114 protein-coding genes and 2 pseudogenes (1 of these 116 running past the window's edge) are annotated in these 111032 nt (G+C 70.0%); 70 read left to right on the forward strand and 46 right to left on the reverse strand.

Annotated features, from left to right (window positions below):
* Positions 1 to 115 precede the first annotated feature (115 nt).
* From ABD932_RS22950 to ABD932_RS22985, 8 genes are all read left to right on the forward strand, one after another.
* Positions 116 to 760, forward strand: a complete 645-nt coding sequence (locus ABD932_RS22950; protein ID WP_345015416.1) for an HAD family hydrolase — start codon at positions 116 to 118, stop codon at positions 758 to 760.
* Positions 761 to 1225: 465 nt separating this feature from the next.
* Positions 1226 to 2464 (forward strand): MFS transporter, encoded by a 1239-nt coding sequence (locus tag ABD932_RS22955; protein WP_345015417.1) that lies wholly within the window; start codon positions 1226 to 1228, stop codon positions 2462 to 2464.
* Positions 2415 to 3587, forward strand: coding sequence for an acetoin utilization protein AcuC (locus ABD932_RS22960; RefSeq protein WP_345015418.1), 1173 nt, complete (start codon positions 2415 to 2417; stop codon positions 3585 to 3587). The genes ABD932_RS22955 and ABD932_RS22960 overlap by 50 nt, the downstream gene beginning before the upstream one ends.
* A gap of 697 nt (positions 3588 to 4284) precedes the next feature.
* On the forward strand, positions 4285 to 5100 hold the full coding sequence (locus ABD932_RS22965; protein ID WP_345015419.1) for a phosphatase: 816 nt from the start codon (positions 4285 to 4287) through the stop codon (positions 5098 to 5100).
* Between the two features lie 129 nt (positions 5101 to 5229).
* Positions 5230 to 5442: a helix-turn-helix domain-containing protein gene (locus ABD932_RS22970; protein WP_004984898.1), complete on the forward strand. Its 213-nt coding sequence runs from the start codon at positions 5230 to 5232 to the stop codon at positions 5440 to 5442.
* A 157-nt stretch (positions 5443 to 5599) separates the two neighbouring features.
* A complete protein-coding gene (locus tag ABD932_RS22975; protein WP_003948845.1) occupies positions 5600 to 5698 on the forward strand; it encodes a 30S ribosomal protein bS22 in 99 nt (32 codons plus the stop codon).
* 265 nt (positions 5699 to 5963) lie between these two features.
* On the forward strand, positions 5964 to 7025 hold the full coding sequence (locus ABD932_RS22980; protein ID WP_345015420.1) for an NAD-dependent epimerase/dehydratase family protein: 1062 nt from the start codon (positions 5964 to 5966) through the stop codon (positions 7023 to 7025).
* A 14-nt stretch (positions 7026 to 7039) separates the two neighbouring features.
* Positions 7040 to 8092 (forward strand): lysophospholipid acyltransferase family protein, encoded by a 1053-nt coding sequence (locus ABD932_RS22985; protein ID WP_126394067.1) that lies wholly within the window; start codon positions 7040 to 7042, stop codon positions 8090 to 8092.
* A gap of 84 nt (positions 8093 to 8176) precedes the next feature.
* Here the strand turns inward: ABD932_RS22985 and ABD932_RS22990 are convergent, their stop codons facing one another.
* The 3 genes from ABD932_RS22990 to ABD932_RS23000 form a co-directional block, all read right to left on the reverse strand.
* Positions 8177 to 9421: a DUF5667 domain-containing protein gene (locus ABD932_RS22990; protein ID WP_345015421.1), complete on the reverse strand. Its 1245-nt coding sequence runs from the start codon at positions 9419 to 9421 to the stop codon at positions 8177 to 8179.
* Positions 9422 to 9672: 251 nt separating this feature from the next.
* Complete coding sequence (locus ABD932_RS22995; RefSeq protein WP_126394069.1) at positions 9673 to 10446, reverse strand: ECF subfamily RNA polymerase sigma factor, BldN family; 774 nt, start codon at positions 10444 to 10446, stop codon at positions 9673 to 9675.
* Positions 10447 to 10886: 440 nt separating this feature from the next.
* On the reverse strand, positions 10887 to 11822 hold the full coding sequence (locus ABD932_RS23000; protein ID WP_126394070.1) for an HAD family hydrolase: 936 nt from the start codon (positions 11820 to 11822) through the stop codon (positions 10887 to 10889).
* Positions 11823 to 11952: 130 nt separating this feature from the next.
* Between ABD932_RS23000 and ABD932_RS23005 the strand changes: the two genes are divergently transcribed.
* The 5 genes from ABD932_RS23005 to ABD932_RS23025 all read left to right on the forward strand — a co-directional run bounded on the left by ABD932_RS23005 (position 11953) and on the right by ABD932_RS23025 (position 17717).
* Positions 11953 to 12240 (forward strand): glutaredoxin family protein, encoded by a 288-nt coding sequence (locus ABD932_RS23005; RefSeq protein WP_345015422.1) that lies wholly within the window; start codon positions 11953 to 11955, stop codon positions 12238 to 12240.
* Between the two features lie 302 nt (positions 12241 to 12542).
* Entirely contained in the window at positions 12543 to 13316 is a 774-nt protein-coding gene (locus tag ABD932_RS23010) for a redox-sensing transcriptional repressor Rex (RefSeq protein WP_345015423.1), read from the forward strand.
* The gene (locus ABD932_RS23015; RefSeq protein ID WP_345015424.1) at positions 13313 to 15058 is read left to right on the forward strand and encodes a glutamyl-tRNA reductase; all 1746 of its coding nucleotides are present in this window, start codon (positions 13313 to 13315) and stop codon (positions 15056 to 15058) included. The genes ABD932_RS23010 and ABD932_RS23015 overlap by 4 nt, the downstream gene beginning before the upstream one ends.
* Positions 15055 to 16014, forward strand: coding sequence for a hydroxymethylbilane synthase (hemC, locus tag ABD932_RS23020; RefSeq protein WP_345015425.1), 960 nt, complete (start codon positions 15055 to 15057; stop codon positions 16012 to 16014). Before ABD932_RS23015 ends, hemC begins: the two co-directional genes overlap by 4 nt.
* On the forward strand, positions 16011 to 17717 hold the full coding sequence (locus ABD932_RS23025) for a bifunctional uroporphyrinogen-III C-methyltransferase/uroporphyrinogen-III synthase (RefSeq protein ID WP_345015426.1): 1707 nt from the start codon (positions 16011 to 16013) through the stop codon (positions 17715 to 17717). The genes hemC and ABD932_RS23025 overlap by 4 nt, the downstream gene beginning before the upstream one ends.
* A gap of 317 nt (positions 17718 to 18034) precedes the next feature.
* On the opposite strand, the gene ABD932_RS23030 is transcribed toward ABD932_RS23025, so the two are convergent.
* Positions 18035 to 18388 (reverse strand): DUF4333 domain-containing protein, encoded by a 354-nt coding sequence (locus ABD932_RS23030; protein WP_345015427.1) that lies wholly within the window; start codon positions 18386 to 18388, stop codon positions 18035 to 18037.
* Between the two features lie 425 nt (positions 18389 to 18813).
* Here ABD932_RS23030 and ABD932_RS23035 point away from each other — a divergent pair, with 425 nt between their 5' ends.
* Genes ABD932_RS23035 through ABD932_RS23045 form a run of 3 tightly spaced genes read left to right on the forward strand, consistent with a single transcriptional unit; the run spans position 18814 to position 20911 of the window.
* Positions 18814 to 19119 (forward strand): hypothetical protein, encoded by a 306-nt coding sequence (locus tag ABD932_RS23035; RefSeq protein WP_345015428.1) that lies wholly within the window; start codon positions 18814 to 18816, stop codon positions 19117 to 19119.
* 15 nt (positions 19120 to 19134) lie between these two features.
* A complete protein-coding gene (locus ABD932_RS23040) occupies positions 19135 to 20373 on the forward strand; it encodes a putative T7SS-secreted protein (RefSeq protein WP_345015429.1) in 1239 nt (412 codons plus the stop codon).
* A gap of 40 nt (positions 20374 to 20413) precedes the next feature.
* Entirely contained in the window at positions 20414 to 20911 is a 498-nt protein-coding gene (locus ABD932_RS23045) for a hypothetical protein (RefSeq protein ID WP_345015430.1), read from the forward strand.
* A 78-nt stretch (positions 20912 to 20989) separates the two neighbouring features.
* Here ABD932_RS23045 and ABD932_RS23050 read toward each other — a convergent pair whose 3' ends face one another.
* Positions 20990 to 21715, reverse strand: coding sequence for a hypothetical protein (locus tag ABD932_RS23050; RefSeq protein WP_345015431.1), 726 nt, complete (start codon positions 21713 to 21715; stop codon positions 20990 to 20992).
* A 159-nt stretch (positions 21716 to 21874) separates the two neighbouring features.
* Positions 21875 to 23269, reverse strand: coding sequence for an FAD-binding oxidoreductase (locus ABD932_RS23055; protein WP_345015432.1), 1395 nt, complete (start codon positions 23267 to 23269; stop codon positions 21875 to 21877).
* A gap of 242 nt (positions 23270 to 23511) precedes the next feature.
* Between ABD932_RS23055 and hemB the strand changes: the two genes are divergently transcribed.
* On the forward strand, positions 23512 to 24510 hold the full coding sequence (hemB, locus tag ABD932_RS23060; protein ID WP_345015433.1) for a porphobilinogen synthase: 999 nt from the start codon (positions 23512 to 23514) through the stop codon (positions 24508 to 24510).
* A gap of 36 nt (positions 24511 to 24546) precedes the next feature.
* On the opposite strand, the gene ABD932_RS23065 is transcribed toward hemB, so the two are convergent.
* A complete protein-coding gene (locus ABD932_RS23065) occupies positions 24547 to 24726 on the reverse strand; it encodes a hypothetical protein (RefSeq protein WP_345015434.1) in 180 nt (59 codons plus the stop codon).
* A gap of 305 nt (positions 24727 to 25031) precedes the next feature.
* On the opposite strand from ABD932_RS23065, the gene ABD932_RS23070 reads away from it, so the two are divergent.
* Complete coding sequence (locus ABD932_RS23070) at positions 25032 to 26243, forward strand: aminotransferase-like domain-containing protein (protein ID WP_345015435.1); 1212 nt, start codon at positions 25032 to 25034, stop codon at positions 26241 to 26243.
* A 47-nt stretch (positions 26244 to 26290) separates the two neighbouring features.
* Here ABD932_RS23070 and ABD932_RS23075 read toward each other — a convergent pair whose 3' ends face one another.
* The 3 genes from ABD932_RS23075 to ABD932_RS23085 are packed head-to-tail and all read right to left on the reverse strand — an operon-like array spanning position 26291 to position 28869.
* Positions 26291 to 27097 carry a DUF4253 domain-containing protein gene (locus tag ABD932_RS23075; protein ID WP_345015436.1) on the reverse strand — a complete coding sequence of 269 codons (807 nt, stop codon included), beginning with the start codon at positions 27095 to 27097 and terminating at the stop codon, positions 26291 to 26293.
* Between the two features lie 42 nt (positions 27098 to 27139).
* Complete coding sequence (locus tag ABD932_RS23080; RefSeq protein ID WP_345015437.1) at positions 27140 to 28072, reverse strand: helix-turn-helix domain-containing protein; 933 nt, start codon at positions 28070 to 28072, stop codon at positions 27140 to 27142.
* The gene (locus ABD932_RS23085) at positions 28069 to 28869 is read right to left on the reverse strand and encodes a peptidoglycan-binding protein (RefSeq protein ID WP_345015438.1); all 801 of its coding nucleotides are present in this window, start codon (positions 28867 to 28869) and stop codon (positions 28069 to 28071) included. The genes ABD932_RS23080 and ABD932_RS23085 overlap by 4 nt, the downstream gene beginning before the upstream one ends.
* Positions 28870 to 29209: 340 nt before the next feature.
* On the opposite strand from ABD932_RS23085, the gene ABD932_RS23090 reads away from it, so the two are divergent.
* A complete protein-coding gene (locus tag ABD932_RS23090; protein ID WP_345015439.1) occupies positions 29210 to 29653 on the forward strand; it encodes a peptidoglycan-binding domain-containing protein in 444 nt (147 codons plus the stop codon).
* Between the two features lie 136 nt (positions 29654 to 29789).
* Here ABD932_RS23090 and argS read toward each other — a convergent pair whose 3' ends face one another.
* Positions 29790 to 31553 (reverse strand): arginine--tRNA ligase, encoded by a 1764-nt coding sequence (gene argS, locus ABD932_RS23095; RefSeq protein WP_345015440.1) that lies wholly within the window; start codon positions 31551 to 31553, stop codon positions 29790 to 29792.
* 275 nt (positions 31554 to 31828) lie between these two features.
* Between argS and lysS the strand changes: the two genes are divergently transcribed.
* On the forward strand, positions 31829 to 33562 hold the full coding sequence (lysS, locus tag ABD932_RS23100; protein ID WP_345015441.1) for a lysine--tRNA ligase: 1734 nt from the start codon (positions 31829 to 31831) through the stop codon (positions 33560 to 33562).
* Between the two features lie 57 nt (positions 33563 to 33619).
* Here the strand turns inward: lysS and ABD932_RS23105 are convergent, their stop codons facing one another.
* The 3 genes from ABD932_RS23105 to ABD932_RS23115 form a co-directional block, all read right to left on the reverse strand.
* The gene (locus ABD932_RS23105; RefSeq protein ID WP_345015442.1) at positions 33620 to 34900 is read right to left on the reverse strand and encodes a DUF2637 domain-containing protein; all 1281 of its coding nucleotides are present in this window, start codon (positions 34898 to 34900) and stop codon (positions 33620 to 33622) included.
* A 217-nt stretch (positions 34901 to 35117) separates the two neighbouring features.
* Positions 35118 to 36008, reverse strand: a complete 891-nt coding sequence (locus ABD932_RS23110; protein ID WP_345015443.1) for a DUF3558 family protein — start codon at positions 36006 to 36008, stop codon at positions 35118 to 35120.
* Between the two features lie 137 nt (positions 36009 to 36145).
* On the reverse strand, positions 36146 to 37015 hold the full coding sequence (locus ABD932_RS23115; RefSeq protein ID WP_345015445.1) for a DUF3558 domain-containing protein: 870 nt from the start codon (positions 37013 to 37015) through the stop codon (positions 36146 to 36148).
* A gap of 216 nt (positions 37016 to 37231) precedes the next feature.
* Here ABD932_RS23115 and ABD932_RS23120 point away from each other — a divergent pair, with 216 nt between their 5' ends.
* On the forward strand, positions 37232 to 38425 hold the full coding sequence (locus ABD932_RS23120; protein ID WP_345015446.1) for an RtcB family protein: 1194 nt from the start codon (positions 37232 to 37234) through the stop codon (positions 38423 to 38425).
* Positions 38426 to 38444: 19 nt separating this feature from the next.
* Here ABD932_RS23120 and ABD932_RS23125 read toward each other — a convergent pair whose 3' ends face one another.
* Complete coding sequence (locus ABD932_RS23125) at positions 38445 to 38591, reverse strand: hypothetical protein (RefSeq protein ID WP_345015447.1); 147 nt, start codon at positions 38589 to 38591, stop codon at positions 38445 to 38447.
* A complete protein-coding gene (locus ABD932_RS23130) occupies positions 38591 to 39367 on the reverse strand; it encodes an SDR family NAD(P)-dependent oxidoreductase (RefSeq protein WP_345015448.1) in 777 nt (258 codons plus the stop codon). The genes ABD932_RS23125 and ABD932_RS23130 overlap by 1 nt, the downstream gene beginning before the upstream one ends.
* 95 nt (positions 39368 to 39462) lie before the next feature.
* Here ABD932_RS23130 and ABD932_RS23135 point away from each other — a divergent pair, with 95 nt between their 5' ends.
* The gene (locus ABD932_RS23135) at positions 39463 to 39891 is read left to right on the forward strand and encodes an ester cyclase (protein WP_345015449.1); all 429 of its coding nucleotides are present in this window, start codon (positions 39463 to 39465) and stop codon (positions 39889 to 39891) included.
* Positions 39892 to 39914: 23 nt separating this feature from the next.
* Here the strand turns inward: ABD932_RS23135 and ABD932_RS23140 are convergent, their stop codons facing one another.
* Positions 39915 to 40250: a YnfA family protein gene (locus ABD932_RS23140; RefSeq protein ID WP_345015450.1), complete on the reverse strand. Its 336-nt coding sequence runs from the start codon at positions 40248 to 40250 to the stop codon at positions 39915 to 39917.
* Positions 40251 to 40367: 117 nt separating this feature from the next.
* On the opposite strand from ABD932_RS23140, the gene ABD932_RS23145 reads away from it, so the two are divergent.
* Complete coding sequence (locus ABD932_RS23145) at positions 40368 to 40853, forward strand: hypothetical protein (RefSeq protein WP_345015451.1); 486 nt, start codon at positions 40368 to 40370, stop codon at positions 40851 to 40853.
* Here ABD932_RS23145 and ABD932_RS23150 read toward each other — a convergent pair.
* Entirely contained in the window at positions 40844 to 41281 is a 438-nt protein-coding gene (locus ABD932_RS23150) for a winged helix-turn-helix transcriptional regulator (protein WP_345015452.1), read from the reverse strand. The two genes, ABD932_RS23145 and ABD932_RS23150, sit on opposite strands and share 10 nt — an antisense overlap.
* A 125-nt stretch (positions 41282 to 41406) precedes the next feature.
* Between ABD932_RS23150 and ABD932_RS23155 the strand changes: the two genes are divergently transcribed.
* Positions 41407 to 42297 (forward strand): NADP-dependent oxidoreductase, encoded by an 891-nt coding sequence (locus ABD932_RS23155; RefSeq protein WP_345015453.1) that lies wholly within the window; start codon positions 41407 to 41409, stop codon positions 42295 to 42297.
* Between the two features lie 276 nt (positions 42298 to 42573).
* On the opposite strand, the gene ABD932_RS23160 is transcribed toward ABD932_RS23155, so the two are convergent.
* On the reverse strand, positions 42574 to 43395 hold the full coding sequence (locus ABD932_RS23160) for a DUF6597 domain-containing transcriptional factor (protein WP_345015454.1): 822 nt from the start codon (positions 43393 to 43395) through the stop codon (positions 42574 to 42576).
* A 62-nt stretch (positions 43396 to 43457) separates the two neighbouring features.
* Between ABD932_RS23160 and ABD932_RS23165 the strand changes: the two genes are divergently transcribed.
* The 6 genes from ABD932_RS23165 to ABD932_RS23190 all read left to right on the forward strand — a co-directional run bounded on the left by ABD932_RS23165 (position 43458) and on the right by ABD932_RS23190 (position 49612).
* Positions 43458 to 44048 (forward strand): TIGR03086 family metal-binding protein, encoded by a 591-nt coding sequence (locus ABD932_RS23165; protein WP_345015455.1) that lies wholly within the window; start codon positions 43458 to 43460, stop codon positions 44046 to 44048.
* A gap of 141 nt (positions 44049 to 44189) precedes the next feature.
* Complete coding sequence (locus ABD932_RS23170) at positions 44190 to 45284, forward strand: LLM class flavin-dependent oxidoreductase (RefSeq protein WP_345015456.1); 1095 nt, start codon at positions 44190 to 44192, stop codon at positions 45282 to 45284.
* A complete protein-coding gene (locus tag ABD932_RS23175; protein WP_345015457.1) occupies positions 45281 to 45895 on the forward strand; it encodes an FMN reductase in 615 nt (204 codons plus the stop codon). The genes ABD932_RS23170 and ABD932_RS23175 overlap by 4 nt, the downstream gene beginning before the upstream one ends.
* 143 nt (positions 45896 to 46038) lie before the next feature.
* Complete coding sequence (locus tag ABD932_RS23180; protein ID WP_345015458.1) at positions 46039 to 46776, forward strand: response regulator transcription factor; 738 nt, start codon at positions 46039 to 46041, stop codon at positions 46774 to 46776.
* Positions 46777 to 48198, forward strand: coding sequence for a sensor histidine kinase (locus ABD932_RS23185; RefSeq protein WP_425587503.1), 1422 nt, complete (start codon positions 46777 to 46779; stop codon positions 48196 to 48198).
* Between the two features lie 148 nt (positions 48199 to 48346).
* Positions 48347 to 49612: an ArgE/DapE family deacylase gene (locus tag ABD932_RS23190; protein ID WP_345015460.1), complete on the forward strand. Its 1266-nt coding sequence runs from the start codon at positions 48347 to 48349 to the stop codon at positions 49610 to 49612.
* 174 nt (positions 49613 to 49786) lie between these two features.
* Here ABD932_RS23190 and ABD932_RS23195 read toward each other — a convergent pair whose 3' ends face one another.
* Positions 49787 to 50410 carry an ABATE domain-containing protein gene (locus tag ABD932_RS23195; protein ID WP_345015461.1) on the reverse strand — a complete coding sequence of 208 codons (624 nt, stop codon included), beginning with the start codon at positions 50408 to 50410 and terminating at the stop codon, positions 49787 to 49789.
* Between the two features lie 86 nt (positions 50411 to 50496).
* Positions 50497 to 50757 (reverse strand): annotated as a pseudogene (locus ABD932_RS23200) (MFS transporter); the annotation flags it as partial.
* A gap of 11 nt (positions 50758 to 50768) precedes the next feature.
* On the opposite strand from ABD932_RS23200, the gene ABD932_RS23205 reads away from it, so the two are divergent.
* Positions 50769 to 51305: an NAD(P)-dependent oxidoreductase gene (locus tag ABD932_RS23205; RefSeq protein WP_345015462.1), complete on the forward strand. Its 537-nt coding sequence runs from the start codon at positions 50769 to 50771 to the stop codon at positions 51303 to 51305.
* A 45-nt stretch (positions 51306 to 51350) separates the two neighbouring features.
* Here the strand turns inward: ABD932_RS23205 and ABD932_RS23210 are convergent, their stop codons facing one another.
* Positions 51351 to 51650, reverse strand: coding sequence for a hypothetical protein (locus tag ABD932_RS23210; protein WP_345015463.1), 300 nt, complete (start codon positions 51648 to 51650; stop codon positions 51351 to 51353).
* 360 nt (positions 51651 to 52010) lie between these two features.
* Complete coding sequence (locus ABD932_RS23215; RefSeq protein ID WP_345015464.1) at positions 52011 to 52619, reverse strand: TetR/AcrR family transcriptional regulator; 609 nt, start codon at positions 52617 to 52619, stop codon at positions 52011 to 52013.
* 145 nt (positions 52620 to 52764) lie between these two features.
* Between ABD932_RS23215 and ABD932_RS23220 the strand changes: the two genes are divergently transcribed.
* The 3 genes from ABD932_RS23220 to ABD932_RS23230 are packed head-to-tail and all read left to right on the forward strand — an operon-like array spanning position 52765 to position 54925.
* Positions 52765 to 53526, forward strand: coding sequence for an SDR family NAD(P)-dependent oxidoreductase (locus ABD932_RS23220; protein ID WP_345015465.1), 762 nt, complete (start codon positions 52765 to 52767; stop codon positions 53524 to 53526).
* A 15-nt stretch (positions 53527 to 53541) separates the two neighbouring features.
* The gene (locus ABD932_RS23225) at positions 53542 to 54240 is read left to right on the forward strand and encodes a type 1 glutamine amidotransferase domain-containing protein (RefSeq protein ID WP_345015466.1); all 699 of its coding nucleotides are present in this window, start codon (positions 53542 to 53544) and stop codon (positions 54238 to 54240) included.
* A gap of 25 nt (positions 54241 to 54265) precedes the next feature.
* Entirely contained in the window at positions 54266 to 54925 is a 660-nt protein-coding gene (locus tag ABD932_RS23230) for a class I SAM-dependent methyltransferase (protein ID WP_345015468.1), read from the forward strand.
* Positions 54926 to 55024: 99 nt separating this feature from the next.
* Here ABD932_RS23230 and ABD932_RS23235 read toward each other — a convergent pair whose 3' ends face one another.
* Entirely contained in the window at positions 55025 to 55462 is a 438-nt protein-coding gene (locus ABD932_RS23235; RefSeq protein WP_345015469.1) for a hypothetical protein, read from the reverse strand.
* Positions 55463 to 56079: 617 nt separating this feature from the next.
* On the opposite strand from ABD932_RS23235, the gene hemL reads away from it, so the two are divergent.
* From hemL to ABD932_RS23275, 8 genes are all read left to right on the forward strand, one after another.
* On the forward strand, positions 56080 to 57414 hold the full coding sequence (gene hemL / locus ABD932_RS23240) for a glutamate-1-semialdehyde 2,1-aminomutase (RefSeq protein ID WP_345015470.1): 1335 nt from the start codon (positions 56080 to 56082) through the stop codon (positions 57412 to 57414).
* Complete coding sequence (locus ABD932_RS23245; RefSeq protein ID WP_345015472.1) at positions 57411 to 58112, forward strand: histidine phosphatase family protein; 702 nt, start codon at positions 57411 to 57413, stop codon at positions 58110 to 58112. Before hemL ends, ABD932_RS23245 begins: the two co-directional genes overlap by 4 nt.
* A gap of 164 nt (positions 58113 to 58276) precedes the next feature.
* Positions 58277 to 59578 (forward strand): polysaccharide deacetylase family protein, encoded by a 1302-nt coding sequence (locus tag ABD932_RS23250; protein WP_345015474.1) that lies wholly within the window; start codon positions 58277 to 58279, stop codon positions 59576 to 59578.
* A 66-nt stretch (positions 59579 to 59644) separates the two neighbouring features.
* Positions 59645 to 60262 (forward strand): TlpA family protein disulfide reductase, encoded by a 618-nt coding sequence (locus ABD932_RS23255; protein WP_345015475.1) that lies wholly within the window; start codon positions 59645 to 59647, stop codon positions 60260 to 60262.
* A 1-nt stretch (position 60263) separates the two neighbouring features.
* A complete protein-coding gene (locus ABD932_RS23260; RefSeq protein ID WP_345015476.1) occupies positions 60264 to 61037 on the forward strand; it encodes a cytochrome c biogenesis CcdA family protein in 774 nt (257 codons plus the stop codon).
* A gap of 3 nt (positions 61038 to 61040) precedes the next feature.
* The gene (resB, locus tag ABD932_RS23265; RefSeq protein WP_345015477.1) at positions 61041 to 62765 is read left to right on the forward strand and encodes a cytochrome c biogenesis protein ResB; all 1725 of its coding nucleotides are present in this window, start codon (positions 61041 to 61043) and stop codon (positions 62763 to 62765) included.
* The gene (gene ccsB, locus ABD932_RS23270; RefSeq protein ID WP_345015478.1) at positions 62762 to 63862 is read left to right on the forward strand and encodes a c-type cytochrome biogenesis protein CcsB; all 1101 of its coding nucleotides are present in this window, start codon (positions 62762 to 62764) and stop codon (positions 63860 to 63862) included. The genes resB and ccsB overlap by 4 nt, the downstream gene beginning before the upstream one ends.
* A gap of 63 nt (positions 63863 to 63925) precedes the next feature.
* Complete coding sequence (locus ABD932_RS23275) at positions 63926 to 64330, forward strand: SRPBCC domain-containing protein (protein WP_345015479.1); 405 nt, start codon at positions 63926 to 63928, stop codon at positions 64328 to 64330.
* 74 nt (positions 64331 to 64404) lie between these two features.
* Here ABD932_RS23275 and ABD932_RS23280 read toward each other — a convergent pair whose 3' ends face one another.
* The 4 genes and pseudogenes from ABD932_RS23280 to ABD932_RS23295 all read right to left on the reverse strand — a co-directional run.
* Positions 64405 to 65808 carry a condensation domain-containing protein gene (locus ABD932_RS23280; RefSeq protein WP_345015480.1) on the reverse strand — a complete coding sequence of 468 codons (1404 nt, stop codon included), beginning with the start codon at positions 65806 to 65808 and terminating at the stop codon, positions 64405 to 64407.
* 102 nt (positions 65809 to 65910) lie between these two features.
* Entirely contained in the window at positions 65911 to 66897 is a 987-nt protein-coding gene (locus ABD932_RS23285; protein ID WP_345015481.1) for an isopenicillin N synthase family dioxygenase, read from the reverse strand.
* Positions 66881 to 67348, reverse strand: a complete 468-nt coding sequence (locus tag ABD932_RS23290) for a nucleoside deaminase (protein WP_345015482.1) — start codon at positions 67346 to 67348, stop codon at positions 66881 to 66883. Before ABD932_RS23290 ends, ABD932_RS23285 begins: the two co-directional genes overlap by 17 nt.
* A gap of 5 nt (positions 67349 to 67353) precedes the next feature.
* Positions 67354 to 67755, reverse strand: a pseudogene (locus tag ABD932_RS23295) (TioE family transcriptional regulator); the annotation flags it as partial.
* Here ABD932_RS23295 and ABD932_RS23300 point away from each other — a divergent pair.
* Positions 67722 to 68012, forward strand: coding sequence for a hypothetical protein (locus tag ABD932_RS23300; RefSeq protein ID WP_345015483.1), 291 nt, complete (start codon positions 67722 to 67724; stop codon positions 68010 to 68012). The pseudogene ABD932_RS23295 and the gene ABD932_RS23300 overlap by 34 nt on opposite strands.
* A gap of 47 nt (positions 68013 to 68059) precedes the next feature.
* On the opposite strand, the gene ABD932_RS23305 is transcribed toward ABD932_RS23300, so the two are convergent.
* A complete protein-coding gene (locus ABD932_RS23305; protein ID WP_345015484.1) occupies positions 68060 to 68389 on the reverse strand; it encodes a PLD nuclease N-terminal domain-containing protein in 330 nt (109 codons plus the stop codon).
* Between the two features lie 88 nt (positions 68390 to 68477).
* Between ABD932_RS23305 and ABD932_RS23310 the strand changes: the two genes are divergently transcribed.
* The 3 genes from ABD932_RS23310 to ABD932_RS23320 are packed head-to-tail and all read left to right on the forward strand — an operon-like array spanning position 68478 to position 71406.
* A complete protein-coding gene (locus ABD932_RS23310) occupies positions 68478 to 69935 on the forward strand; it encodes a menaquinone biosynthesis decarboxylase (protein ID WP_345015485.1) in 1458 nt (485 codons plus the stop codon).
* The gene (gene mqnP, locus ABD932_RS23315) at positions 69932 to 70834 is read left to right on the forward strand and encodes a menaquinone biosynthesis prenyltransferase MqnP (RefSeq protein WP_345015486.1); all 903 of its coding nucleotides are present in this window, start codon (positions 69932 to 69934) and stop codon (positions 70832 to 70834) included. Before ABD932_RS23310 ends, mqnP begins: the two co-directional genes overlap by 4 nt.
* A gap of 14 nt (positions 70835 to 70848) precedes the next feature.
* Positions 70849 to 71406, forward strand: coding sequence for a Uma2 family endonuclease (locus ABD932_RS23320; RefSeq protein WP_345015487.1), 558 nt, complete (start codon positions 70849 to 70851; stop codon positions 71404 to 71406).
* Here the strand turns inward: ABD932_RS23320 and ABD932_RS23325 are convergent.
* Positions 71384 to 71998, reverse strand: coding sequence for a rhomboid family intramembrane serine protease (locus tag ABD932_RS23325; protein WP_345015488.1), 615 nt, complete (start codon positions 71996 to 71998; stop codon positions 71384 to 71386). The genes ABD932_RS23320 and ABD932_RS23325 overlap by 23 nt on opposite strands.
* A 91-nt stretch (positions 71999 to 72089) precedes the next feature.
* On the opposite strand from ABD932_RS23325, the gene ABD932_RS23330 reads away from it, so the two are divergent.
* The 9 genes from ABD932_RS23330 to ABD932_RS23370 all read left to right on the forward strand — a co-directional run bounded on the left by ABD932_RS23330 (position 72090) and on the right by ABD932_RS23370 (position 80080).
* A complete protein-coding gene (locus tag ABD932_RS23330) occupies positions 72090 to 72776 on the forward strand; it encodes a UbiX family flavin prenyltransferase (RefSeq protein ID WP_345015489.1) in 687 nt (228 codons plus the stop codon).
* A gap of 76 nt (positions 72777 to 72852) precedes the next feature.
* Positions 72853 to 73308 (forward strand): Lrp/AsnC family transcriptional regulator, encoded by a 456-nt coding sequence (locus tag ABD932_RS23335; RefSeq protein ID WP_030944826.1) that lies wholly within the window; start codon positions 72853 to 72855, stop codon positions 73306 to 73308.
* Positions 73309 to 73393: 85 nt separating this feature from the next.
* The gene (gene mqnE / locus ABD932_RS23340; RefSeq protein ID WP_345015490.1) at positions 73394 to 74557 is read left to right on the forward strand and encodes an aminofutalosine synthase MqnE; all 1164 of its coding nucleotides are present in this window, start codon (positions 73394 to 73396) and stop codon (positions 74555 to 74557) included.
* A 122-nt stretch (positions 74558 to 74679) separates the two neighbouring features.
* Positions 74680 to 75339, forward strand: a complete 660-nt coding sequence (locus ABD932_RS23345) for a UdgX family uracil-DNA binding protein (protein ID WP_345015491.1) — start codon at positions 74680 to 74682, stop codon at positions 75337 to 75339.
* A 16-nt stretch (positions 75340 to 75355) separates the two neighbouring features.
* Complete coding sequence (locus ABD932_RS23350) at positions 75356 to 75880, forward strand: GNAT family N-acetyltransferase (protein ID WP_345015492.1); 525 nt, start codon at positions 75356 to 75358, stop codon at positions 75878 to 75880.
* Between the two features lie 87 nt (positions 75881 to 75967).
* Positions 75968 to 76270, forward strand: a complete 303-nt coding sequence (locus tag ABD932_RS23355) for a DUF4229 domain-containing protein (protein ID WP_126394142.1) — start codon at positions 75968 to 75970, stop codon at positions 76268 to 76270.
* 102 nt (positions 76271 to 76372) lie between these two features.
* Positions 76373 to 78028 (forward strand): SPFH domain-containing protein, encoded by a 1656-nt coding sequence (locus tag ABD932_RS23360; protein WP_345015493.1) that lies wholly within the window; start codon positions 76373 to 76375, stop codon positions 78026 to 78028.
* Positions 78025 to 79371, forward strand: a complete 1347-nt coding sequence (locus ABD932_RS23365) for an SPFH domain-containing protein (RefSeq protein WP_345015494.1) — start codon at positions 78025 to 78027, stop codon at positions 79369 to 79371. The genes ABD932_RS23360 and ABD932_RS23365 overlap by 4 nt, the downstream gene beginning before the upstream one ends.
* A gap of 58 nt (positions 79372 to 79429) precedes the next feature.
* The gene (locus tag ABD932_RS23370) at positions 79430 to 80080 is read left to right on the forward strand and encodes a TetR/AcrR family transcriptional regulator (RefSeq protein WP_345015495.1); all 651 of its coding nucleotides are present in this window, start codon (positions 79430 to 79432) and stop codon (positions 80078 to 80080) included.
* Here the strand turns inward: ABD932_RS23370 and ABD932_RS23375 are convergent.
* Both ABD932_RS23375 and ABD932_RS23380 read right to left on the reverse strand, forming a co-directional pair.
* The gene (locus ABD932_RS23375) at positions 80077 to 80925 is read right to left on the reverse strand and encodes a MaoC family dehydratase (RefSeq protein WP_345015496.1); all 849 of its coding nucleotides are present in this window, start codon (positions 80923 to 80925) and stop codon (positions 80077 to 80079) included. The genes ABD932_RS23370 and ABD932_RS23375 overlap by 4 nt on opposite strands.
* The gene (locus ABD932_RS23380; RefSeq protein ID WP_345015497.1) at positions 80925 to 82250 is read right to left on the reverse strand and encodes a 3-oxoacyl-ACP reductase; all 1326 of its coding nucleotides are present in this window, start codon (positions 82248 to 82250) and stop codon (positions 80925 to 80927) included. The genes ABD932_RS23375 and ABD932_RS23380 overlap by 1 nt, the downstream gene beginning before the upstream one ends.
* Positions 82251 to 82334: 84 nt before the next feature.
* On the opposite strand from ABD932_RS23380, the gene ABD932_RS23385 reads away from it, so the two are divergent.
* Positions 82335 to 83621, forward strand: a complete 1287-nt coding sequence (locus ABD932_RS23385; RefSeq protein ID WP_345015498.1) for an acetyl-CoA C-acetyltransferase — start codon at positions 82335 to 82337, stop codon at positions 83619 to 83621.
* A 234-nt stretch (positions 83622 to 83855) separates the two neighbouring features.
* A complete protein-coding gene (locus tag ABD932_RS23390) occupies positions 83856 to 85784 on the forward strand; it encodes an AMP-dependent synthetase/ligase (RefSeq protein ID WP_345015499.1) in 1929 nt (642 codons plus the stop codon).
* A gap of 25 nt (positions 85785 to 85809) precedes the next feature.
* Here ABD932_RS23390 and ABD932_RS23395 read toward each other — a convergent pair whose 3' ends face one another.
* The 4 genes from ABD932_RS23395 to ABD932_RS23410 all read right to left on the reverse strand — a co-directional run bounded on the left by ABD932_RS23395 (position 85810) and on the right by ABD932_RS23410 (position 88206).
* Positions 85810 to 86346 carry a hypothetical protein gene (locus ABD932_RS23395; protein ID WP_345015500.1) on the reverse strand — a complete coding sequence of 179 codons (537 nt, stop codon included), beginning with the start codon at positions 86344 to 86346 and terminating at the stop codon, positions 85810 to 85812.
* A 94-nt stretch (positions 86347 to 86440) separates the two neighbouring features.
* Positions 86441 to 86719 carry a hypothetical protein gene (locus ABD932_RS23400; RefSeq protein WP_345015501.1) on the reverse strand — a complete coding sequence of 93 codons (279 nt, stop codon included), beginning with the start codon at positions 86717 to 86719 and terminating at the stop codon, positions 86441 to 86443.
* 50 nt (positions 86720 to 86769) lie between these two features.
* Complete coding sequence (locus tag ABD932_RS23405) at positions 86770 to 87321, reverse strand: YrhB domain-containing protein (protein ID WP_345015502.1); 552 nt, start codon at positions 87319 to 87321, stop codon at positions 86770 to 86772.
* A gap of 279 nt (positions 87322 to 87600) precedes the next feature.
* Complete coding sequence (locus ABD932_RS23410) at positions 87601 to 88206, reverse strand: dihydrofolate reductase family protein (protein WP_345015503.1); 606 nt, start codon at positions 88204 to 88206, stop codon at positions 87601 to 87603.
* A 306-nt stretch (positions 88207 to 88512) separates the two neighbouring features.
* Between ABD932_RS23410 and ABD932_RS23415 the strand changes: the two genes are divergently transcribed.
* Complete coding sequence (locus tag ABD932_RS23415) at positions 88513 to 88848, forward strand: hypothetical protein (RefSeq protein ID WP_425587504.1); 336 nt, start codon at positions 88513 to 88515, stop codon at positions 88846 to 88848.
* Positions 88849 to 89046: 198 nt separating this feature from the next.
* Here ABD932_RS23415 and ABD932_RS23420 read toward each other — a convergent pair whose 3' ends face one another.
* The 3 genes from ABD932_RS23420 to ABD932_RS23430 all read right to left on the reverse strand — a co-directional run bounded on the left by ABD932_RS23420 (position 89047) and on the right by ABD932_RS23430 (position 92376).
* Positions 89047 to 91233 carry a permease gene (locus ABD932_RS23420; RefSeq protein WP_345015504.1) on the reverse strand — a complete coding sequence of 729 codons (2187 nt, stop codon included), beginning with the start codon at positions 91231 to 91233 and terminating at the stop codon, positions 89047 to 89049.
* Positions 91230 to 91889 carry an ABC transporter ATP-binding protein gene (locus ABD932_RS23425; protein WP_345015505.1) on the reverse strand — a complete coding sequence of 220 codons (660 nt, stop codon included), beginning with the start codon at positions 91887 to 91889 and terminating at the stop codon, positions 91230 to 91232. The genes ABD932_RS23420 and ABD932_RS23425 overlap by 4 nt, the downstream gene beginning before the upstream one ends.
* Before the next feature lie 142 nt (positions 91890 to 92031).
* Positions 92032 to 92376, reverse strand: coding sequence for a hypothetical protein (locus tag ABD932_RS23430; RefSeq protein ID WP_345015506.1), 345 nt, complete (start codon positions 92374 to 92376; stop codon positions 92032 to 92034).
* Between the two features lie 903 nt (positions 92377 to 93279).
* On the opposite strand from ABD932_RS23430, the gene ABD932_RS23435 reads away from it, so the two are divergent.
* Positions 93280 to 94416: a sugar ABC transporter substrate-binding protein gene (locus ABD932_RS23435; protein WP_345015507.1), complete on the forward strand. Its 1137-nt coding sequence runs from the start codon at positions 93280 to 93282 to the stop codon at positions 94414 to 94416.
* Positions 94417 to 94467: 51 nt separating this feature from the next.
* Here ABD932_RS23435 and ABD932_RS23440 read toward each other — a convergent pair whose 3' ends face one another.
* Positions 94468 to 95379, reverse strand: coding sequence for a LysR family transcriptional regulator (locus tag ABD932_RS23440; RefSeq protein WP_345015508.1), 912 nt, complete (start codon positions 95377 to 95379; stop codon positions 94468 to 94470).
* 189 nt (positions 95380 to 95568) lie between these two features.
* Here ABD932_RS23440 and ABD932_RS23445 point away from each other — a divergent pair, with 189 nt between their 5' ends.
* Positions 95569 to 96210, forward strand: coding sequence for a DUF6817 domain-containing protein (locus ABD932_RS23445; protein WP_345015509.1), 642 nt, complete (start codon positions 95569 to 95571; stop codon positions 96208 to 96210).
* Positions 96182 to 97969 (forward strand): 3-oxosteroid 1-dehydrogenase, encoded by a 1788-nt coding sequence (gene kstD / locus ABD932_RS23450; protein WP_345015510.1) that lies wholly within the window; start codon positions 96182 to 96184, stop codon positions 97967 to 97969. Before ABD932_RS23445 ends, kstD begins: the two co-directional genes overlap by 29 nt.
* A 7-nt stretch (positions 97970 to 97976) precedes the next feature.
* On the opposite strand, the gene ABD932_RS23455 is transcribed toward kstD, so the two are convergent.
* Genes ABD932_RS23455 through ABD932_RS23470 form a run of 4 tightly spaced genes read right to left on the reverse strand, consistent with a single transcriptional unit; the run spans position 97977 to position 99935 of the window.
* Positions 97977 to 98624: a class I SAM-dependent DNA methyltransferase gene (locus ABD932_RS23455; RefSeq protein ID WP_345015511.1), complete on the reverse strand. Its 648-nt coding sequence runs from the start codon at positions 98622 to 98624 to the stop codon at positions 97977 to 97979.
* A gap of 27 nt (positions 98625 to 98651) precedes the next feature.
* Entirely contained in the window at positions 98652 to 98906 is a 255-nt protein-coding gene (locus tag ABD932_RS23460; RefSeq protein ID WP_345015512.1) for a glycine zipper domain-containing protein, read from the reverse strand.
* 25 nt (positions 98907 to 98931) lie between these two features.
* Positions 98932 to 99246 carry an AzlD domain-containing protein gene (locus ABD932_RS23465; protein WP_345015513.1) on the reverse strand — a complete coding sequence of 105 codons (315 nt, stop codon included), beginning with the start codon at positions 99244 to 99246 and terminating at the stop codon, positions 98932 to 98934.
* On the reverse strand, positions 99243 to 99935 hold the full coding sequence (locus ABD932_RS23470; RefSeq protein ID WP_345015514.1) for an AzlC family ABC transporter permease: 693 nt from the start codon (positions 99933 to 99935) through the stop codon (positions 99243 to 99245). Before ABD932_RS23470 ends, ABD932_RS23465 begins: the two co-directional genes overlap by 4 nt.
* Before the next feature lie 105 nt (positions 99936 to 100040).
* Between ABD932_RS23470 and ABD932_RS23475 the strand changes: the two genes are divergently transcribed.
* On the forward strand, positions 100041 to 100589 hold the full coding sequence (locus ABD932_RS23475) for a helix-turn-helix domain-containing protein (RefSeq protein WP_345015515.1): 549 nt from the start codon (positions 100041 to 100043) through the stop codon (positions 100587 to 100589).
* Positions 100590 to 100711: 122 nt separating this feature from the next.
* Here ABD932_RS23475 and ABD932_RS23480 read toward each other — a convergent pair whose 3' ends face one another.
* A complete protein-coding gene (locus ABD932_RS23480) occupies positions 100712 to 100915 on the reverse strand; it encodes a cold-shock protein (RefSeq protein WP_003992177.1) in 204 nt (67 codons plus the stop codon).
* A gap of 321 nt (positions 100916 to 101236) precedes the next feature.
* On the opposite strand from ABD932_RS23480, the gene ABD932_RS23485 reads away from it, so the two are divergent.
* The 5 genes from ABD932_RS23485 (at position 101237) to ABD932_RS23505 (ending at position 106602) form a co-directional block, all read left to right on the forward strand.
* Complete coding sequence (locus ABD932_RS23485; RefSeq protein ID WP_345015516.1) at positions 101237 to 102085, forward strand: menaquinone biosynthetic enzyme MqnA/MqnD family protein; 849 nt, start codon at positions 101237 to 101239, stop codon at positions 102083 to 102085.
* Positions 102086 to 102181: 96 nt separating this feature from the next.
* Positions 102182 to 103906, forward strand: a complete 1725-nt coding sequence (locus ABD932_RS23490) for a protein kinase domain-containing protein (RefSeq protein ID WP_345015517.1) — start codon at positions 102182 to 102184, stop codon at positions 103904 to 103906.
* 45 nt (positions 103907 to 103951) lie between these two features.
* Positions 103952 to 104695: a prepilin peptidase gene (locus tag ABD932_RS23495; protein WP_345015518.1), complete on the forward strand. Its 744-nt coding sequence runs from the start codon at positions 103952 to 103954 to the stop codon at positions 104693 to 104695.
* A gap of 94 nt (positions 104696 to 104789) precedes the next feature.
* Positions 104790 to 105989 (forward strand): cyclic dehypoxanthinyl futalosine synthase, encoded by a 1200-nt coding sequence (gene mqnC / locus ABD932_RS23500; RefSeq protein WP_345015519.1) that lies wholly within the window; start codon positions 104790 to 104792, stop codon positions 105987 to 105989.
* A gap of 7 nt (positions 105990 to 105996) precedes the next feature.
* Entirely contained in the window at positions 105997 to 106602 is a 606-nt protein-coding gene (locus tag ABD932_RS23505; RefSeq protein ID WP_345015520.1) for a hypothetical protein, read from the forward strand.
* 86 nt (positions 106603 to 106688) lie between these two features.
* Here the strand turns inward: ABD932_RS23505 and ABD932_RS23510 are convergent, their stop codons facing one another.
* Positions 106689 to 107726, reverse strand: a complete 1038-nt coding sequence (locus tag ABD932_RS23510; RefSeq protein ID WP_345015521.1) for a chitinase — start codon at positions 107724 to 107726, stop codon at positions 106689 to 106691.
* A gap of 237 nt (positions 107727 to 107963) precedes the next feature.
* On the opposite strand from ABD932_RS23510, the gene ABD932_RS23515 reads away from it, so the two are divergent.
* The 3 genes in view from ABD932_RS23515 to ABD932_RS23525 are tightly spaced (at most 27 nt apart) and all read left to right on the forward strand, a layout consistent with a single transcriptional unit that may run on beyond the window.
* Positions 107964 to 108380 carry a hypothetical protein gene (locus tag ABD932_RS23515; RefSeq protein WP_345015522.1) on the forward strand — a complete coding sequence of 139 codons (417 nt, stop codon included), beginning with the start codon at positions 107964 to 107966 and terminating at the stop codon, positions 108378 to 108380.
* A 19-nt stretch (positions 108381 to 108399) separates the two neighbouring features.
* A complete protein-coding gene (locus tag ABD932_RS23520) occupies positions 108400 to 110745 on the forward strand; it encodes a bifunctional polysaccharide deacetylase/glycosyltransferase family 2 protein (protein ID WP_345015523.1) in 2346 nt (781 codons plus the stop codon).
* A gap of 27 nt (positions 110746 to 110772) precedes the next feature.
* Positions 110773 to 111032, forward strand: partial view of an acyltransferase family protein gene (locus ABD932_RS23525; protein ID WP_425587505.1) — the 5' end (the start) only. The gene runs 922 nt beyond the window's last position; the window shows 260 of its 1182 coding nt (coding positions 1-260); it begins with the start codon at positions 110773 to 110775; its stop codon lies off the right edge, out of view.

Genomic DNA, 111032 nt, shown 5'->3' on the forward strand with positions numbered 1-111032 from the left:
CAGCGCCGATGGTACTGCAGGGGGGACCCTGTGGGAGAGTAGGACGCCGCCGAACAAAATTTGAAGAAAACCCCGCACCTTTCGGTGCGGGGTTTTCTGCGTTTAGGCTCGCCGTATGCGCTATGACCTCGTCATTTTCGACAACGACGGTGTGCTCGTCGACAGCGAGCCCATCTCCAATCGGCTGCTGGCTGAGTATCTGACCGAGCTGGGGCATCCGACGTCGTACGAGGACTCCATTCGGGACTACATGGGGTCCGCGATGCACCGGATCCACGATCTGATCGAGGAGCGGACGGGGCAGCGGCTTCCGGCGGACTTTGATGACGTCTTTCATGTGCGGGTGTTCGCGGCGTTCGAGCGGGAGTTGAAGGCGGTGGACGGGGCCGCGGACGTGGTGGCGAGGCTGGCCGAGGGTGGGGTGCCGTACTGCGTGGCCTCCTCGGGTAGTCATGAGCGGATCCGGGTGGGGCATCGTACGACTGGGCTGGACCGGTGGTTCGACGACGGGCGGATCTTCAGCTCGCAGGATGTGGGGCGGGGGAAGCCGGCGCCCGATCTGTTTCTGTACGCGGCCGAGCGGATGGGGGTCGCGCCGGCGCGGTGTGTCGTCGTCGAGGACAGTCCGCTGGGGGTGCAAGCGGCCGTCGCGGCCGGGATGGACGTCCTTGGGTTCACTGCCATGACGCCAGTTGGGAGGCTGGAGGGTGCCACTCGACTCTTCTCGGATATGGGGGAGTTGGCCGACCTGCTGATTTGACATTTGTCATGCCGAGCTCCGGACGTTCGTTCCTACTGGGCAGGCTCCGCCGGGCGAGACGCTGAGTGCCTGACGACGAGCAAGTAGAACGTCTTCGGGCCGCTGATTGTGGATGTGGCAGTGCCTGTCGGGGCGTACTTTCATGGCGTTGGCCCTGAGCAGCGTGGTGCCTGCCGTGCGGACTGTGTGGGGCGGGTGGTTGGCGCGTACACGGTGCCTCTGGACACCATGGTGCGGCTCGGGTCCGTCATCCTGGTCGGTTCGGTGGCGTTGGCCTTCGTCGTCAGTCGTTTTGTAGCCGCCGAGTCCATGGCGGGCTGCTCATCGCCGAGGTGAAGGCGGCCGAGGGGGCCGTGCGGTCCGAGGTCGCCCGTTGCCGCCTGAGGGTGGATCCGGCAAAGCTGAGGGAAATTCATCTTTGGCTGGATCTACCCACGGGTAGTCCGGGGCCCTACGCTCGCCGCCATGACTGATGTGCTGCGGCGCGGTAGGGCCTCGTTGGCGTTCAGCTTCTTCGCTCAGGGTGTCGCCTTTGCCCTGCTCGTGACCCGGATTCCGGCCATCCAGGATCGGTACGGGGTCTCCGATGCGTTGCTGCCCGCGTTCCTCGCGGCCGTGCCGATCCTGGCCGGCGTCGGGAGTGTGGCGACCGAGCGGCTGGTGAGGCGAATACCGCCGAGTCGGCTGCTGCGGTGGTCCCAGCCCGTCGTGCTCCTGGCGCTGCTCGGGGTGGGGGCAGGGGAGCGCATGGTTGAGCTGGGGCTTGCGCTTGCCGCGTTCGGGCTGGCCGTGGGTGTGCTCGACGCCTCGATGAACATGCTCGGCGTGAGTCTGCAGCGGTCGTACGGGCGCAGCATCATGCTCAGCTTTCACGCTGCGTACAGCCTGGGCGGGATTGTGGGGGCCTCGCTGGCCTGGGTGGGGGCGCACTGGGATCTGGCGCTGTTCGTGTCGTATGTGCCGGTTGTCGTGGTGTTGTTGCCGGCGGCGCTGGTGGGGAGTCGGTGGTACGTCGACGGCGGGAGTGGGAGTGGGGGGTCTGTTGTGGCGGGGGGCTCGGGGGAGCGTGAGGGCGTCGCCTTCAAGGTGCTGTTGCCGTTCTGTCTGGTGATGACCTTCGCGTATATCGGGGACTCGACCGTCTCCAACTGGAGTGCGAAGTATCTGCAGGACGTGCTGGGGAGTTCGGAGCAGTTGGCGACTGTGCCGTACAACGTCTACATGGTCACCACGTTGCTGGGGCGGGCCATCGGGGACCTCGGAGTGCGGAGGTTCGGGGCCGTCGCGGTGGTCCGGGCCGGTGCGATGGTGGCTGCCGTCGGGTTCGCGGTGGTGGCCGGGGCGCCGGGGGCGTGGGTCGGGATGCTGGGGTTCACGCTGCTCGGGCTGGGGTTGTGTGTGGTGGTGCCGCAGACGTTCGCGGCGGCTGGGCGGCTTGCTGGTGACAAAGGCGGGCCGGGGGCTTCGGATGCTGCCGTTGCGCGGCTCAATGTGTTCAATTACGTGGGGTTTTTGATCGGTTCGCCGCTGGTGGGTGCGCTGGGCGATGCGTGGACCTATCGCGGGGCGATGCTGGTGCCGATGGTGTTGGTGCTGGTGACGCTTGTGTACGCCCGGTCGTTCGCCGCTCAACCGGACCGATACGGTGGCGGGCATGAGCGGCCGCGCACAGCTGATGTGGGACGAGGCAGTAACGGGCTATGACTTCGGCCGGGACCATCCGATGGACCCGGTCCGGCTGGCCCTGACCAGGAGGCTCGTCGATGCCTTCGGGCTGGACAAGGACGTGGACGTCGTCGCGGCGCAGCCGGCCGGGGAGTCGACGTTGCGGCTGGTGCACCGGGAGGACTACATCGAGGCTGTGAAGGCGGCGTCGGTGGATCCGCGGGCGGCGGATCAGTCGTACGGGCTCGGGACGCTGGATGATCCCGCGTTCGTGGGGATGCACGAGGTGTCGGCGCTCATTGCCGGGCAGTCGGTGGGGGCGGCGGAGGCCGTGTGGCGGGGGGATGCGCTGCACGCGGTGAACTTCGCGGGTGGGTTGCATCATGCGATGCCCGGGGGTGCGTCGGGGTTTTGTATCTACAACGATGCGTCGTTGGCTATCGCGCGGTTGTTGGAGCTTGGGGCTGAGCGGGTCGCTTACATCGATGTCGATGTGCACCACGGGGATGGGGTGCAGGCGGCGTTCTGGGAGGATCCGCGGGTGCTGACGGTTTCGTTGCACGAGCATCCTCGTACGTTGTTTCCGCAGACCGGGTGGCCGGAGGAGACCGGGGGCGGGGGTGCGGAGGGGACGGCCGTGAATGTCGCGTTGCCGGCCGGGACCGGGGATGCGGGGTGGTTGCGGGCGTTTCATGCCGTCGTGCCGGAGGTGATCGCTGACTTTCGGCCGCAGGTGTTGGTGACTCAGCATGGGGCCGATACGCACTTCGAGGATCCGTTGGCGCATCTTGCCGTGTCGTTGGATGCGCAGCGGGCTGTGCAGGTGGCGTGTCATGACCTGGCGCATGAGTACTCCGGGGGGAAGTGGGTCGCGCTGGGTGGGGGTGGGTACGCCGTGGTGGAGGTCGTGCCTCGGTCGTGGACGCATCTGGTGGGGATTGCGGCGGGGCGGCCGGTTGAGCCTGAGGCGATGATTCCGGAGGGGTGGCGGCAGGAAGTCTTTGCGCGGACTCGGCAGTTGGGGCCGGTGCGGATGACTGATGGGCGGTGGCCTGTGTCGTGGGGGGACTGGGAGGCGGGGTACGACCCTGCGGATCGGTTGGATCAGGCTGTGCTGGCGACTCGTAAGGCTGTGTTTCCGTTGCGGGGGTTGTTGGCGTAGGGGGGGTGAGGGGTGGGGGTGCGTGTGAGGCGGGTTTTCTCGCCCCCGCCGCCCCTACCCGTCCCGTCCCCCAGGGGCTCCGCCCCTTCGACCCCGGGGCCCTTCTGGGGGCTGCGCCCCCAGACCCCCGCTTCGGCCCTTAAAGGGCCTCGTCCTCAAACGCCGGACGGGCTGAGATTGCCTGGGCCGGCGTTGAGATGTGGCCCTCGTCCAGATGACGCCCCCTGCGGGTGGGTGGGGGTTCGGGATGGTGGGGCCCTCGTCCTCGGACGCCGGACGGGCTGGCATTGTCTGGGCCTGCGCTGAGATGTGGCCCCGTCCTGATGACGTCCCCTGTGGGTGGATGGGGGTTCCGGACGGTGTGGTCCTGGCCTCGGACGCCGGACGGGCTGGCATCCCTCGGCCGGTGTCGAAGGGGTGCGGCCCTCTGTGGGGTGGGTGGGGGGTTAGGGACGACGTCCCTCTCCGGTGGGTGGGGGATCGGGGCGGTGTGGCCCGAACCTCGGACGCCGGACGGGCTGAGATGCCTGGGCCTGCGTTGAGAGTGCAGCCTCGGCCTCGCCCCGTGCAGTGACCGCCAACCCCGTGTGGCGAAGCCGCGCTTGTGTGAGGGGTGAGGGTGGGGTCCTTAGCCCAACCGCGCGGTGTTTGTCCGTTCGCCCGGCCCCGGTGTGGCCCATCCGTCACCATCGCTCACGTGTTGAGTACCGGAGCCCTTCGCGCCCATCTCCTGGCCGCTCGGCTTGCTGGGACCGTGGCTACTTCCCGGGAGGTGAGTCTTCGGAGTTATCGGCTTTTTGCTGCTCGGGATCCGCGGGTGCTCATCGGGCTTGATCCCGAGTGGAGCTGGCGGCTGCGGGATCTGATCGCGTTGATGGCGGACAAGTGTGGGGTTTCGGCCGATCCGGCGCATGTATCCGGCCTTGATGTGATCGATCCTGGGCGGACTTTGAGCGGGTTGAATGCTTTCGCTGAGCGGATCGGGGTGGCCGCCGAGCGCCGTTTGCCCGTGCTGATCGGTACCGGGCATCCGCATCGACTGCTCGGGTTCTACGCCGCCTTGGCGGACGGGTTGTCGGCGGCGGGGTGTACCGTCCTCACCCCCGCGCATGGTCGTTGTGTCGACATAACGACCCGGTTCGGCCTACGCACGTACAACCTTGACTACGTACGAGGAGTCGCGTTGGTGCGGGAAGCCGGCGCTCCGAGCTCCGGGCGTGAGACCGGCGCACATACGCATTCGCCGCTCCCGGTTCGTACCGCTCTGGCCGCCGCGGCCGAGGCCGGCGGGCCGTTGCCGGAGCTGGTGATCGGGGATCACGGTTGGGTCTGCGGGGCAGGTCAGCTGGGGTTTGAGGCCATTGGTCTCGCCGATACGAATGACCCCGCGCTCTTTGTGGGGGAGGCCGAGGGGTCGGTGTCCGTCGTCGTTCCACTTGATGACGCTGTGCGGTCTGATTACTACCGGCCGCTTACCCGCTACGTACTCAATCGAGCGTGTCTGTCACAGTAGGTCGCCGATGGCTGCACCTCTTCCCCACTCGCATCACCCGCCCCTACATTGGGGAGTGAGCACGCAGCGACGAAGAGTCACCGGAAGGGGAAGCCGGTGGCCGTCGAGTGCGGAAGGTTCAGGTGTGTCATGGCTGCAGCTGGCGAGAGGCCTCTGAACGAGGTTCAGTTCCTTACCGTGGCGGAAGTCGCCTCGGTGATGCGAGTGTCGAAGATGACCGTGTACCGGCTGGTGCACAGCGGTCATCTGCCCGCGATCCGGGTGGGGCGGTCCTTCCGCGTCCCCGAGCAAGCGGTTCACGAGTACCTCCGCGAGAGTTATGTGGGGGTGGAAACCGCCTGACGGCGACGGGTGAGGGGGCGTCCTCAGGGCTTTGCGGGATGCCCCCTCGTCCCCTCGATTACGACCTCAGCGCTCGGGCGGGTAGGCTAGCCCCTCGTAGGTCGTGTGGGCCCATGGCGCCCAAACACCGAGTGATGAGAAGTGAGCGAGGGTAGTCGTGGGCTCTGTTATCAAGAAGCGGCGCAAGCGGATGGCCAAGAAGAAGCACCGCAAGCTGCTCAAGCGCACGCGCGTTCAGCGTCGCAACAAGAAGTAAGCGACGCCGCGGAAGCGGCGTGTCCGTGGCCCCCCACCACACCTGGTGGGGGGCCACACGCATATCGAGGGCGGTGTGCGAAGGGCCGAACCCTGTGCGTATGCCTGGACAAAGGGTTGATCCGTCCGGTCGTACGCAGGGAATTCTCGTCACTTCATGCATTGGGTGGTCATCACAGCGCAACACCGACCCGCTAAGTTGGCCGCACACGGGGAACTCGGCAGGGTACGCAGGGGACGAGTGCTGGGAAGGAAGGCGCTGAATCTTGGGCAAGGTCGTGCTCGTGACCGGAGTGGCCCGTCAACTGGGGGGCCGGTTCGTACGACGGATCCAGCGTGACCCGCAGGTGGACCGGGTGATCGCCGTGGACGCGGTGCCGCCCGAGCACCATCTGGGAGGTGCCGACTTCATCCAGGCCGACATCCGGCAGCCCACCATCGCTCGGGTGCTGGCCGAGAGCGGCGCCGACACCGTCGTACACATGGACGTGACCGGAACCGCGCTCGGCAGCGGCAGCCGGACCACGGTCAAGGAAACCAACGTCATCGGGACCATGCAGCTGCTCGGCGCCTGCCAGAAGTCCCCCAACGTCAAGCGGCTCGTGGTCAAGTCCAGTACGAACGTGTACGGATCCGCGCCCCGCGACCCGGCTGTCTTCACCGAGACGACCCCGCCCAAGTCCCTGCCCAGCGGCGGCTTCGCCAAGGACGCGGTCGAGGTCGAGGGCTATGTGCGCGGGTTCGCGCGGCGCCGGCCGGACGTCGCCGTGTGTGTGCTGCGGTTCGCCAACATCCTCGGGCCGACCGCGGACACGCCGCTCGCCTCGTACTTCTCGCTGCCCGTGCTGCCGACCGTCCTCGGGTACGACCCGCGGCTGCAGTTCGTGCACGAGGACGACGTGATCGAGGTGCTGCGCATCGCCTCGCACGAGCCGGAGCGGGGCACGCTCAACAGCGGCACGTTCAACATCGCCGGCGACGGCGTCCTGCTGCTTTCGCAGTGCTCCCGGCGGCTCGGACGGCCCACCGTGCCGCTTCTGCTGCCCGCTGTGACCTGGGCCGGCTCCCTTGTGCGTACGCTGGGCATGTCGGACTTCTCGCCCGAACAGATCCGGCTGCTCACGCACGGCCGGGTCGTGTCGACGGACCAGATGCGAGAGACGCTCGGATTCAAGCCGAAGTTCACGACGGCGGAGACCTTCGCGGAGTTCGCGCGCAGCCGCGCACCGGGTCTGCTGCCGCCGGAGGCCCTTGCCGGGGCCGTCGACCGGATCGCCGCGCTGCCCGCCCTGGGCGGCGTCCACCCCCCGACGCAGAGCGCCAACTGAGGAGCGCATCAACGATGGCGGACGCCAAGGTCATTCCGTTCGACGACGACCGTTCCCGTGGAAGCGCCGTACAACGGCCGTCGCGGCGCCGGAGCGCGGGGAATCGGCGCAAGAACGGTGAATCCGCGCTGGTACGCGAGGTCCAGCCCCTCCCGGGACGGTCCTTCGCGCAGGATGATGTTCCTGTGACACGTGAGGAACAGCCGCCCCAGAAGCCCCAGGACGACGGCGGCCTGGAGCGGCGTATCGCGAGCGGCCTGGCCTTCCTGCGCCGCCGCCTCACCGGGGACTACGACGTCGACGACTTCGGGTACGACGAGGAGCTCACCGACCAGGTCCTGATGTCCCTGCTGCGCCCGGTGTACGAGAAGTACTTCCGGGTCGAGGTGAAGGGCGTCGAGAACATCCCGTCCGAGGGCGGCGCGCTGATCGTCGCCAACCACTCCGGGACGCTGCCGCTGGACGGCCTGATGATGCAGGTCGCCGTGCACGACCATCACCCGGCGGGCCGCCATCTGCGCCTGCTCGCCGCCGACCTGGTCTTCATGCTGCCGGTGGTCAACGAGCTGGCCCGCAAGCTCGGCCACACCCTGGCCTGCGCGGAGGACGCCGAGCGGCTGCTGGGGCAGGGCGAGCTGGTCGGTGTGATGCCCGAGGGCTTCAAGGGCATCGGCAAGCCCTTCAGCGAGCGCTACAAGCTGCAGCGCTTCGGCCGAGGCGGCTTCGTCTCCACGGCCCTGCGCAAGGGCACGCCGATCATCCCCTGCTCGATCGTCGGGGCCGAGGAGATCTACCCGATGATCGGCAACGCGAAGACCCTCGCCCGCCTCCTGGGTTTCCCGTACTTCCCGCTGACCCCGACCTTCCCGTGGCTGGGCCCACTGGGCGCGGTGCCGCTCCCGACGAAGTGGACGATCCAGTTCGGCGAGCCGATCCCCACGGACGGCTATCCGCCGGAGGCCGCCGAGGACCCGATGCTGATGTTCAACCTGACCGACCAGGTGAGGGAACAGATTCAGCACACGCTGTACAAGTTGCTGGTGCAGCGGCGGTCGGTTTTCTTCTGACGGATGAGGTGTTGGTACGGCGATGGGGGCGCCCCTCCTGAGAGGGGCGCCCCCATCGCCGTACGACTCGCTTCTCCGCTGCGGCTAGTTCGCGTCCTGGCCGTCGATGCCCAGGCCGGGCAGGAGGCCAGGGAGGAGGGGCGGGAGGGTTACTGCGGGCTCGGTGCTCGGGGTTGAGGTGGATGGTGAGGTGCCGGTACTGCCGGTGTCCTTCGGTGGGTCGAGCAGGCCGCCGGTGCTGCCGCCGAGCAGGCCCTCGCTCTCGCTTCCGGAGCTCTCGGCGGACTTGCTGGGGTGACTGGACCGGTTGCCGTCGGAGGAGCCGCCGCCGGCGCTGGGGCGGGCCGAACGGTCGGAGTCGGACGTACCGGTGGACGACGATCCGGGACCGCCTCGCCGCTTGCCGTCGCCGCCCTGTTCCGGGGACTGTGGGAGGAGGGACTGCAGCGGGGCGACCTCTTCGTCTATGGCGTCGAACACCGACGACACGCGGTCACTGACGTCCCCGAGCTGGAGGGGAAGCCGCTCGCGCAGGTTGCCCCACGCCGCGCGGTGCGAGCGTGAGAAGGCGGAGAGTGCCTGGATGGGGCCCAGGGACCCGGGGTCGCGCTGGTACGCCTCGCTCAGCAGGCGATGCCCCTCCGAGGCGTCGTGCTGCATGCCGGACAGGGCACGGCGGATCTCTGCCATCGACTCGTGGTCGAGCTGTCCGCCGCGGCCGCGCTCCATCAGCCGCCGGGCCTCGCTCAGCCGGGTGGAGGCCTGGTCGAGATAGGAGCGCCCGCGCTCGTCGTCGCCGTCGGCCAGGACGTTGAGCTTGAAGTCCTCGATGCCGCGCTTGAGCCCGTAGAGGGAGTCACCGGGCAGGGCGTCGGAACTCGCGGCGGCCACTCCGCCGAAAGCTCCGGCGGCGACACCTACGCTGAGCCCGCCCGCGGTGAGGCCCTTGGCGAGGCGCGAACGTGGTCGCAACTTCCCCAGTGGGGACGCCCGGTGAGCGCCCCGTGCCCGATCCGAACGTTGCCCGGGCAGAGCCGGTCCCGCCTCGCCCCCCGCGGTGCCCTCCTGCAGCATGGCCTCCATCGCGGCCACGAGCTGGGCCCGTTGGACGACCTTGACCTCGGGGTCCAGTACGGGCTTGGGCAGCTCGCCGAGCCCCTCGGTGAGGGCCAACAGCCGCCCCTGCTCGGTCTGTTCCGCAGCAGCCGGTGCCGGTGCCGATCCATCGGGCTGCTCGGCCTGCTCGGCCGCCGAGCCCCGGTCGGTCAGCTCCTCCAGGGCCTGGGCGAAGGCGTTCGCCCGCCGGTGTGCCGATACGTTCGCGATCACTGGCGGCACCTCCTCTCGTGATGACGGTCGGCTCCCCAGGGGGTCCTGAGGGTTGCACGCCCTGACCAGATCCACACGATCGAGTGATCGAAGTCGGCCAGGTAGTGACCACAGGGAGCCTGCATCCCGCACAACGAGCGGCTCGGCACTTGGGTTACGGACGGCGGATGAACGGACCGCGAAGTCAACGGACTTTCACCGAGGGTGAGTTGATGATTGCGGAGAGTGTCGGATCGGTACGGGTGACGCGCTCAGCGCACGTCGTCCGGAAGAAGCCGGGCGAGGGTGCGTACGGCCCGGTACTGGAGGGTCTTGATGGCGCCCTCGTTCTTGCCCATGACGCGGGCGGTCTCGGCGACCGAGAGGCCCTGGAGGAAACGGAGGGTGACGCACTCCTGCTGCTGAGGGTTGAGCCGTCGTACGGCATCGAGGAGGGCGGCGTTGGAGAGGGACTCGAGGACGGAGTCCTCGGGGGAGCGCTCGACCTCGTTGGCGTCGAGCATCTCCCCGGTGGTCACCTCCAGCCGGAAGCGGCTGGACTTGAAGTGGTCGGCCACGAGGTTGCGGGCGATGGTGACGAGCCAGGCGCCGAAGTCCCGGCCCTGCCAGGTGAAGGTGCCGATCCGCCGGAGGGCCCGCAGAAAGGTCTCGCTAGTGAGGTCCTCGGCGGTGGCCTTCCCTCCGACGCGGTAGTAGATGTAGCGGTAAACGGTGTCGCTGTACTGGTCGTAGAGCCGTCCGAACGCATCGGCCTCGCCGGCCTGTGCGCGTTCGACGAGATCCATCATTCGAGCGCTGTCGCTGTCCGCGGCGGGCCGCCGAGCGGTCGCCGCGCCGGCCGACCGCCCTCGTCTGCCGACGGCGGCGGTGCCGTCGGCGAGCGCGTAGCACGGGCCGACGGGCACGGTCGTTACGGCGAGGGCGGGGACGGCGTACGCGGTGGGGACGAAGCCGCGCAACAGGTCTTGGACCGTTGCGCGCAGCGTAGCCAGGCCCGAGGCGTCAACCCCGACGTGTGGGTACACGGGACTCCCAGAGGCAGAGCTTCCATCACGTGCAGTGCGGGACCGTTCACCCGTCGTAGCGACGGAGGGGTACCGGTTTGCGTCTGAGGAGAATAACGCTTCGTGCAGGCACTGCTACGCCCAGTTGCTCAAATCACCGATTGCGTCTCTTCTGTAACCGATTGACGGCACATCAAGTGCCGCAGAGTGACCGCTTGTTGATCGAATCCGCCCGTGTTCCGGCTGACTCCGGGGCGTGTTGTGGCCGTGTGCAGCCAAGGGGACTGGACAGGGGATCGCGGGGGTATGGGGTGCGGATTGGCCGCATGGCCGGGCGTGGCCGAAAGCGCCGGCCGGATCGAGCTCGGCCGGCCGGCGCTGAGGGGTGTGTGGTGTTCGAGAAGCTGAGGTGCTGGTGGGTGCGGGAGCGGGTGCAGACAGACGTGGCCGGGGACGCGGCCCTACCGTCGGCGCCGGTGCAGCGCGATCGCCGCGGCCGTCCCGCCGGCCACCGCACCCACCCCGGCAGCCGCCGGGATGCCGACCTTCGCCGCCTTGCGGCCGGTGCGGTAGTCGCGCAGTCGCCAGTCCAGTTTGCGGGCGTGCTTGCGGAGCTTGGAGTCGGGGTTGATGGCGTAGGGGTGGCCGACCAGGGAGAGCATCGGGATGTCGTTGTGCGAGTCGCTGTAGGCCGCGCAGCGGGAGAGGTCCAGCTCCTCCGCCGCGGCCAGGGCGCGCAGCGCCTCCGCCTTCGCCGGGCCGTGCAGGGGTTCGCCCACCAGCTTGCCGGTGTAGACGCCGTCCACCGATTCCGCCACCGTGCCCAGGGCGCCGGTGAGGCCGAGGCGGCGGGCGATCACCTGGGCGATCTCCACGGGGGCCGCCGTCACCAGCCACACCTTCTGACCGGCGTCCAGGTGTGCCTGGGCGAGGGCGCGGGTGCCGGGCCAGATGCGCTCGGCCATGTACTCGTCGTAGATCTCCTCGCCGATCGACATCAGCTCGGAGACCCGGTGGCCCTTGACGATCGACAGTGCCGAGTCGCGCGCGTCCTGCATGTGTTCGGGGTCCTCGACGCCCGCCAGCCTGAACCACGCCTGCTGCCAGGCGAACCTGGCGAGGTCGCGCGTCTCGAAGAACTTCCGCTTGTACAGGCCCCGCCCGAAGTGGAACAGCGCGGCGCCCTGCATCACGGTGTTGTCCAGGTCGAAGAAGGCGGCGGCCTTCTCGTCGCCGAGTACCGGGAACTCCGGTTCCTCGGAGGAGTCCTCCGAGATCTCCGACACTGTCGCTTCCTGCGACGACTTGCGCGCTGCCTCCGCCGAGGCCTCGCCAGCCAACACGCTCCGCGCCGTGGCGGAGCGCCTACGGGGAGTGAGCCATCCAAGAGCGGCCATGACCGTGAGCATAGCCAGTTTGTTCGGTGCAACCGGAGTCGAGAGGTTTGAAGGGTGTGAACTCTCCGCGACCGCGCAGTTAAACAGCGTGGCCGGGCGTGTTCGATCCGCTGTGTGGCGGCGCGGGAGAATGGCTGACATGAGCCCCCTCTTTCGTCGCGGTACGGCCAAGTCGCCCCAGGAGCGGCTGGTCACACTCATCCGCAAACCCGGTTGTCTTCTGTGTGATGACGCACAGATCGTGATCGAGAAGGTCTGCGGTGACCTCGGGGTTCCGTGGGAGCAGAAGGACATCTCCCAGGACCCCCAACTCCACGACCAGTACTGGGAACAGATCCCCGTCGTCCTCGTCGACGGCGCCCAGCACACGTTCTGGCGCGTGAACGAAGATCGCCTCCGCAAAGCACTGACCGGCTAGGCGAAAGCACTGACCGAGTAGTCCAACTGGGACGGAAACTCGCTTAGGATCGACGGCGACTTGGTCTGGGGGGCGAGGATCGTTGAGGAGAGTGTGCGGTTTTGCCCCCGAAAGCAGAGGAACGGTGGTGCGTGTGCGCCGGTTCCACAGCAGTGCGCCGGGCATGCGTGAGCCCGGTCACGTTGGGCGGGCAAATCGGACACCATCTTTGTGCACGCGTTCACAAAGACATAGCCTGCATTCGACGGGGCGGTCTAGGTACGTGTGACCGCCTGCAGCCCCGCTCTACCCGCAGGAGCACCGTGGCAACTGGCCGAACACACCGACCGGCGACCCGTAGCCGAGGGATTCCCGAGGCCACCGTCGCCAGGCTTCCGCTGTACCTCCGCGCGCTGACCGCACTGTCGGAGCGCTCGGTACCCACGGTCTCCTCCGAGGAGCTCGCGGCCGCGGCGGGGGTCAACTCCGCCAAGCTGCGCAAGGACTTCTCGTACCTCGGGTCGTACGGAACGCGCGGTGTCGGCTACGACGTCGAGTATCTCGTCTACCAGATCTCCCGCGAACTCGGCCTGACCCAGGACTGGCCGGTTGTGATCGTCGGTATCGGTAACCTCGGCGCCGCGCTCGCCAACTACGGCGGCTTCGCCTCCCGCGGCTTCCGGGTCGCCGCGCTCATCGACGCCGACCCGGCCATGGCCGGCAAGCCCGTCGCGGGGATTCCCGTGCAGCACTCCGACGACCTGGAGAAGATCATCCAGGACAACGGCGTGTCCATCGGCGTCATCGCGACCCCCGCCGGTGCCGCCCAGCCGGTCTGCGACCGGCTCGTGGCCGCCGGGGTCACCTCCATCCTGAACTTCGCGCCGACCGTGCTGACCGTTCCGGACGGCGTCGACGTGCGCAAGGTCGACCTCTCCATCGAGCTGCAGATCCTCGCCTTCCACGAGCAGCGCAAGGCCGGCGAGGACGCCGCCCACTCCGACGGCACCGGACCGGCCGCCGTCACCCGCGAGGAGTCCGACGCATCCGCCGACCAGGGGCCCGACGGGGACGTACCCGCCGTGATGCCGGCATGAGTCTCCTCGTCGTAGGGCTGAGCCACCGCAGCGCCCCGGTCAGCGTCCTGGAGCGCGCGGCGCTGAGTGCCGACGCCCAGATCAAGCTGCTGCAGGACACCGTCGCCGCGGAACCGGCCACCGAGGCCGCGGTGCTCGCCACCTGCAACCGCATCGAGTTGTACGCCGACGTGGACAAGTTCCACGCCGGTGTCGCCGAGCTGTCCACGCTGCTCGCCCAGCACAGCGGGGTGGGGCTCGACGAGCTCACGCCGTACCTCTACGTCCACTACGAGGACCGGGCCGTCCACCATCTGTTCTCGGTGGCCTGCGGGCTCGACTCGATGGTCGTCGGCGAGGGGCAGATCCTCGGGCAGATCAAGGACTCCCTCGCCAAGGCGCAGGAGCTGCACAGCGCCGGGCGGCTGCTGAACGACCTGTTCCAGCAGGCCCTGCGGGTCGGCAAGCGCGCCCACTCCGAGACCGGTATCGACCGCGCCGGACAGTCGCTGGTCACCTTCGGCCTGGAGCAGCTGGCCGCCGGGGCGGACGTCACGGCGTGGGCCCGCGGCAAGAGGGCCCTCGTCATCGGCGCCGGTTCGATGTCCTCGCTGGCCGCCGCCACGCTCGCGCGGGCCGGTGTCGCCGAGATCGTCGTCGCCAACCGCACCTACGACCGCGCCGAGCGCCTCGCCCAGATCCTCACCGAGGTCGACGGTACGGACGTGCCCGCCCGCGCGGTACCGATGGAGTCGGTGCCGGTCGAGCTGACACGTGCCGATGTCGCCGTCTCCTGTACCGGCGCGACCGGGCTCGTCCTCACGGCCGAGGAGATCGCCGCGGCGGTCGAGGGCCGTACCGGGCGGCCGGTCGCCTTCGACGAGGCCGAGGGCGGTGTTCGTACGACGGCCCAGGCGCCGGCCGCCAGGACGAGCGCCGACAGCCTGGACGTACCGCAGACGCCGCTGCCGCCCACCAGCGTCGGCACCGACGAGAACTGTCCGCTGGACCTCACCGCCGTGCAGGGAGGTTTCTCTGTCATGGGGGAGGCCGCCGTCGCCGGTATGGACGCGGCCACGCTGGAGCAGCACGCGGCCTGGGCGGCGGGCAGTGCCGTCGACCGGCGCGAGGCCTCCCGGCGCAGCCCCGAGGCCGACGCCGAGCTGATCACCGCGCTCGCCGCGACCGTGGCCACCGTCGGCCGGATCCCCGAGCGCCGCAAGCCCGAGCCGGCCCCCGAAGTGCCGCGCCCCGCGCCGGTGCTCTCTCTGCTCGACCTCGCCATGCCGCGTGACATCGACGCGGCCGTGCACCGGCTGGCCGGGGTGCGGCTGGTGGACATCGAGTCGCTGGCGGAAGCTTCCGCCGACGCTCCGATGGCGGCCGACGTCGACCAGGTCCGCCGTATCGTCTCCGACGAGGTCGCGGCCTTCGGGGCGGCGCTGCGGGCCGCGCACATCACGCCCACCGTCGTCGCACTGCGCGCGATGGCCGCCGATGTCGTGGCGAGCGAGATCGCCCGCCTCGAGGGGCGGCTGCCCGGGCTCGACGACAAGCACCGCGGCGAGATCACGCAGACCGTCAAGCGGGTGGTCGACAAGCTGCTGCACGCCCCGACCGTGCGGGTCAAGCAGCTCGCGGCCGAACCCGGCGGCGCCGGGTACGCGGATGCCCTGCGGACCCTGTTCGACCTCGACCAGGAGACGGTGGCCTCCGTCTCCCGCGCCGAGGACAGCACCGAGAAGAACCGAGGCCCACGATGACTCAGCAGCCACTACGGCTCGGCACCAGGCGCAGCAAGCTCGCCATGGCCCAGTCCGGGCAGGTCGCGGACGCCGTGCGCCGGGTGACCGGACGGCCCGTCGAACTCGTCGAGATCACCACGTACGGCGATGTCTCCCGCGAGGCCCTCGCGCAGATCGGCGGCACCGGCGTGTTCGTCACCGCCCTGCGCGACGCGCTCCTCAAGGGCGAGGTCGACTTCGCGGTGCACTCGCTGAAGGACCTGCCGACCGCGCAGCCGGAGGAACTGGTCCTGGCGGCCGTTCCCGTGCGGGAGGACCCGCGCGACGTGCTCGTCGCGCGGGACGCCCTGAAGTTCACCGACCTGCCGCGCGGCGCGCGCATCGGAACGGGTTCGCCGCGCCGGATGGCCCAGTTGAACGCGTATGCGCGTGCCCATGGACTGGACATCGAGGCGGTGCCGATCCGCGGGAACGTGGATACCCGGATCAGGTATGTGCGCGACGGAGAGCTTGATGCGGTGGTGCTCGCTGCGGCTGGGCTGCAGCGCATCGGCCGGATCGACGAGGTGACCGACTTCCTGTCGGTCGACACGGTTTTGCCCGCCCCCGGCCAGGGGGCACTGGCGATCGAATGCACCGCGGACAACGCGGATCTGATCGCCGCGCTCGGCGAACTCGACGACCCGTTCACGCGGGTCGCCGTGACCGCCGAGCGCTCACTGCTCGCCGCCCTGGAGGCCGGCTGCTCCGCCCCTGTGGGCGCGCTGGCCGACCTGCTGGCCGACGGGCAGATTGTCAAGGAAATGCGCCTGCGCGGCGTCGTCGGTACGACCGACGGCACGCGGATGGTGCAGCTGTCCACCACCGGTCCCGTGCCCGAGACGCACGACCAAGCGCTGGCGCTCGGTCGCGAACTCGCCACCGAGATGCTTGCCCAGGGCGCGGCCGGTCTGATGGGGGAGCGAGCACAGTGAGCCCCACCACTCTTCCCGCCGGCCTTGAACACGGGCACGTCACCTTCCTCGGTGCCGGACCCGGGGATCCGGGGCTGCTGACTCTGCGCGCCGTCGAGGCGCTGGCGAACGCGGACGTACTCGTCGCCGAGCACGAGGTGCTCGACGTCGTACGCCAGCACGCCAGACAAGGCGTAGCCGAAGTGCACACGGACACGGGTCCTGGATCGGACCCCGTCCCGGGCACAGGCACGCCTCAGCTGGCGGTTGTTGACGGCGCGTCAACAACCGCTGGGCTACCCGCGGTGCGGGATGCCGCACATCTTGTCATGGAGGCCTCGCGGGGCGGCAGGCGGGTCGTGCGTGCCGTGTCCGGGGATCCCGGGCTCGACGCGTACGCCGCCGAGGAGATGCTGGCGTGTGCCGCGGCGGGCGTGCCCTTCGAGGTCGTGCCGGGTGTGGCGGCGGCCGTGGGCGTGCCCGCGTATGCCGGCGTGCCGCTGCGGGACGCGCAGGGCGCGGACGTTCGGTTCGTGGACGCGCGGACGGCGTCGGACCGGTGCTGGACCGAGGTGGGTGCCTCGGACGGGACCGTCGTGGTTTCCACGACGCTCGACTCCGTCGGCGCGGCCGCCGGTGAGCTGGTGTCCGCCGGGCGCAAGCCCGATACGCCGATGACGGTGACGGTCGCCGGTACGACCACGCGGCAGCGGACCTGGACCGCGACCCTGGGGACCATCGCCCAGACGCTGAAGCAGGCCAAGGTGCTGCCCTCGCCGGAGGGCGGGCGGCCGGTGATAGCCGTGGTCGGTGAGCGGTCCGCCGCCGCGCAGCGCGACCAGTTGTCGTGGTTCGAGTCCAAGCCGCTCTTCGGGTGGCGGGTGCTCGTGCCGCGTACGAAGGAGCAGGCGGCTTCGCTCTCCGACCAGTTGCGGTCGTACGGGGCCGTGCCGCACGAGGTGCCGACGATCGCCGTCGAGCCGCCGCGGACGCCTCAGCAGATGGAGCGGGCGGTCAAGGGGCTGGTGACCGGGCGGTACGAGTGGATCGCTTTCACCTCCGTGAACGCGGTCAAGGCCGTGCGGGAGAAGTTCGAGGAGTACGGGCTTGATGCTCGGGCGTTTGCCGGCATCAAGGTCGCTGCGGTGGGGGAGCAGACGGCGAAGGCGCTGGTTGCCTTTGGTGTGAAGCCGGATCTGGTGCCGAGTGGGGAGCAGTCGGCTGCGGGGTTGTTGGAGGACTGGCCTCCGTATGACCCGGTGTTCGATCCCATTGACCGGGTGTTCCTGCCTCGGGCGGACATCGCCACGGAGACGCTGGTCGCGGGCCTGATCGAGCTGGGCTGGGAGGTCGATGACGTCACGGCCTATCGGACCGTGCGGGCCTCGCCGCCGCCGGCGGAGACCCGTGAGGCGATCAAGGGGGGTGGCTTTGATGCCGTTCTCTTCACGTCGTCGTCGACCGTGCGGAATCTGGTGGGGATCGCCGGGAAGCCGCACAACGTGACGGTGATCGCCTGTATTGGGCCTGCCACGGCGAAGACTGCCGAGGAGCATGGGCTTCGGGTGGATGTGATGGCTCCGGAGCCGTCCGTGCACAAGTTGGCCGAGGCGCTTGCCGAGTTCGGGCTGCGGCGGCGGGCTGCGGCTGTGGAGGCTGGGGATCCGGTTACTCGGCCGAGTGAGCGGCGGCCGGGGGCTCGGCGGAGACGGTCTACTACGTAGGGCGGGGGCCGGTGGGGGGGCGTGTGGGGCGGGTTTTCTCGCCCCCGCCGCCCCTACCCGTCCCGTCCTCCAGGGGCTCCGCCCCTTCGACCCCGGGACCGCGGGGCCCTTTCTGGGGGCTGCCGCCCCCAGGCCCCCGCTTCGGCCCTTGAGGGGCCTCGTCCTCAAACGCCGGACGGGCTGAATGATGCGGGCCGGCGTGACAGGGTGCGGCCCCCTGCGGGGGGTGGGGATGAGCAGATCGGTGGACGTAGGTATGAACAGAGGGCGGGGCCGGGGTGGCCTCGCCCTCATTTTCTTCCGCCCGTGATGGGGGGTCAGCTCGGCGCCGGGGTCGGTGTCTCGTCGGCCTGGATGTCGAAGTTCATCTTGGTGCCCTCGACCGAGTTCACGGTCGCTGTGACGCCCAAGGTGCTGCCGTCGTCCGCGGTGAGCTTGCACCGGGTGGTCGTGCCGACCTTCGCGGGGACGTCCTCGGGGCACGTGACGTTCGGCTTCGGCTGGTTCGCAGTAGCAGCAAGCTTTTCGGCGACCAGGTTCGCCAGCTTCTCCGCAGACATCTTCAGCTCGGGCTTTTCGACATTCACCGACGCGGAACAGCCTGCGAGCAACGCGCCAACTGCTACGGCCGAGACAATCGAAGTTGCTGCGAACAGCCGGGGTACGGCCATGGGGGACTCCATTCCGGATGAGCAAGACACAAATGACACGAAGCATACTGGCAGGATTTGACCGGGGCATGAGAATGCCCTGGTTGAACCTCTGAGGTGCGTCCTTCGTGCGCACGTCGGCGCCGGGGAGGCGTGCAGCATCTTCACCCATTCCCCACTCTTGCTGTAAATCGTGAACCGATCGTTGCGTCGAAGGTCGCCGAGGGGGCAGTCGACTCCTTCATCGGTTCTTTCCGTGCGGCGCAAAAACGGTTTATCGATCGCACGTCTGTGCTACTTGGGGAATTTCCTTGGTGGTTTTGTGGACGTGAGCATCGGAGCGCCCTGCGCATCGTGATGGCGCAGGTGAGTGATATGTTTCGTCGCCGACGAAAGCGCCAACCTGCCTGTCTTTGGCGCGCATTCACGGGGGCGGTGATTCGAACATGAGCGTGGATGGCTTTCGTGCCGATCCGGAAGAGCTCAGAGGCGGCGCTTCAGATATTCAAAAATGTCTGAATCCAGCCAGCGGTGCCGATTTCGGTGCACTGAATCGCAGTATGGAAGAATTTGGCAATCTGATCGTGTCCGGGAAGTTCGAAAAGTTCTGCGACACGTGGGACGTGGCCATCGGCGTCCTCGGGGAACGTTCGATCGGCTTGGCGGACGAACTCAAGAGGACGGCCGACAACTATGACCGATCGGATGCCGAGGCAGAGCGGCTGGTGGGCCCGTCTCGCGGGGGACGGTAAGAACGGGGAACGGGCATGGCGGCTGAGCTGGGTGACACGAAAGACCCCAAAGAGCTCATCCCGGGTGACGCAGGGAACCTGCATGAAATTGCGCGGTCGCTGAGGAAGTATTCCGGCAGCTTCGAGAATGTCGGTGACGGGCTGGGCGGTGTACGTATTTCCGGCTGGGCCGGGCAGGCCAGCGACAATTTCTCGGAGAAGCTCGACGGCGAGAAGAAGAACTGGCGCTATGCGTCCGATCAGATGTCCGGGGCCGCTTCGGCGATCAGTACGTATGCCACGGCGCTGAGTGAGGCGCAGCGGCAGGCGAGCGAGGCAATCGAGCTGTGGGATGGCGGCGACGAGAGCCAGGCCGAGCTGATCTTGAAGAATGCCCGGCAGTGTCTTCGGGACGAAGGTGACAAGGCGGCGGAGAAGCTCAAGGAGCTGTCCGGTGACTCCGACAACGCCCCTGACTGGCTGGCAAGCGCAGCGAAGACGGCCGAGAACCAGCAGGAATCTGGCAAGTCCAGCTACGGCAAGAACGTCTACGAGGCCCAAGCCAGGGATGTCCAGGGGAAAGAGCACCGTACCTGGGGCACACCCAACGGCCGGTCTGCCGAGGACCTCAACGCCAAGCCCAAGGCGGGTCATGAGACCAAGTTGTGGGAGAGAAGCGCCGAGGCAGAGGCGTTGAAGAGTGAGGCCGAAGGCGAGAGCCAGTGGGGCGTCGGGAAGGCCGCAGGAAAGGCGGGTGTCCAGGTCCTCTCGGCGGGAGGCGCCGTAGGGGCATCCTTCGCTGACGGAAGAATGCAAGCTGGAGCCAGCGCTTCCGCAAACCTTGTAGCGGGCTCCGCGGAGGGCAGTTGGGAGGCCGGTCCCTATGCCGTCAGCGGAAAGGCCTCGGCATCCATCGGCGCCGAAGCATCAGCCAAGGCCTCCGTGGGCAAGGACGGCGTGCATGCGGGCTTCGATGCATTTGTGGGCGGCAAGGCAGGTGGGGAGGTCCACACTGATGTTGCCGGTATCGGGATCGGTGGCAAGGCCGAGGTGAGTTACGGACTCGGTGGCACGGCCACCTTTGATGCCGGCATGAAGGACGGCAAGTTCGTCATCGGTGGAGAGCTGGGTGCCACAGTTGGCGTCGGCGGCAGCGTCGGCGGGCAGGTCGAGATTGACCCGAGCAAGGTCGTCGATTCGATCGGCGACGCAGCTGACGCTATTGGTCTCGATGATGTCGGAGACACGGTGAAAGAGTGGAATCCCTTCGGCTGACACCAGCTTGAATTCCATATACTGAGGGAGATGATCCACCATGGCGACCACGCTGCCGGTGAAGATCGAGTTTTCATTGCCGGAGGGCTGGCAGCCGGCGTCCCCCGATGAGGTGGGCGCCCCAGAAGTGGCTTTCGTCGCGCTCCATCCCGAGTCTCGGGACGGGTTCACCGCGAATATCACGATCGCGGGCAAGATTCGGGAAGACCTGGCTGACCTGGTTACCCTCGCCGAAGAGTCGGTCCAACGACTGAGTCAGGCGGCGACCGTACGCGTCGCCAAGCGGAATCAGGTGGGAACGCCGGAGGCGCCTGCACTCACCCAGACGCTCCGTCTCTCGGGCAGGCTGCGCGGGTTGCCCTTGGAGCTGGTGCAGAGCCAGGTCTACTTGATCATGCAGGATGTGCACGATCCTGCCAGGCGCGCGGTGCTCGAGTTCACGTTGACGGCCAAGTCGTCCCAGTTCGAAGAGGTGCAGGACGACTTCAAGGAGTTCGTCCGGTCAATTCGCCCTGTGGACGCCCCTGCGTCAACGTAGGTCTCATGGGCCTCGGCGCCATGAGTGAGCCCCTCGCGGATCTGGGCTCGCGAGGGGCTCACCCGTGAGTATTTCTGCTCAAACCGGGCGCCATGTCTGCGCCGGTACCCGGTCCAGGGCGTCGCACAGGTAGTTCAGCTTCGGGTCGATGCCATCCGGCCGAAGCCGTCCTTCGGACCACGTGATCAGCTCGTTGCCGTGGAACCGCAGGGGTGCATCCTTGGCGCGGGGGTCGGACAGGAGGAACCGCACCAGATCGTCGGTCATCACGTTTCGCGCGAATGACTCGTCGTCGGTGATGATGCGGAAGGCCTCGTCGAATTCTTGATTTCCTAGCTCCATGACGTTCTGGCCAAGACCGAAAACGCTGTTGAGGCGGTTTTCTGCCCTTTCCAGCACGTTCGGCCTGTCGATGACCATTTCAGGCGTGGGCGCCGGTGTCGTAATCGAGAATGCGACGAAATAACGGTGGTCGTTCGTGCCGGCGTCCTCCGTGTCGAAATCGCGCGGGCGGTACTCGAAGCAGCTGAAAGTGTGCCCCCTGAATTCACCGGAGATGTGGTCCCAAAGGTAGTGGCCCTTTGCTCGGAAGGGTGGCGCTCCCACGTAACGTTCTGCCCCGCCGGGGATTTCTGCGGTGTAGTTCCAGCCGCTTTCCTGGGCGAGTTGGACAAGCCCTGCCTGATCTTGCTCGCTCCGAACGTCCCTCTTGTTCGCGTACCTGAAGCCGTAGAAAACGCCGCCGGCGAGGGCGGCGGAGAACAGGATCGCGAGGATTGGTGTGAGAGTTTCCAGGGCTTCCATGCCGCATGAGTATGGCGGACGCCGGAACGTGACGCACGTACAGGGGTGGCCCGGGAAGAGACGAACCCCTATATGCCCGGCCGGTGTTGGCCGTGATTCGTGATGGATTGATGTAGGTAATGTGCGGGCGTGACTCACGCTCCCCGCGTGATGAGGCGCCTATGCAGGGTTCACGGTGTGCCCGAAGCGGAGCAGATCGGCGGGGTCGTAAGTCGACTTGTCCTTGCGCAGCCGGTCATAGACCTCCGGGCTCCACGCTCGCGCGCGGTCGGATTCGTCGCCCGGGGTGCCGTGGATGTTGACCATGGTGCGGCCCGTGCCGTAGGGGGACATCGCGGTGTGCAGGGCTCTGGTGGCCTGTTCTATGGCCTCGGCCGCTGGTGGGGCGGCCAGGACGCCCACCGTTTCCAGGAAGTAGTTCGCGTCGCGGGAGCAGATCGCGTCCTCCAGGCGGGCGGGGCGGGAGAGGGCGCCGCCCATGTGGCGGATCTCCACCATGAGCAGGGGGCAGTCGGGGACTTCGGGGCCTACCTGGGCCAGGAAGGTGTCGATGGCTTCGGGGGTGAGGTCGGGCAGCAGGGCGCACGACTCGCGGGCGGGGAGTGGGTCCTGCGGTTCCATGTGGATGAGGTCCAGGGCCGCGTACGGCATCTCCTCCACCGTGTCGACCGTCACCGGGGCTGCCGCGCGGATCGGGGCCAACAGGCGTTCGCCCTCGGCCGGGTCGCCGGGCCAGGCGATCGCGACGCGGGCCCAGAAGCCGCCGCGCAGTGGTTCGGGGATCTCGGGGATGGGCGGCAGTCGGAGCAGGGTGAAGGCGCTGCACATCTCGTCCGGCAGTGTTCGGGTCCAGTCGGTCCAGGTGCGCAGTAGGGCCTCGGTGTGCTCGCCGGGGCAGTAGACGCCGCCGCCGAGGATCGTGGACAGGGGGAGCAGTTCGCAGGTCATCGAGGTGACCACGCCTACGTTGCCCTTGCCGCCGCGCAGTGCCCAGAACAGCTCCGGCTCGTGGGTCGCGTCGCTTTCGCGGAGTGTGCCGTCGGGTGTGACGACCTGGAAGGAGTGGACCAGGTCGGTCGCGTAGCCGTAGGCCCGGCCGAGCACGGGCAGGCCACCGCCCAGGGTGTAGCCGACCACGCCGGCGTCCGACGACGTGCCGCACAGTGCGGCGAGGCCGTGCGGTGCGGTCGCGTCCAGGACGTGCCGCCACTTCGCTCCGGCCGCGACGGTCGCGAGGCGCTGGTCCGGGTCGATGTGTACGTCCGTCATGCGGGCCGTGCTGATCAGCAGGCCGTGGTCGATGGGGAAGTTCGCGCCGTGGCCCGTCGCCTGGACCGCGACCGGAGTGCCGGTGGCCGACGCCCAGCGCAGGGCCGCCACGACGTCGTCGACGCCCGTCGCACCCACGACCACGTCGGGGGTGTGCAGCGCGGCCAGGTTGAAGCCGGTGACCTCGTCGGCGTAGCCGTCGTCGCCGGGGCGCAGGACCGGGCCGTGGATCTCGGAGAGGGCGAACAGGTCGGGGGTCTGGTGGAGGTGGTGGGTGGCGGGCATCGCGTCCTCCGTGGTGGGGGTACGGAGGGACTGCGGCGGCATGTTCACCGAGGGGCGGGGCCGTCGGGGTCCTTGGGTTCTGTCGGGGTCCTTGAGTTCTGAGGGCTCTGTTTCAGGATGGACCCGGTGGTGGGAGGGCGCATTCGGGCTTCTTCAGGCTGCTTCGGACCGCTTGCCGCCTTGCGTCCGTCCCGACGTATCGTCGGCAAAGGTGCTGCCGGGGCGGGCGTAGCGTAGGTGGCATGACGACGTACGGATCCTTCCCGGGCACGCGGCCGCGGCGTCTGCGGACCAGCCCTGCCATGCGGCGCATGGTCGCCGAGACCAGGCTGCACCCCGCCGACCTCATCCTTCCGGCCTTCGTGCGCGAGGGCGTCAGCGAGCCGGTGCCGATCGCCGCCATGCCGGGGGTGGTCCAGCACACGCGGGACAGTCTGAAGAAGGCCGCTGCCGAGGCCGTCGAGGCCGGTGTCTCCGGGATCATGCTCTTCGGCGTGCCGGAGGACGAGAAGAAGGACGCCCTCGGGACGCCGGGGACCGATCCGGACGGGATTCTGCAGGTCGCCCTCCGGGACGTTCGGGCCGAGGTGGGGGACGACCTTCTCGTCATGTCCGACCTGTGTCTCGACGAGACCACCGATCACGGGCACTGTGGCGTGCTGGATGCCGAAGGGCGTGTCGACAACGACGCCACGCTTGAGCGGTACGCCGAGATGGCGCAGGTGCAGGCCGACGCCGGGGCCCATGTGGTGGGGCCCAGCGGGATGATGGACGGGCAGATCGGCGTCGTCCGTGACGCGCTCGATCAGATCGGGCGGGAGGACGTCGCCATCCTCGCCTACACCGCCAAGTACGCCTCCGCCTTCTTCGGGCCCTTCCGGGAGGCCGTCGCCTCCTCGTTGGAGGGGGACCGCAAGACCTATCAGCAGGATCCGGCGAACGTCCGGGAGTCGCTGCGGGAGCTGGCCCTCGACCTGGAGGAGGGCGCCGACATGGTGATGGTCAAGCCGGCCGGGCCCTACCTCGACATCCTGGCGCGGGTCGCCGACGCGGTGGACGTACCGGTCGCCGCCTATCAGGTCTCCGGCGAGTACTCGATGGTCGAGGCCGCCGCCGAGAAGGGCTGGATCGAGCGGGACCGGGCCATCTTCGAGACGCTGACCGGCATCAAGCGGGCCGGCGCGCGCAACATCCTCACCTACTGGGCGACGGAGGCGGCGCAGAAGCTGGGCCGTATCTGAGGCGACGGACGGCGCGACGGAGGTACGGCAGCGCGGTCACGGACGGTCGGACGTCGGCGGCGCCGTGGCCGTGGGGCTGGTCGGGGTCGACGGGCCCTCGTCGCGCAGGCCCTGGCCGTCCTCGCACGCGGTGAGCGTGAGCGCGGCGATCGCCACCAGCGTGGCGGCGAGGAGCCGGGCGCGGGGGCGACGGGCGGGGGGTGCGTCCGCGGACATGGGGTGGCCCTCTCCTTGGGTAGGGGGTGGGGTCGGGACCCAGCCTGCGTGATCACCCGTCCCGGGCGCCACCTTCGGCCGGGAATTCGGGACGCCGCAGTGGTGGGACCGTCGCTGACCTGCTGGGATGGCATGTCCCGGAGGGCTGGAGTGGGACGCCGGGAGGCCGCGGACCTGGCGGTGGGGGCCCTCGGCGGTGGCCCTGAGGTCCGCATCCCGGAAAGCTGCTTGTAGGCGGCATGTAGTTCTCTAGGCTGCCCGGCACGAGCCGTCGCTCTCGTCGTCGTAGCCGAAGGAGCCGTGTCATGAGCGTGATCGAGTCCGTGCCCCACCCAACCCGGGCCGCCGTGCCGTCACTTGCGGCGCGGGCCGCGTCGGTCGGTGGCTCGCCCGTGCGCGACATCCTCGCCGTCACCGCCCGCCCCGAGGTCATCAACTTCGCGGGCGGACTGCCGGCGCCCGAACTGTTCGACCGGGAGGGCATCGCGGCCGCCTTCCGTGACGTCCTCGCCGAGACTGCGGCGCAGGCGCTGCAGTACTCCACGACCGAGGGCGAGCCCGGCCTGCGGAGCGGGCTCGCCGGGCGCATGTCGGCGCGGGGTCTCGCGACGGACGCCGACGACCTGCTCATCACGACCGGCTCCCAGCAGGGCCTGGCGCTCCTCGCCACCGCGCTGCTGGATCCCGGTGACACGGTCCTCGTCGAAGACCCCTGTTATCTGGCGGCACTTCAGGCCTTCGGCCTCGCGGGAGCGCGGGTCGTGGCCGTGCCGGGCGACGCGGACGGGGTGGACCCGCGGGCGCTGGAGGAACTGGTGGCGCGGGAACGGCCGAAGCTCTTCTACACCGTGCCGACCTTCCAGAACCCGACCGGCAGGACCCTGCCCGCCGAGCGCAGGGCGGCCGTCGCGGAGGTCGCCGCCCGGGCCGGGGTGTGGATCGTCGAGGACGACCCGTACGGCGAACTCCGCTACGAGGGCGAGCGCGTGCCCTGGATCGCCTCCTGCCCGGGCGCCGAGGACCGCACCGTGCTGCTCGGTTCCTTCTCCAAGGTGATGGCGCCGGGGCTGCGGCTGGGCTGGCTGCGCGCACCGGCGGGCCTGCGGCGCGCCTGCGTGGTCGCCAAGCAGGCCGCCGACCTGCACACCCCGACCGTCAACCAGCTCGCCGCCGCCCGCTACCTCCCCGGCCTCGACGCCCACGTGGCCCACGTCAGGGACGTCTACCGCGAACGCCGTGACGCCATGCTGGCGGGGCTGGCGCAGGCGCTGCCGGAGGGGTCGACCTGGAACCGGCCCACGGGCGGCATGTTCCTCTGGGCCCGTCTGCCGGAGTCGTACGACACGACGGCCCTGCTGCCGGAGGTGGTGCGGCACGATGTCGCCTACGTTCCCGGGGCGCCCTTCTACGCCGGTGAGCCCGACCGGTCGACGATGCGGCTGTGCTTCGTGACGCAGACGCCGCAGGAGATCGGGGAAGGTCTGAGGAGGTTGGGGGACGGGTTGCGTCAGGCTTAGGGCACAGCCACCTCACCTCGGCAGCACTCGCCTCCCCTCGTCCTCGGTCAGTCCCACCAGAAGTGCCAGACCGGCTGGTTGAGGAGCTGGTTCTCGGCGTAGCCGCGAAGGGTGGTGTCGCCGCCCTGCCAGATGTTGTCCGGGCAGAACGCGAAGTGCTCGGCGGCGATGGCCTCCGCCTCGGCCAGGGTGGTCGGCGGGGAGGCCACCGAGGCGAGGAGGTGGTCGAAGCCGAGGGCCACCACGCGTATGCCGAAGCGGTCCTCCCAGGAGCGCAGCACCGCGCAGAGGCGGGCGGTGTCGTTCTCGTGGTTCATCGGGCCTGTCCAGCCGATAGCCGCCGGAATGTCCGCGCTGCGGCGGGCCGGGACCAGGGCGAGGCGTGGGTCCTTCAGAGGGCCGCCGCTGTCGACGAGGGCGTCCGCGATGCCGGTGGCCACCGAGTCAGGGTCGGGGGCGGAGGCGGAGGCAAGGGTCGCGGGGGTGGCGGCCAGGCCGGTCCATTCCGCGTCCTCCTGTGCCACGCACTCGTACCAGAAGTCCTCCAACACCTCCTCCGCGTCGTGGTCTCCCGGGTACGACATCTCCCCGGGCATCAACTCCCAGCCCTCCGGGGCGCCCTGGCTTCCGCCCACGTCGATGACGACCGGCAGCAGTCCGCCCGTGTGCCGCGCCGGCTCCAGTGCCGCCCAGGCGCCGGGTGCCGCCGGATCGTCCGCCAGCCACAGCAGCGGCTCGTGCCAAGGGCCCTCGTCAGTCGCGTCGAGGAGTCTGCCGGGCGGGAGTCGGAGGCCGAGCGCGGTGCCCGTGGGGTCGGTGGCCAGCTTCGGCAGGGGGTTCGGAAGTGTCGCCATGTCCGTGACTGTAGGCGGTGCCACTGACAATGGGCCGAGCCCTCACCTGGGCACCCTGGCGTCGAAGCATTCCCCCTCGCTGCCCGCCGCGGGCCGGAAGCAGGCCCGGACGACGGTGCCGGGGTGAGCCGCTGTCATGGGGGTGTAGATGTAGGAGTCCGCGTCGATGGCGTCCTGGACCTCGGCGCTGCGGACCGGACCCCCAGGCTCCTCAGGACCGCCAGGATCCGCACGGCCGCCCGCCGTCATCTCGATCCGGTCGCCGACGCGCGTCCCCCACATACGGGCCCAACTCGTCCCGCACTCCTCGCTGTAGCGCAGTTCCATCCAGGCTCCGGTGGCCGTGCGGTGCGTGGAGACGGTCGTCGGGGCGGCGGCGCACTTCATCTGCATCGGGCTCCTGCCCTCGCAGACCGCTCCACGGCAACGCGGACCGGTCGCGGCCGGGGACAGGGGCAGGGACGACAGCGGTTCGCCGTCCCGGTGCGGCAGCAGAAGGGCCAGCGCCGCCAGGCCCCCGACGGCCACCGCACACACCGACGCGAGCACGGCCATGGCCACCGCGCTTCGGTGCCCGGCGCCGGCGACCGCAGCGCCCGCGACAGTGCCTCCGGCAGACGGGAACTCCTTCGGGGACCGTGGCGGGGACCCGGGCGGAGGCGAGGGCGAGTCCGGGGCCACGGACACGGACACGGCAGGGCCCGGGGGCGGGGAAGCGTCCGGGGGCAGGGGGGAGACCTCCGCCTCCGCGATCTCCCACAGTGCCAGACACCGCCCCTCCGCCTCGCCCGCGAGACGGCACAGCTTCCGCACCGCGTCGCGCGGGGGCAGCGTCCTGCCGTTGAGGTAGCGGTCCCAGGAGGACTTGCTGTACGTGGTCTTCGCCGCGAGGCCGACCAGGCTCAGCCCGGTGCGGTCCTTCAACTCCCTCAGCGCGACGGCCAGTCGGGCCCGTTCCGGCGACGGCGCCGTCATCGCCGTAGGGCCTTCCAGGTGTGCGGCCCGACGATGCCGTCCACGACCAGCCCCGCCCGCTTCTGCAACTGCCGGACCGCGCCTTCCGTCACCGGACCGAAGATCCCGTCGATGCCGCCCGGCGAGATGCCCGCCCTGCGCAGCAGACACTGCGCCTCGGCCACCTCCGGCCCGGCGTGGCCGTACGCCAGCACGGCTTCCCGGGTGCGGCTGTTGCCCGCGTACCAGCGGCCGTCGTCGGTCCGCTCGACACGGCAGGCGTACGGGGGTGCCGATGAGGTGGGCATGGCGGGCGCGGCGACGGGAGCCGCTGTCTCCTCCGGCTCGCCGCCGCCCAGCCGTACGACGAGAAGGACCGCCGTGGAGGCGGCCAGCACCAGTGCCACAGCCCCCGCCACGAGCGCGACGAGCAGCGAACCCCCGGGCCGGCGTGGCCCGTTGACCTCGACGGACAGGACCTCCGGCGCTGTTGCCGCCGGCTCCGGTACGGGCGGCGTGTACGCGTCCGCGGCGGTCACGTCCCCGCGTCTCCTCGCCCACGCCTCCGCGGCGACCTCGTGCAACGCCAGCAGCCGGGTCGGATCCTCGCCCCCGATCCGGGCCAGCGCCTCGACGGCCTCCCGGGGCGCGAGCGACCTGCCGCCCAGATACCGTTCCCAGGACTTGGGGCTGTACTGCGTCCTCGCCCCCAGCTGCCGCAGGCTCAGCCCGCTGTGATCCTTCAGCCGGCGCAGCCGCACCACCAACTGCCGCACGCGCGGATCCAGTTCCGCGGGCAGCACTGCCCAACGCGACATGTTCCCCCCACTCGCGTTCACGGTCCGGGCCCGCGGTCCGTGGTCGGCGTCCCCCGTGCCCCGTCGCATTCTGCATCAGCATCCGCGGCCCGCACCGGAAGCCGGTCAAGCCGGTACCCGCGCTGGTACGCAAATCGGCCACCGTCCGTCCCGCGGGTGTCCCGCCGTGCCGTCTCGGCGTATGGCGTTCACGCAGGTCAGCGGGTGGGACGTCCCGCCATGACGTCACTTGAGCCGTGCCTGTGGCGGGCCTCGCCGCACGCCCCGCACTCTCGTTCCGCCAGCCAGGCGGCATGTGCCGCCACTCGACCCGGAGTGAGCCGGAGTGAGAGGGAAACGTATGCGACCGAATGTCTGGACCAGGACCCTCGTCAGCGTCAGCGCCGTAGTCGGCCTCGCCGCCGGAAGCCTCGCGACCGCGGGCACCGCTTTCGCCGCGCAGGACGCGAAGCCGGCCGTGAGCTCCGAGGTCTCCGTCCTCGCGGTGAACAACCTCGGTCTGACCGCCGCCGAGGCCAAGAAGGTCCAGGACTGGCTGAAGCAGTACTGGGGATACACCGGCGCGATCGACGGGCAGCTCGGCACCAACAGCTGGAAGGCGTTCCAGCGCTGCCTCAAGCAGTACTGGGGCTACACCGGCGAGATCGACGGCATCGTCGGCCCCAACACCATCAAGGCCCTCCAGCGCCTGCTGAAGGCGCACTGGGGCTACACCGGTGCGATCGACGGCATCGCCGGCTCCGGCACCAAGGCCGCCTTCAAGCGGTTCGCCAACGGCGGCTAGCGGCGCGAAAGCGGGCACACTCGGGCTCGAACGCAGGACCCACCCGGGCCCGACCTGACCCCACCCGGGCCCGAACACACCGCGGCCCGTCCTCTCCGCGGGGGAGAGGACGGGCCGCACGCGTTCCCTCGGGCGCTCAGAGCCGCTCGGGCGTCCGGATGCCCAGCAGGGCCATGCCCTGGTGCAGGGTCCGGGCCGTCACGTCGCACAGGAACAGACGGTTCTCGACCTGGGCGGGGGTGTCCGCCTTCAGCACCGGGCACTGGTCGTAGAACGTCGTGTACAGCGACGCCAGCTGGTACAGGTACGCGGCCAGCTTGTGCGGCGCGTACTCCGCCGTCGCCTCCGCCAGCAGCTCCCCGAACGCGTCCAGGTGCAGGCCCAGCGCCCGCTCCGCCGGGGCGAGTTCGAGCTCCGGGTGCGCGACCGGGCCCGCGCCCTCGGCCTTGCGCAGGATCGACTTGATACGGGCGTACGCGTACTGCAGGTAGACCGACGTGTCGCCGTTCAGCGACACCATCTGGTCCAGATCGAACTTGTAGTCACGGTTCGCCGACGTCGACAGGTCCGCGTACTTCACGGCGCCGATCCCGACGTACCGGCCGTTCTCGACGATCTCCTCCTCGGTCAGGCCCACCCGCTCGGCCTTCTCGCGGACGACGGCGGTGGCCCGCTCGACGGCCTCGTCGAGGAGATCCTCCAGGCGTACGGTCTCGCCCTCACGCGTCTTGAACGGCTTGCCGTCCGCGCCGAGGACCGTGCCGTAGCCCATGTTGTGCGCGGTGACCTCGTCGCCGAGCCAGCCCGCGCGCCGGGCCGTCTCGAAGACCATCCTGAAGTGCAGCGACTGGCGTACGTCCACGACGTAGAGCAGCGTCGTCGCGTTCAGGTCGAAGACACGGTCGCGGATCGCGGTCAGGTCGGAGGCGGCGTAGCCGAAGCCGCCGTCGGCCTTCTGCACGATCAGCGGAACCGGCTGGTCGTCCTTGCCGCGGATCTCGTCGAAGAACACCACGAGCGCGCCCTCGGAGCGCACCGCGACACCCATCTCCTCCAGGAGGCGGGCGGTCTCCGGCATGCCCTCGTTGTACGCCGACTCGCCGACGATCTCCTCGTCACGGATCTCCATGTCCAGCTTCTCGAAGACCGAGTAGAAGTAGACCTTCGACTCGTCGACGAACTGCTGCCACAGTTCGAGGGTCTCCTTGTCGCCGGACTGGAGCGCCACGACCCGCTTGCGCGCCCGCTCCTTGAACTCCTCGTCCGCGTCGAAGACGGCCCGCGAGGCCTTGTACACCCGGTTCAGGTTCGACATGGCCTGCTCGCCGTCGACCTCCGCCGCGGGCGCCAGCTCGCCGGGGTTCTCGAACAGGTACTGGATGAGCATGCCGAACTGGGTGCCCCAGTCGCCGATGTGGTGGCGGCCGATCGTCCGCTCGCCGGTGAAGTCGAGCATGCCGCGCAGGGCGTCGCCGATGACCGCGGAGCGGAGGTGGCCGACGTGCATCTCCTTGGCCACGTTGGGCTGGGCGTAGTCGACGACGGTGACGCCGGGGGTGTCCTTGCGGGGCACACCGAGGCGTTCGGTGTCCGCGTAGCGCGCCGCGAGGTTCTCCGTGATCGCCTTGTCGGAGATCGTGATGTTCAGGAAGCCGGGGCCGGAGACCTCGACGTCCTTGATCACGTCGCCGGTGACGATGTTGCCGACGACCTGCGTCGCCAGCTCCCGCGGGTTCGACTTGGCCTTCTTGGCGAGGGCCAGGATCCCGTTGGCCTGGAAATCGGCCCTGTCGCTACGTCGCAGCAGCGGGTCGACTCCGTCGGTTTCCGGGAGAACGGAAGTGAGGGCGTCGGTGAGGCGCTGGTGGACGAGATCGGTGAGCGACGTGACCGAGGTCATGGGGTGGGAGCCGTTCTCCTCGTGGGTTTGTTTCAGACGTGACCAGTATCCCATGGGGGGTAAAGCGGATTTTGCGGCTGCGGGCCGGTGGGGGCTTGTCGCGCCCCGCGGCGGAGCCGCATGTCGGACACAGTCCCGCGCCCCTGACAGGCGGCTGCGCCGCCTGACGGGCGGTCCTGTAAAGGCGTTTTCGCTGTTGCCGTTCTTGCTGGGACAATGGACGGCGCCAGCCGTAGACCGTACCGGCTGCTTCAGGAGAAAGAAGGACGTGCCCCGTGGCTCAGAGCACCGAGACCACCGACTGGGTCTCCCGTTTCGCGGATGAGGTCATCGAGGAGTCGGAGCGTCGGGCCCCGGGCAAACCGGTCGTCGTCGCGTCCGGACTCTCCCCCTCCGGACCCATCCACCTGGGCAACCTGCGCGAGGTCATGACCCCGCACCTCGTCGCCGACGAGATCCGGCGGCGCGGCCACCAGGTCCGGCACCTGATCTCCTGGGACGACTACGACCGGTACCGCAAGGTGCCGGCCGGCATCGCGGGCGTCGACGACTCCTGGGCCCAGCACATCGGCAAGCCGCTGACCTCCGTGCCGGCGCCGCAGGGCTCGGCGTACCCGAACTGGGCCGAGCACTTCAAGGCCGCCATGGTCGAGGCGCTCGCCGAGCTCGGTGTGGAGTTCGACGGGATCAGCCAGACCGCGCAGTACACCTCCGGTGTCTACCGCGAGCAGATCCTGCACGCCATGAAGCACCGGGGCGACATCGACGCCGTTCTCGCCCAGTACCGGACCAAGAAGGGCCCCGCGAAGAAGCAGTCGCAGAAGCCCGTCGACGAGGCCGAGCTGGAGGCCGCGGAAGGGTCGGGCGCGGCGAACGAGGACGACGGGTCCTCCGGGTCCGCCGGGTACTTCCCGTACAAGCCCTACTGCGGCAACTGCGAGAAGGACCTCACCACCGTCACCTCGTACGTCGACGACACCACCGAGCTGTCGTACACCTGCAACGAGTGCGGCTTCTCGGAGACCGTCCGGCTCAACGAGTTCAACCGCGGCAAGCTCGTCTGGAAGGTCGACTGGCCCATGCGGTGGGCCTTCGAGGGCGTCGTCTTCGAGCCCAGCGGTGTCGACCACTCGTCGCCGGGGTCGAGCTTCCAGGTGGGCGGGCAGATCGTCGGGATCTTCGGCGGGAAGCAGCCCATCGGACCCATGTACGCGTTCGTGGGGATCAGCGGGATGGCGAAGATGTCGTCGTCCAAGGGCGGCGTGCCCACGCCGGGCGACGCGCTGAAGATCATGGAGCCGCAGATCCTTCGCTGGCTCTACGCCCGCCGCAGGCCCAACCAGTCCTTCAAGATCGCCTTCGACCAGGAGATCCAGCGGCTCTACGACGAGTGGGACAAGCTCGACGGCAAGGTCACCGACGGGTCCGCCCTGCCGGCCGACGTCGCCGCGCACTCGCGTGCCGTGCGCACGGCAGGCGGTGAGCTGCCCAGGACCGCGCGGCCGCTGCCGTACCGGACGCTCGCGTCCGTCGCCGACATCACCGCCGGGCACCAGGACCAGGCGCTGCGGATCCTCTCCGAGCTGGACCCGGAGAACCCGCTGGCCGCGCTGGACGAGGCGCGTCCCCGGTACGACAAGGCCGAGGCCTGGATCAACACGCAGGTGCCCGCCGACCAGCGGACCATCGTGCGCGACGAGCCCGACGCCGAGCTGCTGAAGTCCCTCGACGAGGCGTCCCAGCAGTCGCTGCGGCTGCTGCTCGACGGGCTCGCCGAGCACTGGTCGCTGGACGGGCTGACCCACCTCGTGTACGGCGTGCCCAAGGTGCAGGCCGGGTTCTCCCCGGACGCCACGCCCAAGGAGCTGCCGGCCGAGATCAAGACCGCCCAGCGGACGTTCTTCGCGCTGCTGTACCACCTGCTGGTCGGGCGCGACACCGGGCCGCGGCTGCCCACGCTGCTGCTGGCGGTGGGGCAGGAGCGGGTACGGCGGCTGCTCGGCGAGTAGGACGAGTAGGCGGTACGAGAAAGGGGCCCTCCGGCGAGGGCCCCTTTCTGCTGCACGTCAGGCGATGTGGTTCTCTTCGAGTTCCGTGTTGTAGAGGTTCGTGAACCGGGTGACCAGGCGCTTGGCCTCGTCCGGCAGGAGCGCGATGCTGAACTCCGCCTCGACGTTCTCGCTGAACTCGCGCGGCGTCGGGTAGCCGGTGCCGCCGATCGACTTCTTGAAGACCTGGTAGTAGTCCTCCTCGGTCGGGTCAGCCGGTTCCGGAGGGCCGCCGCCCTCGCCCAACTGGCGGGTGCGGTTGCCGGTCACTGGGATCGGGAAGGTGCCCGTGTCCTCCGGAGAGGGTTCCTGGACCGGGGGCTCCTCCGCGTACTGCTCCTGGTACTGCTCGGCCTGGACCTGCTCCTCGTACCACTGCTCGTAGTGTTCCTGGGCGTCGTAGGCGTTGTAGCCACCCTGGTACTCCACGTGGCGCGGAGTGTTGAACCAGTCCTGCACGTATTCCGGTTCCGGTTGCTCGGGTGCGGGCGGGCCGGCCAGCTCGGGCCGCTGCTCGCGAGCAGGCGCCGCCTGCTGCGGAACCGGGGCCGCCACAGCGGCACGACGCACGGGGGCCGCGTCCGTCTCCAGCGCCACGTCCGCCGCGGACGCCGCGTCCAGGACCGCCTGCTTCGGCGCCGGAGGCAGCAGGGCCGGCTCGATGCCCGCCGCTGCCAGCCCCGCCGGAGCCGTCTCCGCCAGCGGGACCCCGTAGCGGGCCAGGCGCAGCGGCATCAGGGACTCCACCGGCGCCTTCCGGCGCCACCCACGGCCGAAGCGGGAGCGCAGGCGGGCCTGGTACACCAGGCGCTCCTGCTCCAGCTTGATGACCTGCTCGTAGGAGCGCAGCTCCCACAGCTTCATACGGCGCCACAGAAGGAACGTCGGGACCGGCGACAGCAGCCAGCGGGTCAGGCGTACGCCTTCCATGTGTTTGTCGGCCGTGATGTCCGCAATGCGGCCGATCGCGTGGCGGGCCGCCTCCACCGCCACCACGAACAGGATCGGGATCACGGCGTGCATGCCGACGCCCAGCGGGTCCGGCCAGGCCGCCGCGCCGTTGAAAGCGATCGTCGCCGCCGTCAGCAACCAGGCCGTCTGACGCAGGAGCGGGAACGGGATACGGATCCACGTCAGAAGCAGATCCAGGGCCAGGAGGACGCAGATGCCCGCGTCGATGCCTATCGGGAAGACATAACTGAAGTCCCCGAAGCCCTTCTTGATGGCCAGCTCACGGACGGCCGCGTACGAACCGGCGAAGCCGATGCCGGCGATGATCACGGCGCCGAACACGACCACACCGATGAGAATGCGATGCGTCCGAGTCAGCTGCGGTGGTGGCGCGGCCACTCGTACTCCCCTCCCAGTGCATGCTGTTGCGCGCAACAGGGTGGCACATCTGTGCGGCGTCCGGATTCACGCAGGGCACGAGCCCGGTCCCTGAAGGGGGCCGGGCTCGTACAACAGGCGGGTCTGAGCTGCGCGTTGTGACGCAGGAGTGGGGCAGGTGTGACGGTCAGCTCTTCTTCGACGCTGACTTGGACGGGGAGCTGGACGCCGCCTTCGAGGCGCCGCCGGACGGCGACTTCGAGGGAGACTTCGAAGCCGACTTCGAAGGGGCGCTGCTCGGCGTGCCCGCGCCGCCGCTGCCGTTCTCCTTCGTCACCGCGGCCACCGCCTCCTTGGCGGCCTTCCGCGCGAGCTTGTTCAGATCGTCCGCGCTCGGCGTCTTCTCGCCGGCCAGACCGGCGCCGTTGTAGTCGAGCGTGACGACCACGTTCTCCACCCGGGCCACGACCGTCTCCTGCTTGAAGGAGCCCTCCTTCTTCTTCAGGTCGTAGCGCACCGCCGTCGCCTCGTCGCCCACCCCGGTGGCCGGCTCCGACCTGACGTTCTTCGCGCCGCTCACCGAACGGGCGTCCTCGACCTGCGTCTCGAAGTACTCCCGCGCCAGCTGGTTGCCCGAGCCGCGCGTGACGTCCGAGTCGAAGCGCAGCAGGGAGATGTTCAGCCAGCGGAACTGCGAGCCCTTCACGCCGTTGTTGTCGAGGCTGCTCCAGGAACAGGAGCTACGCGTCGAGGCGTCGTCGGACGAGCCCTCCTTGCCCGATTTGGCCTTCGGGACCAGGACCTCCAGCGTGTTCTTCGTCAGCACCTTGCACGGCTGAGGAAGCGCCTTGTATGCGACCGCCTGCACCGTCGGAGACGGGCTCGCGGACGACTCCGACGCCGACGCCTTCGTACTGTCCCCGGCTCCGTCGTCCGAACCGGAGTCCGAGGAGCAGGCCGTGGCGATCAGCATCACCGGGACTGCGGCCGCGCAGACAAGGGCGCGGCGCAGGCCCCTCGCCCGCTGCTCGCGCTGCTCACGCCGGTCAAGCTGGTCTCGCTCTGCTGCTCGCTGCATGGTTCCTTCACTCATGACTGACAACCGTGGTTCCTGCGGTCGGATCGGGTCCGAGGGGCCACGGTACGCGGTGAAGAAGCTGTGTGGTCTCGTTTCGGTTACGTCGCTCCCGGGCGCACCGGGGCTGTGCCGGGGCGCTACTCCGCCAGCTCGTCCGCCAGTTGCGAAGCCAGATTCAGGGCCCTGTCCTGCAATTCCTCGCTGTCCGGGACCGTACCGACGGTCGCCGACTGCTCCTCGTACACGATCCTCACGATCACGTTGGACGTGCGGAACGCCACAGTCACCTTGCGCTGCTCCGCCGTCGAACCGGCACTGCTGAGCTCGTCGTCGAGGAAGGCCTCGTCGCCGAGGTCCTCGAGAACGCGGGGCTGGAGCTCGGCGGGGGTCGCGCCGTCGGTGGGGCCGGCGGAACCGGAGGCGGACGAGGAGGACGAAGCGGACGAGGTGGGCGACGAAGCCGACGGTGACGCCGAGGAGGAAGGGGAACCACTCGGATCGGCCGACGAGGTGCCCTCGGCGCTCTCACCGCTCGCGGTGGCGCCGGAACTCGTCGGCTCCGGAAGGTCGGCCGCCTCCTGCTGGGTCGCGAAGAGCCGCTCCGCCTCGCTGTCGTCACTGACCGCTGTGTCGTACGACACCACACGCGCGAAGTCGACGAAGAGATGGTTCGTGGCGTCCGCCGACTCGACCTTCCAACGGCAGCCGACCTTGCGGTCCGTGTCGTAGGTCAGCGTCGGAGTGCCCTCGTACGCCTTCTCGCGCTGCTCCTCGTCCGTGAGCTGCCTGATGCCGGGCAGCAGAGCGTCGAGGGTGTCCTGGTCGACCACGCCACAGGCCTCCGGGAGCGTGGCGTACCGGCCGGGCTCGGCCGTCACGGTCGCCGTACCGGAGTCGTCGGGGTTGGAGTCGTCGGTCGAACCGCCGCTGTCGGAACTGCCGGTGCAGCCGGCCAGCAGCGCCGCGAGGAGCGCGGCGACGCCGGATACGTACGCCTTCCGCTGCACGGTCAGGCTCCTCTCGACGGTGGCTGTGTGGTGGGTGCGGTGCCGGTGTTCCAGTGTCCCCGCTGGTTATTCGGTTGCTGCGCGGGGGCTTCCGCTGGAGACAATGTGTATCGCACGCACTGCCGTGGACGCCGGTCCGTTGTCCCTTTTCATCGACCCTGGCGCCGGTTTTGCGATTTCAGACTTGTATGTGATTTCCGGGGGATAGAGGACGATATGTCGTACGTGGAGATGCCGGGCGCGAAGGTACCGATCCGTATGTGGACCGACCCGGCGACGGTCGAGGACGGGGCCCTGCAGCAGCTGCGGAACGTCGCGACCCTGCCGTGGATCAAGGGCCTCGCCGTGATGCCGGACGTGCATTACGGGAAGGGGGCGACGGTCGGGTCCGTCATCGCCATGCAGGGCGCCGTGTGTCCTGCGGCGGTGGGGGTCGACATCGGGTGCGGGATGTCGGCCGTGAAGACCTCACTGACGGCCAATGACCTGCCGGGGGATCTGTCGCGGCTGCGGTCGAAGATCGAGCAGGCCATTCCGGTGGGGCGGGGGATGCATGACAGTCCCGTGGATCCGGGGCGGATGCACGGGTTCGCCACCGCGGGGTGGGACGACTTCTGGGCGCGGTTCGACGGGATCGCGGATGCGGTCAAATTCCGTCAGGAGCGGGCCGGAAAGCAGATGGGAACGCTCGGAAGCGGCAACCACTTTGTCGAGGTGTGTACCGATACGGACGGTTCCGTCTGGCTGATGCTGCACTCCGGTTCCCGGAACATCGGCAAGGAACTCGCCGAGTTCCACATCGGCGTGGCCCAGAAGCTCCCGCACAACCAGGGGCTGATCGACCGTGACCTCGCCGTCTTCGTGGCGGACACCCCGCAGATGGCGGCGTACCGCAACGACCTGTTCTGGGCGCAGGAGTACGCCAAGTACAACCGCACGATCATGATGGCGCTTCTGAAGGACGTGATCCGCAAGGAGTTCAAGAAGGCAAAGCCGACCTTCGAGGCCGAGATCAGCGCGCACCACAACTACGTGGCCGAGGAGCGCTACGACGGCATGGACCTGCTCGTGACCCGTAAGGGTGCGATCCGGGCCGGCTCCGGCGAGTACGGGATCATCCCGGGCTCGATGGGCACGGGGTCGTACATCGTGAAGGGCCTCGGGAACGCGAAGTCCTTCAACTCGGCCTCGCACGGCGCGGGTCGGCGCATGAGCCGGAACGCGGCCAAGCGTCGCTTCTCGACGAAGGATCTTGAGGAGCAGACGCGGGGCGTGGAGTGCCGTAAGGACTCCGGTGTCGTGGACGAGATTCCGAGCGCCTACAAGCCGATCGAGCAGGTCATCGATCAGCAGCGGGACCTCGTCGAGGTCGTGGCGAAGCTGAAGCAGGTCGTGTGCGTGAAGGGCTGACGCCCCCGGCCCACGCTCCTCATTTCGGAGCGTGGGTCACCGCGTAGATCATCACGAACGCCACGATGTGGATGCCGAAGAGGAAGTAGCCGAGCCACCACCACATCTGGCGTTCGTTGTGCGGGTCCTTGCCCGCCGGGGCGCTGTCCTCGCCGCTGTCCGTCACTACAGCTCCCTGTGGACCTTCGTGTTGGACGCCTGGGCGCGGGGGCGGACGACCAGGAGGTCGATGTTGACGTGGCTGGGGCGGGTGACCGCCCAGGTGATGGTGTCGGCGACGTCGTCGGCGGTGAGGGGCTCGGCGACGCCCTCGTAGACCTTCGCCGCCCTGTCCGTGTCGCCGCCGAAGCGGGTCAGGGCGAACTCGTCCGTCTTGACCATGCCCGGCGCGATCTCGATGACGCGGACCGGTCGGCCGACGATCTCCAGGCGCAGGGTCTCGGCGAGGACGTGGGAGCCGTGCTTGGCGGCGACGTAGCCCGCGCCGCCCTCGTAGGTGCCGTGGCCGGCGGTGGAGGAGACGACGACGATCGTGCCGTCGCCGCTCGCGTCCAGCTTCGGGAGCAGGGCCTGGGTGAGGTTCAGGGTGCCGATGACGTTCGTCTCGTACATCGAGCGCCAGTCGGCGGGGTCGCCGGTGGCCACGGGGTCGGCGCCGAGTGCGCCGCCCGCGTTGTTGACCAGGACGCCGATCGTCTTGAAGGCAAGGGCGAACTCGTCGACCGCGGCTCGGTCGGTCACGTCCAGCTGGTAGGCGGCCGCGGAGTGGCCGGCCGCGTTGATCTCCTCGGCCAGCGCCTCGATGCGGTCCTTGCGGCGGGCGGTCAGGACGACCCGGTAGCCGGCCGCGGCAAGCTGTCGTGCCGTGGCGGCTCCGATTCCGCCGCTCGCGCCGGTGACGACGGCGATGCGGGAGGCGGCGGACGGTGCGGCGGTGGGCATGGCTGCTCCTCGGGCGTGATCGAAAGCCTGTCCGGCCAGGATAGGCGGGTGGTGGGAGAATGAGAGGGGTGGTCCTCCACCACGGGAGGTGGATCATGGGACAGGCACGTGAGGTCATGGACCGACTCACCGAAGCGATCACCACGGCGGACTCCAAGACCATCGCCGAGCTGTACGCGCAGGACGCGGTCGCCGTCACCCCCGACGGCGGGGAGCTCCACGGGCGCGACGACATCGCCACGTACTGGCGTGCGATGACGGAGGCGGTTCCCGACGGCTCGTACGAGTCGGTGCACTCGTACGAGGTCGGCAACACGGCCATCGACGAGGGCTTCTTCAGCGGCCGGAACACGGGGCCGATCCAGTTGCCCACGGGGGAGACGCTGGCCCCGACGCAGAAGGAGATCAGGATCCGCGGGGTCGACTTCGCCACCGTCGACGACAGCGGACACATCGTCGACTACCGGCTCTACTTCGACGAGATGGACTTCCTCGGGCAGCTCGGACTGCTGCCGCCGACCTGAGCCCGCCGAAAGCCCCGAGGGGGTCAGTTTCCTCGCGGCGCGTACATGATCACCGCCATGCCCGCGAGGCAGATCAGTGCGCCCGTCACGTCCCAGCGGTCCGGGCGGTAGCCGTCCGCGACCATGCCCCAGGCGAGGGAACCGGCCACGAAGACACCGCCGTACGCGGCGAGGATGCGGCCGAAGGCGGCGTCGGGCTGGAGTGTGGCGACGAAGCCGTAGGCGCCGAGGGCCATGACGCCCGCGCCGATCCAGAGCCAGCCGCGGTGCTCGCGTACGCCCTGCCAGACCAGCCAGGCGCCGCCGATCTCGAAGAGGGCGGCGACGACGAAGAGGGCGGCGGAGCGCAGGACGAGCATGGGAGCCAGTGTGCGTCACCTGGCCGGTGAGGAGGTGCGTCACCTGTTGGACGGCGCCTGCCGGGCGCTTCGCGTGGGATACATCCGTACGACCACATGGAGTGAGGAGTGGGCGGTATGCGGCGGATGCGGGTGGCTGCGGTGTGCGGTGCGGCCCTGATGGCGGCGGTCGGCGGGGTGGCTCCGGAGGCCGGGGCGGTGGGCGGGGCCGAGGAGGGGCTCGCCTATCACGGGTCGGTGCTCCTGTCCGCCGGGCTGGCCGACGTACGGTTCGCACCGCACCGTCCCAAGCCGGACGCGGCGGCGGACGCGGAGGTGACGGTACGGCTGCGCTGGTCGGTGCCGCTGGCGGACCTGCAGGAGCTGCCGCGGGGGTGTGTGCGGGCGGAGTCGCGGGTCCTGATGTGCCGGGTCGGGGCGCCGGACGCGGACGGGGTGGGGCAGTGGGTCGAGTTGCGGGTACGGCTGCAGGGGGCGCCGTCGGAGGTGCTGGTGGATTTCGACACGCTGCAGAGCGGTCAGCAGGCGGGTGGTCAGACCGGTGAACAGAGCGGGCGGCAGCGTGTGCTCGCGTTGGACACGGGGGACACGTACTACTTCTGACGGGCCCTGACTTCGTCCGCGCCCGTGTCCGCGCCCTCGGTGTCGTAGCGCTCGCGCGCCTCGCGCACCTCGTCGAAGTGGGTCTCCGCCCAGTCCTTCACCGCGGTCAGCAGCCGGGCCAGGTTGTCGCCGAGCGTGGTGAGCTCGTAGTCGACGCGGACCGGGACGGACGGGGTGACGCTGCGGGTGAGGAGGCCGTCGCGTTCCAGTGAGCGCAGGGTCTGGGTCAGCATCTTGGGGCTGACGCCGGCGATCTTGCGGCCGAGGTCGCTGTAGCGCATGGGGCCGGTGGCGAGGGCGGCGACGACGAGGCTGACCCACTTGTCGCTGATCCGATCCAGGAGCTGGTTGGTGGGGCAGCTCTTGAGGAACGCGTCGTACTCGATGCGGGCCTGTTCGCGCCGCTGTGCCGCGGTCTTGGTCGCCATGGCTCACCTCCGGGGTACATACGCACTCTCAGGTAACTACTTACTGAGAGATAGTAGCTCTTCCTAGGGTTGTTCGCAGTGGACGGGAGAGCGTCCCACACGCTGACAAGCCAAGGAGAGCTGCTGTGCGTGCTGTAGTGGTGAACTCGTTCGGTGGGCCCGAGGTCGTGGAGGTCGTGGAGACCGACGTGCCGGAGCCCGGTGCGCGGGAGGTGCGGATCAAGGTCTCGGCGGCCGGGCTGAATCCCGTGGACGCGGGTGTGCGGGCCGGGGTCTTCGGGGGTGCGGGGAAGCGGATCGGGCTCGGCTGGGATGTCGCCGGGACCGTGGACGCGGTGGGTGTGGCCAGTTCGTGGAGTGTGGGCGACACGGTGGTGGCGCTCGACTACGGCATGGTCAAGCCGGTGGGTACCCACGCCGAGTACGTGGTCGTCCCCACGGATGCCGTCGCCAAGGCGCCGGTGACGGTGGACGCGGTCCATGCGGCGACGCTGCCGCTGAACGCGCTGACCGCCGTACAGGCGCTGGATCTGCTGGAGTTGGCGCCGGGGCAGTCGCTGTTGGTGACGGGGGCGGCGGGGGCCGTCGGTGCGTACGCCGTCCAACTCGCCGCGCACCGCGGGATATCGGTGACCGGGCTGGCCCGGGAGGGCGACGAGGAGTTCGTACGGTCGCTGGGGGCGGGGGAGTTCGTGAGCGGGGGCGTCGAGGCGGGGAGCTTCGACGCCGTGCTGGACGCCGCGGTCCTCGGTGAGGCGGCCCTGGAATGGGTGCGGGACGGGGGCGTCTACCTCGGCGTCATTCCGCAGGCGGAGCCCGGGTCGGTGCGGGGGGTGCGGACCGGGGCGGTCGAGGTGAGTGCCGATGGGGCGCGGTTGGCGGAGCTGGTGCGGTTGCTGGATGACGGGGTGCTGACGACTCGGGTGGCTGAGACGTTCGCGCTGGACGATGCGGCGAAGGCGCATGCGCGGCTTGCGGAGGGTGGGGTTCGGGGGCGGTTGGTGCTGGTGCCGTGAGGGGGTGTCGGGTGAGGTGGCCTGCGGGGGCCGGTGCTGGTGGGGTGCTCGGCGTGGGTGTCGGCGCCGGGTTGGGGCGCTCGCCCGCGCCGGCGGGGTGCCGCCTCTGTGGGACGGCGGCGCCCCAGTGGCATGGCTGCCCGCAGCGGAGTGGGTGGGGCGCGGGTAGCCCCGGCTGTGGGGGCGGGAGGCCCGCAGGTAGGTGGGTGCGGCTGCCCGAGGTGAGGCGGGACTGTGGGCGCACTCATGTGGGTGCCCGCGACGGCTGACGTCGGGTCAGTGCACCCCTTGTGCGTACGTCGCCGGCGGTACCCCCACCGTCCTCGTGAAGTCCCGTATCAGATGGGCCTGGTCGGCGTAGCCGAGGTCGGTTGCCAGGGTGGCCCAGTCGATGTCGGTGTGGGTGGCGGCCTGGTCCAGGGCCTCGTGGATGCGGTAGCGCAGGACGACCCACTTGGGGCTGACGCCGACGTACGTCGAGAAGAGGCGTTGCAGTGCCCGTACCGACAGGCCCCGTGCCTGCGCGAAGTCGCCGACGCGGCGCACCGTGCGGTCGGTGCGGATGTGCTGGACGAGGGTCGTGGCGAGGTCGGCCTGGGGGTCGGGGGCGCAGGGGAGGGAGAGGAGGAAGGTGTCGAGGGCGGCGACTCGGGCGTGGTCGTCGGCGGGGGTGACGATCGTGTGGGCGGCGTCGCCCGTGGCCTGTGGGAAGACCTCCTCGGCGGGCAGGGCCACGCCCGTCCACCGGGACACCGGCGCCCCGGGGGCGTACGGCCGGAACCCGCCGGGCCGGAACTTCACCCCGCAGACCCGGCCTCGTCCGGTCAGCTTGCGGGTGTACAGGCCGAGCGCGACCCCGGTGACCTCGGCGTACGGCTCGCCCTCGTCCTCGTCCCACTGGAACGTGAGGTTGACGGCCGGGTGCGGGACCACATGGGAGGCGTAGGGCTCGGGCAGGTCCCAGTCGATGAGCCAGTACCACTCGACGTACCGGCGCAGCGGCTCGGCGGGCTCGTGGCGGCGGAACCGTACGCGGTTCAGCAGCCCGGACGGGTCGACGATCCCGCGGGTGTCGTGGCGGGGTGCGTCTGCCTCCATGGCCGGATCGTACGTCGCGTTTCTTCAAGAGGGGCAGCCCCGGATGTACCTACGGTCGGGGCATGGACACCAACCCTGTGACGACGTACGGCATCGGTGAGCTGCTGGGCATGGCGCGTGAGCGGGCCGTTCCGGTGGTCCGGGGGATCGGGGATGCCGCCCTCTCCGCTCCCACGCCCTGCGCCGAGTACGACGTGAAAGCCCTGGTCAACCACCTCTTCCAGGTGATCGTCCAGTTCCAGCGGCTGGCCGCGAAGGAGGCGTCGGACTTCGGTGAGACCCCCGACCGGGTCGCCGCGGGGCCCGAGTGGCGGGAGCGGCTCGTGGACGAGGCGGACCGGCTGGTGGCGGCGTGGTCCGCGCCGGGCGCGGAGGACGGGACGACCGGCGGGATGAACATGCCCGCGCGGCTGGTCGGCTCGATGGCGCTGCTCGATCTGACCGTGCATGTGTGGGACCTGGCGCGGGCGACGGGCCAGGACTACCCGGGTGCCGACGAGGCGGTCGTGGCGGAGCTGGCCGGCGCGGTGGACGAGCTGGCGCCGACCGCCCGGAAGATGGGTGTGTTCGGGGAGCCGGTGCCGGAGGCCGAGGGCGCGTCCGCCTTTGAGCGGCTGCTCGCGCGGACCGGCAGGGATCCGCAATGGCCGTAGCGCCGGCAGGGATCCGCGCCGCGAGTAGCGCCCGGGCAGGGATCCGCGCTGGAAGGTGTCGGGCGGGCCGGGAATAGTCCCCCGCCGGTCTCCGTTCTCCAGGTATAGTTGAACGGTCAACAACCTGGAGGGTGAGCGACCATGCAGTTCGGGATCTTCAGCGTCGGCGACGTCACGCCGGACCCCACGACGGGCCGTACGCCGACCGAGCGCGACCGCATCAAGGCCATGGTCGCCATCGCGCTGAAGGCCGAGGAGGTCGGGCTCGACGTCTTCGCGACCGGCGAGCACCACAACCCGCCGTTCGTGCCGTCGTCCCCGACGACGATGCTCGGCTACATCGCGGCGCGGACCGAGAGGCTGATCCTCTCCACCGCCACCACCCTCATCACCACCAACGACCCGGTGAAGATCGCCGAGGACTTCGCGATGCTCCAGCACCTGGCCGACGGCCGGGTGGACCTGATGATGGGCCGCGGCAACACCGGCCCCGTCTACCCCTGGTTCGGCCAGGACATCCGGCAGGGCATCAACCTCGCCGTCGAGAACTACGCCCTGCTGCACCGGCTGTGGCGCGAGGACGTCGTGAACTGGGAGGGGAAGTTCCGTACGCCCCTGCAGGGCTTCACGTCCACGCCCCGGCCGCTGGACGACGTACCGCCGTTCGTCTGGCACGGCTCGATCCGCTCGCCGGAGATCGCCGAGCAGGCCGCCTACTACGGCGACGGCTTCTTCCACAACAACATCTTCTGGCCGGCCGACCACACCAAGCGGATGGTCGAGCTGTACCGGACCCGGTACGCGCACTACGGGCACGGCACGGCCGAGCAGGCGATCGTGGGGCTGGGCGGGCACGTCTTCATGCGCCGCAACTCCCAGGACGCGATCCGCGAGTTCCGGCCCTACTTCGACGTCGCGCCGGTGTACGGGCACGGGCCGTCGCTGGAGGACTTCACGGACCAGACGCCGTTGACGGTCGGTACGCCGGAGCAGGTCATCGAGAAGACCCTGGCCTTCCGCGAGTACGCGGGCGACTACCAGCGCCAGCTGTTCCTCGTCGACCACGCCGGGCTGCCGCTGAAGACCGTCCTGGAGCAGATCGACATGCTCGGCGAGGAGGTCGTACCGGTGCTGCGCAAGGAGTTCGCGGCCGGGCGGCCCGCCGGGGTGCCGGACGCGCCCACGCACGCTTCCCTGCTCGCGAAGAAGGGGTCCGAGGAGGTGACCGTCGCATGAGGCTCGTCGTCGTGTCGGCGGGGCTGAGTGTGCCGTCGTCCACGCGGTTGCTGGGCGACCGGCTGGCGGCGGCGGTCGGCAGGCGGTCCGACGTGGACATGGAGGTCGTCGAGGTCGTCGAGCTGCGCGACCTCGCGGTGGAGATCGCGCACAACTTCACCAACGGCTTTCCGGGGCGGCGGCTGGCCGCTGCCATCGACTCGGTGACCTCGGCGGACGGGCTGATCGTCGTCACGCCGGTCTTCTCCGCGTCGTACAGCGGGCTGTTCAAGTCGTTCTTCGACGTGATCGACAAGGACGCGCTGACCGGGATGCCGGTGCTGATCGCCGCGACCGGCGGGACCGCCCGTCACTCCCTGGTCCTGGAGCACGCGCTGCGTCCGCTCTTCGCCCATCTGCGCGCCGTGGTGGTCCCGACCGGGGTGTACGCGGCCTCGGAGGACTGGGGCGCGGAGGGGCTGGACGGGCGGATCGAGCGGGCCGCGGAGGAGCTGGTGGCGTTGATGGCCGGTCGGCCCGAGAAGAGTCGGCCCGCGAAGAGCGGGGTGGCGACAGAGGTGGTGCCGTTCGCCGAGCGGCTGGCGGCACTTTCCAGCCCGTCCGGCGCTTGAGGACAAGGCCCCTTCAGGGCCGAAGCAGGGGTCTGGGGGCGGCGGCCCCCAGGCGGCTCCGTGAGGGTGAGAGCCCAGTAAGAACGGTGATCGTATGCCCCTCATCACGGCTCAACCGCCGGAGGCCTTGGCAGTATGAACACGTGTCCCAGACTGTTCTCCTCGCCGAAGACGACCGCGCCATCCGCAACGCGCTGGAACGCGCGCTGACCCTGGAGGGCTACCGGGTCACCGCGGTCGCCGACGGCGTCGAGGCGCTGGCGCAGGCCCATCGCACGCCGCCGGACGTGCTCGTGCTGGACGTGATGATGCCCGGCATCGACGGGCTCCAGGTCTGCCGGGTGCTGCGCGCCGAGGGCGACCGCACCCCGATCCTGATGCTGACGGCGCTCGTGGAGACCCAGGACCGGATCGCCGGCCTGGACGCGGGTGCCGACGACTACGTCGTGAAGCCCTTCGACGTCGAGGAGGTCTTCGCCCGGCTGCGCGCCCTGCTGCGCCGCACCAGTGAGGTGAACGGCGCCCCCGTCGACGTACCGAAGCAGGCCCCCGAGACGCCCGGGACGCCCGCGATGTCCGACCGGCTGATCCAGGCCGCCGGGCTGCGGATGGACCCGCAGGCGCGGCGGGCCTGGCGGGGCGCGCGGGAGCTGGAGCTGACGCGGACCGAGTTCGAGCTGCTGGAGCTGCTGGTCCGCAACGCCGGCATCGTCCTCGACCACTCCACGATCTACGACCGCATCTGGGGCTACGACTTCGGCCCCGGCTCCAAGAACCTCGCCGTCTACGTCGGCTATCTGCGCCGCAAGCTCGACGAGCCCGGCGCCCCGCAGCTGATCCACACGGTGCGCGGGGTGGGTTACGTGCTGCGGGAGGACTGAGTGGGCTCGGTCCGCCGTCGGCTCGAACGGCTGCTGACGGGGCGGCGCAGATCGGGACTGGGCACCACCTTCGCCGTATCGTTCGCGGCCGTGACCGCCGTGGTCACCGTCCTGGTCGGTCTGCTGTCGTACACCGCCGCCGCGCGGCTGGTGCGGGTGGACCAGGAGTCCGTGTTCGACGAGGTCGTGCAGGATCTGCGGGGCGAGGTACGACAGCGGCCGATGACGCCGGAGGACTTCTCGTCGTCGGCGCCCGGACACGATCTCGTACGGCCCGCCCGCACCGATGTGCAGGTGCTGGGCCCGGACGGTGCCGTCGTCGACCCGGGCCGGCCGGGGCTGCCGGTCACGGCCGGCGACCGGCGGATCGCGGCCGACGCGACGGCCGGGCGGATGGTCCAGTACAAGGACGTCGGCGTCGGCAGCGACGTCTACCGCGTCGCCACCGTCGCGCTCGGCGGCGGGCGGGGCGCGGTGCAGGTGGCCCAGGAGTTCAGCGACACCGAGGACCTGCTGCGGGCGCTGCAGCAGCGGACCCTGCTGCTGATGGCGGCCGTCGTCACGCTCGCGGGGCTCTTCGGCTGGTGGCTGGCCCGGCGCATCACCCGCCGCCTGGTCGTCCTGACCGCGGCCGCCGAGGACGTCGCCCGCACCCGGCGGCTCGGCATCCAGGTGCCGGTCACCGGATACGACGAGGTGGGCCGACTGGGCCGGGCCTTCGACCGCATGCTGGGGCGGCTGGCGCAGTCGGAGGAGGACCAGCGGCGCCTGGTGCAGGACGCGGGGCACGAACTGCGTACGCCGCTGACCTCCCTGCGTACCAACATCTCCCTGCTGCGCCGTATCGACGAGCTGCCTCCCGCCACCCGTGACGAACTGGTGGCCGACCTGGGCCAGGAAGCCCGTGAACTGACCGATCTCGTCAACGAGTTGGTCGACCTGGCGGCCGGGCAGTCCGACACCGGGCCGGTCCAGCGGGTGGACCTCGCCGAGATCGCCGAGGATGTCGCGGGGCTGGCCCGGCGCCGTACCGGGCGGCGGATAGTGGTCCGCGCGAGCGGGGAGACGACGACGGACGGGCGGCCGGGGATGCTGCAGCGCGCGGTGACCAACCTCGTCGAGAACGCGGCGAAGTTCGACCGGGACGGCCGCGCCCCGATCGAGATCAACGTCGCCGGTCCCGCCATCCCCGGCACGGTGCGTGTCGAGGTCCTCGACCGGGGGCCGGGCATCGCCGAGGACGACCTGATCCGGGTCTTCGACCGCTTCTACCGGGCCGCCGACGCGCGGTCGCTGCCCGGGTCGGGGCTCGGGCTGTCCATCGTGCGGGAGGTGGCGCTGTCACACGGGGGAGCGCCGTTCGCCTTCCGGCGGGACGGGGGCGGGGCGGTGATCGGGTTCACGGTGGGGGGCTCCGCGTAGGCGGCTTCGCCGCCGGCTCCAACGGGTGGTCGCCGCCGGTTCTCCCTCGGCCATCGCTCCCGGCTCTTCAGGGCATCCGCTCCCCGACCTCCCCGGGTATGGGTGACTATCGGTTCGGTGACCGGTGGGCGAGGGGAGGAGCGGCATCGTGCTGGATGACGTGGAGGGCGGCGTCCTGGCGGAGATCGACGAGGCCTGGATCGGGCGGACGCTGCTGGAGCTGATCGCGGTGCCGAGCGTGACCGGGAGCGCCGCCGAGTCGGAGCTTCAGCATCTGCTGGCGGGTCGGTTGGAGAGGCTCGGGCTCGATGTCGACCTGTGGTCCATGGACCTGGACGCGCTGCGCGCGCATCCCGGCTTTCCGGGGGCGGAGGCGGAGCGGGAGGAGGCCTGGGGGCTCGTCGGAGTGACGCCGGACGGCGGCGACGGACCCACCTTCGTCCTCCAGGGCCACGTGGACGTCGTACCGCCGGGGGACCCGGACGCCTGGGAGGGCGATCCGTTCGTGCCGCGGGTGACCGGCGATGTCGTCCACGGCCGGGGCGCCTGTGACATGAAGGCCGGCCTGGTGGCCCACCTCGCCGCGCTGTCCGCGATACGGGCCGCCGGGGTGCGGCTGCGCGGGCGGGTCGGGGTGCACTTCGTCGTGGGCGAGGAGGACGGCGGCCTCGGCGCCTTCGGCACGCTGCGGCGCGGCCACCGGGGCGACGCCTGCGTCATCACCGAGCCGACCGGCGGCACCCTCGTCACCGCAAACGCCGGCGCGCTGACCTTCCGTATCGCCGTGCCCGGCAAGGCGGCGCACGGCAGCGCCCGCGACCAGGGTGTGAGCGCGATCGACGCGTATGTGCCGCTGCACCGGGCACTGGCCCGACTGGAGACCGAACGGAACCGGGACCCGCATCCCCTGATGGCCGACCACCCGATCCCCTACGCCCTGTCGGTGGGGACCGTACGCGCCGGGGACTGGGCGAGCAGCGTGCCCGATCTGCTCGTCGCCGAGGGGCGGTTGGGGGTACGGCTGGGGGAGGACCCGGCGGATGCGCGGGCGGCCTTCGAGCGGTGCGTCGCGCAGGCGTGCGCCGATGACCCATGGCTGCGGGACCATCCGCCGACCGTGACCTGGCCGGGCGGGCAGTTCGCGAGCGGGCGGCTGCCGGAGGGGCATCCGCTGCCGGGGGTGATCCGGGGTGCGTACGCCGACGCCGTGGGAGCCGGGGGGTTGCGGGAGTGCGGGGCGCCGTACGGGAGCGATCTGCGGTTGTACACCGGGGCGGGGATCCCGACGCTGCAGTTCGGGCCGGGGGACATCCGGGTGGCGCACAGTGCGCGGGAGCGGGTGTCGCTCGCCGAAGTGGTGGAGGTGGCGCGGACGTTGGCGGTGACTGTGGTGCGGGCTGTCGGTACGAAGTGAGGCGGCGCGAGGCGGGCACGAGGTCGCCGGCCGCTACCTCCTTGTCAAGTGCGCGCGTCCGGACGAGGCGTGATCGATTGGGCGGGATCGATTGGGCGGGATCGACGGGGTGTGACCGCCGGGGGGCACCCCCCCGTATACCCAGGGCCCCCTCCGGCGGGGGCGCCCTGACCGTCAGCCGCTCTCGGGCCGTGTACGACGGGCGTAGGCGCGGGCCGCGCGGGCGCGGTCGCCGCAGCGGGTGGAGCACCAGTGGCGGCGGCCGTGCCGGAGCAGGTAGCGGTTGCAGGGGGCCGAGCCGCAGGCCGTGAGGCGCTCGGCGTCGGGGGAGGTGAGGAGGTCGGCGGCGTCGGCGGCGAGGGTCGCCAGGGCGTGGTCGACGATCTCGGTGGTGGGGTGCGGGGCCGCGCGGTACGGGCCGTCCTTGTCGTCCCACTTCAGGAGCGGGGCCGTCGGGACCCTGGTCAGCGCGTCGTTCACGGCGGTCAGGGCGGCGGGGAGGGCGGGCAGTGCCGCGACCCGCGAGTCGAACAGCGACCGGATCTGTTCCCGCAGCGCACGCAGCTGGGCGGCGCACATCTCCCGCATGCCGGCGTCGACCGGCGCGAGGTCACGCTCGACGAGCCACTGGTTCGCCGCGGCCGGAGTGCCGAGGAAGTCGACGAACTGCCCGCCCGGCAGCGCGATCACGCTGTTGACGAGCGCGAGCGACGGGTACTGCTCCGCCCCGGGCGCGGGCGGGATCGGGGGCTCGGCGGTCTCCCTCATGGCGCTGACGGTCTCCTTCATGGCTCTCATGGTAGGAACCCGGCGCGGCTCGGGTGTCGCGCCGGGTTCCGTCCGTCGGATCGGCGAGGTCGGGGCGGCCTCGGCCGGGGCGGGCCTCACATGTGGACCACGGGTGCCGCGTCCGGGTCCTGGGCGGGTGCGCCGCGCCGGTAGAGGACCACGCTGACGACCAGGCCGACCGCGAAGAAGACGGCGGACCACCAGTAGGCGGTGGAGTAGCCCTCCAGACTGGCCTGCGCGAGGACCGCGGGGTCCCTGGGGTCCTTGCCGGCCAGGTGGTCGGTGAGGGAGCCGGCGAACAGGGTGTTGAGCAGGGCGGTGCCGAGTGAACCGCCGACCTGCTGCATCGTGTTGACTCACGGCCCTGGTGCGCAACCCGGCGGGCCTGGGCGACCTGGCCGGCCGGGTCACGCCGATCACCGCGGACGCCACATCGACGCGCGACGTCTCCGCCGCCGCGGCCGGGCACGATGCGATCCTCTCCGCCCTCGGCAGGGGCAACTCGGTGCGCGCCGACGGCCTCTTCACCCGTGCCTCGGCGGCCGCGATCGGTGCGGCGGAGGAAGCGGGCGTATCCCGCCTTGTGTGGCTGTCGTCGTTCGGCGTCGGCCACACCTACGACTGGTCGAGCACCCCGCAGAAGCTGATCTACAGCACCCTGCTGCGGTCGCTCTACGCCGACAAGGCGATCGCCGACGAGAGCATCCGCTCCACCGACCTCGACTGGACCGTCGTCCTCCCGACCAAGCTGACCCACGGCCCGGCCAAGGGCACGTACCACGCCGACGACCGCCTGCCGATGAAGGGCAACCCGTCGATCAGCCGGGCGGACGTCGCCGCCTTCATGCACCGGGCGGCACACGGCGGTGAGTGGATCCGGCGCAGCCCGGTCATCAGCGACTGACGTGGCGGTCACCGGCTGACGCCGTGCACCGGGCGGTGCACGGCGTCAGCCGGCTACTTGGTGTCGACGTAGTCGCCGGTGGCTTTCGCGGAGGCCGTCGTCGTGGTGCCCGCGAAGGTGTGGCGCCGTCAGGCTTGAGCCCGTCTGCCAGGCCCCCGCCTGCGCGTTCTCCAGTCCGTAGCGGCCCGGGTTCATGGCGAAGCTCAGCGAGCAGGTGGCGGTGGTGGCGCTGACGGCCTTGCAGCCCAGGTTGTCGTGGTAGCCGAAACCTGTGGCGGTGGCCGTGCTCCAGACGTCGGCGTAGGCCGCGTTGATCCCGGAGCTGCCCGTGGCGGTGATCGCCACGATGAAGGGCTTCCTCTCCGTTGTGCCGACCACGACGGACTTGCCGCCGCCCTGGATGTGTGGCCGCGGGATGAACGGTGCGCGAAGTGCAGAGGTGTGCGCGCAAGCCGATCACTGCGGGGCGGCGCGTCAGTCGACGGCGTTCGGGTGACGGAGCCCACAAGTGGGCCGATCTGTGGCGTGTGGACGCCGAGGGGGTTATCTTCGAGAGGTAGAACGACCGGTCTTCCTACCCCCGTGATTGCCAGTGGGTCACCGGTGCGCATCGAAGAGAGATCAAAGGGTTCCATGAAGCCAATCCGCGCCCCGGCCCGGCCGGGGCCCCGAACAGAACCGCTGCTGCACGCACTCCCGACGGGGTCAGTCTCCCGATCGGATCAGTCGGACCGCGTCCAGCAAGGTCTTGTGGGCGGCCGTCGTGTCGTCCAGGTAGCCAGCGGCCATCGCGCCGTCGTACAGCATCAGCAGTGCGCCGGCGGCCGAGTCGGGGTCGGCGTGGCCGAGCCGGGTGAGCAGCCCTTGGAAGAGAGTGCGGATCCAGTTGCGGTGGGATGTCACCAGGGCGCGCACCGGGTGGTCGGCGTCCGGGTATTCGGCGGCCGCGTTCAGGAACGGCGATCCGCGGAAGCCGCGTTCGCGGGCATGCTCGGCGATCGCCTCGAAGATCAGGTCGAGCGCCTCCGCGGGCGGGTGCCCGGCGGCCAGCGGTTCGGCCACCTCCTTGTAGTAGGCGTCCTTGGTCAGCAGATAGGCCACGACCAGGTCGTCCTTGGCGGCGAAGTGCCGGTAGAAGGTCGCCTTCGTCACCCCGGCCTCGGCGATCAGCCGCTCCACGCCGATCGCGCGAACACCCTCGTAATAGAACAGGCGTGACGCGGCCCGGACCAGGCGTTCGCGGGGCGGCAGGTCGCCGTCCTCCTTGGTCCCTCGACGCGTGGTGTCGGTGGTCTTCTGCCCGCTGATGCTCACTTCCTCATTGTGCCTTCGGCCCAGTCCTGAGGGGCCCGCACCCCCATACGGCCCACACCAACAGGTACAGCCCACACCAAGAGGGCCATGTCTCCCTCATCCGTACGGCCCGACCAACGTGGCCGTTCATCGAAAGGTTTGAACCATGACTCGTCGTCTCGAAGGAACCGTCGCCCTGGTCACCGGGGCCTCCAGCGGTATCGGCCATGCCACCGCCCTGGAGCTGGCCCGCGAGGGCGCCTCCGTGGCCGTGGTCGGCCGGCGTGAGGACCGGCTCACCGACCTCGCCGCGGAAATCACGGGCGCCGGCGGCAAGGCCCTTGCCGTGCCCGCCGACATCACCACCGCCCAGACCGCCGCCGAAGCGGTCGAGCGGACCGTGGAGAACCTGGGCCGCCTGGACATCCTGGTCAACAACGCCGGTCTCATGCTGCTCGGGCCCGCCCCCGGCGCGGACCTGAACGACTGGCGGCGCATGATCGACATCAACCTGATGGGCCTGATGTACACCGCTCACGCGGCCGTCCCCCACCTGGTCAAGGCCGCCGCCGAACAGCCGCGCCAGGTCGCCGACATCGTCAACATCGGCTCGCTCGCCGGCCGCAACGCCTACGCCATGTCCGCCGTGTACAGCGCCACCAAGTTCGGCGTCGGCGCCTTCAGCGAGGCACTGCGTCAGGAACTGGCACGCCAGCACGTCCGCGTGTCCGTCGTCGAGCCGGGCAGCGTCGACACCGAACTGCGCACGCACAACCCCGACGTCATCCAGCAGCACATCGTCGCCGCCCTCGGCGACATCGACCGCCTGCAGAGCCGCGACATCGCCGACACCGTCGGCTACATCGTCACCCGCCCCCGGCACGTGGCCGTCGCCGAACTCCTCGTACGCCCCACCGAGCAGGTCTGAGGAGAGGAGGGAGAAGTGGCACGGAGAAGGATTCTGGCGGTGGTGACCAACCAGGCCACCTACGGGGCGAGCAAGCACCCGACCGGCCTCTGGCTGGGTGAACTCGTCCATTTCTACGACAAGGCGGTCAAGGACGGCCACACCGTGGATGTGGTCAGCCCCGCCGGCGGCGAGGTGCCGCTCGACCCTCGAAGCCTCGGCCGGCTGTTCGCCGACCGGACGGTTCGCACCTATCGCGCCGACCCGGCCTTCATGACCTCCCTGAAGTCCACCGCTTCCGTTGCCGACGCAGATCCGGACGACTACTCCACGATCTTCTTCACGGGTGGGCACGGCACCATGTGGGACTTCCCCGACAGCACCGACCTGCGGGAAACAGCCGAGGCCGTCTACGCCGGGGGCGGCATCGCCTCCTCGGTCTGCCATGGTGCCTACGCCCTCATCAACCTCCGTGACACCGACGGGAATCCGCTCGTACGGAACCGCACCGTCACAGGCTTCGCGACGGTCGAGGAAAGCCTGGCCGGTGTGAAGGGCAGGGTGCCGTTCCTGCTGGAGGACGCATTGCGCGCGCAGGGAGCCAGGTACGTGCGCCCCACCGTCCCGATGACACCGCACGCCGTGCGCGACGGTCGCCTGATCACCGGCCAGAACCCGGTGTCCACCAAAGCCGTCAGCGACTTGATTCTCGCGGCCTTGGCCGAGACCGAGTGAGCGGTACGAAGACAAGGGCATCTACATGACCACCAGCACCACCAGCACCGCGCACCGATCAGTCCGGCACTGCCGTCTCTGCAAGCCCTCGCAGGGACCGAACGACTACACCCTGTTCCTGCGGCAGTGGGTGCGCTCACCGGCCCGCATGGGGGCCATCGCGCCCAGCTCGCGCCACCTGGCCGAGGCGGTCTGCGCCCCCGTACCCGAACGTGGCGAGCCCGTCGTGGTGGAACTGGGTGCCGGCACCGGACCGTTCACGGCCGAGATCCAGCGCCGGCTCGGCGGGCGCGGCCGCCACCTGGCCGTCGAGATCGATCCACTCCTCGCCCAGCGCCTGCGCCACCGCCACCCGGGGGCGGAGGTGATCCAGCGCGACGCCGTCCACCTGCGCCACCTACTGGACGATCGCGGCATCGAGAGCGCCGACGTGGTGGTCAGCGGCCTGCCCTGGGCCATCTTTCCCTCCGCCACCCAACATCAGCTCTTGGACGCGACAGCCGCGGTACTCGCCCCGGCGGGCGCCTTCACCGCGTTCACCTACCTCCACGCCGTCCCCCTCACCCCCGCCCGACGGTTCCGCGAGCTGCTGGCCGACCGCTTCGAGGAAGTCGTCCCCAGCCGCACCATATGGCGCAACACACCCCCGGCCTTCGTCCTCCACGCCCGCAGACCCCGCCCATGACGCCCTTCGCGGTGATCGACGCTCACGCCGGCATGAAGGCTCCGGGAACATGAAGAAGGCGGGGTCCGAAACCCCGCCCAATCCGAGACAAGCCCCAGCTCAGGGCCATACAAGGCAATACGGCTGATGCCCCGCCTCATGCAGGCGGTGGCTGAAGTCCTGCCACTCGTGCAGCAACTGATACACATTGAACGCGTCCCGGGGCCCACCCCGGTCCGGCACCGTCGACCAGATGAACGCGGCCGCCCTGACCGCTTCCTCTCCTATGCCCCGCAGCGGGTCCACCACCGTCATCGGCAGCTTGACCACCGCGTAGTCGGGGTGCAGGACGACCAGCTCCAGCGGCGGGACCTTGTGCAGGGGGACGCCTTCGATGCCCGTCAGGACCATCGCGGCCATCGTCTCCGGCTTGATCTTGGTGAACATGCCGTTCATGCCGAGCTCGTCGCCGCCGAGTTCCTCGGGGCGCATCGAGATCGGGACGCGGGCCGCGGTCGCACCGTCGGGCGCGCCGAAGTACTTGTACGTCACCCCCACCCGACCACCATTCCTGCTCACCCTCAGCCGATCGCGATCGCTGCGTCGGTCGGCCCGCTCTGACTCATTAGGTACACCCGGCATATCCGGTACTACGTGTTCCTTACGTGCTTCGTTCGAATCCTCCGCGTCGCGTCGGTGCCTTCCCCGCCGGGCACGTCGAGGACCCAGGTCATCAGTCCCCTCGCCCAGTCCGCCACCGCGATGCATATCTCCACCCGACTGCTTTTCTAGGACGCGTGGCCCCCGCCGCGCAACCCGATCATCGTGTCAGTGACCTCCCCCACGGCCGCCCGCCGAAACGTGCGCTGAAACACCTGTCCGCAGGATCTTTTCAGTCCCCGACCATCACGCCCCGCATGAGCTGTGAGTATCACGACCAGTCTCGCAGATCCCCGGCGGGGGGCGGGGCGAAGGAGGCCGGAGGGGGAGGGGGTGCGGGGGAGCGGAGGGGGCGGACGGAGGAACGCAGGAGCAGAGGCGCACGGGAGAGCCGGCGTCGGGGCAGCGGTGGCCCACTGCCGTCGCCGCCCCCTGGCCTACCCTGAGGAGGTCACTGGCAACCGGAGTCCGAGATCATCGGAGAAGGTCAGAGAAGGTCGGAGTAGTCGCAGGTCATGAGCGAAGCGCCCTCTTCAGGAACGCCCTATCCATACGATGCGCCTGCCTCGCAGGCTCTGTTCGACCGTGCGGCCGCCGTCACACCGGGCGGCGTGAACTCCCCGGTGCGCGCCTTCCGGGCCGTGGGCGGGACGCCGCGGTTCATGGTGTCCGGCACCGGTCCGTATCTGACCGACGCCGACGGGCGCGAGTACGTCGACCTCGTCTGCTCGTGGGGGCCCATGATCCTCGGGCACTCCCACCCGGAGGTCATCGCCGCCGTCCAGGACGCCGTCTCCCGCGGCACCTCCTTCGGTACGCCGGGGGAGGGTGAAGTCGCGCTCGCCGAGGAGATCGTCGCCCGGATCGAACCCGTCGACCAGGTCCGGCTCGTCTCCAGTGGCACCGAGGCGACCATGTCGGCCATCCGGCTCGCCCGCGGGTTCACCCAGCGGTCCAAGGTGATCAAGTTCGCCGGGTGTTATCACGGGCATGTCGATTCGCTGCTCGCCGCGGCGGGGTCCGGTGTCGCCACCTTCGCCCTGCCCGACACCCCGGGCGTCACCGGCGCCCAGGCCGGCGACACCATCGTCCTTCCGTACAACGATCTTGAGTCCGTCCACGAGGCGTTCCACCGCTACCCCGGGGAGATCGCCTGCGTCATCACCGAGGCCTCGCCCGGCAACATGGGCGTGGTCCCGCCGCTCCCCGGCTTCAACGAGGGGCTCAAGGACGCCTGCCGGAAGAACGGCGCCCTCTTCATCTCCGACGAGGTCATGACCGGTTTCCGGACCAGCCGCGCCGGGTGGTACGGCATCGACGGGGTCAAGCCCGACCTGATGACCTTCGGCAAGGTGATGGGGGGTGGCTTCCCCGCCGCCGCCTTCGGTGGGCGTGCGGACGTCATGGCCCACCTCGCGCCCGCCGGGCCCGTCTACCAGGCCGGCACCCTCTCCGGGAACCCGGTCGCCACCGCCGCCGGCCTCGCCCAGCTGCGGCTCCTCGACGAGGCCGCCTACGACAAGGTCAATGCGGTGTCGGAGACCCTCCAGTCCCTCGTCACCGAGGCCCTCACCAAGGAAGGCGTCGCGCACCGGCTGCAGAACGCCTCCAACATGTTCTCCGTCTTCTTCACGGACCGGGAGGTCCGTAACTACGAGGACGCCAAGCGGCAGGAGTCCTTCCGCTTCACCGCCTTCTTCCACTCGATGCTGGCCCAGGGCGTCTATCTGCCGCCCTCGTCCTTCGAGTCCTGGTTCGTTTCCACCGCACACGACGAGCAGGCCGTCCAGCGGATCGCCGACGCCCTCCCGGCGGCGGCCCGAGCGGCGGCGGAGGCCACGGCGGCATGAGCGACGACATCAACCGCAGCAGCGAGAGCGACATCACCGTCGTCCACGTCATGCGGCACGGCGAGGTGGCCAACCCGGACGGGATCCTCTACGGCCGTCTCGCGGGGTACCACCTCTCCGAGCTCGGGCGGCAGATGGCCGACCGGGTCGCCGAGCATCTCGCCTCCCGTGACGTCACCTACGTCTGCGCCTCCCCGCTGGAGCGGGCGCAGGAGACCGCGACGCCGATCGCCAAGGCGCACGGGCTGGACCTCGCGACCGACGGGCGGCTCATCGAGGCCGACAACGTCTTCCAGGGCAAGACCTTCGGCGTGGGCGACGGCGCCCTCAAGAAGCCCGAGAACTGGAAGCACCTCGTCAACCCGTTCAGGCCGTCCTGGGGTGAGCCGTACGTCGACCAGGTCGTCCGCATGATGGGCGCGCTCGACTCCGCCAAGGACGCGGCGCGTGGGCACGAGGCCGTGCTGGTCAGTCATCAGCTGCCGATCTGGATCGTGCGGAGCTATGTCGAGAAGCGGCGGCTGTGGCACGACCCGCGCAGACGGCAGTGCACGCTCGCGTCCCTGACGACGTTCACGTACCAGGGCGACAGGATCGTGGCCGTCGGGTACACCGAGCCCGCCATCGATCTCGTGCCCGCCCATCTCCGCGCCGGCGCAAAGCCGGTGAAGGGGAAGGACAAGGCCTTCGGGGCCTGAGGCGTGTCGGGCGCCAACGACACGTTCGGCGCCCAAGTCACGTTCGGCACCCAAGACGCTTTTGTGACATTTGTTGCCAATCCTCCGTGATCCGGAGGAACCTCCCCGTTCGTCGTGCCCTCTGACTGGGTGACCACCAGGCAAGCACGACGGATGGGGCAGTCATGGGCAACTTCAGCCGAAGGGGAGTTATCGGGCTCGGTGTCGGTACGGCGGCCGCCGTCGGACTCGCGGGATGCTCCACTCTCACCTCGTCAGATGGGTCGAACCCCACCGGAGGTTCCGGCGACGGCGCGGACAACAAGCCCGGAACGCAGGCGAACCGTGCCCGCCCCATAGGCGACGGCTCCACCTCCTACACCGGCAAGCAGCCCCACCAGCCCGGCAAGCCCGAACCGCTGGAGCCCGGCCAGGAGCCGCCGCAGTTCGTCGTCTTCTCCTGGGACGGGGCCGGTGAGGTCGGCAACGGCCTCTTCCCGCGCTTCCTGGACCTCGCCAAGGAGCACGGCGCGTCCATGACCTTCTTCCTCTCCGGGCTGTATCTGCTGCCCGAGTCGAAGAAGCGGCTCTACGACCCCCCGAACAACCCGCGCGGCGCCTCCGACATCGGCTACCTCACCGACGGGCACATCAAGGACACGCTGACGAACGTGCGGCGTGCCTGGCTCGAAGGGCACGAGATAGGCACCCACTTCAACGGCCACTTCTGCGGCGGTACCGGCACCGTCGGCAACTGGACGCCGAAGCAGTGGCGCAGCGAGATCGACCAGGCCAAGGCCTTCGTCAAGGAGTGGCGGACGAACTCCGGGTGGACCGACCTGCCCTCCCTGCCCTTCGACTACGACAAGGAACTCGTCGGCGGCCGCACCCCCTGCCTCCTCGGCCAGGACAACCTGCTGCCCACCGCCCGTGAGCTCGGCTGGCGCTACGACGCCTCCTCGTCCGGCGGCCTGCAGGTGTGGCCGCAGAAGAAGCAGGGGCTGTGGGACCTGCCGTTGCAGGGAATACCGTTCCCCGGCCACAGCTTCGAGGTCCTCTCGATGGACTACAACATGCTCGCCAACCAGTCGGTCAACTCGACCAACGCGCCCGCCCACAACTACCCGGGCTGGCGCCGGCAGGCCGCCGGGTCCTACATAGCGGGCTTCAAGCGGGCATATGAGACAAACCGCGCACCCTTCTTCATAGGCAACCACTTCGAGCAGTGGAACGGCGGCATCTACATGGACGCCGTCGAGGAGGCCTTCAAGCACATCGCGCGGGAGAAGGAGAAGGGTGGCGACGTACGGCTCGTCTCCTTCCGGCAGTTCGTGGACTGGATGGACGTACAGAAGCCGGAAGTCCTCGCCAAGCTGCGGACGCTGGGGAAGGGGCAGCAGCCGCTCGGGGGTTGGAAGGAGTTCCTGAAGGACACCGGCGCGAGCACCGGAACGCCGTCCTCGGGGAGCACCTCGAACGCCGCCTGAAATGCGGGTTTCCGTCCGCAAGGGGGGTGCGCAAGATCCCCGGAACGGACATGCGAAACTTTTCACATGAGTGCCGCCAGCCGTGCCCCCCTGCGCTCGAACCGCAGCCGTACCGTTCTGCTCGCCGCCACAGCCGCGGTCACCGCGCTGACCCTGTCCGCGTGCAGTTCGGGCGGTTTGTCGGGCGGTGGTGGTGACACCAACTTCGTCCCCGGCAGCAACGGCATCGACACGGTCGCGCAGGGCAAGCGCACCACGGCGCCGGAGCTCTCCGGCGAGACCATCGACGGCAAGCAGCTCAGCACCGCCGACTACAAGGGCAAGATCCTCGTCGTCAACGTGTGGGGGTCGTGGTGCCCGCCGTGCCGGGCCGAGGCGAAGAACTTCCAGACCGTCTACGACGACGTCAAGGGCCAGGGTGTCGAGTTCGTCGGCATCAACACCCGGGACACCAGCACCACCCCCGCGAAGGCCTTCGAGAAGGAGTTCGGGGTCACGTACCCCAGCCTGTACGACCCCACGGGCAAGCAGATGCTCCGCTTCGAGAAGGGCACGCTCAACCCGCAGGCGATCCCGTCCACCCTCGTCATCGACCGGAAGGGCGGGATCGCGGCGCGTGCGCTGACGCCCCTCAGCGAGGAGACGCTGCGCAGCATGCTCAAGCCCGTCCTCGCGGAGAAGTGACGTGAGCGCACTCACGACGCTCGCCGCGGCCGCCGGCCCGAACGAGACGGTGCTGAGCGGCGCCCTGCTGCTCGCCCTGCCCATCGCGATGCTCGGCGGTCTCGTCTCCTTCTTCTCCCCGTGCGTCCTGCCCCTCGTCCCCGGCTATCTGTCGTACGTCACCGGAGTCGCCGGCACCGATCTGGCCGAGGCGCGGCGCGGGCGGATGGTCATGGGCGCCTCCCTGTTCGTGCTCGGCTTCACCGCCGTGTTCGTCTCCACCGGGGCCCTGTTCGGCTACTTCGGCAACAGCCTCCAGGAGCACAAGGACGTCCTGTCCAAGGTGCTCGGCGTGCTCATGATCGCCATGGGCGTCTTCTTCATGGGCCTGATGCCGTGGCTGACCCAGCGGGAGTTCCGCTTCCACAAGCGGCCCGCGGCCGGGCTGGTCGGTGCCCCCGTCCTCGGCGCGCTGTTCGGCATCGGCTGGGCGCCGTGCATCGGCCCGACCCTGACGTCCGTGATCGCGCTCTCCTACAACGAGGCGAGTGCCGGCCGCGGCGCCATACTGACCGTCGCCTACTGCCTCGGCCTGGGCGTGCCCTTCGTGCTCGCCGCAGTAGCCTTCCGCAAGGCACTCGGCGCCTTCGCCTGGGTCAAGCGCCACTACGTCTGGGTGATGCGCATCGGCGGCACCATGATGATCGTGACCGGTGTGCTGCTGCTGACCGGCGCGTGGGACCGCATCGTGCAGGAGATGCAGGTCTGGTCCGACGGCTTCACTGTGGGGATCTGATCGATGAGCAAGACGACAACCGAGCCGACCCCGGCCGCCGGCGACGAGGACCTGGGCGCCGCCGGCTCCCAGCTCTCCACCGCCCCCGCCGAGGAGATCGCCAGCCTGCCCTCCCTCGGCGTCATCGGCTGGGCCCGCTGGTTCTGGCGCCAGCTCACCTCGATGCGGGTCGCGCTGCTGCTGCTCCTGCTGCTGTCGCTCGGCGCGATCCCAGGCTCGCTCATCCCGCAGAGCGGTACCGACGACACGAAGGTCGCCGAGTTCCGCCAGGCGCACGAGACGCTCGCGCCGGTCTACGACAAGCTCGGCCTCTTCAACGTCTACAGCTCGGTGTGGTTCTCCGCGATCTACATCCTGCTGTTCGTCTCCCTCATCGGCTGCATCGTCCCGCGCACCTGGCAGTTCGTCGGCCAGCTGCGCGGCCGCCCGCCGGGCGCCCCCAAGCGCCTGACCCGGCTGCCCGCCTACACCACCTGGCGCACCGAGGCCGAGCCCGAGCAGGTCCGCGAGGCCGCGCTCGCCCTGCTGAAGAAGCGCCGCTTCCGTGCCCACCTGGCCGGTGACGCCGTCGCCGCCGAGAAGGGCTATCTGCGCGAGGTCGGCAACCTCGCCTTCCACATCGCGCTGATCGTGATGCTGATCGCCTTCGCCTGGGGCCAGCTGTTCAAGTCCGAGGGCAACAAGCTGATCGTCGAGGGCGACGGGTTCTCCAACACCCTCACCCAGTACGACGACTTCAAGTCCGGCAGCCTCTTCACGCAGGACGACCTCGACCCGTTCAGCTTCACCCTCAAGGACTTCAAGGGCACCTACGAGGCGACCGGCCCCAACCGCGGCACCCCGCGCACCTACGAGGCCGACCTCACCTACAGCGCGGGCGCCGACGGCAAGGACCGGAAGACCACCGTCAAGGTCAACGAGCCGCTGGAGATCGGCGACTCGAAGGTCTACCTCGTCAGCCACGGCTACGCCCCCGTCATCACGGTCCGCGACGGCAAGGGCACCGTCGTCTACAGCGATGCCGTCCCCCTCCTTCCACTCGACGGCAATGTCACCTCCACCGGTGCGATCAAGGTCATGGACGGCTACCGGGACGCCGAGGGCAAGTGGGACCAGCTCGGCTTCCAGGCCTTCTTCCTGCCGTCCTACGGCGGCCCCGGCACCGCGGTGGTCTCGCAGTTCCCGGCGCTGCTGAACCCGGTGCTGAACCTGGAGGCCTACCACGGCAGCCTCGGTGTCAACGCCGGGCTCCCGCAGAGCGTGTACCAGCTCGACAAGACGAAGCTGAAGGGCTTCAAGAACTCCAAGGGCGAGCAGCTCCGCGAGAACCTGAAGCCCGGCGAGACCATGAAGCTCCCGAACGGCGCCGGCTCGATCACCTTCGAGAAGGAGATCAAGGAGTGGGCCGGCTTCCAGGTCGCCCGCCAGCCCGGCAGCGGCTGGGCGCTCGCCGGTGCCGTAGCCGCGATCTTCGGCCTCGCCGCCTCCCTGTTCATCCAGCGCCGCCGCGTGTGGGTGCGGGCCACCACCGGTCCCGACGGCGTCACCGTCGTCGAGATGGCCGGCCTCGGCCGCAGCGAGTCCGCCAAGGTCCCCGAGGAACTCGGCGACCTCGCCGGGATCCTGTACGACCAGGCGCCGGGGGCACCCGACCCCGACGACGAACCCGCAGATCCCTCCTCCCCCGACCCCCAAGTCGCACCCGCCGAAGGGGCTGAGACCAAGTGACTCTCGCCGCCGCGACCGAGCTGGCCGCCGCCACCAACGAAAACCTCGCGAACATCAGCAACACGCTGATCTACTCGTCGATGGCCGTCTACACCCTGGCCTTCTTCGCGTACATCGCCGAATGGCTCCTCGGCAGCCGCAGCAAGGTCGGCCGCACGGCCGCCGCGCTCACCCCGGCCAAGGCCAAGAAGGCCGCCGCGCCCGCCGTCACTGTGAAGCAGGGCGGTTCCACCGCCGTACTGGAGCGGCCGAAGGTCGTCGTGCGGGCCACGGCCGGGCAGCGGGACGTGCCGGACGGGCCCGGCGCACACGGCGGGGACGCACAGGGCGACCTCTACGGGCGTATCGCCATCTCCCTCACCGTCCTCGCCTTCCTGATCGAGTTCGGCGGGGTGCTGACACGGGCTCTCTCGGTGGAGCGGGCGCCGTGGGGCAACATGTACGAGTTCAACATCACCTTCTCCACGGTCGCCGTCGGTGTGTACCTCTCGCTGCTGGCGCTGAAGAAGAACGTGCGCTGGCTCGGGCTGTTCCTGATCACCACGGTCCTCCTCGATCTCGGCCTCGCCGTCACTGTCTTGTACACCGCCAGTGACCAGTTGGTTCCCGCCCTTCACTCGTACTGGCTGTACATCCACGTCTCCACGGCGATCTTCTGCGGCGCGGTGTTCTACGTCGGAGCCGTCTCCACGCTGCTCTACCTGTTCAAGGACTCGTACGAGAACAAGCTGGCGAACGGCGGCACCCCGGGTCGCTTCGCGAACTCCGTCCTCGACCGGCTGCCCGCCTCGGCGTCCCTCGACAAGTTCTCCTACCGCGTCAACGCCGCCGTCTTCCCGCTGTGGACCTTCACGATCATCGCGGGCGCCATCTGGGCGGGCGACGCCTGGGGCCGCTACTGGGGCTGGGACCCCAAGGAGACCTGGTCCTTCATCACCTGGGTCGCCTACGCCTGCTACCTGCACGCCCGTGCCACGGCCGGCTGGAAGGGCCGCAAGGCCGCCTACCTGGCCCTCATCGCCTTCGGCTGCTGGCTGTTCAACTACTACGGCGTCAATATCTTCGTCTCCGGCAAGCACTCGTACGCCGGGGTCTGACCACCGCGCAGGTCAGCGGCCGTAAGGGTCGCGCATCGCCCCCGGCGGAGTCAGGCTGGTGTCATGACCGGTTCCATCGAACAGGGCACCAGCCAGGCCCACGGGAACACGCACATCCTGCACTTCCTCGTGCGGCTGCCCCGGCGCATGGAGACGGTCTGGCCGGCGCTGGCCACCCAGGACGGCCTCGCGGCGTGGTTCACACCCGCCGACGTCCTGGAGCCCCGGCTCGGCGGTGCGGTCACGCTGCGTGACATGGGATCCGGGCGGGTCACCGCGTGGGACGTGGAGCGGGTCGCCGAGTACACCCTGGAGGGCGGCGGCCGGCTCCGGTTCCATCTGGAGCGGGACGGGGACGAGGGCAGCGCCCTGCGCTTCACCCATGAGTTCCGGGGCGGGGAGGAGTCGGAGCAGCGGTGGCGGGCGCGCTTCGAGCGCCTGATCGACGTATGCGAAGCGAGCCCGTGACCCCCTCTCGCAGGGGGCCCACGACCGCTACGACGCCGGCGGCAGGTGGACTGGATCGCGTGATGTCCGTCGGGTCACGAAAACTGTCGGAGCGAGGACGAAACGGTCGAGGCGATGATGTCCCGCAGCCGCTCCACGTACAGCCGCATGTTCTTGTACGCGACTTCGGTGTCCGGGTAGCGGCAGGTGAACCACACGCCCTCGTGGAGCCTGTTGAACCACACGTAGACCTTGTCGCCGTACGTCACCCTGCCCAGTCCGTACGCCTTCAGGTCGGTCCAGCGGGCGGATCCGGGGATGCCCCGGGCATCGAGGAACGACACCACCGAGTACAGATCGGGCGACGTCGGGCGGAAGTCCGAGCCGAGCAGGTCCAGGACCCGGGCGAGGGGGATACGGGCGAGCGGCCTGTTGGTCCGTAGTTCGGTGCGCACGGCTTTGAGGGCGCTGCGGAAGTCGGGTGCGGCCGACACGGGAATCTCGATCGGTACGGCGCCGACGAACCAGCCCACGGAGTCCGACCATTGGGCCCTGTCCCGGGTGTGGAACGGCACGACCGTGCGGTAGACGGACTGTCCGGCGATCTCGTGGACGAAAAGGCTCGTGGCGGCCAGCACCCCGACCAGGCTTCCGCCGTAGGGGCGGCAGTAGGCCTCGAACGCGGCGGCGGCCTCGGCGTCCACGAGCATCTCGCACATGAGCTTCTGGGCCTGCAGGCCGTCGGCCTCCAGGCCCAGGTCGACGGGGAAGTTCGGCAGCTGTCCGTCGCATCGGTCGATGAACTCCCGCCAGCGAGCGACGATCGCGTGGTCGTCGTCGATCCGGTCCGCCTCCTCCCTTTCGATCTCGCAGAAGTCGACGTAACTGCTGGCCGGTGCCCGCTCCAGAGTGCGACCGCCGAGGCGCGCCGCGTAGAGGTCGTGGATCTCCGCGGGGATACGCATGATCGAGTAGCCGTCGACGTTGCTGTGGTCGAAGGCCATGTACACGCTGGTGCAGTCCTCCCGGACGACCGCCGTGTAGATGAAGTTCGGCCAGCCGAGCGCGTACGCCGCGGTATCGAAGCGGTCCTGCAGGTAGCGGACCAGTACCGGCGCGCTGGGGAAGTTGCCCACCACCTCGCGGTGGAGTGACACGGCTTCGGCGTCGACCGTGAACCGGTGCATCTCGCCACCGGTCCAGCGGAAGCCGCTGCGCAGCGTCTCGTGCCGGAGCGTCCAGCTGTGCAGCGCGTCCTCCAGTGCGTCGAGATCGACCCGGCCCGGGATGTCGAACGCCGTGCCGAGCCAGGTGGGCAGGAACAGGCCGTCGTCCTCACGCACGGAGTGGACCGTCCTGAGATGCGACTCCTGGACATACGCAGGCGGCCTGGAGTCCTCGGGCAGGCCCGCCGCCGTCGCGACGGTCGCCGGGCTGAGCGTCCATTCGACGAGACGTCCGGGCCGGACCTCGCAGCGTTGGATGTCGGTCATTCGCACGGGCGGCTCCATTCGCGGCGGGGGACACACCCGAAAGGGTGGTATCTCGCCCAACGAGGCAACCCTTACTCAGAAACGGTTCGCTGCGATCAGCAGACGTGGTCAGCCGACGGAGATCGAGTCCAGCTTCTCCCGCAGATACACATGCGAGTCGACCGGCGCGTACGCCACCCGCCCCACCGGCGCCGGCACGGACTCCACGAGCGTCCCGGGCGTGCACTCCCCGAAGTAGACGAGGGACATCAGCTCCTCGGCGGGCGCGTCCGCGGGCGGCGGCAGTACGCGATGCCGGCCCGACCGCCACCGGTCACCGGTCCAACGGGCCATCAGGTCCCCGATGTTGATGGTGAAGGCGTCCGGGTCGTACGGCGCGTCCTCCCACCCGACGCCTCCGTCCGCAGGGTCCGTGTAGACCTGCAGCCCGCCCTTGCCCACCTGCCGGTCGAGGATCGTCACCGTGCCGAAGTCGGTGTGCGGCCCGATGCGGAACTGACCGGGCGCCGGTTCCCCGACGACCTCGGTGCCGGGGTACCAGTTGATGTTGAAGCCGTACGTCGGGTGGTCCATGTGCCGTGAGAAGAAGTCCGGTTCGAGGCCCAGGGCGTAGCCGAGCAGGGACAGCAGCTCCTTCTCCAGCTCGGCCATCCGCGCCAGGTACTCCTCGCACAGCTCCCGCAGTTCGGGCACCTCGGCCGGGTACACGTTCGGCGCGTACCACTCGGCGTTGATCACCGGGTCGTCGAAGGGCTCGTGCGTCGCGAAGCTCAGCGACTCCTTCAGGTCCGGCGGGGTCTCGGTCCCCTCCGAGTAGCCGTTGGCCTCCGCACCGGGGCCGAGCCAGCCGCGGCCGCCGACCTTCACGGCGTAGGGCTGCTTGACGTCCGGCGGGAGGGTGAAGAAGGCGCGGGCCACCTCCCGGATCCGGGCGCGCAGGACCGGGTCCACACCGTGCCCGGTGACCAGGAGGAAGCCGGCGGTCCGGAGGGCCTCGTCGACGGTCCGGGCGATCGCCCCGCGCGCCTCGGGGTCGCCTTCGAGCCAGGGCCCGAGGTCGATCGTGGGGATTCGTGGGTTACTCACCGATGTCACCGATGTCCTCGTTCCACAGTGCCGGATTGTCCTTGATGAAGTCGCGCATCATCCCGATGCACCCGGGGTCGTCCAGGAGCACGATCTGCACACCGTGCTCGGCCAGCCAGTCATGTCCGCCGGAGAACGTGACCGCCTCCCCGATCACCACCCGCGCGATCCCGAACTGCCGCACCAGCCCCGAGCAGTACCAGCACGGCGACAGCGTGGTCACCATGGTCGTACCCCGGTACGACCGCTGCCGGCCCGCCGCGCGGAAGGCCGCCGTCTCCGCGTGCAGGGACGGGTCGCCGTCCTGCACCCGCCGGTTGTGCCCGCGTCCGAGGAGGGCCCCGTCGGGTCCGTAGAGAGCGGCGCCGATCGGGATGCCCCCTTCGCCGAGCCCGGCACGCGCCTCGGCGACGGCGGTACCGAGCCAGGTACGTGCGGTCGCCTCGTCCAGGAGATCCATGTCTCTCACTGTCCGGTGCACACCAGGTAGTCGTCCAGGTGGCCCGCGCCGGACAGCATGGCCCGGGTGCGCGCCGTGAGCGCCTCGCCGCGCGCCGCGATCGCCGCCCGCAGGGCCTCGCGGCTGCCCTCGCGGCGCAGGCCGTCCAGGACCGGGCGGATCTGGTCGAGCAGGTAGTGACTGCGGCGCAGGGTGTGGATCAGCCGGGCGTCGCGGACGTCGGCGGGTCGGTAGACGCGGTACCTCGTGCCCCGCTCCCGCTCCGGCGCGATCAGTCCGGCCGCCTCCCACACCCTCAGTGCCGACGTCCGTACGCCGAGCAGCGCGGCCACCTCGCCGATGCGCAGCCCGGAGCGGGGCAGCTCGGCAGGGGGTGTCTCGGCCAGGGTCTCCAGCGCCTCGCTCGAAACTGGCGAAGGAACTGGGCCGCAAGGCGGCCGGCAGCACCCTCTACCTCCTGGACGAACCCACCACCGGCCTCCACTCGGCCGACACCGCCCGCCTCCTCGCCGTACTCCAACGCCTCGTCGACACCGGCCACTCGGTCATCACCATCGAGCACAACCTCGACGTCGTCCACGCCTCGGATTGGCTGATCGACCTGGGGCCCGAGGGCGGCTCGGGGGGAGGGAAACTGGTGGCGGAGGGGGTGCCGGGGAGGTGACGGGGTGATGCGGCAGTGGATCAGCACGGCCGCGGAGCCGGTCCCGGTCAGGGTTCGTCGCGCTTCGGCCCGTCGTCCCGCTTCTTGTCGTCGTCCTCGTCCAGCGACTTGAGGAACTCGGGGTTGTCGTCGGGAGCCACCCACTGCCGGCGCTGGCGCTGACGGTCCCGTACACCGCCCCACCCCTCGGCGGCCGGGCTGCGCTTCTTGCCCGCGATCAGCCAGGAGATCGAGCCGACCAGCGGGAACACCAGCACGAGGATCGCCCACAGCGGCTTGGGCATGTGGCGGATGTCGTCCTCCTTCGTGCTGATGCAGTCGATGAACGCGTACACGCTCAGCGCGAGTGGCACGAGGAACATCAGCACCCGGAGCATGGGTCCTCTCCAGCGAAACGGTCGTCGGGACCGGGGGCACGGCCCCCGGGTTCAGGGCCAGGGTAGCCGCTCGGGGATACTTGACCCCATGGCTTACGACGATCTTCGTTCCCTGCTCAGGGCGCTGGAGCGCGAAGGCGACCTCAAGCGCGTCAAGGCTGAGGTCGATCCGTATCTCGAGGTCGGGGAGATCGTCGACCGCGTACAGAAGTCCGGCGGTCCCGCGCTGCTCTTCGAGAACGTGAAGGGGTCCTCGATGCCCCTCGCGATGAACGTGTTCGGGACGGACCGGCGGCTGCTGAAGGCCCTGGGGCTCAAGTCCTACGCGGACATCTCCGACAAGATCGGCGGGCTGCTCAAGCCCGAGCTGCCGCACGGGTTCGTCGGCGTCCGCGAGGCCTTCGGGAAGCTCGGCTCCATGACGCACGTGCCGCCGAAGAAGGTGAAGTCGGACAACGCGCCGGTGCAGGAGGTCGTGCTGCACGGCGACGAGGTCGACCTGGAGCGGCTGCCCGCGCTGTTCACCTGGCCCAAGGACGGCGGCTCCTTCTTCAACCTGGGGCTCACGCACACCAAGGACCCGGAGAGCGGCGTACGCAATCTCGGTCTGTACCGCCTCCAGCGCCACGACAAGCGCACCATCGGCATGCACTGGCAGATCCACAAGGACAGCCGCAACCACTACCAGGTGGCAGCGAGAAGGGGAGAGCGGCTGCCGGTCGCGATCGCCTTCGGCTGCCCGCCCGCCGTGTCCTACGCCTCCACCGCGCCACTGCCCGGTGACATCGACGAGTACCTGTTCGCGGGGTTCCTCGCGGGCAAGCGGATCGAGATGGTGGACTGCAAGACGGTGCCGTTGCAGGTGCCGGCGCAGGCGGAGGTCGTGCTGGAGGGGTGGCTGGAGCCGGGGGAGATGCTGCCGGAGGGGCCCTTCGGGGACCACACCGGCTTCTACACCCCGCAGGAGCCCTTCCCCGCGCTGAAGATCGACTGCGTGACGATGCGCCGCCGGCCGCTGCTGCAGTCGATCGTCGTGGGCAGGCCCCCGACGGAGGACGGACCGCTGGGCCGTGCGACGGAACGCTTCTTCCTGCCGCTGCTCAAGATCATCGTCCCGGACATCGTGGACTACCACCTGCCCGAGGCCGGCGGCTTCCACAACTGCGCGATCGTCTCGATCGACAAGAAGTACCCCAAGCACGCCCAGAAGGTGATGCACGCGATCTGGGGCGCCCACATGATGTCCCTGACCAAGCTGATCGTGGTCGTCGACTCCGACTGCGACGTCCACGACCTGCACGAGGTCGCCTGGCGGGCCCTCGGCAACACGGACTACGCCCGCGACCTCTCGGTCGTCGAAGGCCCCGTCGACCACCTCGACCACGCCTCCTACCAGCAGTTCTGGGGCGGCAAGGCGGGCATCGACGCGACGAAGAAGTGGCCCGAGGAGGGCTACACCCGCGACGGCGGCTGGCCGGACATGGTGGAGTCCGATCCTGAGACGGCGGCGAAGGTCGACCGCCGCTGGAAGGAGTACGGACTGTGAGCAGCGCCTCCGCCGCGATTCCGCAGCCAGGACGCACGAAGGCGTTCCTCCGCCTCGTCATGATCGAGCACTCGGTGTTCGCGCTGCCCTTCGCGTACATCGCCGCGCTCACCGCGATGTTCCAGCTCGACAGGAACATCCACTGGGGCCGGCTGCTCCTGGTGACGGTGTGCATGGTGGGCCTGCGTACGTTCGCTATGGCGGTCAACCGGATCATCGACCGCGAGATCGACGCGCGGAACCCGCGGACCGCCCAGCGTGAACTGGTCACGGGCGCGATGTCCGTCCGCCACGCCTGGACGGGCGCCCTCATCGCCCTGGTGATCTTCCTGGGCGCGGCGGCCCTGCTGAACCCCCTGTGCCTGGCCCTCGCCCCCATCGCGGTGATCCCGATGGTGGTCTACCCCTACGGCAAACGGTTCACGAACTTCCCCCAGGCCATTCTGGGCCTGGCCCAGGCGATGGGACCGGTCGGCGGCTGGCTGGCCGTCACCGGCACCTGGTCCTGGGACGCGGTGATCCTCGGCCTCGCCGTCGGCATCTGGATCGGCGGCTTCGACCTCATCTACGCCTGCCAGGACGTCGAGACCGACCGCGAGATCGGCGTCATGTCGGTCCCGGCCCGCTTCGGCATCCCGGCGGCGATCTGGGGCGCCCGCGCCTGCCACACGGTCACGACGGCCCTGTTCGTCTGGTACGCCCTCACCACGGACGCGGGCACCTTCTTCTGGCTGGGCCTGCTGATCGTGGCCGGGGCCTTCCTCTACGAGCACTCGATCGTCCGCCCGCACGACCTGTCCCGCGTGAACAGGGCGTTCTTCAGCGTCAACGGGTTCATCGGGATTGCCCTGTTCGTGTGTGCGCTGCTGGATCTCTTGGTTCGGGGCTTGACCGTCTGAATACGGTGCGGTCCATGACCCGCCTGCACACGCAGCTCAGCCGGTTCGAGGACGCGTTCCCCGGATTCCGCACGGAGATCGTCGAGGGCAGTGTCGTGGCGTGCCCGCTCAGGGCGCACCACGCCGGCACGATCTACGAGGCGTGGAACGCCCTCGCCCCGCAGCTCGGCCCGGAGTGGGACCTCGTCAGCGATGTCGTTTTCCCTTTCGACGAGGACAACGAGCTCTGTCCCGACCTGGCCGTGATCCCCGAGCCGGAGGCGGACCGGAACGAGCTCGCGTACCCACCGGATCTCATCGAGCTCGTCGTCGAGGTCGTCTCCCAGGGCAGCATCCGCCGCGACTACGAGGCGAAACCCCGCTGTTACGCCTCCCGGGGCATCGCCGACTACCTGGTCCTGGACCCGCTGAAGGGCCAGTGCGTCACCATGTGGAACCCCGGCCCCGACGGCTACCGAGGTCGCGACACCATCCCCTACGGCCCCGACCTCACCGTCGACTCCCCGCTCGGCAAGCTGACCATCCCCACCGCCAACCTCCCCGTCGACCCTAAAGCGCGCCCCCGGCCCTGAGTGCCGGTCCGCTCGCCCGGCGGCGCAGCACGAACGCCGCCGCCACCCCCGCCAGCAGCCCCAGCAGATGCCCCTGCCAGCTGACGCCGGACTGGGTCGGGGCGAGGCCCGCCAGTATCGTGCCGCCCCAGATCGCGCCCACCAGCAGGCCGACCACGACCCCGAGTGGGCGACGCTCCACGAAGCCGGTGACCAGCAGGAAGCCGAAGAGGCCGAAGATCAGGCCGGAGGCGCCCGCGGTGTTGGTGTGCGCCGGGGCTATGAGCCACACACCCAGACCGTCGGCCACGATGATCAGCGCGCAGACCGCGAGGAACCGGCGCAGCCCGCCGAGGGCCGCGAGGAAGCCCATGACCAGCAGCGGAACGCTGTTGGCGGCCACATGGGCGAAGCCGAAGTGGACGAAGGCCGCGGGCACGACGTCGACCAGCTCGGCGGGCTCGCGCGGGACGATGCCGAAGCGGTCCAGCGCGTGGCCGCTCGTCACGTCGACCACTTCCAGCAGCCACAGCAGCGCGACCCAGCCCACCATCAGCTTGGCCGCGGTCCTCGCCCGGTCGCCCCGGGACCATTCCGGCCTTGTCTCCGACATGGCACCCCCCGCCACTCGCTCGTCCCCTCCGGTGAACGCCCGACCACCCTTGACCGGTTCCCACCCTGCGACGCCGGATAGGCTCGGGGGCGTGAACCCAGTCAAGCCAGGAGAGACGCGGCGTACGCCTTGGATCGTTGGGGTCTCCGGCGCCTCCGGCACCCCCTATGCCGCCTCGGTGCTGCGCGCGCTGCTCGCCGCCGGGGAGAGCGTCGACCTCATCGTGTCCCGAGCCTCCCGGCTCACCCTGCTCGACGAGACCGGGATCTCCTTCCGGGACGCCCACTGGCGGGACGACCTGCGGGAATGGCTGGCACGCGGGGCCGACGGCAAGCCGGGCACCTTCGAGGCGGACATCGACGCCGTACGGCACTGGGGTGCCGGGGACCTCGCGGCGGGGCCGTCCTCGGGGTCGTATGCGGTGAAAGGGATGCTCATCGTTCCGGCCTCCACGGCCTGTGTCGCCGGAGTGGCGCTGGGGCTGTCCAAGGACCTGCTGCAGCGGGCCGCGAGCGTGACGCTCAAGGAGCGCCGGCCGCTCGTCGTGGCCGTGCGGGAGACCCCGCTGAACGGCCAGACGCTGCGGCACCTGGTGACCCTCGACGACGCGGGCGCCAGCGTCGTACCGGCTTCGCCCGCCTTCTACGCGGGAGCGACGCACATCCAGGACCTGGTGGACTTCGTCGCCGGACGGGTCCTCGACGCGGCGGGCGTCGAGCACGGCCTCTACCGCCGCTGGCAGGGCGAGATCGGCGGCGGCTCCCGCCCTCCCGCCTGAGCGGCACGCACCACGCACCACCCATCTCAGCAACACCCAGAACTCGCACACCTCTTCAGTGGAAGGCTTCGATCGCATGGACGCGGTGGACAGGCAGCTCATCCAGGCCCTGAGGGAGAACGGCCGGGCCTCCTACGCGGAGCTGGGACGCCTCGTCGGCCTGTCGGGACCCAGCGTCACCGACCGCATCAACCGGCTGGAGGCGGCCGGTGTCATCACGGGTTACCGCGCCACCGTCGACGCCGCCTCGCTCGGCCTCGGCGTCACCGCGCTGATCGGTATCTCGCTCTCCGACGCCACCGACCACGAGGACGTGGCGAACCGCCTGCGGGACCTGGGCGAGATCGAGGACTGCTGGTTCATCGCCGGCGACGACTCGTACATGCTCAAGGTGCGGGCGGCCGACGTGGACGGGCTGGAGAAGATCATCCGGCGGCTCAGCGGCACCACGGGCGTCTCCCGGACCCGTACCACGATCGTGCTCTCCACCAAGTGGGAGAACCGGGTCGGAGAACTGCCCGAAGAGGTGTAGGCCCGTTTCAGGGCCGTATGGGGGCACCGCCCGCCCGAAGGGTGGGGAGTACGGTTTACGAAGTCTGTCTGAGAGAGGTGTACGCATGGACGTCGGGCTCAAGCGCGAGCTGGAGGAGAAGGTCCGTTCCGGTGAGCGGCTGACCCGCGAGGACGGCATCGCGCTGTACGAGTCGGACGACCTGGCGTGGCTCGGCGGACTCGCCCACGAGGTGCGCACGCGCAAGAACGGCGACGTCGTCCACTTCAACGTCAACCGTCACCTCAACATGACCAACGTGTGCACGGCGTCCTGCGCCTACTGCTCCTTCCAGCGCAAGCCGGGCGAGAAGGACGCGTACACGATGCGCATCGAGGAGGCGGTGAAGCTCGCCAAGTCGATGGAGAGCGAGAACCTCACCGAGCTCCACATCGTCAACGGGCTGCACCCGAACCTGCCGTGGCGCTACTACCCGCGCTCGCTGCGGGAGCTGAAGGCCGCCCTCCCGAACGTCTCGCTGAAGGCCTTCACGGCGACGGAGATCCACCACTTCGAGACCATCTCCGGGCTCTCCGCCTCCGAGATCCTCGACGAGCTCATCGACGCCGGTCTGGAGTCCCTGACCGGTGGCGGCGCCGAGATCTTCGACTGGGAGGTCCGTCAGCACATCGTGGACCACCGTACCCACTGGGAGGACTGGTCCCGCATCCACCGCCTGGCGCACGAGAAGGGTCTGAAGACCCCGTGCACCATGCTGTACGGCCACATCGAGGAGCCCCGCCACCGCGTCGACCACGTCCTGCGCCTGCGTGAGCTCCAGGACGAGACGAACGGCTTCCAGGTCTTCATCCCGCTGCGCTACCAGCACGACTTCGTCGACATGAAGGACGGCAAGGTACGCAACCGCCTCCAGGCGCGCACGCAGATGGCGACGGGCGCGGAGGCCCTCAAGACCTTCGCCGTCTCCCGGCTCCTCTTCGACAACGTCCCGCACGTCAAGGTCTTCTGGGTCATGCACGGCGTCCAGACCGCCCAACTGGCCCTCCAGCACGGCGCCGACGACATGGACGGCTCGGTCGTCGAGTACAAGATCACCCACGACGCGGACAACTACGGCACGCCGAACAAGCTGACGCGCGAGGATCTGCTGGACCTCATCAGGGATGCCGGCTTCCAGCCCGTGGAGCGCAACACGCGCTACGAGGTCATTCGGGAGTACGACGGCCCGGACCCGTTGCGTCGGGAAGCCCCGCAGCCCATGCGCGTGTGAGTGGACCCACCCAGGGGCGCGGGGCTGCAGCGATGTGCGGCTCCGCCGCGTGGGCGCGACCAGCCCCCACCGGACCGCAGTCGACCATGGGTCCGAGCCCCTACGGCGGGTACTCGGACCTCATGGTGACCACCCGAGCTCCTGAGGACGCCTACACCGCCGAACCCTTCGTCCCGGACCGCGGCGGACTGCCGGCCCTCCGCCGCGCCGCCGCCGACTGCCGGGGCTGCCCCCTGCACCGCGACGCCACCCGGACGGTGTTCGGCGAGGGCACCGCGCGCGCCCGCGTCATGCTGATCGGCGAGCAACCCGGCGACCAGGAGGACCGCCAGGGCAAACCGTTCGTGGGACCGGCCGGCCACCTGCTCGACCGGGCCCTCGCGGAGGCCGGTATCAAGCCCGGCGAGGCGTACGTCACCAACGCCGTCAAGCACTTCAAGTTCACGCGGACCGAACCCCGCAAGCGCCGCATCCACAAGCCGCCGACCCTGCGCGAGATGACCGCGTGCGCCCCCTGGCTGGCCGCCGAGCTGGCCGTCGTCGAGCCCGAGCTGATCGTGCTCCTGGGCGCGAGCGCGGGCAAGGCGCTGCTGGGCTCCTCGTTCCGGGTCGGAGAGGTGCGCGGGGCGCTGCTGGAGCGGGAGATCCACGGCCGGCCGGAGAAGCTGGTGGCGACGGTGCATCCGGCGTCGGTACTGCGCATGCGGGACGACGCGGACCGCAAGGCGGCGTACGAGGGGCTGGTCGCGGACCTGAAAGTGGCTGCGCGAGCCTTGATGTAATGGCTACTATGCTGCGGTGTCCCTTACTTTCACACTCGATCCGGCCGTCACCCCCGCCCTCCGGGACGGCATCCTCGACCTGTGGACCGACGTGTCCAACGCGGGCGGAGCCGTGGGCTTCCTGCCGCCGGTGACGCCGGAGGAGGTCCGGCCGGAGCTGGTGCGGCAGCTCGCCGGGATGGCCGACGGGAGCAGGCGGCTGCTCGTCGGGCACGACGAGGACGGGCGGGTCGCCGCGACCGCTTTCCTCACCTTCAACTCGCACCGGCTGATGGTCCACTGGCTCTGGCTGTACACGGTGATGGTGCACCCCCGCCACCAGGGCAAGGGCTACGGCCGTGACCTGCTGGCGGCCGCCGAGCGCGCCGCCCGAACCTTCGACGGCATCGAGGCGATCCGCCTCACCTGCCGGGGCGGCCTCGGCCTGGAGCGGTTCTACGGCTCCTGCGGCTACAAGGAGGTCGGCCGGATCCCGGCGGCCATCCGGGTCGCGCCGGACGACGACCGGGACGACGTGATCATGCTGCTGCCGCTCGCCTGAACCGCGTACCGACCCCCCTGCAAGATCGGCGGGTCGGCGTGCTTCACTGGACGGTGGCCCTTTTTGGAATCGGAAGAGTGGATTGAGATGCTCCGCTACACACTGATGCGCCTCGGGATCTTCGTGGGCTGCCTCGTGGTCGTCTGGGGCCTCGTCTTCTCCGGCCTCGCCCCGCGCGGCCTCGGCGACTCCAACGGCATGTGGATCATCCTGCTCGCCCTGCTGATCTCGGCCCCGATCAGCTTCGTCGTCCTGCGCAAGGAGCGCGACCGCGCCTCCGTGCAGATCGTCCAGAAGGTCGACCGCGTGAAGGCCAACCTGGAGGCCAACCGCAGCCAGGAGGACGACGCGGTCGACGAGGCGGCCCGGGCGCAGGGCCAGGCCTCCTAGGCCCCATCACGGCGCTACCGCCGGGTAACGGTCCCCGGCACCCCCTTACTCTTGGCCGATCCCATGGTGTGGGATGGCTGGAAACAACGTAAGGGGGGAACCGTGGCACGAGCGCGCGCGAAACAGGGCGCACGACGCGTTGCCGAGGCCGTAGCCTCCGGCACCGATCCGCGGACGGCGGCGCAGGAGGAACTGCGGCGGCAGGCCGGCGGACGGGGAGCATCGGGAGCCGGCGGCGGGGAGTACGACGCACAGGGCTGGGGCATCGACCCGGCCGACTTCCCGGCCGCCCGGGAGCAGGGCGGCTCCACCGCCACCGTGATGCGGCAGAAGACCGTGCCGCTGGACGAGGCCGGCGAGGCGCTCGGCCGCAGCGAGCAGGTGCGCGAGGGCGGCGAGGTGTCGCACGCCATCTGCCCGATGGTGATCCCCAAGGGCCGCTCCTGGATCTCCATGCTGCCGGTGCTGACGCTGCTCGTGCTGGGCGTGGTCGGTGCGTCGCTCGTGGGCGCGGCGGGCGGCGACGTCCTGACCAACCCGCTGTTCGGCGTGCACTACTGGGTCATCGCCGTCCTCGCCGTCGGCTTCGTGTGGTGGCGCCAGGGCATGGTCATGGTGCCGGACGGCTGCCAGGCGATGATCACCAAGTTCGGCAAGCTGGAGAAGGTCGTCGGCCCGGGCCGGGTCGTGCTGCTGAGCCCGTGGAAGCGGGTGTCGTACATCGTCAACACCACGATCGAGTACCCGTTCAACGCGCCGGTGCGCGAGGCCCCGACCAGGGGTGGCGTGAAGGCGTCGATCGATCTGTTCATCCAGTTCCGGATCAGCGACCCCACCGAGTTCGTCTACACGCTGGGCGCGGTGCGCGGCTTCGAGGAGAAGCTGAGCAACGCCGTGAGCGAGACCATCCGCAGTCTCATCTACGAGCAGGAAGCCGCCGGCATCTACGACATGGTCGGCGAGGACACCGGCCGCCTGCTGGAGCAGCTCAACCAGCAGTTCCGCCCGGCCGTCGAGCTGACCAACGCCAACATCACCCACGCCGAGCCCTCCGACCAGCGCTACCGCATGGACCTGGCGGCGCCCGAGATGGTGCGGGTGGCCAAGGAGGCGTACACGCACGAGTACGCGCTCCAGCTCCGCAAGGAGCAGGACGAGGGCGACCTCACCCGCGAACTCGCCTCCAGCCACGAGACGCTCTCCGCGATCCAGGCCGACATCGCCCAGTACCAGGCGCAGATGGACACGGCCGTCGAGCGCGAGACCAACCGCGCCGAGGCCCTCGCCCGGCAGCGCTACGTCCAGGCCGAGTCGGAGGCGAAGGCCAACGCGGCCCTGCTGGAGGCGCAGGCCCTGGACATCCGCGCGGTCACGGCCGCCGAGGCGCCGGAGATCCTGGAGTACCGCTACCAGCAGCAGGTGCTGGACACGCTGGAGCAGGTCGCCGACCATCTGCCGCGCCTGGTGCGCATCGGCGGCGCGGCGGACGGCGGCGGCGTCGCCGGGATCGACTTCCTGGAGCTGGCCCGCGAACTGGTCGGCGAGCGCGGCACGGAGCTGTTCAGCGACGAGGACATGGCCGCCGTACGGTCGCGTCTGCCCGAGGTGGCCGAGCGGATCGCCGCGCGTGAGGCGGAGATCGGCGCGCTGCTGGCCGCCGATCGGCCCACGGTGCCGCAGGTGCCCGGCCAGACCGCATCGACCGACAGCTCCGACAGCGCCATCAGCTCTGACGTCTCCGAGGAGGCCGACCAGTGAGCACCGCCCGTTCTTCCCACCGCCGGTCGGTCATCTCCGAGAAGGTCGCCCCCTGGGCCGACATCGCGCGGCTGCTGCGCGGCGGCGAGGCCGACACCCTGATCCCGGTCATCATCCCCCGCCACCGGCGCCGCCTGTGGTGGATGCTGCCGCTGTGGCTCGGTGTCTACGCCCTGTTCATGGGCGTGATGCTGTCCCTGGGCGAGGCGGACTCGACCGCCGGGGAACTCGCCTACGGCACCCTCGCCGCCCTCTCCTTCGCCGGCGGCGGCGTGCTGCTGCTGATCGGCGCGCTGTGGTGGTGGCGCTCCTCGATCGTCGAGATCGAGCAGGGCACCAACGGCGTGCAGACCCGCTACGGGGCCGTCGTGCGTACCCTCGACGCCGGCCGCCACTACCTGTGGCACCCGTGGTCCCGGGTCGACTTCGTCGTCGACACGGCCACCGAGATCCCGTACTCGGCCCCGGTGATGGCCTGCCCGACGCAGGAGAACGTCCCGCTGCGTTCCATCGAGTTCTTCCTGAAGTTCCGCATCACCGACGCCGTGCTGTTCGTCCGCACCATCGGCGCGGGCAACTTCGACCTGGTGCTCTCCAGCGCCGTACAGGACGCGATCCGGCAGCGGGCGCGGAAGATGCGCACCGAGCGGGCCTACGACCTGCGCGGCTCGGACGTGGCCGACATGCAGGAGCTGCTCAACCGCCAGCTGTCCGGCTACGGCGTGCGCATCACCGGCTCCAACATCCCGGACGTGCAGCTGCCGGCGCAGTACCAGCAGCACCTGGCCACCCGGGAGCGGGTCGCCAAGGAGCGTACGGCCTACGACCAGGAGTGGGGGCTGGTCCGCAAGCGCCGGATCGACCAGCTGGGCATGGACATCGAGCGCGCCAAGAAGGTGCGGGACGCCCGCATCGTCGAGGTCAAGGCCGCGCTGAACCGGGCCCGCGAGGAGGTCGCCCAGCTGCTGGAGGAGCAGGAGACCAACGCCCAGCGCGTGCGGTTCGAGATCGAGACGCGGGGCCGCAGCGGTCTGATCGCCGCCGAGAACGAGGCCCGCGCCCAGCGCGCCCTCGCCAAGGCCTACCGCGACAACCGCGCCGTCCTGCAGTACGAACTCGCCCGGCGCCGCCTGGAGGTGGGCGCGAAGCTCGCCGGTAGGGCCCCGCAGCCGGTGGTCGTACGGACCGACGGGACGGGCGCCGACACGTCCGCCCTGTCCACCCTTCTCACCGCGCAGTTGCTGCCCCGGCTGACGGCCCTGCCGTCCGGTGACGGGCAGGTGTGGGCCGACCGGGTCGACCGGGTGTCGAGGCTCGCGGACGACGTGATCGGCGAGGAGTAGCGCAGCGGTTCACCGCGGGCCGGGTGGGAACGCCCTCCCGGCCCGTACGCTAATCGGCATGGGCGCTGTGAGGACCAAACGGATGCCGCGCGCAGTCCGTGAGCAGCAGATGCTGGACGCCGCGGTGCGGACCTTCGGCCAGCGGGGGTACATGGCCGCGTCGATGGACGAGATAGCCGAACTGGCGGGCGTGTCCAAGCCGTTGGTGTACCTGTACCTGAATTCGAAGGAAGACCTCTTCACCGCCTGCATCCGGCGGGAGGCGGCGGCGCTCACCGAGGCCATACGCGCGGGCGTGCGGCGCGAGCTGCCCGCCGACCGCCAACTCTGGGAAGGGCTCGGGGCGTTCTTCACGCACACCGCGCAAAACCCGGACGGCTGGTCCGTCCTGCACCTCCAGGCCCGCACCCACGGCGAGCCCTTCGCCGGCGAGGTCGCCGCGATGCGCGCGGAGATCGTCGCGTTCGTGACCCAGCTGATCCTCGCGGCGGCCCGCGAGGCCCATCGGGATCCCGACCTCCCCGAGGGCGAGGTCGCCGGCCTCGCCGAGGCCCTGGTCGGCGCCGCCGAGTCGCTCGCCGACTGGGCCAACGTCACGCCGGGCGTGACGGCGAGACAGGCGGCGGCCACCCTGATGAACTTCGCCTGGTCGGGCCTGGGCAACCTGATGGCCGACCGGCCCTGGACGCCGCCCGAGGCGACCCCCTAGGCGAGCGGACGGACCTCCCCGGCCAGGTGGACGCGGTCGCCGCCGCCCCGCAGCTCGAACCGCCCGCCCTCCGCCGCGTACGTCACCGTCCCCGGCAACAGCACCGGAGCCCTGAACTCCGCGTCCACCCGCGCCCGATCGGGCACCCCGTGCGCGGCGAGGCAGCGGGCCACCGTCCACATGCCGTGCGCGATGGCACGCGGGAAGCCGAACAGGCGGGCGGTGAGGGGGTGGAGGTGGATGGGGTTGCGGTCACCCGAGGCGGCGCCGTAGCGGCGGCCGACGTCCCCGGCGAGGCGCCATTCGGCGACCACGGGCAGCGGCTTCGGTGTCTCCTGCACGTCCTTCGCGGTCTCGGGAGCCTGCCGGGTGGTGCGGTGCCGGGCGAGATACGTGCTCCGTGACTCCCATACGACCTCCTCGCCGGCCCGCAGCTCGGTGACGACGGCGGCCTCCGTGCCGCGCCGGTGCGGCGCCAACCCGTCGACGTGCACGGAGAGTTCGTACTCACCGGTGGCCGTGACGGCCTCGTGCCGGGTGACCGTGATGGACGTGTGGACCAGACCGAGCAGCGGCAGCGGGAAGTCCCGGCCGCTCATCAGCCGCATCGCCAGCGGGAAGCCGAGCACATGGGGATACGTCACCGGCAGGGCGTCCTCCCCGGTGGGGAACCCGCACACCCTCTCGTACGCGGCCAGCCGGGCGAGATCGACGCGCAGACGCGGCAGGACGAGCCGGTCGCGCGGGAACTCCGCGTCGGGGCCCGGGCGTTTGAAGGGTGACAGGAGGGCGCCCCGGGCGAGCAGGGGCGGAAGGGAAGGAGCACTGGTGAGGACGAGGGACATCAGGCCCCCAGCAGGCTCTGGCCGCATACGCGTACGACCTGCCCGTTGACGGACCCGGACCCGGGATCGGCCAGCCAGGCGGTCGTCTCGGCGACGTCCACCGGCAGTCCGCCTTGCGCGAGTGAGTTCATCCGGCGCCCCGCCTCCCGGATGAAGAGGGGAACCGCGGCGGTCATCTTTGTCTCGATGAAGCCCGGCGCGACCGCGTTCACCGTCACCCCGTGCTCGGCGAGCGCGCGTGGCGCGAGGGAGCGGACCAGTCCGGCGATGCCCGCCTTGCTCGCGCCGTAGTTGGTCTGACCGGCGTTCCCCGCCAGCCCCGCGATCGACGCCGTCGCCACGATCCGGCCGCCCCGCCGCATCGCCCCGCTCGCGAGCAGCGCGTCCGTCGTGCGCAGCACGCTCGCGAGGTTCACGTCCAGCACCGAACTCCAGCGCTCGGCGGGCATGTTGACCAGGCGCCGGTCACGGGTGATCCCGGCGTTGTGGACGAGGACGTCAAGGCCGTCGGGCAGTGCGGCCGCGATGCGCGCGCCCGCGTCCGGGGCGGTGATGTCGAGCGCGAGGGCGGTGCCGCCGAGCCGGTCGGCCACACGCCGCGCGTCCTGCTCGGCCTGCGGCACATCGAGTACGACGACCCGGGCGCCGTCCCTGGCGAGCGTCTCGGCGACCGCCTCACCGATGCCGCGGGCGGCGCCGGTGACGAGGGCGGTGCGGCCGGTGAGGGGGTGGTCGGGATCGGTGAGAGGACGGTCGGGGTCGGCGGGGGCCACGCTCTCGTCGTGGGCACCGACCTCGATGACCTGGCCGCTGACGTACGCCGACCTGGGGGAGAGGAGGAAGCGCAGGGTCGACCCGGCGGCGCGGGCGTCCGTCAGCCGGACGAGGTTGACGGTCCGGCCCAGCCCGATCTCCTTGCCGAGGGAGCGTGTGAAGCCCTCCAGGGCCTGCTGGACGGCGGCCTGGTGATGGTCGGCGGGGTCGAGGGGCGCGCCGAGGACGACGATCCGGCCGCTCGCGGCGACCGACCGTACGACGGGGTGGAGGGCCGCGTGCACCTCGGCGAGCGTCTCGACGTCGCGGACTCCCGTGGCGTCGAGGACCACGGCGGTGGGCTTCTCGGAGGACGCCGTCAGGCCGAGGCCCGGGTCGGCGGCGAGTAGGTCGAGGTCCGACTTGCCGGCCGTGAGCAGCAGCCAGTCACCTTCCAGCGCCGGCCGCTGCGGTGACCAGCGTTTCAGGGGCGCGGGCTGCGGCAACCCCAGACGACGGGTGAGGAAGCGGCCGGGTGCGGTGCCGGTGAAGCTCAGATAGCGGTCGGGCATGTGCGACTCCCAGTGCGCTCCGGAACTGACTCCGGAGTAAGGTTACCGGAGGTAATCCCATGGTGACGTGAGGAGTGGGTGGAGATGAGCTCCCTGTTGGCCCCGGCGGTTCGGCGCGTCGCGATCATCGGCGGCACCCGCCTCCCGTTCGCCCGCTCCGACGGCCCGTACGCCACCGCGTCCAACCAGGACATGCTCACGGCGGTCGTCGACGGCCTGGTCGAGCGGTACGGCCTCGCCGGTCCCGGCGCGGTCGGCGAGCTCGTCGCCGGGGCGGTTCTCAAGCACAGCCGCGACTTCAATCTCGCCCGCGAGACCGTCCTCGGCTCGAAGCTGGACGCGCGCACACCGGCGTACGACATCCAGCAGGCCTGTGGCACCGGGCTCCAGGCCGTCATCGCCGCCGCCAACAAGATCGCGCTCGGCCAGACCGAGTCGGCGATCGCGGGCGGCGCGGACACGGCCAGCGACGCGCCCCTCGGCGTCAACGACGAGTTGCGCCGGATCCTGCTGGAGGCCCGACGGGCGAAGTCGCTGGGGGACCGGCTCAAGGCGCTCTCCCGCGTACGGCCCACCCACCTCGTCCCCGACATCCCGCGCAACGCCGAGCCCCGCACGAAGCTCTCCATGGGCGAGCACGCCGCCGTCACCGCCCGAGCCTGGGGGATCTCCCGCGAGGCCCAGGACGAACTGGCGGCGACGAGCCACCAGCGACTCGCGGCGGCGTACGAACGCGGCTTCTTCGAGGACCTGGTGGTGCCCTTCCGGGGCCTGACCCGAGATCAGAACATGCGCCCCGACTCGACGCCGGAGAAACTCGCCGCGCTCAAGCCCGTGTTCGGTCTCGATGGCCCCACCCCGACCATGACGGCGGGCAATTCGACGCCGCTGACCGACGGGGCGGCGGTCGTGCTGCTGGCGAGCGAGGAGTGGGCGCAGCGCCGGGGCCTGGAGCCGCTGGCATACCTCACGGCGTACGAGACGGCGGCGGTGGACTTCGTGCACGGCGATGCCGCGGACGGCGAGGACGGGCTGCTCATGGCGCCGGCGTACGCCGTCCCCCGCATGCTGGAGCGGGCCGAACTGGCGCTCCCCGACTTCGATTTCGTGGAGATCCACGAGGCCTTCGCGTCCCAGGTGCTGGCCACGCTGGCGGCGTGGGAGAAGCGGGGGCTCGCCCCCGTGGACCGGGCCCGCCTGAACGTGACCGGGTCCTCCCTGGCCACCGGTCACCCCTTCGCGGCGACCGGCGCGCGGATCGTGGCGACGCTGGCCAAGTCGTTGGCGGAGAAGGGAAGTTCGGGCCGAGGATTGATCTCCGTGTGCGCGGCGGGCGGCCAGGGGGTGACGGCTGTCCTGGAACGAAGGTAAGGAAAGGGTGAGACGAAGCTGAGTGCCCCTCACATAACCCTCGACGTTGCACATACCCGGCCCCGGACCCTCGCCGAACCCGCACAACGCCCACACGCGGGCGCCGTACGATCACCTGCCTAACCAGCGGTAACCCTTTCCGCAGGCCTCCGCCGGTGAACGCCACGGTGCGTGAGGCACGTACGTCATGCAGCAAGCAGTTTCTTCGCTGCACGCCCGCCGCAGGAGCCGCCCGTGTCCACCTCGCTTCCCTCCTTCGCCCCGTCGGCCGCCTTCGACGACGCTCCCGGACCGAACCTGGTCCAGCCCGAGACGCGGCGGCTCGACGGGGCGGTACGGGAGGCGTACGTACCGCCGTTCGCGCCCCCGGTGACCCATGGGTCGCTCGCGGACCTGCCCTTCGACAACGCGAGCGCGGCTCCGGACGCGGTGATCCTCAGCCGCAAGGGCGAGGACGGGCAGTGGCGGGACGTGACGGCGGCGCAGTTCGCCGAGCACGTGCAGGCGGTGGCGAAGGGCCTGATCGCCGAGGGGTTCGTGCCGGGCGACCGGATCGCGGTCATGGCGCGCACCCGCTACGAGTGGACGCTCCTCGACTTCGCCGCCTGGGCGGCCGGTCTCGTGACGGTCCCCGTCTACCCCACCTCCTCCGTCTTCCAGACCCGCTGGATCCTCCAGGACTCGGGCGCGGTCGCCCTGGTCACGGAGACCGCCGCCCAGGCCGCCGCCCTCGGCCCCGAGCTGGACCGGGTGCCCGACTTGCGCCACATGTGGGTGATGGAGAAGGGCCATGTGGAGCGGCTGGCCGAGCTGGGCGACCAGCAGCCGGACGGCGAGGTGGGCGTACGGCGGGGCATGCTGGCGCCGGACACGCTGGCGACGCTCATCTACACCTCGGGCACGACGGGCCGCCCCAAGGGCTGCGCGCTGACGCACGGCAATTTCTTCGCCGAGGTGGACAACGCGATCGAACTGCTCTACCCGATCTTCAAGGCGAGGACGAGCGAAGAGGCGTCGGTGCTGCTGTTCCTCCCGATGTCGCACGTCTTCGGCCGCATGGTGGCGGTGGCCTGTATCCGGGCGCGGGTCCGCCTGGGCCACGCGCCGAGCCTGAAGGCGGAGGACCTCCTCCCCGACCTGGCGGCCTTCCGCCCCACCTGCCTCCTGACCATCCCCTACATGCTGGAGAAGGTCTTCAACTCCGCCCGCGCCAAGGCCGAGGCGGGCGGCAGGGTGTCGTCCTTCGACCGCGCGGCGTCCGTGGCCGAGCGCTACGGCGAGGCGCTGGAGGCCAGGCACGCGGGGACGGGCGGCGGCCCGAGCGCGGCGCTCAAGACGGCCCGCGCCTTCTACGACCCCCTCGTCTACCGCCGTATCCGCAACGCCATGGGTGGCCGCGTGAAGTACGCGATCTGTGGCGGCTCACCGCTCGGCCGCCGCCTGGCCGCGTTCTTCGCCGGCGCGGGCATCGAGATCTACGAGGGCTACGGCCTCACCGAGACGACGGGTGCGGCGACGGTGACCCCGCCCCTGAAGCCCCGCCTGGGAACGGTGGGCTGGCCCTTGCCCGGCACCCGCGTCCGGATCGCCGCGGACGGCGAGATCCTCGTCTCCGGCGAGCAGGTGCTGCGCGGCTACTGGGACCCGGCGGCGGGCGGCGTGGTGCCCGCGGCGGCGGACGGCTGGCTGACCACCGGCGACATCGGCGAGCTCGACGACGAGGGCTACCTGACGATCACCGGCCGCAAGAAGGAAATGCTGATCACGGCGGGCGGCAAGAGCGTGGCTCCGGCGCCCCTGGAGAACTGGCTCCGCTCGCACCCCCTGATCTCGCAGTGCATGGTCGTCGGCGACCGGCGGCCGTACGTGTCGGCTCTGATCACCTTGGACATGGACGGCGTCACCCACTGGCGCCGGATGAACGGCAAGCACTCGGTCCCGGCCGAACTCCTCGTCACCGACGACGAGTTGAGGGCGATTTTGCAGCGCGCGGTGAACGAGGCCAACAAGCTGGTCTCCCGCCCGGAGTCGATCCGCCGCTTCGCGATCCTCCCGACGGACTTCACGGAGATGGACGGCCATCTGACCCCGTCGATGAAGCTGCGGCGGGAGGCGGTTCTGCGGGACTTCGCGGCGGAGGTGGAGGGGCTGTACGCGAATTAGCGGCGGCTCCGCGGGCGTGAACCCCTCAGGCCGTACGGCCTGAGGTCTTCAGGGCCCTTTCCAGCAGGCGGTCGGCCAGGTCACCGAAGGCCGTGCTCAAGGGCTTGTCCGTCGTACGGCCGGCATAGGACTGGAAGACCAGGGCGGCCGTGGCCTGGACGGCTGGGGAGACGCGCTGCGGGTCGGCGAGGAGCTGCTGCTGCAGCTGGACGGGCAGGGGCCACTTCTTGGGCCAGGGCAGCTTGGGGGGCTCGGGGCAGATGTCGTCCCCGATCTCCCTCGCGATCTCGGCGGGCTTGCGGCCCGCCAGGCTGGCGGCGATCGTCGCCTCGGCCACTGCGACGGACATGTCACGGACGGCCGGCAACAGGGCGTCTCCGGGTGGGATCGGCTGCGGGTTGAGCCCCCCGTCGGCGAAGTTCGCCGAGCGGACACCCAGGAAGCCGTCGTGGACGGGATGGGGCGGGACGTGTGGGTGGACGAGCTCCCACAACCGTGGGTCGTAATGAGCCAGCATCGTCAGGACCTCGACGGTCATCGCCGCGCGTTTGGCGGTTGCCATGGTGGCTCCCTTCTCCGGATCTCGGTGACAGCGTGAGACCGTAGGGCGCACTGGCGCGGATGTTCGGGCATTGGCCCTTTCGAGGGCGTGGCCGTCAGAAGCGGGACCGCGCCCGCCGCTGCTCCAGGCGGGCCTCCGTGTCGGCCTTGATGCTCCGCCGCGTATCGGACGACAGATGCGACGAGAGCTGCCAGAGCTTGTCCCTCTCCCGCTCGAACCCGCCCCCGAGTTCGGGGAGCGCGAGAGGTGCCGCGGCGAGTGAGGCGCGATACCAGATCTTGGCCTCCTTGACGCCCAGCACCGCACGCAGGATCAGACTGGGGGCGTCCTCCTCGACGCCGTGCCAGTGCGCGATGGACCCGGTGGCGCTCACGAGGAGATCCCGGGAGATGTACGACCACTTGTGCCGCCGTATCCCGGCCTTTAGGGCCGCGAGCGACGATTATCCGGACTTCCCGACCGGATGGTATGGACGCTGAGGACAGGGTCCAGTTCGGCGACGAGGGTCTTGGTGGCGGTTGCCACGAGATGGGCTGGTGGGGAGCCGCTCTGCAGAGCATCGACGTATTCGATGACCTCCGCGTGCGTAAGCGCCGGCACTTGCTGTCGCAGCACGTGCATGGCGAAGATCCGCCCGCGAATTGCTGTGGTCTGCCGTATCTCGTCGTGCAGGTCGTCCACCGCCGTTCGTGTGGCCATCTTCCGGATGCGGGTCCGGTAGTCCGATTCCCACGCGCCGGTGACCGCCGACACCACACCGACCGAGTGGAGCCCGCCATCAACGCGATCGACGAGAAACGGGCCATTGCCCACAAGCATCTGAGAGGGGTCTCCCGTGCGCACATACTCTGCGGACTGGTAGGCGACAATCCACGCCAGTTCGTGCTCCTCAACATGCGTCACCTGCAGTTGCCCCGGTGCTTCACGCTCCAGCTGCGCCTCCACCAGTCGGATGGCGACTTCACGGTCGATCATTCAGGCAGCATCTCCCCGCTGCGAGGGAACGACCAGCGTTTTTCAACCTCACCTCGGGTGGGAGTGAGGCTTGGTGATCAGGGGCATGCCGAGGTCCCTGTGCTCGCCGCGATCACCCGACCTCGGCCGTTTCCCGGCCCGTGCCGGAACCTTGTCTCCCTCAACCGCGCCACGACATGGACCGGGCGTCCTGACGTTGGCCGTTCGCCCCCTATAGGTCTTGCTCCGCGCCCGCCGGCGCCGGCCTGGCGGCCGTCCGGGCCGGCGGGCGGGGCGACGTCACGCAGGGCCGCCGAGCGGCGGGTGCTCGAGCACGCGGGGCTTGTACTCGACCAGCTGGATGCGGCCGTCGAAAGTGCGGTGCTCGATCATCTCGAGGGCGACGTCCGGATAGCCGTCGTAGATGCGTTCTTCGCCCGTGGCCCCGGTGATCACCGGGAACATCACGACCCGGAAGCGGTCGACGAGTCCGGCTCGTAGCAGGGACCGGCACAGGCTGAGGCTGCCGATCGTGCTGAGGAGCCCCGAGCCACTCGACTTCATGGCGCGGACCGCCTCGACGGCGTCGTCGCGGACGAGCGTGGAGTTGGCCCACGTCAGTGGCTCCTCGAGTGAGGAGGAGAACACCACCTTGGACGCTTGCGTGAGCTCGTCGACGGACGCCTCTTCTTCGGGCCTGAACTCGTCTTGGCCCTTCGGGACCTCGCCTGCGGCGAAGCCCGACATCAGGCGGTAGGTGTTCGCTCCCATCAGGTACGTGGCCTCGGGCTGCTCGCCGAGCCATGCGAGGTACTCCGGGCCCTCGAGGCCCCAGAACCCGGGCCATCCCTCTCCCGATGCGTAGCCGTCGAGGGAGGTGATGAAGTCGACGAGAAGCTCCGACACGGCGGTGTCCTTTCCTAGGTGTCATGAGCTTGGACCCGCCGGGAGCCACAAACTCATCGGCCGCGCTGTGGAGCAACGAGAAAAACCCATGACGCTGCAGCCGATCAGGTCGGCGGAGCGGCACTGCTTCGGAGGGCCCGGAGGGCCGGTTCAAAGACGGTTTCTCACACGCGAAGCGGCGGCCCGGAGCCATTGAGGCTTGCTCCGGGCGCCGCTCGTGCAGTCCTGCGCAGCCTCACGGCCGCCGCACTCGCTGTCCTGCCCGTCACCGCCTCAACCCCTGCCCATGCCGCAGAGACCTTGCCCTTGAGCGAAGCCGTCGCCCGCCTGCCCGTGGCCACCGAGTCCCGTGACGGCTACAGCCGTGACAAGTTCCGCCACGGGAACGCTGGCGCCGACCCGGCCGACGGCTGCAACACCCGCGCCGAGGTCCTCATCCATGAGGCGGTCGACCCACCGGCCGTCGGCCCCGGCTGCCGTCCGACCGGCGGGAGTTGGTGGTCGTACGACGACTCCACCCCAGTGACGTCGGCGGGTGGCCTCGACATCGACCACATGGTGCCCCTCGCCGTCGCCTGGGACAGCGGCGGCCCCGCCGATCCGGCGGGGCCGCACATGTCTGGTGCTGTGATCAGGGAGTGAGGTCCAGGACGCGGACCGGCTCTGCCCACCGGTGGCGGGGCGGTTGTGGCGATGATCGCGCCGCCTGGACGGTCCGGGGTGGGCTGGGCCGTGCAGTGACTGTGCGCGGCACCCACGTCTTGTGCCGCGCAACGGCAAGCGCGGCGCTAGAGGGGCTTCGCTCAACTACCGGCGCCGAGACCATGGTTCGCGGTTGTCCTAGTCTGCTTTTGGTCTCCAGAATGGTGCGGCGCGGCGGGCGGAATGCGCCGCGAGGAGGCCGATGGCCACGGCGGCCAGGGAGAAGCCCGTGGCTGCGGTGGCCAGGACCGGCCAGGAGAATCTGCCCTCGCGCAGGGAGATGACGAAGAACAGTGAGTGCCAGTTGGTGATGAAGGTCGCGAGGGCGGTCGCGATCAGCAACGGCACAGTCAGGTACCACAGGGCGATCGTACGAAAGACCTGGTAGTTGCCGGTCAGAACGCTCAGCGGTGCCAGCCCCGCTCTGATGCGTACGAACTCGGCGGCGGCGCTGATCAGCCCCGCCACGAGCAGCAGTGCCAGGCCGCTTCCGCCGAAGAGGAAGAGCCAGTTGTTGGCGTTGTTTTTCTGTTGGGCGCCGATCACCCAGGTTTCTCCGGGGGTGTCGACGTTGATCCCGGGGTGGGCGGCGTAGGCGGCTTTTTCGATCTCGGCACGGTGTCCGGGTTCATCGGTGGTGACGATGAGGGACCCGTTGGTCTGGCTGACGGGCAAGTCGCCGTTGACGGCCCGGACCGTGAGGTTGCCTGCGTAGGGGCGGGCCAGTTCTTCCAGCCGGGGATCGCTCGATGTGACCCGCTGTGCGGTGCCGGGGCAGGGCAGGCGCAGGGACTCCAGGTCGGGGCAGGATCCCGTCAGGTCGATGCGAGGGTGGTCGCCTTCAGGGTGGGTGGTCGCGACCAGGAGATGGGTTCCGTCGGGAAGATTCCGGGAGAGGTTCTTGACCGCGCCGGAGGTGAGCGTGCTGCTGTGGACGGTGTAAAGGGTGTCTCCGACGCGTTGGGTGATCCGCTGTGCGGCGGCGGCGCTGTCTCCCAGGCGGCTGTTCCAGACCTGGAGGTGGCTGATGAGTCCGATGCCGATGATGAAGACCACGGAGAGACGCACCAGGACGCCCGGGTGGGCTGCGGTCCAGCGGCCCGCGATGAGCCGGCCGGGATCCCCCTTGCGGTAGCCGCCGGCGGCGATGCGTTTGCCGTTGGCGATGCACAGCTGGGCGACCACTGAGGGCAGCGTGGCCCACATCAGGACGGTGCCGGCCAGGAAGATCGCGATGTCCGGGCCCTTGGGGGCGTACTGGCTGAAGGCGATCGCCAGGACGCCGACCACGCACAGGGCCAGGCGCCATTTCGGCAGGCGTGAACTGGACAAACTTGGCCGGGTGGCCGTCTTGGAGCGTTGCACCCGGTGCAGGATCACGACCAGCACCAGTGTCAGGACCAGGGATACGGCGAGTGCGCCGGCCAGTTCGGGCCACGCCCGGCGGGTGTCGGCTGTGTCGATGATGTAGCCGGTGAAAGGCAGGCGCACATCGGTGGCCAGCAGCAGTGCGGCGGGGATGACAGCCACGACGGTTCCGGCAGCGGCCGGCACGACGGCTTCCCCGACGTTGATCAGGGCTCGATGGGCCCATGAGGCGCCCAGGGCATTGATGAGTTGGCTACGGCGGTCACGGGTCGCCGATCCCACGCGGGTGGCTACAACCAGCAGTGCCAGGGCGGGTACGGCCATCAGGACGGCGATGACACCGTTGGTTTCGACCGCTGTGTGGGGATAGATGTCCTGGTTCATCGGAAAGAGTTGGCCGAAGCCGGTGATGTACTGCCAGGACTCTGCTGCGGGGTCAGCCGGCGGGTGGGCCGGGCGGACATAGGCCATGCGCTCGGAGGGCGATCTCAGCCCCTGCGCGTTGATGGTTCCGGCGTAGTGGCCGTACCGGTCAAGGCTGTCGTTGTCCTCAGCTGCCCGGGCCAGCTCGGGAGAGAGGAGGGCTTCGCCGGGGCGGGGCCAGTGGGAGAGGCCTGGGGGTGGAGGGCTGTTGGGTGTCAGGGGCTCGATGTAGATGACGCCGTGTGGTGTGGTGCCGAAGGAGTCGATGGCTTCCTTCCACAGGGCGGTGGCTTGATGGGCGCTGCCGGTCACGATGGGGCCGCGGGCGGTGTCGCGCTGGGTGCGCCCGTCGTACGTGGCGGTGGTGGTGGCAAACGCCAGGGCGGTCAGGGCCATGGCGGCCGAGGCTGCCAGCAATGCCCAGGAGCGCAGTCGCGTGCCGGGCGTCGTTCGTGCCGCGGCCAGACCGACTCTGAGGAGCTGGATCCACAGTCGGCCTGGGCGGCGGGTCTGGGCGGGGTGTGAGCCGGTCACGCGGGCGTTCCTCGGTGTGCGGGGACGAGAGTGCTCTCCTGCAGCTCGAACGCATGCGTGGCGCGTTCGGCGATGGAGGGGTCGTGGGTGACGACCAGGAGCGCGCAGTCGCGTTCGCGGCAGATGCGGAAGAGTTGGTCGGCGACGTTTTCACGTGCTTTGGGGTCGAGTGCGCCGGTTGGTTCGTCTGCCAGCAGCACGGGCGGCTGCGCGATCAGGGCCCGGGCGACGGCGGTGCGCTGGCGTTCTCCGCCGGAGAGCATCCCTGTGGGGGTGGTGCCGTGGGGAACATCGAGTTCGTCCAGGAGCCGGATGGCGGCTTCGTAAGCCTGGTGGTGGTCGGAGCCGTCCAGAAGCATGGGCAGTGCGACGTTTTCCACGGGCGTCAGTTCGGGGAGCAGCTCGCCGAACTGGAAGACCATGCCCAGGTGTTTGCGACGGGCCTTGGCCAGAGCGCCGGGCAGCAGACCGGTCAGACGGTGCCCTCCAGCGGTGATTGTGCCGGAGTCGGCCTTGATCAGGCCGAGTACGCACATCAGGAGTGTGGACTTGCCTGAACCGCTGGGCCCCGTGATGGCCACGGACTCCCCTGGAGCCACGGTGAGGTCGACGTTGTTGAGGAGTACGCGGTCTTCGACCTGATAGGTCAGGCCCATTATCCGAAGGCCATCGCCCAGCGGCGGTGTGGGGGTCACGGCACGTCCGTATTCGTGAAGGAGGCGAGTTGGAGAGAAACGGGTACCACCGGGCAAGCCGAGGTGCGGCTTGCCCGGTGGACGGAGTTGCGGTGCGGCCAGGTTATGGGGCGACCCAGCCCGAGCAGTCGTCTTCAGCCCAGTCGTTGTCGTCGCACGCCTTGAACTTGATGACCTTCGAGCCGTCGCCCGAGATCACGCGGGTGTTGACACCGCTGTGGTTCCACAGCGTGCGAAGGGTGCCGGCGCTGTCCTGCCGGTAGTACTGGGCCTTGCCCGGGTCACCGTCGTCGCTGCCGTCGTGGACGGAGATGAGCCCACTGTCGCTGTTCCACGGGCTGGTGGCGGTGACGCCGCCGCCCTTGACGCTGAGCGCCATGGCGCTGGTGGTGGGCACCGCGATGCCGACGGCCAGCACCAAGCCGGCTATCGCCGTGATCCTGCGCATGAGTTTTTCCTCCCGTTGAGTTGACCGATGCGGCTCTTGTGTCGCCCGAGGTCCGCCTGGGCAGGGCATGTCATGCCCCGCTCAGATCATTCACAGGTGATCCACATACCCACAACGCCCAATATGACCGAACATCACAATGTGGCCACGTCATGACTGGAATCGCGGAAGCAGTCGATACCCGCAGGTCTTCCAAACCGGAAGCTCTGGCTCGGCACCCGCACCCCCATGATCATTGAGGCTCGGCCCGGATGCCGGAATCGACCTCCCAACCCGCCACCGCTCAAACCGCCACCGCGTCGGCCGCCCAAGGATTGGCTTGATCTTCTCCTCCAGTACGTGCCCGTTTCCGAAGTCGCTGAGGTGATCTGCCAGTCGGGCCTGGTCTGGTGGGATGGCCGATGGTGAGGGCCGGGCACCTGTCCGGTACTTGCCCGGCCTGTGGTGAGCGGCTTCCGTCGGACGCCGGCCCGCGGGCCCGGTTCTGTTCGGCGGTGTGTCGCTCCAGGCACTGGCATCAGGCCCGCCCGGTGTCCAGGACGGCGTCGCCGCCCTTGGTGTGGCGGGCATCGCCGCGAGGAACTCGGCGTCGGAGAGGTCCCGCACTTAACCCAGTTCTTTGACCCTGTCGAATCCTCTGTTGGCCCGCCTCGCCAGACGCCTCACCGCACACCAACTCACCACCTGGGGCCACCCGTACGACACCGACGCGAACCACACCGCCCAGCCGCCGGTCGCCGCGGGCGTCGCGGCGTAAATCCCCCTCAACCAGGCGGATCGGTAATTGAACAGCAAACGGTTGCCGTCTCGTTACGACAACACCTTGACGTGACATGCCCAGTCCGCGTTGGCTACCGCCAACCCGGGTAGCAACGCCGCTCCTCCGCTCGGAAGGCACCACTAGTGAACGTTCGTACCCCCCACACCTCTGCCGTACGCCGTATCGGCATAACCCTCGCCGCATCCGTCTCGGCCCTCTCGCTCACGGCGTGCGGTGTCATCGACGGTATCGGGGGCGGTGACAGCTCGGCGGCGCCGGAGAAGGGCGACGACATCACGGTGGGGCTCCTGCTGCCCGACAAGGACACGGCACGCTTCGAGAAGTTCGACTACCCCCTCATCAAGAAGGAGGTCGGCTCTCTCACCAACGGCAAGGGCAAGGTCGACTACGCCAACGCCGAGGCGAGCCCGGACAAGCAGAGCCAGCAGTTCCAGCAGATGATCGAGGACCAGGTGGACGTGATCCTGGTCGACGCGCTGGACGCCAAGGCCATCGCCCCGGACGTGCAGAAGGCCGAGGACGCGGGGATTCCGGTCATCGCCTACGACCGGCTCGCCGAGGGGCCCATCTCCGCGTACGTCTCCCACGACAACGAACTCGTCGGCGAGGTCCAGGGCCGCTCGCTCGTCGAGGAGCTCGGCTCGAAGGCCGCGTCCAGCAAGGTCGTCATGATGAACGGCGACCCCGCCGACCCGAACACGGCCCGGTTCAAGAACGGCGCGCTCGACGAGCTCGAGGGCGAGGTCGACATCGTCAAGCGGTACGACACCGACAAGTGGTCGCCCGAGATCGCCAAGAAGAACATGGAGCGGGCGATCGCCTCCGTCGGGCTGAGCAACATCGCCGCCGTCTACTCGGCGAACGACGGCATGGCCGGTGCGGTCATCGAGGCGTTCAAGGAGGCCGGCGCGAGCAGGATTCCGCCGGTGACCGGGCAGGACGCCAACCTGGACGCGGTACAGCGGATCGTCGCGGGCGAGCAGTTCATGACGGTCTACAAGCCGTTCGCGCAGGAGGCGACCAACGCCGCGAAGATGGCCGTGTACAAGGTCCAGGGGCGCGACATCGAGTTCGACGCGCTGACCCAGGACTCGGTCGACAGCGAGTCGGAGGAGAACATTCCGGCGCAGCTGGTGTCGGTGGTCGCCGTCACGCAGAAGAACATCGAGAGCACCGTGGTCCAGGACGGCGTCTACTCCGTCAAGGAGATCTGCACCGCCGAATACGCGGCGGACTGCGCGGCCATCGGCCTCAAGTAGGCCGGAAGGAAGCCCTTCAAGCCCCCCTTCCGGCACCCCCCTTCCAGCGACTCAGCTCCGCCCGCCCCGGCGGTACCCCTCCACCAGGTCCGCGAACGCCCTCGCCGGCGGGCTGAGCGCGTCCCAGCGGCGGACCGCCCAGCCGACGGGGAGGGGCCGCAGCGCGGGGAGGGGGATCAGGCGCAGGTCGCGGTCGCCGCCCCTGGCGCCGGGGGCGGGCAGTCCCGGAAACGCCGGCACCACCGCTCGCCCCACCCCCAGCTCGGCCAGCAGCAGCGCGGTGTCCCAGTCGGCGACGCTCGTGTCGTGCGTGAGCCGGACGCCCAACTCGGCGCAGACGGCGTCCAGATGGGCGGCCGAGGCGGAGTTCGGGGGCAGCCGGATCAGCCGTACGTCCCGCAGGTCGGCGCCGACGTCGACGTACGGCCGCTGCGCCAGCGGATCGTCGGCCCGTACCGCCAGCACCCACGGCAGCTCCACCACCGGCCGCTGCTCGATGCCGCGCACCGGTGGGCCGAGGGTGATCCAGGCCAGGTCGAGCGTGCCGTCGGCCAGCGCGTCGAAGCTGCCGCGGCCCGAACTCACGGTGCGGAACTCCAGGTTGACCTGGGGATGGCGCCGTCGGTACGCGACGACCGCCTCGGACATGAAGTGCCGTACGGTCGTCGCCCCCGTCGCCACGCGCACGTACCCGCTCTCGCCGTCGACGAGGTCCCGCAGCTGCCGTATCGCCAGATCCAGCCCGGAGATCCCCTCGGCGGCGGCCGCCTCCAGCACCCGCCCGGCCTGGGTCGGTACGACTCCCCGAGGCTGCCGCTCCAGCAACGCGACCCCGGTCTCCCGCTCCAGCCGCTTCACATGCTGGCTCACCGCCGACTGTGTGCACCCCAGCTCCCGAGCCACCGAACTCAGACTTCCGGCCCGGCACACGGCCACGAACACCCGCAGGTCATCAAGGGTCATGACCTCCAAGTTAATGCTTGGGGTCAGTGACAAATCCCAAGGATTGACTGGGCTTTGACCGGTGTACGACGATTTTCACCGGGCCCGGGCGGCAACCCGCTCCACGCCCCCGCGAGGAGTCCGGACCGGTGCGGGGGAGGGAGCGGGTGCCGACCCACAAAACGACCGCAAGTTCCGAAAGGGCGGCACGTGTCGACCCCCCTCGCTCACGCCGAGTCCCTCCTGGAAAGCCTCGGTGCCGGGACCGTCCCGCATCCCGGCGGCACCCTCCTCACCCACCTGTGCCGCGTACGCTCCCGCCTAGCCGGCTGGAACGCCCGACCTGCCCTCCAACTCGCCGGTCTCTGCCATGCGTTCTACGGCACGGACGGCTTTCCGACGGCCCTGCTGCCCCTCGACCGCCGTAGTGAACTGGCGGGGATCATCGGAGCGGAGGCGGAGTCGGTCGTGTACTTCTACGCCTCCTGCGACCGCGAGGCCGCCTATCCGACCCTCGCGGACGAAGGTTCCCCCTTCCGTGATCGCTTCACCGGTCACTCCCACACGCCGGACACACGCCTCCGCCGCGACTTCGCCGAGCTCACCGCCGCCAACGAACTCGACCTCACCGACCACGATCCCGTGTTCCGTGACCGCTACGGCGCCGACCTGCTCGCCCTGTTCACCCGCTTCCGGCCATTGCTGAGCGCGTCGGCCTGGAACGACTGCCTGGCCCTTGACTTCACAGGACGGTCGCGCCACATTCGCATTTCTGACACATCGTCAGGATGTGAGGGCGGGGCGGGCGGCGGGAGCGGCAATCATGACCACGATCACGACCACGACCACTGACGCGAGACCCTCGCGAAGAGACGTACTGGCCGCGGGCGCCGCGAGCACGGCCGCGGCGTTCGGCGTCGTGGGAGCCGCCCAACAGACCGCCCGGGCAGCCGACCTGCCCCTCCTCGGCACCTACGACGTCGTCGTCATCGGCTCCGGAGCCGCCGGCATGACCGCCGCCCTGACCGCCGCCAAGCAGGGCCTGAGCTGTGTGGTGCTGGAGAAGGCGGCCACCTTCGGCGGGTCCGCCGCCCGGTCCGGTGCGGGGATCTGGATTCCCAACAACTCCGTGATCCTCGCGGCCGGCGTCCCGGACACGCCCGCGAAGGCCGCCGCCTACCTGGCGGCGGTGGTCGGCCCCGACGTGCCCGCCGACCGGCAGCAGGCCTTCCTCGCCCACGGCCCGGCGATGCTCTCTTTCGTCATGGCCAACAGCCCGCTCCGCTTCCGCTGGATGGAGGGGTACAGCGACTACTACCCCGAGCTGCCCGGCGGCCTCCCGAACGGCCGCTCCATCGAGCCCGGCCAGCTCGACGGCACCATCCTGGGCCCGGAGCTGGCCCGGCTGAACCCGCCGTACATGGACGTGCCCGCAGGCATGGTCGTCTTCAGCGCCGACTACAAGTGGCTGGCGCTGGCCGCGGTGAACGCCAAGGGCGCGGCTGTGGCGGCGGAGTGCCTGGCGCGGGGCACGGCGGCGGCCCTGCGCGGGGAGAAGCCGCTGACCATGGGCCAGTCGCTGGCGGCGGGACTGCGGGCGGGGCTGCGGTCGGCCGGGGTGCCGGTGTGGCTCGGCACGCCGCTCACCGACCTGTACGTCGAGGGCGGCGCCGTGAGCGGAGCGGTCGTCACACGGGACGGCGGACCCGCCCTGGTCCGCGCCCGCCGGGGCGTGATCGTCGGCTCGGGCGGCTTCGAGCACAACGCGGCGATGCGTGAGCGCTACCAGCGCCGGCCCATCGGCACGGACTGGACGGTGGGCGCGAAGGAGAACACCGGCGACGGCATCCAGGCCGGGCACCGCGTCGGCGCCGCCCTCGGCCTCATGGACGACGCCTGGTGGGGCCCGGCGATCCCGCTCCCCGGCCAGCCGTACTTCTGCCTCGCCGAACGCACCCTCCCCGGCGGCCTGCTGGTCAACGCCGCCGGCGCCCGCTTCGTCAACGAGGCCGCCCCCTACAGCGACGTCGTCCACACCATGTACGACGTCAACGACACCGCCCCGGCCATCCCGTCCTGGCTGATCGTCGACCAGCACTACCGCAACCGCTACCTCTTCAAGGACGTCCTGCCGACCCTGCCGTTCCCCGGCACCTGGTACGACTCGGGCGCCGCGCACAAGGCCTGGACCCTGGACGCGCTCGCGCGCTCCATCGGCGTCCCCGCGGCTGCACTCCGCACGACCGTGGACCGCTTCAACTCCCAGGCGCTGCGCGGCGAGGACCCCGACTTCCACCGGGGTGACAGCGCCTACGACCACTACTACACGGACCCGTCGGTCCTCCCGAACTCCTGCCTGGCGCCCCTGTGGCTCCCCCCGTACCACGCCTTCCGGATCGTCCCCGGCGACCTCGGCACCAAGGGCGGCCTGCTCACGGACGCGCGGGCGCGGGTGCTGCGGGAGGACGGCTCGGTGATCCGTGGGCTGTACGCCGCCGGGAACGCCAGCGCCGCCGTGATGGGCCACAGTTACGCGGGGGCCGGTTCGACGATCGGCCCGGCGATGACGTTCGGGTACATCGCGGCACGGGACATCGCCGGGAGCCTGTAGGCGAGGGCTACTTGGTTTTCCTGACGATCAGGAACGCCTGCTGGGACACCTCGTCGAGCGCCGGGTCAGGTTCGCGGACCGTCCGGGAGACGAGGGCGAAGCCGGCCGCCGTCAAAAGATCGGCGACGTGTTCCGGGCGGCGCCGCTGGAAGGTGAGCGAGACCGGGTGGCCGAAGGGCCGGTCGTGGTGCCGGTGTTCGTCGCCGGCCTGGAAGGCGACGAGCAGGGGTGCGCCGGGGGCCATTACGCGGTGGAACTCGGCGAAGAGGGACGGGAGTTGATCCACCGGGGTGTGGATGGAGGAGTAGAAGGACAGCGCGCCGGCCAGAGCCCCGTCGGGGAGGTCCAGCTCCATCATCGAGCCCCGCTCGAACCGCAGCCCCGGGTTCTCGCGGCGGGCGATCGCGAGCATCGACTCCGACAGGTCGACCCCGAACACCGGCAGCCCCAGTGCGGCGAGGCGGGCCGTCGTCCGCCCCGGCCCGCATCCCAGGTCGGCGACCGGGCCGTCCCCCTCGACGAGTTCCGCGAACACGCCCAGCACCGCCCGCTCCAGGGGCCTGTGCGCCAGCTCGTCCCGGAAGAGCTCCGCGTAGTCCTCGGCGATGGCGTCGTAGAAGGTGCGGGTGGTGGTGATGAAGTCGGCATCGGTCATGGCGGGGGACCCTAGCGAAGCCGGTGGCTACTCGCCTGTCTCTTCCTGCTTGCCCGACCGCATCCGGCCGGCACCGATCGCGGCGCCGACAGCGGCAGCCACCGCCAGCCCCAGGCCGACCCCCAGCCCCACGTTGTCGAAGACGGTCAGCCCGAGCGCTACGCCGATGCTCGTACCGAGGCCGAGACAGAGCGCGAGGTTCACCGCCTGCTTCTCATCGGCGGGAGTCCCGCCGCCATCCCCGTGGTTGTTCTCTTCATTGCTTGTCTCACCGCTTGTCACCTGGCAATTCTCCCATGGGGGCCGCTCAGGCCACCCCCACCGCCCGCAGCACCGCAGTGGCCCCCGCCGCCCCCAGCACCACCACCGGGAACGGCGCCCCGCGCCACGCCAGCACACCGGCCACCAGCACCCCGGCCGGCCGCGCCCACCCCGCGAAACCGCCGCCCTCGGTCAGCGCGCCCGTGGCCAGCAGGGCCACCAGCAGGACGATCGCGCCCGCCGACAGCAACTCCTGGACCCGTGCCGGGAGCTCGACCCGCCCGTGGAGCACCGGCCCGACCAGCCGGAAGGCATACGTCCCGACCGCGAGCGCCAGCATCATGGCCACCGTCGCGCTCATGCCGTACGCCTCCCGCCGCCGCGTCCGTACACCGCGAGCCCGGCCAGCGCCACCAGCACCGGCACCCCAGCCGGGACGGCCGGCGTCACCGCCAGCGCCAGACCGGCACCGAGCAGCGCGGACCGCCGTACGGCCGGACCCTCGCGCAGGGCGGGCAGGACCAGGGCGACGAGGACGGCGGGGAAGGCCGCGTCCAGGCCGTAGGTGGCGGTGTCGCCCAGCGCGCCGCCCGCCAGCGCCCCGGCCAGGACGCCGAGGTTCCACACGGCGAACAGGCCGAGTCCGGAGATCCAGAAGGCCGCGCGACGCCGTGCCGGATCCGGCTGGGCGAGGGCGAAGGCCACCGTCTCGTCGGTCACCAGGTGCGCGCCGAGAAGGCGGGCGACGCGGCCCCGGCCGATGATGTCCGCGACGGCCAGGCCGAAGGCCAGCGTGCGGGTGTTGAGCAGCAGCCCGGTGGTCGCGGCCGCCACCGGACCGCCCCCGGCGAGCAGCACGCCGACCGCGCTGAACTGCGCCGAGCCCGCGTAGACGACCAGCGACATCACCACCGGCACCCACACCGGCAGCCCGCCGGCGACGGCGATCGCGCCGAAGGAGACACCGACGACACCGCTGGCGAGCCACACGAGCGCGCTGTCCCGCACCAGAGGTGCAAGGGGTGTCAGAGGTCCCAGAGATGCCATCATCGGTGTTCGGAGTAGCGAACGCATGTTTTCCAGAATGAACAGCAGAGCCGCTGTTCGTCAAGGCGAACGAGCGTACCGACAGATCGAACGGTGGGAGTGAACCGTATGAGCGAGCCCCTCGCGTGGATCGCCGCCTCGCTGCGGCGGGAGCGCACCCGGGCCGGGCTGTCCCTGTCCGAGCTGGCCAAACGGGCGGGCATCGCGAAGTCCACCCTGTCCCAGTTGGAGGCGGGCGGCGGGAATCCCAGCGTGGAGACGCTGTGGGCGCTGGGTGTGGCGCTCGGAGTGCCGTTCAGCGCTCTCGTGGAGCCGCCGACGCCGGCCGTTCAGGTGATCCGGGCGGGCGAGGGGCCCACGGTCGCGTCCGAACGGGCGGACTTCGTGGCCACCCTGCTCTCGGCCAGCCCGCCCGGAGCCCGCCGGGACATCTACCACCTGCACGTGGAGCCGGGCACTGCACGAGAGTCGGAGCCGCACATTCCGGGGAGCGTGGAGCACCTGATCGTCAGCACGGGGCGGGTGAAGGCGGGACCCCGGGGCGACGAGGCCGATCTGGGGCCCGGCGACTACATGTCGTATCGCGGTGATGTGCCGCACTCGTACGAGGCGCTGGCGCCCGGGACGACGTTCGTGCTGATCATGCAGCACATCTAGCCCCCCCGGGGGCGGAGTGAAGGGGCGGAGAAAAGGCAGGAGCCCCGCTGCCTTGCGACGCGGGGCTCCTTGGGTACTGCTCTCAGTTCCGGATCAAAGCACCAGGCTCCGAGACCGAATGATCAGACGGGGGTGACGTTCTCCGCCTGCGGGCCCTTCGGACCCTGGGTCACGTCGAAGGAGACCTGCTGGTTCTCCTCCAGCGAACGGAAGCCGCTCGCATTGATCGCGGAGTAGTGAACGAAGACGTCGGGGCCGCCGCCTTCCTGGGCGATGAAGCCAAAGCCCTTTTCGGCGTTGAACCACTTCACGGTTCCGGTAGCCATAAGCCCTCCTTGGGCCCAAAGGGTTGCCCTGCTCCAGAACCCTGCAAGTGTGAAAACTGAGTTGAAAACTACTGCCGCACATCTGCATACGTCTGAAAACGACTAGAGCCCGCGGTCACATGCTCCGCAGGCTCTGTACTGCAAGGGAAACCAAACTGCAACTTGCGGCGAGCCTAGCACGCGGGCAGCCGAAAGCAATAGAGGCCAAGATCACGTCACTCGGACGTTTGAAAGGCTCGTGTCGGGCTTGACGGGATGTTGTGACCGGGGTGTCACGACCCTGAAGGGTGCACGCTACCCCATAGGGTCTAGCCTCGCGATGTGGACAATTCTCGCACCCGGCCGCGCGTAGGCCACATCCAGTTCCTGAACTGCCTGCCCCTGTACTGGGGGCTCGCGAGAACGGGCACGCTCCTCGACTTCGAGCTGACCAAGGACACCCCCGAGAAGCTCAGCGAGCAGCTGGTGCGGGGCGACCTCGACATCGGGCCGATCACCCTCGTCGAGTTCCTGCGCAACGCCGACGACCTGGTCGCCTTCCCCGACATCGCGGTCGGCTGCGACGGCCCGGTGATGTCCTGCGTGATCGTCTCGCAGGTCCCGCTGGACGAGCTTGACGGTGCCCGGGTCGCCCTTGGCTCCACGTCCCGTACGTCCGTCCGCCTGGCCCAGCTGCTGCTCGCCGAGCGCTATGGCGTCAGCCCCGACTACTACACCTGCCCGCCCGACCTCAGCGTGATGATGCAGGAGGCGGAGGCGGCCGTGCTCATCGGGGACGCGGCGCTGCGGGCCAACCTCCTCGACGGCCCGCGCTACGGCCTGGAGGTCCACGACCTCGGCTCGCTCTGGAAGGAGTGGACCGGCCTGCCGTTCGTCTTCGCGGTGTGGGCGGCACGCCGGGACTACCTGGAGCGCGAGCCGGTCATCACCCGCAAGGTCCACGAGGCGTTCCTCGACTCCCGCAACCTCTCCCTGGACGAGGTCGGCAAGGTCGCCGAGCAGGCGGCCCGCTGGGAGGCGTTCGACGAGCGGATCCTGGAGCGGTACTTCACGACCCTCGACTTCCGCTTCGGCGCCCCGCAGCTCGCGGCGGTCGCCGAGTTCGCCCGCCGGGTGGGGCCGACGACCGGCTTTCCGGCGGATGTGAAGGTGGATCTGCTGCAGCCGTAAGGGCGGGCTGCCGGGGGGTGCCGCGGGGTGCTTCCGCACTAATCTGCTGCCAGTTCTACGGACGTGATGGGCCGTACGGGGGAGGGGTGGGCGCCGATGCAGCCGCTCGGAGTGGACGAGCCGACCGCCGTCGGGCCGTACCGGCTGCTGGGGCGGCTCGGTTCCGGCGGGATGGGGCGGGTGTACGCCGGACGCAGCGCGGGCGGCCGTACGGTCGCCGTCAAGATCGTGCACCCGCACTTCGCGCTGGACGAGGAGTTCCGGGCCCGCTTCCGCCGGGAGGTGGAGGCGGCGCGCCGGGTCGGCGGTGCCTGGACGGCGTCCGTGCTGGACGCGGACCCGGAGGCCGCGGTGCCGTGGGTGGCCACGGAGTACGCGGCGGGGCCGTCGCTGTCGGCGGCGGTCGCCGGCTCGGGCGCGCTGCCCGCGCATTCGGTACGTGTGCTGGGGGCGGGGCTCGCCGAGGCGCTGGCGGCGGTGCACGAACTGGGGCTGGTGCACCGGGATGTGAAGCCGTCGAACGTCCTGCTGACGATGGACGGCCCCCTGCTGATCGACTTCGGCATCGCGCGCGCCATGGACGGCACCGCCTCCCTGACGTCGACCGGCGTCTCGATCGGCTCGCCCGGCTACATGTCGCCCGAGCAGATCCTCGGCAAGAAAGTCACGGGGGCGGCGGACGTCTTCTCGCTGGGCGCGGTGCTGGCGTACGCGGCGACCGGCGGGCCGCCGTTCACCGGGGACTCGTCGGCGGCGCTGCTGTACAAGGTCGTCCACGAGGAGCCCGAACTCGGCCCGCTGGACGGTGAGTTGCGAGACCTGGTGGCGGCCTGTCTGGCCAAGGAGCCCGGTGCGCGGCCCACGCCGGCGGAGGTGGCCCGGCGCCTGGCTCCGGACGGCGCGGCTCGGGTGGTGGCGGGCGGATGGCTGCCGGGGGCGTTGGTGGAGCAGGTCAGCCGAAGTGCCGTGCGGCTGCTGAACCTGGAGGCGGGGGAGACGCGCGATACGGGAGAGGACGTCGCCTCGGGGCCGGTGGGGTTCAGCCGGCAGGCGACGGTCGGGGAGTTCGGTCCGCCGCCGGTGATGCCGGGGGGTGCGCCCGCGCCCGTGCCCAATCCCACGCCCACGCCCGCACCTGGTACCGCTTCCGCGTCCGCGTCCGTGGCCCCCGTCGCCGTACCCGAACCGCGTGACGCCGTACCGCCCCAGGACACCGCCCCGGCATCCGAGCACCGCCCCGGCAAGCTCTCCGTCTCCGTCGCGGCGGCCTCGACGCCGGTGGAGGACGGCCGTGGGCGGCGGCTGAGCTGCACGGTGGCGCTCGCGGTGGCGGGGGCCTTGGCCGCGGTGACCGTGGGGTCGGTGTTCGTGTTCGAGCTGCTGCCGGGCGGGGACCAGGACACCAACGCCGATTCAGGGGCGGCCTCTTCGCAGGCGCCGGGCAAGGACGCCTCCACCCCGGCCGCGAGCGCCGTCCCCGCCGGATACGTCGGTACCTGGGAGGGCAAGGCCAGTGCCCTGGACGGCGCGTTGCCGGCCGGGACCTTCCGGCTCACCGTGCACAAGGCCGACATCGGCGAGGAGTTGGGCACCCTCCGGCAGACGGACCTGCTCGGCGGCGTCTGCAACGACGTACTGACCCTGAAGAAGGCGACGGCGAAGGAACTCGTCGTGACGTCCGTGGGCAGGAAGACCAACCACAGGGGCTGCAACCCGACCCCGCACACCGTCCGGATCACCCCGGCGGGCGACGACCTGGTGTACCGCTCCGAGAGCGACGCGGAGGGGAATCCCGAGGCGCGGTTGTCGAAGGTCGGGTAACGGGGCGGGGTATCTGGTGGGGTGCGAAGACACGGGGTGGGGGCTGTGGTGACCGCTGTGCTGGTGGCCGTCGCCGCGCTGTGGGGTGCGGTGGCGGGTTCGCTCCTGCCGCGGGCCGCCTACCGGTTCTCCGTGCCGGAGGAGGAGGGGTGGCGGGAGCGCTGTCCGGGCGGGCATCCGATCGCGGGGTTCGGCGGGGGGTGGATCGGTCGGGCCCGGTGCGGACCGTGCGGGACCGGTACGCCGTACGGCCCCGGCGCCCCGAGGCTCGCCACCGTCGGCGCCCTGGTCTGCGCCGCCCTCGCCGCCGCCACCGGCACCCGGCCCGAGCTGGGCGTCTGGCTGCTGCTGGCGCCGGTCGGGGTGCTGCTCGCGGTCGTCGATCTGCGGGTACGGCGGCTGCCCGACCCGCTGACCCTCCCGCTCGCCGCCGCCGCGCTGGTGCTGCTCGGCCTGGTCGCCCTCGTCCCCGAGCACGCCGGTGAGTGGCCGACCGCCCTGTGGGCCGCGCTCGCGCTCGGCGCCTTCTACTACGTGCTGTACCTCGTCAACCCCGGCGGCATGGGCTTCGGCGATGTGAAGCTGGCGCTCGCGGCGGGGGCGGTGCTGGGCTGGTACGGCTGGCCGACGGTCATGCTCGGCACGTTCGCCGGGTTCCTTTCCGGGGCGCTGTACGGCTGGGGGCGCGTCGCCCTGCGGCGGGCCGGGCGCAAGTCGGCGATCCCGTTCGGGCCGTTCCTGCTCGGCGGGGCGTTGGTGGGGCTGCTGATCGGGGCTTACGCGGCCTGACGGCGGCGCGGGCTCGGCCTGAGGTCCGCCTTGCAAAAGGCCTGGCGTAGGCTGGTTCGGTCCGTCCTCAACCCTTGACGAAAGGGACGCTCCGGTGACCGAGAAGGCCGACCTGCAGTCTGTGCTCGACCGTGCCGCAGCGGGCGGACGCATCACCCCGGAGGAAGCGCTCGACCTCTACCGGGACGCCCCGCTGCACGCGCTGGGCGCCGCCGCCGACGCGGTACGCCGCCGCCGGTACGCGGGCACCGAGCACATCGCGACGTACATCATCGAGCGCAACATCAACTACACGAACGTGTGCGTCACGGCGTGCAAGTTCTGCGCCTTCTACGCGGCCCCCAAGGACAAGGCCAAGGGCTGGACCCGCGACCTGGACGACATCCTGCGGCGCTGCGCCGAGACCGTCGAACTCGGCGGCACCCAGATCATGTTCCAGGGCGGCCACCACCCGGACTACGGCGTCGAGTACTACGAGAAGCACTTCGCCGCCATCAAGAAGGACTTCCCGCAGCTCGTCATCCACAGCCTGGGGGCGAGCGAGGTCGAGCACATGGCCCGGATCTCCGGTGTGTCGGTCGAGGAGGCCATCACCCGGATCCACGAGGCCGGCCTCGACTCCTTCGCGGGCGCCGGCGCCGAGCTGCTGCCCGAGCGGCCGCGCAAGGCCATCGCCCCGCTGAAGGAGAGCGGCGAGCGGTGGCTGGAGATCATGGAGATCGCGCACGGCCTCGGTGTCGAGTCGACGTCGACCATGCTGATGGGCACGGGCGAGACCAACGCCGAGCGCATCGAGCACCTGCGGATGATCCGTGACGTCCAGGACCGCACGGGCGGCTTCCGGGCCTTCATCCCGTACACCTACCAGCCCGAGAACAACCACCTGAAGGGCCGTACGCAGGCCACGATCTTCGAGTACCTGCGGATGATCGCCATCGCGCGGCTGTTCATGGACAACATCCAGCACATCCAGGGGTCCTGGCTGACCACCGGCAAGGAGATCGGCCAGCTGTCGCTCCACTACGGCGCCGACGACCTCGGTTCGATCATGCTGGAGGAGAACGTCGTCTCCAGCGCGGGTGCCAAGCACCGCTCCAACCGGATGGAGATCATCGACCTGATCCGCAAGGCGGGGCGGGTGCCGGCCCAGCGCTCGACGACGTACGAGCACCTCGTCGTCCACGACGACCCGGCGAACGACCCCGTCGACGAGCGGGTCGCGTCCCACATCTCCTCCACGGCGATCGAGGGCGGCACGGCGCACCCCGAGCTGAAGATCCTGGCTTCCAACTAGGGCTCACGTGCTGACGATTCATGCCGATTCCCGGGGCCACGCGCTTGTCGTCAAGGGCGCGTGGATCGCGGACGCGGGGGCGCTGGAGGAACTTGCCGCCGCGTATCCGCAGGCGCGGGTGCGCCAGTGGCCGGGCATCCTGACGCCCGGGATCGTCAACCTGTACGGCACGGAGCTGCTGGAGGAGGCGTACCATCCCGATCCGCGTGAGGCCGACGCGCTGGGCACCGAGCCGCTGACGGGGAATTCACTGGCGGCCCTCGCCATGGATGACGCCCGCTGGGGTGCGAGCGCCCGGCGTGGTGTGCAGCGGATGCTGGCCCACGGCACGGTCGCGGCGGCTTGCGAGACGGTACGCAACCGCGCGGTGCGCGACGCCGTGCACCGCTCCGGCCTGGGGGTCGTGGGCCGGATCGGGCGTCCCGGCGGAGTGGCGTCGCTCGACCCGTACGCCTGTGGGATGCCGGTGGATTTCGCGCAGCCGAGGGAGCAGGGCTCAGCCGCCCGGTTCGCGGTGTTCGACGTACGGGACGAAACGGAACTGGCGGAGCGCGGCGCAGGCACGTGCGTGGCAACGGTGGTGGAAGGCCGGATCGTCTACCGCCGACGGTAGGACAGCGCCCCGTTTTCAGGGGCGCGGGGAACTGCGCGAGCAACCACCAACTACCCGCAGCCCGCATACAACAGAATCACCCGAGCTCATTCCGAAAACGCCTCCGCAAACGCCCCGTCCTCCTGATCCACCCCACTGCAATTCGTCAACGCGTCATCGGATGACGAATCGTCACCACACTCCTGATCCCGAAACGTCGCCCACATCGACACCCACCCAACCCCCTTCTCCTCCGCGAACTCCCGCACCTGCGCCGCGTCGTCGAGCGAGAACGTCTCGTTGTCGACGTCGTTGACGCCAAGCATCGAGGTCAATGCCATCGCACTCCACGCCGTCGCATCCGACGTACCGAAGATCTCCTTCAACTGGGCGTGCGTGGCCTTCGCCGAGGTGAGCGCATAGTCACCCATGTCGCCGGTGTACGACTCGCCGTAGTTCATCGTCATGATGTTGACGGTGGAGACCTGCACGTCGTGCTCGTTGGCGGACTCCAGCAGCGCCACGCTGTCGTCGTCGAGCCCGGACGGCATCACCGGCAGCGTGAACGAGACCTTGAGGTCACTGCGCTCCTTCTGCAGCAGGGCGATCGCCTCCGAGCGCAGGTCCACCGAGCCGGAGTCGGTCAGCTCGTCGCCCTCGATGTCGAAGTCGGCCAGCGAGGCATCCGCCGCGTCCAGCGCCTTCCCGTACGCGTCGGCCAGCTCGGACGCGCTGTCGCACGTCGCCGCCAACTCCTTGCCGGAGGCGCCGCCGAAGGAGACCCGGACGGAGGCGCCGTCCTGGGTGAGCTTGGTGATACGGGATTTCACGGCCGAGTCGGAGAGGGCGGTGGTGCCGTTCCACTTGGGCGCGCAGTCGCTGCCGTCCGAGATCACGAAGGCCAGGTTGTACGTCGCCGGGGAGCCGGCGGAGTCGAGGTCGGAGGCCTCGGTGGCGCTGACGTACGGGGCGTAGGACGTGCTCGACGCGCCTGACGAGGCCGAGGCGGAGGGCGATGCGCCGGGCTGTCGTTGAGTCGGTGGCGCCGCGTCCGCCGTACCGTCGTCGGAGCCCGCGGAGCACCCCGTGATGGCCAGTGCACATACGCAGGTGAGCCCGGCCGCCGTGGTCAGGAAACTCCGCATTGCTCGTGTACCCGCTTTCATGATTTCTGTCTCAGGCCGGAGAAACTAATACGTGTGCCGGTCGGCAATGTCTCACACGCGGCCCAGGTCTGGTCCTTCAACTCCTTTCATATGGCTGTGAGGTGCGCAGGCGTTCGCGGAAACTCTCAGGGAACGGACAGGTTAAGACGTTTCTCATGGGCGTCTCACATGAAGTACGGAGTCGTTGGCACATAAAGGCTCCCTAATATCCGGGGCATGCAATCCGAGCCTGCCATCGAAAACCGCGCCGCCCAGCCCGCTGTGCGCGGTCGCCGCCGCAAACGCGGCAACGGGTCCCTCGAGGGGCCCGTGTTCGTTGACAACTCCGGACGCCGCTCCAAGCTGCTGCGGCGCATCGGTCTCCTGGTCGGCGTCGCCTGTATGGGATACGCGGTCGTGCTGGGCATGGCCTTCATGGGCGTCGGCACCTCGCTCACCCCGTCCGAACTGCTGCCCTTCGGGGGCGGTGGCCCTGCGGCCGGCCCGAACTCGGGCCCCGGCGGAGCCCAGCCGCAGGGCGGTGTCGCCACCCCGCCCACGAAGCCCACCGGCACTCCGCCCTCGGGCACCGCGACCGGCGAGCCGCCCAGCGCCGCCCCGACCGTGTCCGCCTCCCCGGCCACCGCCAACTGACCGGAACGCACCCACACTCATGACTACGACCACTCCCTCACGCGGCCGCCGTCGCGCCCCGACCCGTATCCGGCGGGCGGCGGGCAGGGCTGCGGCCCTGCAGAAACCGCGTGTCATCCTCGCCGGACTCCTCCTGCTCGCGCTGACCAGCGTCATGCTGCTCGACGGCTATCTGCGCGCCGAAGTCGGCGGCGACCAGCGGGTGCGCACCGGAGCCAGCGCCGGCAAGGTGCCCGACAAGATCCTCGACGGCGGCCCGATCCTCACCTTCCGGGGCGGCCAGGCGACCACGGTCTCCGTGCCGGACAAGACCATCGCGCTCACCTTCGACGACGGCCCGAACCCCACCTGGACGCCTCAAGTCCTGGCGATCCTGAAGAAGTACGACATCCCCGCCACGTTCTTCGTGGTCGGCTCGATGGTCTCGCGCTATCCGGGGATCGTCGCGGACATGGTCGAGCAGGGGAACGAGGTGGGCATCCACACCTTCACCCACGTCGACCTCTCGTACCAGAGCGACGCCCGCGTCAACCGTGAGATGCAGCAGACCCAGCTCGCGCTCGCGGGCGCGGCCGGCATCACGACCACGTTGTTCCGGGCGCCGTACTCCTCGGAGACGGACGCCATCGACAACTACAGCTGGCCCGTCTACCAGAAGCTCGGCGAGGACGGCTACACCAGCGTCTTCGTCGACACCGACAGCGACGACTGGAAGCGGCCGGGCGTCTCGAAGATCATCAAGTGGGCCACGCCGGAGGACGGGGAAGGCGCGTCCGTGCTGTTCCACGACGCCGGTGGCGAGCGGTCGCAGACGATCAAGGCGCTGCCGACGTACATCGAGAAGATGCAGGCGAAGGGGTACACCTTCACGACGATCAGCGGGGTGCTGCAGAAGGAGGAGGCGGCCGGGGGTCAGCAGGCGGGGTCCGGTCAGCAGGCGGGCGCCGGCGCGGCGGCCTCCAGTCAGCAGCCAGGTGGTGCGCAGCCCGGTGGTCCGGGGCAGCAGGGCCCGAACGGGCAGGCCGGTGCCGCAGGCACGGGGTCGGGGATCTCGGCCCTGCAGGCCGCCCACCGTGAGGCCACCGGCGCGACCCTCTACGAGGGGAAGGCCCTGATCGGAGCGGTTGCCGTCGCCGAATGGGCGGTACCGGTGCTGTCGGTCGGCCTCATGGTCGTCGGCGTCGCCGTCCTGGGCCGCTTCGGCATGATGCTGCTCCTCGCCCGCCGCCACTACCGCCAGCGCAACAAACGCCGGTTCAGCTGGGGACCGCCGGTCCACGAACCGGTGAGCGTGATCGTCCCGGCGTACAACGAGAAGGAGTGCATCGCCAACACCCTCAAGTCACTGGCGCAGAGCACCCATCCGATCGAGATCATCGTGGTCGACGACGGCTCCACGGACAACACCTCCGAGATCGCCCGCGACGCGGCCCACGAACTCGGCATGACCAACGTCCGCGTCATCCGCCAGGAGAACGCGGGCAAGCCGGCGGCGCTGAACAACGGGGTGCGCAGCGCCAGTTACGACATCGTCGTGATGATGGACGGCGACACCGTCTTCGAGCCGGACACCGTACGGCACCTGGTGCAGCCCTTCGCCGACCCCGAGGTCGGCGCGGTCGCCGGCAACGCCAAGGTCGGCAACCGCAACACCGTGATCGGGGCCTGGCAGCACATCGAGTACGTGATGGGCTTCAACCTCGACCGCCGTATGTACGACCTGCTGCGCTGCATGCCGACCATCCCCGGCGCGATCGGTGCGTTCCGGCGCCAGGCGGTGCTGCAGGTCGGTGGCATGAGCGAGGACACCCTCGCCGAGGACACCGACATCACCATCGCGATGCACCGCGCGGGCTGGCGGGTCGTCTACCAGGAGCACGCGCGCGCGTGGACCGAGGCGCCGGGTTCGCTCAAGCAGCTGTGGTCGCAGCGGTACCGCTGGTCGTACGGCACGATGCAGGCGCTGTGGAAGCACCGCAAGTCCCTGACGGACAAGGGTCCTTCGGGTCGCTTCGGCCGGGTCGGCATGCCTCTGGTCGTCATCTTCCAGATCGTCACGCCCGTCTTCGCCCCGCTCATCGACGTCTTCACCGTCTACTCGATGATCTTCATCGACTTCAAGGCGGCCCTGCTGGCGTGGCTGGCGGTGCTCGGGGTGCAGTTGCTGTGCGCGGCGTACGCCTTCCGGCTCGACCGCGAGCAGTACCGCTACCTGCTGATGATGCCGCTCCAGCAACTCGCCTACCGCCAGATGATGTACCTCGTCCTCATCCACTCCTGCATCACCGCCATGACGGGCGGCCGCCTGCGCTGGCAGAAGCTGAAGCGGACCGGTGAGGTCGGGACGCCGGCGGGGGTGAGCTGAGTGGGGTCGCACAGGCGAGGGGGCGCGGTGCAGGTCGTACCGACCGCTGTGGGCAGGGAAGCCGACACGTCACCACCACCCCCGCCCAGGTCGACCGGACGCGACCGCTACTTCGACACCCTCCGAGCTGTCGCCCTCGTCCGAGTCGTCACGTACCACACCTTCGGCTGGGTCTGGGCGGGCATGGTCTTCCCCTCCATGGGGGTCATGTTCGCCCTGGCCGGCACCCTCATGGCGAAGTCCCTGGAGCGCCCCGCGCTGAAGGTGGTCCGCAGCCGCCTGCGCCG

It is taken from the genome of Streptomyces shaanxiensis (genome assembly GCF_039537145.1).
Taxonomy (GTDB): Bacteria; Actinomycetota; Actinomycetes; order Streptomycetales; family Streptomycetaceae; genus Streptomyces; species Streptomyces shaanxiensis.

What these genes read in the sequence shown, in the direction of transcription:
- ABD932_RS23150 (WP_345015452.1), bottom strand. Translation starts at nt 41,281, where the DNA reads ATGGCGACCAAGACCGCGGCACAGCGGCGCGAACAGGCCCGCATCGAG.
- ABD932_RS23345 (WP_345015491.1), top strand. Translation starts at nt 74,680, where the DNA reads ATGGTGACCACCCGAGCTCCTGAGGACGCCTACACCGCCGAACCCTTC.
- hemL (WP_345015470.1), top strand. Translation starts at nt 56,080, where the DNA reads ATGAGCGAAGCGCCCTCTTCAGGAACGCCCTATCCATACGATGCGCCT.
- ABD932_RS23395 (WP_345015500.1), bottom strand. Translation starts at nt 86,346, where the DNA reads ATGGCAACCGCCAAACGCGCGGCGATGACCGTCGAGGTCCTGACGATG.
- ABD932_RS23465 (WP_345015513.1), bottom strand. Translation starts at nt 99,246, where the DNA reads ATGAGCGCGACGGTGGCCATGATGCTGGCGCTCGCGGTCGGGACGTAT.
- ABD932_RS23510 (WP_345015521.1), bottom strand. Translation starts at nt 107,726, where the DNA reads ATGCGGAGTTTCCTGACCACGGCGGCCGGGCTCACCTGCGTATGTGCA.
- ABD932_RS23335 (WP_030944826.1), top strand. Translation starts at nt 72,853, where the DNA reads ATGGACGCGGTGGACAGGCAGCTCATCCAGGCCCTGAGGGAGAACGGC.
- hemB (WP_345015433.1), top strand. Translation starts at nt 23,512, where the DNA reads ATGACGACGTACGGATCCTTCCCGGGCACGCGGCCGCGGCGTCTGCGG.
- ABD932_RS23245 (WP_345015472.1), top strand. Translation starts at nt 57,411, where the DNA reads ATGAGCGACGACATCAACCGCAGCAGCGAGAGCGACATCACCGTCGTC.
- ABD932_RS23065 (WP_345015434.1), bottom strand. Translation starts at nt 24,726, where the DNA reads ATGTCCGCGGACGCACCCCCCGCCCGTCGCCCCCGCGCCCGGCTCCTC.
- ABD932_RS23380 (WP_345015497.1), bottom strand. Translation starts at nt 82,250, where the DNA reads ATGCCCGACCGCTATCTGAGCTTCACCGGCACCGCACCCGGCCGCTTC.
- ABD932_RS23165 (WP_345015455.1), top strand. Translation starts at nt 43,458, where the DNA reads ATGGACACCAACCCTGTGACGACGTACGGCATCGGTGAGCTGCTGGGC.
- ABD932_RS23160 (WP_345015454.1), bottom strand. Translation starts at nt 43,395, where the DNA reads ATGGAGGCAGACGCACCCCGCCACGACACCCGCGGGATCGTCGACCCG.
- ABD932_RS23055 (WP_345015432.1), bottom strand. Translation starts at nt 23,269, where the DNA reads ATGCCCGCCACCCACCACCTCCACCAGACCCCCGACCTGTTCGCCCTC.
- ABD932_RS23030 (WP_345015427.1), bottom strand. Translation starts at nt 18,388, where the DNA reads ATGGCCGTACCCCGGCTGTTCGCAGCAACTTCGATTGTCTCGGCCGTA.
- ABD932_RS23015 (WP_345015424.1), top strand. Translation starts at nt 13,313, where the DNA reads ATGAGTCTCCTCGTCGTAGGGCTGAGCCACCGCAGCGCCCCGGTCAGC.
- ABD932_RS23040 (WP_345015429.1), top strand. Translation starts at nt 19,135, where the DNA reads ATGGCGGCTGAGCTGGGTGACACGAAAGACCCCAAAGAGCTCATCCCG.
- ABD932_RS23305 (WP_345015484.1), bottom strand. Translation starts at nt 68,389, where the DNA reads ATGCTCCGGGTGCTGATGTTCCTCGTGCCACTCGCGCTGAGCGTGTAC.
- ABD932_RS23325 (WP_345015488.1), bottom strand. Translation starts at nt 71,998, where the DNA reads ATGTCGGAGACAAGGCCGGAATGGTCCCGGGGCGACCGGGCGAGGACC.
- ABD932_RS23385 (WP_345015498.1), top strand. Translation starts at nt 82,335, where the DNA reads ATGAGCTCCCTGTTGGCCCCGGCGGTTCGGCGCGTCGCGATCATCGGC.
- ABD932_RS23170 (WP_345015456.1), top strand. Translation starts at nt 44,190, where the DNA reads ATGCAGTTCGGGATCTTCAGCGTCGGCGACGTCACGCCGGACCCCACG.
- ABD932_RS23085 (WP_345015438.1), bottom strand. Translation starts at nt 28,869, where the DNA reads ATGTCGCGTTGGGCAGTGCTGCCCGCGGAACTGGATCCGCGCGTGCGG.
- ABD932_RS23370 (WP_345015495.1), top strand. Translation starts at nt 79,430, where the DNA reads ATGGGCGCTGTGAGGACCAAACGGATGCCGCGCGCAGTCCGTGAGCAG.
- ABD932_RS23035 (WP_345015428.1), top strand. Translation starts at nt 18,814, where the DNA reads ATGAGCGTGGATGGCTTTCGTGCCGATCCGGAAGAGCTCAGAGGCGGC.
- ABD932_RS23110 (WP_345015443.1), bottom strand. Translation starts at nt 36,008, where the DNA reads ATGCAGCGAGCAGCAGAGCGAGACCAGCTTGACCGGCGTGAGCAGCGC.
- ABD932_RS23080 (WP_345015437.1), bottom strand. Translation starts at nt 28,072, where the DNA reads ATGACGGCGCCGTCGCCGGAACGGGCCCGACTGGCCGTCGCGCTGAGG.
- ABD932_RS23455 (WP_345015511.1), bottom strand. Translation starts at nt 98,624, where the DNA reads ATGACCGATGCCGACTTCATCACCACCACCCGCACCTTCTACGACGCC.
- kstD (WP_345015510.1), top strand. Translation starts at nt 96,182, where the DNA reads ATGACCACGATCACGACCACGACCACTGACGCGAGACCCTCGCGAAGA.
- ABD932_RS23000 (WP_126394070.1), bottom strand. Translation starts at nt 11,822, where the DNA reads ATGGCCGCTCTTGGATGGCTCACTCCCCGTAGGCGCTCCGCCACGGCG.
- ABD932_RS23515 (WP_345015522.1), top strand. Translation starts at nt 107,964, where the DNA reads ATGCAATCCGAGCCTGCCATCGAAAACCGCGCCGCCCAGCCCGCTGTG.
- argS (WP_345015440.1), bottom strand. Translation starts at nt 31,553, where the DNA reads ATGACCTCGGTCACGTCGCTCACCGATCTCGTCCACCAGCGCCTCACC.
- ABD932_RS23255 (WP_345015475.1), top strand. Translation starts at nt 59,645, where the DNA reads ATGAGTGCCGCCAGCCGTGCCCCCCTGCGCTCGAACCGCAGCCGTACC.
- ABD932_RS23195 (WP_345015461.1), bottom strand. Translation starts at nt 50,410, where the DNA reads ATGAGAGCCATGAAGGAGACCGTCAGCGCCATGAGGGAGACCGCCGAG.
- ABD932_RS23355 (WP_126394142.1), top strand. Translation starts at nt 75,968, where the DNA reads ATGCTCCGCTACACACTGATGCGCCTCGGGATCTTCGTGGGCTGCCTC.
- ABD932_RS23140 (WP_345015450.1), bottom strand. Translation starts at nt 40,250, where the DNA reads ATGCTCGTCCTGCGCTCCGCCGCCCTCTTCGTCGTCGCCGCCCTCTTC.
- ABD932_RS23005 (WP_345015422.1), top strand. Translation starts at nt 11,953, where the DNA reads ATGGCTGACATGAGCCCCCTCTTTCGTCGCGGTACGGCCAAGTCGCCC.
- ABD932_RS23320 (WP_345015487.1), top strand. Translation starts at nt 70,849, where the DNA reads ATGACCCGCCTGCACACGCAGCTCAGCCGGTTCGAGGACGCGTTCCCC.
- ABD932_RS23290 (WP_345015482.1), bottom strand. Translation starts at nt 67,348, where the DNA reads ATGGATCTCCTGGACGAGGCGACCGCACGTACCTGGCTCGGTACCGCC.
- ABD932_RS22960 (WP_345015418.1), top strand. Translation starts at nt 2,415, where the DNA reads ATGAGCGGCCGCGCACAGCTGATGTGGGACGAGGCAGTAACGGGCTAT.
- ABD932_RS23520 (WP_345015523.1), top strand. Translation starts at nt 108,400, where the DNA reads ATGACTACGACCACTCCCTCACGCGGCCGCCGTCGCGCCCCGACCCGT.
- mqnE (WP_345015490.1), top strand. Translation starts at nt 73,394, where the DNA reads ATGGACGTCGGGCTCAAGCGCGAGCTGGAGGAGAAGGTCCGTTCCGGT.
- ABD932_RS23120 (WP_345015446.1), top strand. Translation starts at nt 37,232, where the DNA reads ATGTCGTACGTGGAGATGCCGGGCGCGAAGGTACCGATCCGTATGTGG.
- ABD932_RS23430 (WP_345015506.1), bottom strand. Translation starts at nt 92,376, where the DNA reads ATGCGCAGGATCACGGCGATAGCCGGCTTGGTGCTGGCCGTCGGCATC.
- ABD932_RS22970 (WP_004984898.1), top strand. Translation starts at nt 5,230, where the DNA reads ATGGCTGCAGCTGGCGAGAGGCCTCTGAACGAGGTTCAGTTCCTTACC.
- ABD932_RS23475 (WP_345015515.1), top strand. Translation starts at nt 100,041, where the DNA reads ATGAGCGAGCCCCTCGCGTGGATCGCCGCCTCGCTGCGGCGGGAGCGC.
- ABD932_RS23425 (WP_345015505.1), bottom strand. Translation starts at nt 91,889, where the DNA reads ATGGGCCTGACCTATCAGGTCGAAGACCGCGTACTCCTCAACAACGTC.
- ABD932_RS23480 (WP_003992177.1), bottom strand. Translation starts at nt 100,915, where the DNA reads ATGGCTACCGGAACCGTGAAGTGGTTCAACGCCGAAAAGGGCTTTGGC.
- ABD932_RS23375 (WP_345015496.1), bottom strand. Translation starts at nt 80,925, where the DNA reads ATGTCCCTCGTCCTCACCAGTGCTCCTTCCCTTCCGCCCCTGCTCGCC.
- ABD932_RS23220 (WP_345015465.1), top strand. Translation starts at nt 52,765, where the DNA reads ATGACTCGTCGTCTCGAAGGAACCGTCGCCCTGGTCACCGGGGCCTCC.
- ABD932_RS23090 (WP_345015439.1), top strand. Translation starts at nt 29,210, where the DNA reads ATGCGACCGAATGTCTGGACCAGGACCCTCGTCAGCGTCAGCGCCGTA.
- ABD932_RS23230 (WP_345015468.1), top strand. Translation starts at nt 54,266, where the DNA reads ATGACCACCAGCACCACCAGCACCGCGCACCGATCAGTCCGGCACTGC.
- ABD932_RS23075 (WP_345015436.1), bottom strand. Translation starts at nt 27,097, where the DNA reads ATGGCGACACTTCCGAACCCCCTGCCGAAGCTGGCCACCGACCCCACG.
- ABD932_RS23135 (WP_345015449.1), top strand. Translation starts at nt 39,463, where the DNA reads ATGGGACAGGCACGTGAGGTCATGGACCGACTCACCGAAGCGATCACC.
- ABD932_RS23440 (WP_345015508.1), bottom strand. Translation starts at nt 95,379, where the DNA reads ATGACCCTTGATGACCTGCGGGTGTTCGTGGCCGTGTGCCGGGCCGGA.
- ABD932_RS23310 (WP_345015485.1), top strand. Translation starts at nt 68,478, where the DNA reads ATGGCTTACGACGATCTTCGTTCCCTGCTCAGGGCGCTGGAGCGCGAA.
- ABD932_RS23250 (WP_345015474.1), top strand. Translation starts at nt 58,277, where the DNA reads ATGGGCAACTTCAGCCGAAGGGGAGTTATCGGGCTCGGTGTCGGTACG.
- ABD932_RS23490 (WP_345015517.1), top strand. Translation starts at nt 102,182, where the DNA reads ATGCAGCCGCTCGGAGTGGACGAGCCGACCGCCGTCGGGCCGTACCGG.
- ABD932_RS23050 (WP_345015431.1), bottom strand. Translation starts at nt 21,715, where the DNA reads ATGGAAGCCCTGGAAACTCTCACACCAATCCTCGCGATCCTGTTCTCC.
- ABD932_RS22955 (WP_345015417.1), top strand. Translation starts at nt 1,226, where the DNA reads ATGACTGATGTGCTGCGGCGCGGTAGGGCCTCGTTGGCGTTCAGCTTC.
- ABD932_RS22950 (WP_345015416.1), top strand. Translation starts at nt 116, where the DNA reads ATGCGCTATGACCTCGTCATTTTCGACAACGACGGTGTGCTCGTCGAC.
- ABD932_RS23470 (WP_345015514.1), bottom strand. Translation starts at nt 99,935, where the DNA reads ATGATGGCATCTCTGGGACCTCTGACACCCCTTGCACCTCTGGTGCGG.
- ABD932_RS22985 (WP_126394067.1), top strand. Translation starts at nt 7,040, where the DNA reads ATGGCGGACGCCAAGGTCATTCCGTTCGACGACGACCGTTCCCGTGGA.
- hemC (WP_345015425.1), top strand. Translation starts at nt 15,055, where the DNA reads ATGACTCAGCAGCCACTACGGCTCGGCACCAGGCGCAGCAAGCTCGCC.
- ABD932_RS23045 (WP_345015430.1), top strand. Translation starts at nt 20,414, where the DNA reads ATGGCGACCACGCTGCCGGTGAAGATCGAGTTTTCATTGCCGGAGGGC.
- resB (WP_345015477.1), top strand. Translation starts at nt 61,041, where the DNA reads ATGAGCAAGACGACAACCGAGCCGACCCCGGCCGCCGGCGACGAGGAC.
- ABD932_RS23175 (WP_345015457.1), top strand. Translation starts at nt 45,281, where the DNA reads ATGAGGCTCGTCGTCGTGTCGGCGGGGCTGAGTGTGCCGTCGTCCACG.
- ABD932_RS23130 (WP_345015448.1), bottom strand. Translation starts at nt 39,367, where the DNA reads ATGCCCACCGCCGCACCGTCCGCCGCCTCCCGCATCGCCGTCGTCACC.
- ABD932_RS23275 (WP_345015479.1), top strand. Translation starts at nt 63,926, where the DNA reads ATGACCGGTTCCATCGAACAGGGCACCAGCCAGGCCCACGGGAACACG.
- ABD932_RS23145 (WP_345015451.1), top strand. Translation starts at nt 40,368, where the DNA reads ATGCGGCGGATGCGGGTGGCTGCGGTGTGCGGTGCGGCCCTGATGGCG.
- ABD932_RS23405 (WP_345015502.1), bottom strand. Translation starts at nt 87,321, where the DNA reads ATGATCGACCGTGAAGTCGCCATCCGACTGGTGGAGGCGCAGCTGGAG.
- ABD932_RS23070 (WP_345015435.1), top strand. Translation starts at nt 25,032, where the DNA reads ATGAGCGTGATCGAGTCCGTGCCCCACCCAACCCGGGCCGCCGTGCCG.